This window comes from Colwellia sp. 1_MG-2023, from assembly GCF_030546755.1.
Lineage (GTDB): Bacteria > Pseudomonadota > Gammaproteobacteria > Enterobacterales > Alteromonadaceae > Thalassotalea_H.
Genome location: NZ_JAUOPE010000001.1, coordinates 346,028 through 461,370 on the forward strand (window position 1 = coordinate 346,028; position 115,343 = coordinate 461,370).

At 37.1% G+C, this 115,343-nt stretch carries 106 protein-coding genes and 1 pseudogene (2 of these 107 running past the window's edge); 43 read left to right on the plus strand and 64 right to left on the minus strand.

Features of this window, described 5'->3' with window-relative positions; translation table 11 throughout:
• A protein-coding gene (ppk1, locus tag Q4493_RS01485; protein ID WP_303448845.1) for a polyphosphate kinase 1 crosses the window boundary here: on the plus strand, positions 1 to 366 show its end. It extends 1,764 nt beyond the left edge of the window; the window shows 366 of its 2,130 coding nt (coding positions 1,765-2,130); its start codon lies off the left edge, out of view; its stop codon occupies positions 364 to 366.
• A gap of 12 nt (positions 367 to 378) precedes the next feature.
• Positions 379 to 1,899, plus strand: coding sequence for a Ppx/GppA phosphatase family protein (locus tag Q4493_RS01490; protein ID WP_303448846.1), 1,521 nt, complete (start codon positions 379 to 381; stop codon positions 1,897 to 1,899).
• A 62-nt stretch (positions 1,900 to 1,961) separates the two neighbouring features.
• Here Q4493_RS01490 and Q4493_RS01495 read toward each other — a convergent pair whose 3' ends face one another.
• The 8 genes from Q4493_RS01495 to Q4493_RS01530 all read right to left on the minus strand — a co-directional run bounded on the left by Q4493_RS01495 (position 1,962) and on the right by Q4493_RS01530 (position 9,302).
• The gene (locus tag Q4493_RS01495) at positions 1,962 to 3,017 is read right to left on the minus strand and encodes an ABC transporter ATP-binding protein (RefSeq protein ID WP_303448847.1); all 1,056 of its coding nucleotides are present in this window, start codon (positions 3,015 to 3,017) and stop codon (positions 1,962 to 1,964) included.
• Positions 3,014 to 4,642 (minus strand): iron ABC transporter permease, encoded by a 1,629-nt coding sequence (locus Q4493_RS01500; protein WP_303448848.1) that lies wholly within the window; start codon positions 4,640 to 4,642, stop codon positions 3,014 to 3,016. Before Q4493_RS01500 ends, Q4493_RS01495 begins: the two co-directional genes overlap by 4 nt.
• Positions 4,643 to 4,678: 36 nt before the next feature.
• On the minus strand, positions 4,679 to 5,689 hold the full coding sequence (locus Q4493_RS01505) for a Fe(3+) ABC transporter substrate-binding protein (protein WP_303448849.1): 1,011 nt from the start codon (positions 5,687 to 5,689) through the stop codon (positions 4,679 to 4,681).
• Between the two features lie 132 nt (positions 5,690 to 5,821).
• Entirely contained in the window at positions 5,822 to 6,721 is a 900-nt protein-coding gene (locus Q4493_RS01510) for a sulfite exporter TauE/SafE family protein (RefSeq protein ID WP_303448851.1), read from the minus strand.
• 20 nt (positions 6,722 to 6,741) lie between these two features.
• A complete protein-coding gene (locus Q4493_RS01515; protein ID WP_303448853.1) occupies positions 6,742 to 7,239 on the minus strand; it encodes a YcxB family protein in 498 nt (165 codons plus the stop codon).
• A 113-nt stretch (positions 7,240 to 7,352) separates the two neighbouring features.
• Positions 7,353 to 7,817 carry a hypothetical protein gene (locus tag Q4493_RS01520; protein WP_303448854.1) on the minus strand — a complete coding sequence of 155 codons (465 nt, stop codon included), beginning with the start codon at positions 7,815 to 7,817 and terminating at the stop codon, positions 7,353 to 7,355.
• Positions 7,818 to 8,115: 298 nt separating this feature from the next.
• A complete protein-coding gene (locus Q4493_RS01525; RefSeq protein ID WP_303448855.1) occupies positions 8,116 to 8,673 on the minus strand; it encodes an NAD/FAD-utilizing enzyme in 558 nt (185 codons plus the stop codon).
• A 167-nt stretch (positions 8,674 to 8,840) separates the two neighbouring features.
• On the minus strand, positions 8,841 to 9,302 hold the full coding sequence (locus Q4493_RS01530; protein ID WP_303448857.1) for a GNAT family N-acetyltransferase: 462 nt from the start codon (positions 9,300 to 9,302) through the stop codon (positions 8,841 to 8,843).
• Between the two features lie 230 nt (positions 9,303 to 9,532).
• Between Q4493_RS01530 and Q4493_RS01535 the strand changes: the two genes are divergently transcribed.
• On the plus strand, positions 9,533 to 10,621 hold the full coding sequence (locus tag Q4493_RS01535) for an aldose epimerase family protein (protein WP_303448860.1): 1,089 nt from the start codon (positions 9,533 to 9,535) through the stop codon (positions 10,619 to 10,621).
• Between the two features lie 117 nt (positions 10,622 to 10,738).
• Here the strand turns inward: Q4493_RS01535 and argR are convergent, their stop codons facing one another.
• The 4 genes from argR to Q4493_RS01555 all read right to left on the minus strand — a co-directional run bounded on the left by argR (position 10,739) and on the right by Q4493_RS01555 (position 16,050).
• Complete coding sequence (argR, locus tag Q4493_RS01540; protein ID WP_303448862.1) at positions 10,739 to 11,209, minus strand: transcriptional regulator ArgR; 471 nt, start codon at positions 11,207 to 11,209, stop codon at positions 10,739 to 10,741.
• Positions 11,210 to 11,411: 202 nt separating this feature from the next.
• Positions 11,412 to 12,458: an ACP S-malonyltransferase gene (locus tag Q4493_RS01545; protein WP_303448864.1), complete on the minus strand. Its 1,047-nt coding sequence runs from the start codon at positions 12,456 to 12,458 to the stop codon at positions 11,412 to 11,414.
• 10 nt (positions 12,459 to 12,468) lie between these two features.
• Positions 12,469 to 14,778 (minus strand): alpha-ketoacid dehydrogenase subunit alpha/beta, encoded by a 2,310-nt coding sequence (locus Q4493_RS01550; RefSeq protein ID WP_303448865.1) that lies wholly within the window; start codon positions 14,776 to 14,778, stop codon positions 12,469 to 12,471.
• A 90-nt stretch (positions 14,779 to 14,868) separates the two neighbouring features.
• Positions 14,869 to 16,050, minus strand: a complete 1,182-nt coding sequence (locus Q4493_RS01555; RefSeq protein WP_303448867.1) for an acyl-CoA dehydrogenase — start codon at positions 16,048 to 16,050, stop codon at positions 14,869 to 14,871.
• Positions 16,051 to 16,192: 142 nt separating this feature from the next.
• Between Q4493_RS01555 and Q4493_RS01560 the strand changes: the two genes are divergently transcribed.
• The 6 genes from Q4493_RS01560 to Q4493_RS01585 all read left to right on the plus strand — a co-directional run bounded on the left by Q4493_RS01560 (position 16,193) and on the right by Q4493_RS01585 (position 21,360).
• On the plus strand, positions 16,193 to 17,026 hold the full coding sequence (locus Q4493_RS01560) for a LysR family transcriptional regulator (RefSeq protein ID WP_303448869.1): 834 nt from the start codon (positions 16,193 to 16,195) through the stop codon (positions 17,024 to 17,026).
• Between the two features lie 300 nt (positions 17,027 to 17,326).
• Complete coding sequence (locus Q4493_RS01565; protein WP_303448871.1) at positions 17,327 to 18,091, plus strand: MipA/OmpV family protein; 765 nt, start codon at positions 17,327 to 17,329, stop codon at positions 18,089 to 18,091.
• On the plus strand, positions 18,081 to 18,527 hold the full coding sequence (locus Q4493_RS01570; protein ID WP_303448873.1) for a DUF3019 domain-containing protein: 447 nt from the start codon (positions 18,081 to 18,083) through the stop codon (positions 18,525 to 18,527). Before Q4493_RS01565 ends, Q4493_RS01570 begins: the two co-directional genes overlap by 11 nt.
• 24 nt (positions 18,528 to 18,551) lie before the next feature.
• Positions 18,552 to 19,253, plus strand: coding sequence for a response regulator transcription factor (locus tag Q4493_RS01575; protein ID WP_303448875.1), 702 nt, complete (start codon positions 18,552 to 18,554; stop codon positions 19,251 to 19,253).
• A 3-nt stretch (positions 19,254 to 19,256) separates the two neighbouring features.
• Positions 19,257 to 20,552, plus strand: coding sequence for an ATP-binding protein (locus tag Q4493_RS01580; RefSeq protein ID WP_303448877.1), 1,296 nt, complete (start codon positions 19,257 to 19,259; stop codon positions 20,550 to 20,552).
• A gap of 175 nt (positions 20,553 to 20,727) precedes the next feature.
• A complete protein-coding gene (locus Q4493_RS01585; RefSeq protein WP_303448879.1) occupies positions 20,728 to 21,360 on the plus strand; it encodes a DsbA family protein in 633 nt (210 codons plus the stop codon).
• A 45-nt stretch (positions 21,361 to 21,405) separates the two neighbouring features.
• On the opposite strand, the gene Q4493_RS01590 is transcribed toward Q4493_RS01585, so the two are convergent.
• Complete coding sequence (locus tag Q4493_RS01590; protein ID WP_303448881.1) at positions 21,406 to 22,083, minus strand: alpha/beta hydrolase; 678 nt, start codon at positions 22,081 to 22,083, stop codon at positions 21,406 to 21,408.
• A gap of 391 nt (positions 22,084 to 22,474) precedes the next feature.
• Here Q4493_RS01590 and Q4493_RS17725 point away from each other — a divergent pair, with 391 nt between their 5' ends.
• The 12 genes and pseudogenes from Q4493_RS17725 to Q4493_RS01640 all read left to right on the plus strand — a co-directional run bounded on the left by Q4493_RS17725 (position 22,475) and on the right by Q4493_RS01640 (position 31,187).
• Positions 22,475 to 22,582: a 4Fe-4S binding protein gene (locus tag Q4493_RS17725; RefSeq protein ID WP_368506776.1), complete on the plus strand. Its 108-nt coding sequence runs from the start codon at positions 22,475 to 22,477 to the stop codon at positions 22,580 to 22,582.
• Between the two features lie 194 nt (positions 22,583 to 22,776).
• Entirely contained in the window at positions 22,777 to 23,973 is a 1,197-nt protein-coding gene (locus Q4493_RS01595) for a hypothetical protein (protein ID WP_303448883.1), read from the plus strand.
• A 195-nt stretch (positions 23,974 to 24,168) separates the two neighbouring features.
• Complete coding sequence (locus tag Q4493_RS01600) at positions 24,169 to 24,984, plus strand: CbbQ/NirQ/NorQ/GpvN family protein (protein ID WP_303448885.1); 816 nt, start codon at positions 24,169 to 24,171, stop codon at positions 24,982 to 24,984.
• A complete protein-coding gene (locus Q4493_RS01605; protein WP_303448887.1) occupies positions 24,977 to 25,558 on the plus strand; it encodes a cytochrome c oxidase subunit 3 family protein in 582 nt (193 codons plus the stop codon). The genes Q4493_RS01600 and Q4493_RS01605 overlap by 8 nt, the downstream gene beginning before the upstream one ends.
• Before the next feature lie 31 nt (positions 25,559 to 25,589).
• The gene (locus Q4493_RS17730) at positions 25,590 to 25,841 is read left to right on the plus strand and encodes a cytochrome C oxidase subunit IV family protein (RefSeq protein ID WP_368506777.1); all 252 of its coding nucleotides are present in this window, start codon (positions 25,590 to 25,592) and stop codon (positions 25,839 to 25,841) included.
• Between the two features lie 21 nt (positions 25,842 to 25,862).
• On the plus strand, positions 25,863 to 26,213 hold the full coding sequence (locus tag Q4493_RS01610; RefSeq protein ID WP_303448889.1) for a hypothetical protein: 351 nt from the start codon (positions 25,863 to 25,865) through the stop codon (positions 26,211 to 26,213).
• 134 nt (positions 26,214 to 26,347) lie between these two features.
• Positions 26,348 to 26,794, plus strand: coding sequence for a cytochrome c (locus tag Q4493_RS01615; RefSeq protein ID WP_303448891.1), 447 nt, complete (start codon positions 26,348 to 26,350; stop codon positions 26,792 to 26,794).
• A 5-nt stretch (positions 26,795 to 26,799) separates the two neighbouring features.
• Complete coding sequence (locus Q4493_RS01620) at positions 26,800 to 28,185, plus strand: cbb3-type cytochrome c oxidase subunit I (protein ID WP_303448893.1); 1,386 nt, start codon at positions 26,800 to 26,802, stop codon at positions 28,183 to 28,185.
• A 118-nt stretch (positions 28,186 to 28,303) separates the two neighbouring features.
• Positions 28,304 to 28,546, plus strand: coding sequence for a hypothetical protein (locus tag Q4493_RS01625; protein ID WP_303448895.1), 243 nt, complete (start codon positions 28,304 to 28,306; stop codon positions 28,544 to 28,546).
• A gap of 103 nt (positions 28,547 to 28,649) precedes the next feature.
• Positions 28,650 to 30,494: a nitric oxide reductase activation protein NorD gene (locus tag Q4493_RS01630; RefSeq protein ID WP_303448896.1), complete on the plus strand. Its 1,845-nt coding sequence runs from the start codon at positions 28,650 to 28,652 to the stop codon at positions 30,492 to 30,494.
• Position 30,495: 1 nt separating this feature from the next.
• Complete coding sequence (locus tag Q4493_RS01635; protein ID WP_303448897.1) at positions 30,496 to 30,714, plus strand: DnrP protein; 219 nt, start codon at positions 30,496 to 30,498, stop codon at positions 30,712 to 30,714.
• 188 nt (positions 30,715 to 30,902) lie between these two features.
• Positions 30,903 to 31,187, plus strand: a pseudogene (locus Q4493_RS01640) (hypothetical protein).
• Here Q4493_RS01640 and eda read toward each other — a convergent pair.
• From eda to Q4493_RS01675, 7 genes are all read right to left on the minus strand, one after another.
• The gene (gene eda / locus Q4493_RS01645; RefSeq protein WP_303448898.1) at positions 31,153 to 31,773 is read right to left on the minus strand and encodes a bifunctional 4-hydroxy-2-oxoglutarate aldolase/2-dehydro-3-deoxy-phosphogluconate aldolase; all 621 of its coding nucleotides are present in this window, start codon (positions 31,771 to 31,773) and stop codon (positions 31,153 to 31,155) included. The pseudogene Q4493_RS01640 and the gene eda overlap by 35 nt on opposite strands.
• 55 nt (positions 31,774 to 31,828) lie before the next feature.
• Positions 31,829 to 32,767 (minus strand): sugar kinase, encoded by a 939-nt coding sequence (locus Q4493_RS01650; RefSeq protein WP_303448900.1) that lies wholly within the window; start codon positions 32,765 to 32,767, stop codon positions 31,829 to 31,831.
• A 68-nt stretch (positions 32,768 to 32,835) separates the two neighbouring features.
• Positions 32,836 to 34,131 (minus strand): MFS transporter, encoded by a 1,296-nt coding sequence (locus tag Q4493_RS01655; protein ID WP_303448901.1) that lies wholly within the window; start codon positions 34,129 to 34,131, stop codon positions 32,836 to 32,838.
• Positions 34,131 to 34,532: a cupin domain-containing protein gene (locus Q4493_RS01660; RefSeq protein WP_303449094.1), complete on the minus strand. Its 402-nt coding sequence runs from the start codon at positions 34,530 to 34,532 to the stop codon at positions 34,131 to 34,133. The genes Q4493_RS01655 and Q4493_RS01660 overlap by 1 nt, the downstream gene beginning before the upstream one ends.
• Positions 34,533 to 34,545: 13 nt before the next feature.
• Complete coding sequence (locus Q4493_RS01665; RefSeq protein ID WP_303449095.1) at positions 34,546 to 36,729, minus strand: heparinase II/III family protein; 2,184 nt, start codon at positions 36,727 to 36,729, stop codon at positions 34,546 to 34,548.
• A 57-nt stretch (positions 36,730 to 36,786) separates the two neighbouring features.
• The gene (locus tag Q4493_RS01670; protein ID WP_303448904.1) at positions 36,787 to 39,042 is read right to left on the minus strand and encodes a polysaccharide lyase 6 family protein; all 2,256 of its coding nucleotides are present in this window, start codon (positions 39,040 to 39,042) and stop codon (positions 36,787 to 36,789) included.
• A 108-nt stretch (positions 39,043 to 39,150) separates the two neighbouring features.
• Entirely contained in the window at positions 39,151 to 42,450 is a 3,300-nt protein-coding gene (locus Q4493_RS01675; RefSeq protein ID WP_303448905.1) for a TonB-dependent receptor, read from the minus strand.
• A gap of 315 nt (positions 42,451 to 42,765) precedes the next feature.
• Between Q4493_RS01675 and Q4493_RS01680 the strand changes: the two genes are divergently transcribed.
• Positions 42,766 to 43,503 carry a FadR/GntR family transcriptional regulator gene (locus Q4493_RS01680; protein WP_303448907.1) on the plus strand — a complete coding sequence of 246 codons (738 nt, stop codon included), beginning with the start codon at positions 42,766 to 42,768 and terminating at the stop codon, positions 43,501 to 43,503.
• A gap of 515 nt (positions 43,504 to 44,018) precedes the next feature.
• On the opposite strand, the gene Q4493_RS01685 is transcribed toward Q4493_RS01680, so the two are convergent.
• Positions 44,019 to 44,903, minus strand: coding sequence for an NAD(P)-dependent oxidoreductase (locus Q4493_RS01685; RefSeq protein ID WP_303448909.1), 885 nt, complete (start codon positions 44,901 to 44,903; stop codon positions 44,019 to 44,021).
• Between the two features lie 816 nt (positions 44,904 to 45,719).
• Between Q4493_RS01685 and Q4493_RS01690 the strand changes: the two genes are divergently transcribed.
• A complete protein-coding gene (locus Q4493_RS01690; protein WP_303448911.1) occupies positions 45,720 to 46,556 on the plus strand; it encodes a hypothetical protein in 837 nt (278 codons plus the stop codon).
• A gap of 456 nt (positions 46,557 to 47,012) precedes the next feature.
• On the opposite strand, the gene Q4493_RS01695 is transcribed toward Q4493_RS01690, so the two are convergent.
• The 14 genes from Q4493_RS01695 to Q4493_RS01760 all read right to left on the minus strand — a co-directional run bounded on the left by Q4493_RS01695 (position 47,013) and on the right by Q4493_RS01760 (position 63,552).
• Positions 47,013 to 47,813, minus strand: coding sequence for a PEP-CTERM sorting domain-containing protein (locus tag Q4493_RS01695; RefSeq protein ID WP_303448914.1), 801 nt, complete (start codon positions 47,811 to 47,813; stop codon positions 47,013 to 47,015).
• A gap of 176 nt (positions 47,814 to 47,989) precedes the next feature.
• Positions 47,990 to 48,238, minus strand: coding sequence for a hypothetical protein (locus Q4493_RS01700; RefSeq protein ID WP_303448915.1), 249 nt, complete (start codon positions 48,236 to 48,238; stop codon positions 47,990 to 47,992).
• 336 nt (positions 48,239 to 48,574) lie between these two features.
• On the minus strand, positions 48,575 to 49,861 hold the full coding sequence (locus Q4493_RS01705; RefSeq protein ID WP_303448916.1) for a lipopolysaccharide assembly protein LapB: 1,287 nt from the start codon (positions 49,859 to 49,861) through the stop codon (positions 48,575 to 48,577).
• Positions 49,862 to 49,885: 24 nt separating this feature from the next.
• Entirely contained in the window at positions 49,886 to 50,494 is a 609-nt protein-coding gene (locus Q4493_RS01710) for an energy transducer TonB (RefSeq protein WP_303449096.1), read from the minus strand.
• Positions 50,495 to 50,523: 29 nt separating this feature from the next.
• Complete coding sequence (locus Q4493_RS01715) at positions 50,524 to 50,937, minus strand: biopolymer transporter ExbD (protein WP_303448917.1); 414 nt, start codon at positions 50,935 to 50,937, stop codon at positions 50,524 to 50,526.
• A 44-nt stretch (positions 50,938 to 50,981) separates the two neighbouring features.
• Positions 50,982 to 51,509 carry a MotA/TolQ/ExbB proton channel family protein gene (locus tag Q4493_RS01720; protein WP_303448921.1) on the minus strand — a complete coding sequence of 176 codons (528 nt, stop codon included), beginning with the start codon at positions 51,507 to 51,509 and terminating at the stop codon, positions 50,982 to 50,984.
• Between the two features lie 3 nt (positions 51,510 to 51,512).
• Positions 51,513 to 52,889, minus strand: a complete 1,377-nt coding sequence (locus tag Q4493_RS01725) for a MotA/TolQ/ExbB proton channel family protein (protein ID WP_303448922.1) — start codon at positions 52,887 to 52,889, stop codon at positions 51,513 to 51,515.
• Positions 52,890 to 52,898: 9 nt separating this feature from the next.
• A complete protein-coding gene (locus tag Q4493_RS01730; protein WP_303448924.1) occupies positions 52,899 to 53,687 on the minus strand; it encodes a DUF3450 domain-containing protein in 789 nt (262 codons plus the stop codon).
• Between the two features lie 302 nt (positions 53,688 to 53,989).
• Positions 53,990 to 56,677 (minus strand): TonB-dependent receptor, encoded by a 2,688-nt coding sequence (locus Q4493_RS01735; RefSeq protein WP_303448926.1) that lies wholly within the window; start codon positions 56,675 to 56,677, stop codon positions 53,990 to 53,992.
• A 74-nt stretch (positions 56,678 to 56,751) separates the two neighbouring features.
• Positions 56,752 to 58,353: a hypothetical protein gene (locus Q4493_RS01740; protein ID WP_303448927.1), complete on the minus strand. Its 1,602-nt coding sequence runs from the start codon at positions 58,351 to 58,353 to the stop codon at positions 56,752 to 56,754.
• A gap of 329 nt (positions 58,354 to 58,682) precedes the next feature.
• The gene (locus Q4493_RS01745) at positions 58,683 to 59,642 is read right to left on the minus strand and encodes a PstS family phosphate ABC transporter substrate-binding protein (protein WP_303448928.1); all 960 of its coding nucleotides are present in this window, start codon (positions 59,640 to 59,642) and stop codon (positions 58,683 to 58,685) included.
• A gap of 226 nt (positions 59,643 to 59,868) precedes the next feature.
• Complete coding sequence (gene phoR, locus Q4493_RS01750) at positions 59,869 to 61,173, minus strand: phosphate regulon sensor histidine kinase PhoR (protein WP_303448929.1); 1,305 nt, start codon at positions 61,171 to 61,173, stop codon at positions 59,869 to 59,871.
• 11 nt (positions 61,174 to 61,184) lie between these two features.
• The gene (phoB, locus tag Q4493_RS01755) at positions 61,185 to 61,886 is read right to left on the minus strand and encodes a phosphate regulon transcriptional regulator PhoB (protein ID WP_303448931.1); all 702 of its coding nucleotides are present in this window, start codon (positions 61,884 to 61,886) and stop codon (positions 61,185 to 61,187) included.
• 739 nt (positions 61,887 to 62,625) lie between these two features.
• Positions 62,626 to 63,552: a porin gene (locus Q4493_RS01760; protein ID WP_303448933.1), complete on the minus strand. Its 927-nt coding sequence runs from the start codon at positions 63,550 to 63,552 to the stop codon at positions 62,626 to 62,628.
• Positions 63,553 to 63,854: 302 nt separating this feature from the next.
• Here Q4493_RS01760 and Q4493_RS01765 point away from each other — a divergent pair, with 302 nt between their 5' ends.
• Entirely contained in the window at positions 63,855 to 65,594 is a 1,740-nt protein-coding gene (locus tag Q4493_RS01765; protein WP_303448935.1) for an ATP-binding protein, read from the plus strand.
• A 107-nt stretch (positions 65,595 to 65,701) separates the two neighbouring features.
• Positions 65,702 to 66,622 (plus strand): recombination-associated protein RdgC, encoded by a 921-nt coding sequence (rdgC, locus tag Q4493_RS01770; RefSeq protein ID WP_303448937.1) that lies wholly within the window; start codon positions 65,702 to 65,704, stop codon positions 66,620 to 66,622.
• 86 nt (positions 66,623 to 66,708) lie between these two features.
• Here rdgC and Q4493_RS01775 read toward each other — a convergent pair whose 3' ends face one another.
• On the minus strand, positions 66,709 to 67,551 hold the full coding sequence (locus tag Q4493_RS01775; RefSeq protein WP_303448938.1) for an HDOD domain-containing protein: 843 nt from the start codon (positions 67,549 to 67,551) through the stop codon (positions 66,709 to 66,711).
• A 241-nt stretch (positions 67,552 to 67,792) separates the two neighbouring features.
• Between Q4493_RS01775 and yegQ the strand changes: the two genes are divergently transcribed.
• Positions 67,793 to 69,160, plus strand: a complete 1,368-nt coding sequence (gene yegQ / locus Q4493_RS01780; protein WP_303448939.1) for a tRNA 5-hydroxyuridine modification protein YegQ — start codon at positions 67,793 to 67,795, stop codon at positions 69,158 to 69,160.
• Positions 69,160 to 69,405, plus strand: a complete 246-nt coding sequence (locus Q4493_RS01785) for a YfhL family 4Fe-4S dicluster ferredoxin (RefSeq protein WP_303448941.1) — start codon at positions 69,160 to 69,162, stop codon at positions 69,403 to 69,405. The genes yegQ and Q4493_RS01785 overlap by 1 nt, the downstream gene beginning before the upstream one ends.
• A gap of 70 nt (positions 69,406 to 69,475) precedes the next feature.
• Here the strand turns inward: Q4493_RS01785 and Q4493_RS01790 are convergent, their stop codons facing one another.
• From Q4493_RS01790 to rppH, 4 genes are all read right to left on the minus strand, one after another.
• Positions 69,476 to 70,309 (minus strand): thymidylate synthase, encoded by an 834-nt coding sequence (locus Q4493_RS01790; RefSeq protein WP_303448942.1) that lies wholly within the window; start codon positions 70,307 to 70,309, stop codon positions 69,476 to 69,478.
• Between the two features lie 121 nt (positions 70,310 to 70,430).
• Positions 70,431 to 71,222 carry a sulfite exporter TauE/SafE family protein gene (locus Q4493_RS01795; RefSeq protein ID WP_303448943.1) on the minus strand — a complete coding sequence of 264 codons (792 nt, stop codon included), beginning with the start codon at positions 71,220 to 71,222 and terminating at the stop codon, positions 70,431 to 70,433.
• 58 nt (positions 71,223 to 71,280) lie between these two features.
• Entirely contained in the window at positions 71,281 to 73,557 is a 2,277-nt protein-coding gene (gene ptsP, locus Q4493_RS01800) for a phosphoenolpyruvate--protein phosphotransferase (RefSeq protein ID WP_303448945.1), read from the minus strand.
• Between the two features lie 165 nt (positions 73,558 to 73,722).
• On the minus strand, positions 73,723 to 74,226 hold the full coding sequence (rppH, locus tag Q4493_RS01805; protein ID WP_303448947.1) for an RNA pyrophosphohydrolase: 504 nt from the start codon (positions 74,224 to 74,226) through the stop codon (positions 73,723 to 73,725).
• Between the two features lie 277 nt (positions 74,227 to 74,503).
• Here rppH and mutH point away from each other — a divergent pair, with 277 nt between their 5' ends.
• Complete coding sequence (gene mutH / locus Q4493_RS01810; RefSeq protein ID WP_303448949.1) at positions 74,504 to 75,181, plus strand: DNA mismatch repair endonuclease MutH; 678 nt, start codon at positions 74,504 to 74,506, stop codon at positions 75,179 to 75,181.
• A 27-nt stretch (positions 75,182 to 75,208) separates the two neighbouring features.
• Here mutH and Q4493_RS01815 read toward each other — a convergent pair whose 3' ends face one another.
• From Q4493_RS01815 to Q4493_RS01860, 10 genes are all read right to left on the minus strand, one after another.
• The gene (locus Q4493_RS01815; protein ID WP_303448951.1) at positions 75,209 to 76,093 is read right to left on the minus strand and encodes a D-hexose-6-phosphate mutarotase; all 885 of its coding nucleotides are present in this window, start codon (positions 76,091 to 76,093) and stop codon (positions 75,209 to 75,211) included.
• Between the two features lie 29 nt (positions 76,094 to 76,122).
• Complete coding sequence (locus Q4493_RS01820; protein ID WP_303448953.1) at positions 76,123 to 76,245, minus strand: hypothetical protein; 123 nt, start codon at positions 76,243 to 76,245, stop codon at positions 76,123 to 76,125.
• Between the two features lie 163 nt (positions 76,246 to 76,408).
• A complete protein-coding gene (locus tag Q4493_RS01825; protein ID WP_303448955.1) occupies positions 76,409 to 77,653 on the minus strand; it encodes an amidohydrolase family protein in 1,245 nt (414 codons plus the stop codon).
• 17 nt (positions 77,654 to 77,670) lie between these two features.
• The gene (locus Q4493_RS01830) at positions 77,671 to 79,053 is read right to left on the minus strand and encodes an amidohydrolase (protein WP_303448957.1); all 1,383 of its coding nucleotides are present in this window, start codon (positions 79,051 to 79,053) and stop codon (positions 77,671 to 77,673) included.
• Between the two features lie 177 nt (positions 79,054 to 79,230).
• Positions 79,231 to 79,842, minus strand: a complete 612-nt coding sequence (gene msrQ, locus Q4493_RS01835; RefSeq protein ID WP_303448959.1) for a protein-methionine-sulfoxide reductase heme-binding subunit MsrQ — start codon at positions 79,840 to 79,842, stop codon at positions 79,231 to 79,233.
• The gene (gene msrP, locus Q4493_RS01840; protein WP_303448961.1) at positions 79,842 to 80,846 is read right to left on the minus strand and encodes a protein-methionine-sulfoxide reductase catalytic subunit MsrP; all 1,005 of its coding nucleotides are present in this window, start codon (positions 80,844 to 80,846) and stop codon (positions 79,842 to 79,844) included. Before msrP ends, msrQ begins: the two co-directional genes overlap by 1 nt.
• Positions 80,847 to 80,952: 106 nt before the next feature.
• Complete coding sequence (locus Q4493_RS01845) at positions 80,953 to 81,315, minus strand: glutaredoxin (protein ID WP_303448962.1); 363 nt, start codon at positions 81,313 to 81,315, stop codon at positions 80,953 to 80,955.
• A 148-nt stretch (positions 81,316 to 81,463) separates the two neighbouring features.
• A complete protein-coding gene (locus Q4493_RS01850) occupies positions 81,464 to 82,015 on the minus strand; it encodes a DUF2058 domain-containing protein (RefSeq protein WP_303448964.1) in 552 nt (183 codons plus the stop codon).
• A gap of 92 nt (positions 82,016 to 82,107) precedes the next feature.
• Complete coding sequence (locus tag Q4493_RS01855) at positions 82,108 to 82,713, minus strand: nucleotidyltransferase family protein (RefSeq protein WP_303448965.1); 606 nt, start codon at positions 82,711 to 82,713, stop codon at positions 82,108 to 82,110.
• Between the two features lie 83 nt (positions 82,714 to 82,796).
• Complete coding sequence (locus tag Q4493_RS01860) at positions 82,797 to 84,062, minus strand: aminotransferase class V-fold PLP-dependent enzyme (protein ID WP_303448967.1); 1,266 nt, start codon at positions 84,060 to 84,062, stop codon at positions 82,797 to 82,799.
• A 306-nt stretch (positions 84,063 to 84,368) separates the two neighbouring features.
• Here Q4493_RS01860 and Q4493_RS01865 point away from each other — a divergent pair, with 306 nt between their 5' ends.
• The 3 genes from Q4493_RS01865 to pheA all read left to right on the plus strand — a co-directional run bounded on the left by Q4493_RS01865 (position 84,369) and on the right by pheA (position 88,650).
• Positions 84,369 to 86,783, plus strand: a complete 2,415-nt coding sequence (locus Q4493_RS01865) for a penicillin acylase family protein (RefSeq protein ID WP_303448969.1) — start codon at positions 84,369 to 84,371, stop codon at positions 86,781 to 86,783.
• Positions 86,784 to 86,799: 16 nt separating this feature from the next.
• The gene (locus Q4493_RS01870) at positions 86,800 to 87,183 is read left to right on the plus strand and encodes an MAPEG family protein (protein ID WP_303448971.1); all 384 of its coding nucleotides are present in this window, start codon (positions 86,800 to 86,802) and stop codon (positions 87,181 to 87,183) included.
• Positions 87,184 to 87,471: 288 nt separating this feature from the next.
• Positions 87,472 to 88,650, plus strand: coding sequence for a prephenate dehydratase (gene pheA, locus Q4493_RS01875; protein ID WP_303448973.1), 1,179 nt, complete (start codon positions 87,472 to 87,474; stop codon positions 88,648 to 88,650).
• Between the two features lie 64 nt (positions 88,651 to 88,714).
• Here pheA and Q4493_RS01880 read toward each other — a convergent pair whose 3' ends face one another.
• Positions 88,715 to 89,116 (minus strand): hypothetical protein, encoded by a 402-nt coding sequence (locus Q4493_RS01880; RefSeq protein WP_303448975.1) that lies wholly within the window; start codon positions 89,114 to 89,116, stop codon positions 88,715 to 88,717.
• A 528-nt stretch (positions 89,117 to 89,644) separates the two neighbouring features.
• Between Q4493_RS01880 and Q4493_RS01885 the strand changes: the two genes are divergently transcribed.
• Genes Q4493_RS01885 through Q4493_RS01895 form a run of 3 tightly spaced genes read left to right on the plus strand, consistent with a single transcriptional unit; the run spans position 89,645 to position 91,245 of the window.
• Complete coding sequence (locus tag Q4493_RS01885) at positions 89,645 to 90,394, plus strand: hypothetical protein (protein WP_303448977.1); 750 nt, start codon at positions 89,645 to 89,647, stop codon at positions 90,392 to 90,394.
• Positions 90,395 to 90,438: 44 nt separating this feature from the next.
• Entirely contained in the window at positions 90,439 to 91,038 is a 600-nt protein-coding gene (locus Q4493_RS01890) for a hypothetical protein (protein ID WP_303448979.1), read from the plus strand.
• Between the two features lie 33 nt (positions 91,039 to 91,071).
• The gene (locus Q4493_RS01895; RefSeq protein ID WP_303448980.1) at positions 91,072 to 91,245 is read left to right on the plus strand and encodes a DUF3012 domain-containing protein; all 174 of its coding nucleotides are present in this window, start codon (positions 91,072 to 91,074) and stop codon (positions 91,243 to 91,245) included.
• A gap of 51 nt (positions 91,246 to 91,296) precedes the next feature.
• On the opposite strand, the gene Q4493_RS01900 is transcribed toward Q4493_RS01895, so the two are convergent.
• The 4 genes from Q4493_RS01900 to acs form a co-directional block, all read right to left on the minus strand.
• The gene (locus tag Q4493_RS01900; RefSeq protein WP_303448981.1) at positions 91,297 to 91,773 is read right to left on the minus strand and encodes a thioredoxin family protein; all 477 of its coding nucleotides are present in this window, start codon (positions 91,771 to 91,773) and stop codon (positions 91,297 to 91,299) included.
• A 38-nt stretch (positions 91,774 to 91,811) separates the two neighbouring features.
• Positions 91,812 to 92,939, minus strand: a complete 1,128-nt coding sequence (gene tyrA, locus Q4493_RS01905) for a bifunctional chorismate mutase/prephenate dehydrogenase (protein WP_303448982.1) — start codon at positions 92,937 to 92,939, stop codon at positions 91,812 to 91,814.
• A 44-nt stretch (positions 92,940 to 92,983) separates the two neighbouring features.
• A complete protein-coding gene (locus tag Q4493_RS01910) occupies positions 92,984 to 94,078 on the minus strand; it encodes a 3-deoxy-7-phosphoheptulonate synthase (RefSeq protein ID WP_303448984.1) in 1,095 nt (364 codons plus the stop codon).
• A 388-nt stretch (positions 94,079 to 94,466) separates the two neighbouring features.
• Positions 94,467 to 96,410 (minus strand): acetate--CoA ligase, encoded by a 1,944-nt coding sequence (gene acs / locus Q4493_RS01915; protein ID WP_303448986.1) that lies wholly within the window; start codon positions 96,408 to 96,410, stop codon positions 94,467 to 94,469.
• Positions 96,411 to 96,846: 436 nt separating this feature from the next.
• Here acs and Q4493_RS01920 point away from each other — a divergent pair, with 436 nt between their 5' ends.
• From Q4493_RS01920 to Q4493_RS01930, 3 genes are all read left to right on the plus strand, one after another.
• Positions 96,847 to 98,466: a methyl-accepting chemotaxis protein gene (locus tag Q4493_RS01920; protein WP_303448988.1), complete on the plus strand. Its 1,620-nt coding sequence runs from the start codon at positions 96,847 to 96,849 to the stop codon at positions 98,464 to 98,466.
• An 86-nt stretch (positions 98,467 to 98,552) separates the two neighbouring features.
• Positions 98,553 to 99,737 (plus strand): hypothetical protein, encoded by a 1,185-nt coding sequence (locus Q4493_RS01925; protein WP_303448990.1) that lies wholly within the window; start codon positions 98,553 to 98,555, stop codon positions 99,735 to 99,737.
• Between the two features lie 9 nt (positions 99,738 to 99,746).
• On the plus strand, positions 99,747 to 100,157 hold the full coding sequence (locus tag Q4493_RS01930; RefSeq protein ID WP_303448992.1) for a phosphate ABC transporter substrate-binding protein: 411 nt from the start codon (positions 99,747 to 99,749) through the stop codon (positions 100,155 to 100,157).
• 82 nt (positions 100,158 to 100,239) lie between these two features.
• On the opposite strand, the gene rplS is transcribed toward Q4493_RS01930, so the two are convergent.
• The 5 genes from rplS to ffh form a co-directional block, all read right to left on the minus strand.
• The gene (gene rplS, locus Q4493_RS01935; protein WP_303448994.1) at positions 100,240 to 100,593 is read right to left on the minus strand and encodes a 50S ribosomal protein L19; all 354 of its coding nucleotides are present in this window, start codon (positions 100,591 to 100,593) and stop codon (positions 100,240 to 100,242) included.
• A gap of 37 nt (positions 100,594 to 100,630) precedes the next feature.
• On the minus strand, positions 100,631 to 101,383 hold the full coding sequence (gene trmD, locus Q4493_RS01940) for a tRNA (guanosine(37)-N1)-methyltransferase TrmD (protein WP_303449098.1): 753 nt from the start codon (positions 101,381 to 101,383) through the stop codon (positions 100,631 to 100,633).
• 40 nt (positions 101,384 to 101,423) lie between these two features.
• Positions 101,424 to 101,954, minus strand: a complete 531-nt coding sequence (gene rimM, locus Q4493_RS01945) for a ribosome maturation factor RimM (protein ID WP_303449100.1) — start codon at positions 101,952 to 101,954, stop codon at positions 101,424 to 101,426.
• Positions 101,955 to 101,986: 32 nt separating this feature from the next.
• Positions 101,987 to 102,235: a 30S ribosomal protein S16 gene (rpsP, locus tag Q4493_RS01950; protein ID WP_303449102.1), complete on the minus strand. Its 249-nt coding sequence runs from the start codon at positions 102,233 to 102,235 to the stop codon at positions 101,987 to 101,989.
• 276 nt (positions 102,236 to 102,511) lie between these two features.
• On the minus strand, positions 102,512 to 103,894 hold the full coding sequence (gene ffh, locus Q4493_RS01955; protein ID WP_303448996.1) for a signal recognition particle protein: 1,383 nt from the start codon (positions 103,892 to 103,894) through the stop codon (positions 102,512 to 102,514).
• A gap of 206 nt (positions 103,895 to 104,100) precedes the next feature.
• Between ffh and Q4493_RS01960 the strand changes: the two genes are divergently transcribed.
• From Q4493_RS01960 to Q4493_RS01970, 3 genes are all read left to right on the plus strand, one after another.
• Complete coding sequence (locus Q4493_RS01960; protein ID WP_303448998.1) at positions 104,101 to 105,180, plus strand: SO_0444 family Cu/Zn efflux transporter; 1,080 nt, start codon at positions 104,101 to 104,103, stop codon at positions 105,178 to 105,180.
• Positions 105,181 to 105,291: 111 nt separating this feature from the next.
• Positions 105,292 to 106,089, plus strand: coding sequence for an inner membrane protein YpjD (locus Q4493_RS01965; RefSeq protein ID WP_303449000.1), 798 nt, complete (start codon positions 105,292 to 105,294; stop codon positions 106,087 to 106,089).
• A gap of 79 nt (positions 106,090 to 106,168) precedes the next feature.
• Complete coding sequence (locus tag Q4493_RS01970; protein WP_303449002.1) at positions 106,169 to 107,455, plus strand: HlyC/CorC family transporter; 1,287 nt, start codon at positions 106,169 to 106,171, stop codon at positions 107,453 to 107,455.
• 838 nt (positions 107,456 to 108,293) lie between these two features.
• On the opposite strand, the gene Q4493_RS01975 is transcribed toward Q4493_RS01970, so the two are convergent.
• Both Q4493_RS01975 and gshA read right to left on the minus strand, forming a co-directional pair.
• Positions 108,294 to 108,914 carry a hypothetical protein gene (locus Q4493_RS01975; protein WP_303449003.1) on the minus strand — a complete coding sequence of 207 codons (621 nt, stop codon included), beginning with the start codon at positions 108,912 to 108,914 and terminating at the stop codon, positions 108,294 to 108,296.
• A gap of 832 nt (positions 108,915 to 109,746) precedes the next feature.
• Complete coding sequence (gene gshA, locus Q4493_RS01980) at positions 109,747 to 111,315, minus strand: glutamate--cysteine ligase (protein ID WP_303449005.1); 1,569 nt, start codon at positions 111,313 to 111,315, stop codon at positions 109,747 to 109,749.
• A gap of 313 nt (positions 111,316 to 111,628) precedes the next feature.
• On the opposite strand from gshA, the gene Q4493_RS01985 reads away from it, so the two are divergent.
• Positions 111,629 to 112,987, plus strand: coding sequence for a Na+/H+ antiporter NhaC family protein (locus tag Q4493_RS01985; protein WP_303449006.1), 1,359 nt, complete (start codon positions 111,629 to 111,631; stop codon positions 112,985 to 112,987).
• Positions 112,987 to 113,691 carry a TIGR01621 family pseudouridine synthase gene (locus Q4493_RS01990; RefSeq protein WP_303449007.1) on the plus strand — a complete coding sequence of 235 codons (705 nt, stop codon included), beginning with the start codon at positions 112,987 to 112,989 and terminating at the stop codon, positions 113,689 to 113,691. Before Q4493_RS01985 ends, Q4493_RS01990 begins: the two co-directional genes overlap by 1 nt.
• Before the next feature lie 48 nt (positions 113,692 to 113,739).
• Here the strand turns inward: Q4493_RS01990 and Q4493_RS01995 are convergent, their stop codons facing one another.
• Positions 113,740 to 114,618 carry a LysR family transcriptional regulator gene (locus tag Q4493_RS01995; protein ID WP_303449008.1) on the minus strand — a complete coding sequence of 293 codons (879 nt, stop codon included), beginning with the start codon at positions 114,616 to 114,618 and terminating at the stop codon, positions 113,740 to 113,742.
• Between the two features lie 114 nt (positions 114,619 to 114,732).
• Here Q4493_RS01995 and trxA point away from each other — a divergent pair, with 114 nt between their 5' ends.
• Positions 114,733 to 115,047: a thioredoxin gene (trxA, locus tag Q4493_RS02000; protein ID WP_368506773.1), complete on the plus strand. Its 315-nt coding sequence runs from the start codon at positions 114,733 to 114,735 to the stop codon at positions 115,045 to 115,047.
• Positions 115,048 to 115,104: 57 nt separating this feature from the next.
• Here the strand turns inward: trxA and Q4493_RS02005 are convergent, their stop codons facing one another.
• Positions 115,105 to 115,343, minus strand: partial view of a sodium-dependent transporter gene (locus Q4493_RS02005; RefSeq protein ID WP_303449011.1) — the 3' portion only. The gene runs 1,108 nt beyond the window's last position; the window shows 239 of its 1,347 coding nt (coding positions 1,109-1,347); the start codon falls outside the window, past its right edge; its stop codon occupies positions 115,105 to 115,107.

The window sequence follows — 115,343 nt, forward strand, 5'->3', positions numbered from 1 at the left end:
ATTAAAATTATTTCTATTGTTGATCGCTTTTTAGAGCATCCTCGCGTGATGCATTTTCATAATAATGGTAATCAGCAAGTATTTATTACCTCAGCTGATTGGATGGAAAGAAACATAGATCATCGTGTGGAAGTAGCATGCCCTATCTATGATGAAGTGTTAAAACAACAAATTATCGATATGTTAGACATTCAGTTTCAAGATAATGTCAAAGCACGCATTATTAATAAACTACAAAATAATCGTTATGTTTCACCAGGCAAACGTGCACCACTTCGCTCACAAATTGCTATTTATGATTATTTAGTTGATCATGAAAAACAACTATTACAGGCACAACAACAAAACCATAACACTGAGGAATAATAAACGTCACCAATGAAGACAAGCCGCAATAATGAAGCATCAATCCCTGCTGAACAATATATAGCAGCGCTTGATATTGGCTCTAATAGTTTCCATTTTGTTTTAGCAAGGCAACTAGGCGAACACGTCCAAATTATTCATTGTGAAAAATACCGAGTGAAGCTTGCACAAGGGCTCGATCATAACAATGTCCTTTCACAAGAGGCGATAGAAAGAGGTTTATCAACCCTCGAAAATCTTGCAACCACAACGCAAAATATCAATAAAAAGAATTTTAGAGCTGTTGCTACTTATACCCTAAGGCAAGCGCAAAACTCAGGAAAATTTATTCAGGCGGCGTCTAAGGTTTTCCCCTTTAATATCGAAATAATTTCAGGACATGAAGAAGCACGACTTATTTATCAAGGTGTTGCCCACCATAGACAACATAATGAACAACAACTCGTTATTGATATTGGTGGCGGCAGTACTGAATGCATTATAGGTGAACAATATAAAGTTAAAGCCTTAGATAGTTTAAATATTGGATGTGTCAGCTACCAACAACAATTTTTTCAAAATGGCATCATCTCTGCCCAAGCATTTGAACAAGCTATTCACCAAGCGAAACATCAGGTTGAAAGCATAGCAAAACGCTTTAAAAAACTCGGATGGAAACACGTTATTGGGACATCAGGTACAATCAAAGCGATTGTAAATATAATTAATTATAATCAACAAATTCCTCATGCAATCACCCTAAAAGAACTCAATGCATTAAAACTACAATGTCTTAACTTTCATCATTTTGATGAGCTTTTAATTGAAGGTTTAAAAGAAAGTCGTCGTCCCGTCATCTGTGCTGGCCTTGCCATTTTAATTGCGCTAATGGAGGTTCTGGAAATTAGCCGTTTAGATTACTGCCAATACGCCCTGCGTGAAGGCGTATTGTTCGAACACATTGAAAATAATCAACATAACAATGTTCGGCAACGTACAATTACTGATTTCATTGAACGATTTAATATAGATATCCCGCACGCGTTAGCGGTAGAGCAAATTGCCATGAAAATTTTTACTGCTGTAAAGAAAGCATGGCAACTTCACGATAATATTTATCAAGAATTATTACAGTCTGCGATTAAACTGCATGAGTTGGGGTTGGATATCAACACTTCAGGTTATCAAAAGCACGGGCAATATATTATTGAGCAAGCAGACTTACCTGGATTTAATCAAGAACAGCAAAAGGCATTAGCTTGGTTAGTAGGTAATCAACGAAAAAAAATCACTCCTTTAAATGACGAACAATGGAGTTTATTAAATGTTACAAACCTTGAAAAGCTTGTAATCATCATCAGATTAAGTGCCTTACTCAGCCAACAACGGCACTTAGACGACGACTATTTACTTGCGGTTAGTAATACTCCGAAAACGTTAACCCTAACATTTAAAGAACAATGGCTATTTGATCGACCTATCATTGATACCGAGCTGTTTTATGAAAAACAAGCTATCTTATCGTTAAATATGCGTCTAACTATAAAGAACTAATTGAGTTAGATGATACAGTTAATCACTTACCAAAACGCTAGTGTAATTAGGATTAACAAATTTTATTTACTAAATAGCTGATAATTATGGGGTAAAATCTCAATAGCAATTTTTTCCCCTTGAGCAAAAACATGATGACTATAGAAACTTAATTGCTCAAAACTTAAGCGCTTATCATCGGTTAAGCTAGAAAGTAAATAATGAAAGCCATGCTCTGTGATACGAACATATTCAATATTCACATTAACCTCACCTTCAGGCATTAAAGCAATATGTTGAGGCTTCAATAGCAAATACTGCTGTTCGTTGTCTTTTCTCTGATCAGCAATAGTATCTTTCACTATGTTACCAATCGCGGTAAAGCATTCATCATTTCCCTCAATCACAGGTAACCAACTACCAATTTGTAGAAAGTCAGCCACCAACCAACTACTGGGTTGATGAAAAACATCAATAGGAGTGCCTGATTGAAGAACACGACCTTGATGCATAACCGCGATTTTGTCAGCAAAACTAAACACTTCATCTTTATTATGGGTAACAAAAATTGCAGTAATACCTAACTTTTTTAGTAAACTTCTCAGCTCTAACATTAATTCATTACGTAATCGTGCATCAATGTTAGAAAAAGGCTCATCAAGCAATAATAATTTAGGTTGTGGCGCTAATGCCCGTGCTATTGCCACGCGCTGCTGCTGTCCACCTGAAAGTTGATGTGGGTATCGCTCTGAATAGTCTGTTAACTTTAATAACGACAATAAGGTGTCAATCCGAGTAGCTTGTTCGGCTTTATCTATATGGTTAAGACCAAAAGCAATGTTTTTATAGACACTCAAGTGAGGAAATAGCGCATAATCTTGAAAAATCATGCCGATATTTCGTTGCTCTGGGGCAATAAGATTATTAGCGTCAATAACCATATCAGGTGCAATAGAAATAGAACCTTTATGCTGTTCAACAAATCCAGCGATCGTATTTAATAACGTCGTTTTACCACAACCACTTGGTCCAACTAATCCCAGAATGTCACCTTCTGCTAAAGTTAAATTTACATCCGATAATATCGGTTTTTGCTGTAATGCTACCGACAATTGTCGCAGTGTTAATAAAACGGTCAAACGCTACTCTCTTTTTTATTTAAATAAACAACAGGAATTAGACCAAATAATACTATGAGCAACGCGCCTATGGCACCTTGTTCCAAACGTTCATCCGAAATTAATTGATATATTTGCGTACTTAAGGTTTCAAAGTTAAAAGGTCTAAGTAATAAAACTGCCGGTAATTCTTTCATGGCTTCAACAAAAACCAATAACCATGCGACGAAAATTGAAGATTTTAATAACGGTAAATGAACCTTAGGTATACTTTTATTTAGCGTAACGCCTAAGCTAGCAGGAGCTAAATCTAAAGAGGCTGGGATTTGTTCAACTCCGCTAGTAATAGTGCCATTCGCAATAGCAGCAAAACGTACCACCAAAGCCAATATGATAGCAAAAATTGAGCCTGATAAAATTAAACCTGGTGCTGTAATGTCTAGCAACTTGGCTACCCCATTAAGCCAATGATCAATTGGTCCAAGGGTAGCTAACATAGCCATCGCAAGTACAGTGCCGGGTATAGCATATCCAAAACCAGAAATTTGTAATGGATGATCCCGCCATTTAGAGTAATGTAGTCGTTTGAATAACGATAATAATAATGCAATGAAGGTTGTGATACTCGCGACATAAAATGCCACTTGTAAACTATTAAAACCTGATGATAAAAGCTCATTTAATTGCTCTAACGTCGCGTAATCTAATGCCATCATAATTAATAATAAGAAAGGTAAAATAAAACCGGCAATCACTAACAGCCAACAAAATCCGGCCGCAAAAAAGTGCTGAGCAACAGATAATTTTTTTTCTTTTATTTGATTATTCAATCGATTTGATTGGTGACGCTGCCCTGCTCTAGCTCTTTGCTCAGCGATAACAGTAAATAATATCAATAGCATTAAAATACTCGCAATAGCATTCGCAGTTGATAAGTCGCCATATTCTAGCCAAGTATCATAAATTGCTGTTGTTAACGTATTTACGGCAAAATATTGTACCGTGGCAAAGTCCGCCAAAGTTTCCATCAGTACCAAGCTTGCAGAAACTGCAATAGCAGGTCTTGCCAACGGTAAAGACACTTTCATAAAGCTTTGCGTTAAGCTGTAACCAAGACTTCGGCTAGCCCTAATTAAATGCTGATCTTGGCATTCAAACGCTGTTCTCACCAACATATAAACATAAGGAAAAAGCACTAGGGCGATCATAATTGCCGCGCCAAGCAAGGTTCTGATATCAAAAAACCAGTAATCTAAAGGGGAGTGCCAATCAAAACTCGCCCGTAGAAAGCGTTGCACAGGTCCAGCATAATCAAATAAATCAGTATATAAATAAGCAACTAAATAGGCCGGCATTGCTAAAGGTAACATCAATAACCAGCGCAAATATTTTTTCCCCATTACATTCGTTTGACTAATAATGGCCGCAGCAGGAACTCCAAACAGTATTGAAAACGTCACCACCAAAATAGCAAGTTGTATAGTATTAGATATATAGGTAGGTAAAACGGTTTGCCAAAGGTGGCTAAATAACTCAGTTGAAGAGCCAATACCAGAAAAAAGCATAACAAGCACTGGTGTTATTAACGCCAGTGCTATCAGCCAACTAAGAAATTTCCATCTTTTATTTTTATTGCCAGAGCTCACTGATTAACAAAACCTGAGCTTAGAAATTTAAAGGGATTACAGATCAAATTTCGCTTTATCCAATAACTTTATCGCCGATTTACGGTGTTTCGCAATAGTTTCTAACGATAATTCGTCGGCTTTGAATTGTCCCCAAGAGCTCACTAACGCTGAAACAGCAACGCCTTCACGAACAGGATATTCCATATTAGTTTCAGCATACATTTGCTGGGCTTTTTCAGAGACTAAAAATTCCATTAACGCTAATGCATTTTTAGAATTAGGAGCATATTTAGCCATGGCTACACCAGATATATTGACATGAGCGCCACGGTTAGCTTGATTAGGAAAGTTAATATTTACCTCATTAGCCCATACTTTTTGTTTTTCGTCATTTAACATTTTGCCAAAGTAATAACTATTACCTAATGATAAATCACACAAATTTTGATGTATTGCTTGTACTTGGCCACGGTCGCTACCTTGCGGTTTTCTTGCTAAGTTTTCTTTAAGGTTTTCTAACCAAGTCAATGTTTTCTCTTCTCCGTGCTCCGCAATCATAGAAGATACTAGTGCGACATTATAAGGATGTTTACCACTGCGAGTACAAACACGAGCTTTATATTTTGGATCCGCCAAGTCTTCATAATTAAGCGCTATATTACCTAAACGTTTAGATGAATAAATATTGCGAACACGCATCGTTAAGGCATACCAAGTATTATCTTTTGACTGAAACTTTTCTGGTACAGCTTGTTCCAGTATTTCAGACTGAACTGTTTGTAGTAAATTATTATCGTGCAACTCGACTAATCGACTGATATCCGTTGTTAACAAAATATCCGCTGGGCTATGCTCCCCTTCTCGAGCTAAACGTTCTGCCATACCTTTTTTAGCAAAAACGACATTAACCTTAATACCCGTTTCTTGAGTAAAAACATCAAATAATGGCTTAACTAAAAATGGTTGGCGATAAGAGTAAACATTAACTTCTGCGGCTTGTATCAAAGCGCTTGGCACTAAAAAACAAACAAATAATACTTTGCTGAGCAATGATTTTTTTAACATAACAGCTCCAAATAATTTAAATCAAAAGGTGTATAACTAAACACTATAAAATTGCCAGCAAGACTAATGAAGAAGTGAGAAGCTGTCAAGGTTTTTGAGAATTATTCTCATTTAACTTTTAGAGGATAATGGCTATATGCCTGCTAACCCTATTACAAGTAACCAAAAAGCAAAAAACAACTTTAATCGCGTTGCGGAAAGGTAGGTGACAAGGGTTTTAGCAAAAATCCCTCCTAACAAAGCACCCGGTCCAGCAAATATGGCTACTTGCCAATAGACTTGAAATGAGACTAACGTATGCTGCCATATTCCTGCCCATACAAGAAAAGCAGAAACAATGACCGCAGCAGCCACTGCCATATTAATATCAAAGCGACGCAAAATTAAATAAACCGCCAGCAATTCGCCAATACCAACCGATAGCCAGGCTGTAATAGCACCACCGAACAACCCAATTAAAGTGATCACGATATAATCAAAAATATATAATTGACTTCGCTCTCGAGGTAACTTGACAAAAAACACGGTAACCACAATAAAGAAGCCAAGTATTAAAGAGAATAAACTAAAACTTTGGTGCAAAGATGATGGTGCCTGAATATGCGTACCGTAAACGAACCAGAGTCCAACGATACCACTAAAGGTACAAACGGCAATAATACGCTTGAAACCTTGCCACAGTCTTAATTCAGTTTTTTCTGCGCGATAATGATACCACCATGTAATAGCTCCGCCGGTCATACCAAAACATTGAATAGCAAAACTTGTCGCTATTGCTTGATGCTCACTAAAATTTAGTTCGTTGAAAGCAGGGATAAAAACCACGCCACCACCAGCTCCCGTTGAATTAGCAAATATAGCCCCTAAAATGCCTAGTAGCGTAAAAAGCCAATAATCAAGCATTTGGCTAAGGGAAATAGAGGATAAGACGACTAAAAGCATCCAGCCTATTGAAAAAGCAAGAATAAACTTCCAACTAGTTAACCGAATAGGATTTCTATCGCCTGATTTTAATACCGAATGTTCAGTCATGTGATTATTTTATTATTTTATTATTTTATTATTTTATTATTTTCTACTGCATGTTGTTGTATGTATTGCTTTGCTTCATCATTTAAAAAACTCGAAGAAATGTAATTTTTTCCGTTTGCATGTTTAATAATCCAACCCAACTCAGTAGCTGTCATACTAATAATATCGCCCCAGTTATATTGGTCATCAACATAAAAAGAATGACAATTAATACCTTTACTATCAACACTTAAGGTAACTTCACTATTCGATGCTTTCCCTAACATTTGACGGGTTACCCACCAAGGTTTTTGATAATAAACACTCAACGCTTCAATAATACCGATACCAAATAAAAACCAAGCAACATAAGGGTTAATTGGCGTAAAAACAACCAACAAACCACCAAAAGCTGAAAAGAAAATCGCTTTAAAATAAGCTTGCCACGTAAGATCAACTTCAACAGACTGCTCAAAACATTCTAAAAAGTAATTTTTATCTAAAATAAAGGTGGTTGTATAAGAAAATTCTGTAGCCATTATTATTTTGGGGAATCTCAATGTTAAATGAGTAAATATTCTAGCAATTACTTGCTTGATATAACACTACAATTACTCTCTTTACTTTAAACTTGAAGAAAAACTGACGGCTATTATTTACCAACGTTTTTTCTTTCTTCACTGCTAGGAGAAGGTTGATTTCCTAGTTTTTGCAGAACACCGTCTAATTTATTTTTTGCGGATATAGGCAAATCGCCTTTGGCATATTGTTCTCGTATAATATCTTCAATTTTATCAAATAGTTGATCCGCATTTTTTTGTTCATCATCAGCCGTACTATACTGAGTTTCATCGCTTTCTGATTGAATACTTGGTTTATTAGTTGGGCTATCATGTTGAAAAAACAAATTCAGCCACATATCGGTTTTTACACCAAAAGCCATTAACTTTTTAAAGTAACTCTGCTCATAGTTATTATTTTTGATCACGTCCACTAATGCGCAGCAAAAAGAAATAGGGCTTAACACTAAATCTCTTACGGCATCAAATGTCAATTTCACTTGAAATATCACAAGTTTTTTAAATACTGACCAGCGACTGGCAGGCTTATCTGTCATTGCTCATACTCAACAATTCATCACGTAAATAGCATAAAGGTTAATGTAAGCAGGGTAAACACTGTAAACAGCTTGAAAGTACAGAAAATAGTCTTTGAAAGATAAAATAATGAAAGGAAAGTAATCGTGTAGATCTTTCGGTGAAAATGCAATAAAAATGCGCTTTAATGAATAATCATTAAAGCGCACGGACATGAAACAAAGAAGTAAAGTTTTGCTTTGCCTTTTAAGTGTAGGCAAAAATCAAATAATTGCTATTGTTAAACAACATTTTTTATTAACTTTTTTTGACTACGATTTAGGGCATTGATTTCATAAACATTTGATACTTTTCTCGACCATATATCACCCAATGAGGAGAGGCATCTCCTGTTCCTTGCGCCTGCAAACTCGGATATTGTTTAATCACCTCACCAAGGGTATTGGTTTGTTGAGGTTCAATATCGACAAATAGAAGATGTTTACCATTATTCACTAAGCGTTTGAAGCGTCTAAAGTTGATATTATCCGTTTGAATACCAATAAAACCGCCTTCCCATGTACAAAAACCAATAATGACAATAGACAGAAATACAAAAGGTAACCAGCCACTTGGACTATTAAACCAATTCATCAAATAAGCAAAAATCAAAGTAATTATGGCTAGGATAACACCAACCACAGCACCAATTTTTGTAGAATGGATAACATCTTTTTTTAGCACAGATTCAATCTCATGTAACTGTAGTTTGGCGACTTCTGCGTCTTGCTCACTTAATACATGAATTTGAGAACCCAAAAAATGTCGACTTATCAAAGCCTGCTCAACCTGAACCAAATCTTCCAAACTATCTGTTATAAAGTAATGCCTTAACATAAGTTACACTCCTTAATAAGTAACTTCCAGCTAACGTTTGGACCTTCCTGTGGTGATTAATTATTAATAAAAATAGCTATTCTCACCGAAAAACAATTAATCTTACCTGAGTATAGACCTAAAACAATCCCTTAATAAGGTGATTAACGAACACGAGTAAAATAAAATTATTTAAGTGAAATATCCATACGCATTTCAACAAGATACTGTTTAAAACCCGCTTTGGTATAGGCGCTAACCGCTGCATCATTGTCTTTAAAAACATCTAAATGCAACATGGTAACCCCTTGCTCTAAACTCCATTGTGTTAACTCGTCGATGACAAGCTGGTTCACCCTCTTTCCTCGGTATTCTTCTTCGACAAACATAAACCCTAAATAACTATAAAAACTATATTTGGCATACTTTTTTGCAGGTTTTATCCGCGCATAGCCACAGGCAATTATTGCTTGTTCGCATTCAACAACGACTAATTGAATATCTTCAGAAGCAATCAGAAACTCAAGATCATAATATTGTATCGGATCATCGGCTAATGTTTCATCAAACGGGCGCTCGGCTGCAATCACCCCTTGCTCAAAAACTCTTAACGTATCAATATCATTTAATGTCGCCGCACGAACTTTCATTATATTTTCACTTAAATAACTTTTTAATAATAAATAATCACACGAGTTGTTTATGGTTTCAATAGCATGTTTCAATGACATTGCTTATTTAAAATCAATGCTCTAACGCAAGGTAGTACTAAATTTTTATCAATTCCACTATGGTTTCGTTGATAGCTTAGTTACTATATAGCAAAGAAATAACAGGCAAGTAGGTTTGCAATTGTATTGCATACATAAAAGGTAAACTGATGGTTACTTCCCCACCACATTTAGTAAGAATTATTGAAGATAGCTTCGGCCAACTAAGTAATGGCGAGTCAGCTTCACTTTTCACCTTAACTAACCGGCAAGGCATGCAAGTAAAAATCACTAATTTTGGTGGTATTATTGTTTCAATTTTAGCGCATGATAAAACCCAACGTTTAGCCGATATTGTTTTAGGTTATGATCGGGTAAGTGATTATGAAAAAGATAGTTATTATTTAGGTGCTGTTATTGGTCGGTATGCAGGCAGAATCGAACAAGGACAATTTGAACTCGATGGAGAGTTACATCAACTCAAGCTCAACGCGCCTGACAGTCAATTACATGGTGGAAAAAACGCGTTAAATAAACAACTATGGCAAGCAACTACTTCGCAAAATAACACAAGTAGTACTGTAACACTTACTTATACTAGCCCCGATGGCGAAGAAGGGTTTCCGGGTGAAGTTAATTTTACCGTTACGTATCAATTCACCGATAACAACGAATTAATTGTTGAGTATTTTGCTAATACCACTAAAACCACCATTGTTAATTTAACTCAACATAGTTATTTTAATTTAGCTGGGCATGACTCGGGCAATATTCATCATCATCAAGTTTGCATTAACGCTGATTATTTTCTCCCTATGTCGGAAAAAGCCTACCCAACAGGTGAAATTAAATCAGTTGCGAATACCGCCCACGACTTTACTCAAGCAAGTTGTTTAACGACAAATATTGATAATACAGACGATGAACAAATTCGTATCGGGCAAGGGTTTGATAATTACTGGTTGTTAAATGAAAACGCCTTAGCTTTGAATGAATTTGCCGCGCAAGCCATTGATGAGCGTTCAGGCAGACGTTTAACTATTTATACTGACCAACCTAGTATGATTTTATATACGGCTAATTATATTGATGGCAGTCATTACGGGAAAAACAATACACAGTATCAACGTCGAGCAGCACTTTGTTTAGAGCCACAACGCGCCAATAATAAAGATAAAGGGGTTAATATTGAAAATTGTAAATTAACACCACAGCAGCCGTTTTATAGCCAAACTCGTTATGTGTTTGATTTGATCTAAAACTTCAGCTCTCAACTCTCAACTCTCAAAGAAAAATAGTACGCTAAAACGCAAAAAGAAGTGAACATCACTTCTTTTTTGCCTGTATTTAATACAGAAAATTTATTAACGACAATATTAAACGTCTAATAACCTTTTAATATCTTCGGTGATATTAGCAATATTATTAACATCAACCGGTGCAATAAAAATCGTATCATCACCTGCTAATGTTCCTAAAATACCGGCGGATTCGCCCATACTGTCTAGCATTCTAGAAATTAACGGTGCACCACCTATGCCTGTTTTTACAATAATTTGCGTATTATTATGCTTAACACTAACCACCACAGATTGGATCGCTTGGCGTGATTTCGGAATGGCTAATTCATCCGGTAAAATATAAACAACCTGATCATTGGCGTTACGCATTTTTACCGCGCCTAACTTTGAAAGTAAGCGTGAAATTTTAGCTTGAGAAATATTAGTAAACCCTTGGTCATCTAGCGCTTCTGCTAATTGACTTTGTGATCCATAACATTGCTCATGTAATAAAGCTTTAAAGGCGAGTTGAAGTTCAGCTTCGTTTTTCTTACGTATAGATGTCATTGTCTTTTTTAATATAAATCCCTGATATAGATATATTAGCCATTTTCCCTGACTAATCCTACTTTTTATTCACTAATATAATACTTTAAAACGCTATACCATTGTTTACTAACGATATTGGCTTATATTTATTTGTTTTAGATGAATATTTATACGAATTCAAGTCATTATTAATCTTCTTTTACTGCTTAATTTAAATAACTTAAACAACTAGTTTGCGCTGCTCAGCGATCCCCATGGAAAGAATATATGGGTCTTGCTTCTGTTGTTCAATAAAATCCTTCTTAGACGATAAGCCTAACCAGTTATGTTCAATCAAACATTGTGCAACAGCGCCTCCTAAAGTTGCCCCTGGTCCTAAAATAATCAACTTATCTGGTGCATATTCTTTAATAGCTACTTCAATCGCTTTACTAAAGTTATATGGCGCTGTGACTTGCGTAGTTAAGGTATACTGATGTAAATCATTAATATCAGTTGAGTACGGCTGCCAACTATTTCCTAAGCCATCAATCAAAGGAATCTCAGGGGTAGTAAACAACGAAACAGGTAATTGTTTTAATGCTTGCTCAGATACACTCGCTAATAAAGGCGTGTGAAATGCGGCATGATTAAAGAGGTTCATTGGATAGCGTTCATCCATCACCGGCAAACGATTTTCTAGCGCTTTCAATCCTTGTTTATTACCACCAAAAACCAGATATCCTCCCAAGTAAATTGACAGATAAACTTCACAATCTTTGTGCTGATTTACCTCAGCCAAACATTGCATCACGTGTGCTTCACGAGTTTTATCTTTATGCCAACGTTCGTCAATAATAGGATATATCAATTGCCCGCCAATCAAACCATTGGTCATCATCGAGCCCATGGTATTGATCAACTCAATAGCGGTATCATTATTTAATGCACCAGCTACCGCCAAAGCAATATACCACCCCATTGAATTACCCGTGACAGCAACAACATCATAAAGCTCATTATTGATAGCTTGATGATCATTATATGCACACGCATAAATCAGCGCAGAGGCATTCTCACCAGCAGTATGCGTTCGCATACTATAGTTTGCCATTGCGTCGAGTTCGCTAATTGCTACTTGACCTTGTAATTGTCGATATTGATCAATATGTTCAATAAAATTAAGTTTATCGCCATGATAGTTTTTTAAATAGCCAAGCTCTTCTTTATTATAGGTGCCACGTCCTGGACAAATTACTACAGCGCGTTGTTTTTTATTTGTTGTCATTGTTATTTTCCTACGCTTTCACTTTAGATTGAACGTTAGCGTTTGTTGCACACATTTCACTGGCCGTTTTAACAATATCGTCTTTGCTAGGTAGCACATGATAAGCGGCACTACCAAGTGGTATAAAGCTGTCTTGAGCGCAAAGTCGTTGCACAGTGTTGCGTGTATTCATTGATTTTTCATAAAGTAGCGTGATGATAGCTTCACTAATTGAGCCGGTTTTTCGACACTCATCAACAATTAATACATGTTCACACGCCTGCGTATGCTCAATAATGCCCTTTTCATCTAAAGGCGCTAACCAGCGTAAATCTACAACCCGACATTTAATACCCTGCTCTGCCAGTTCTTTTTCCGCTTGGCGAGATAAGTAATAACCATTCCCGTAGCTTAAAATACATAAATCAGTGCCTGAGCCATGTACTGCAACCGCTAAGTCGTCATTTGCTACTGGTCTACTCTCAAGCTCGCCATCCTCTTTCATGCTTGGACTATCAATATCGTGAGTAGAAGATTTCAATAATGGTTGCAAGGGTGATGGATATTCAAATGTCCATAGTCCATCACCTTCTTGATGTAGATCTTTGGTCATGTATAAAGCAATAGGCTCTAAAAATATCACGACCCGTTGCTGCTCTGTTGCCAATTTTACCGACGTTGTTAATAATTTAACTGCATCTGCGCCATTTGACGGACAAGCGATAATTACGCCCGGGATATCACGAAATACCGCAAACGAATTATCATTATGAAAGTGACCACCAAAACCTTTTTGATAGGCAAGTCCTGCAATGCGAATTACCATCGGATTGGTGTATTGACCTTTCGAGAAAAAAGACAAGGTTGCCGCTTCTCCGCGAATTTGGTCTTCGGCGTTATGCACGTACGCTAAAAATTGAATTTCAGGAATAGGGACAAAACCATTGTGAGCAAGCCCGATAGCGCCACCTAATATAGATTGCTCATCAAGCAACGTATTCATTACTCGGTTTTTACCAAAACGCTCAACTAGCTTAGTCGTCACATTATAAACACCACCTTTCTTCGCGATATCTTCGCCTAACAACACAATGTTTTCATGTTGTGCCATTAAATCGAGTAACGTCCAATTAATCAGTTTTGCTAGATGTTGTGGTTTGGTCAGGTTATGTTTTTCGTGCTGAAATAGCGTTTGTCGCTGCTCTTCGCTCACCACAATAGCTTTACTTTCAATACTTGGCGGCACAATACTTTCCATGACTTCATTGGCTGTATTTAATCGCGGTTTTTTAACGACTTCTTCTGCAATATATTCAACACGTTCAGCGATATTTTGATAAATATCAACAATTTCAGTCGCCGTTAAAATATTATTTTCGAGTAAAATTTTTGCAGTATGTAAGAGAGGATCATTTTGCTCATTTGCTTCAATTGACGCTTGTTTACGATAAACAAATTCAGCATCTGAGCCGGCATGTCCCAATAAACGAATTAATTTTACATGTAGAAAAACCGGTTGTTGCTTTTCTCTCGCTATTTTTGCTGCTTGCTGGCTGACACGATAAGTATCTAAGAGATTTAAACCATCACAAGTTAAATAAATTAATCCAGCTTTATTTTTATAGTTTGCTTCAATCCAACCATGAGGAGTTGACGTGGAAATACCAATACCATTATCTTCACAAACAAAAACGATCGGCATGGGAAGTGATTGAAAAGCCGCCCAAGCCGCACTATTTATTGCCCCTTGCGCGGTAGAATGATTTGAAGATGCATCACCAAAACTACAAACAATCACGCTATCATTAGGCATGTCACCTTGGTGCCCAAGTCGCTTTGCTAAACCAATAGAAAATGCTGCCCCCATAGCTTTAGGTAAATGTGAGGCGATAGTGCTAGTTTGCGGAGGAATCGATAACGCTTTACTGCCTAAAACTTTATGACGGCCTCCTGAAATAGGATCATCTTTTGCTGCAGCAAATGACAGTAACATATCGTAGATAGCCGTTTGTCCTGCCACTTGTTTACTTCGTTGCAAGGTAAACGCGCCACTTCGATAATGCAAAAATGCCATGTCACTGGCACGAAAAGCTTTCGCTATTGCAGCATTGCCTTCATGACCAGAGCTGCCAATAGTATAAAAACTTTGCCCTTGCTTTTGCATGACCCTGGAATGTAAGTCTAAATGGCGACTAGTGACTTGTGTTTCAAATAAATCTACCAAGGCACTATTTGTTAAGCCAACGTATTGTGGCGTTAGCTGACAACTGAGTTGTGGTAAATGTAATTGCTGAACAAAGTGAATAAAATTTTCTTTTACACACTGATTACGATCCGACATTGATGGCTACCTTCTTTTGCACTCAAATCATCAGCAATAACGATATGATTGTTAGGTTCGTTATTGCTGAACTTAGTCAATATTAAGTTTTTAAAAAAAGGCCTGAATGCCTGTTTGCGCACGTCCTAAAATCAAGGCATGAACATCATGCGTGCCTTCATAGGTATTAACCGCTTCTAAATTCATCATATGCCGGATCACATGAAATTCATCTGCGATCCCATTACCACCATGCATGTCTCTAGCGGTACGAGCAATTTCTAATGCTTTGCCACAAGAGTTTCGTTTAATTAATGAAATTGCCTCTGTCGCTAAAGTGCCTGCATCCATTAAACGGCCCACCTGCAAACAGGCTAATAAACCTGTGGTGATCTCCGTTTGCATATCGGCAAGTTTCTTTTGAATTAATTGTGTTGCAGCTAAAGGTTTGCCAAATTGCTCACGATCTAAAGTATATTGTCTTGCGGCATGCCAACAAAATTCAGCGGCACCTAATGCTCCCCAACCAATGCCGTATCGCGCTTTGTTTAAGCAACCAAACGGTCCTGATAAGCCTTTAACATGAGGCAGTAAATTTTCTTCTGGTACGAAAACATTATCCATCACCACTTCACCGGTGATTGAAGCACGTAAAGAAAATTTCCCTTCAATTTTAGGCGCTGATAAACCTGTCATGCCTTTTTCTAAAATAAAGCCTTTGATCACACCGTCCAATTTCGCCCAAATAATAAAGACATCAGCAATGGGAGAATTAGTGATCCACATTTTATTACCGGTAAGTCGGTAACCACCGGCCACTTTTTCCGCTCGGGTTGACAAACTAGCCGGATCTGAACCTGAATTAGGCTCAGTTAAACCAAAACAGCCAATTAATTCGCCGGTTGCAAGTTTGGGTAAGTATTTCATTTTTTGTTCTTCGGTACCGTAAGCATGTATAGGATGCATTACTAAAGAAGACTGCACACTCATGGCACTTCGATAACCGCTATCAACACGCTCAACTTCTCGGGCAATTAACCCATAGGTGACATAATTAACGCCTGCACAACCGTATTTTTCTTCAATGGTACAGCCCAATAAACCTAACGCGCCTAACTCTTTCATAATCTCAGGATCAAAGCTTTCATTTCTATTCGCCAATAAAACACGCGGTTGCAATTGTTCTTGACAATATTGATGAGCGCTATCGCGGATCATTCTTTCTTCTTCCGAAAGTAATGAGTCTATTAACAATGGATCTTGCCAGTTGAAACGAGGTTTTGAAGTTGACATTAGCCTTCCTATTTAAATGAGAAAATAACTTGTTATGAACAAAGATTAAGCAATATTTAGCTAAAGTTAAAATATAGTTTTCCTTTATCAGATATAGCTTTTAACTATAGCTATTTTCTCGTTTTTCCTTAATAATCAACCCATGGACTTAAAACACCTTAACTATTTCATCACGGTTTACGAGCAAAAAAGCTTTAGTAGTGCCGCTAAATATTGCTTTATCGCTCAACCGTCAATTTCTGCTGCGGTTGCACAACTTGAGCAAGAATTACAACAAGTGTTGTTTACACGCCATGCACGTGGTGTAACGCCAACTGAGCAAGGCGAAAAACTCTACCCTTTGGCAAAGCAATTGATTGGTCAGGCAGACGCCATTAAACAAACCTTTTTATCTCAAGGTATTCAGCAAAGCTTCCGCTTAGGAGTAACCAAAGGATTAGGGGTGAAGCGTATGAGCGCCTTATTAAATGACTTTACTTCTGCAGAGACTACTATGGAGTTAACCTTAGTACCGCAACATGAAAACTCAGATGCGAGGATCATCATCAAAGAAGAGTTAAAAGATGAGGAGAAATATCATTTAATTTGGCAAGAAGATTATTTATTGGTGTTGCCGATAAATCACCCGCTGTCATTAAAAGACGAAATACAGTTAACCGATTTAGACGGTTTAGCCTTTATTCAACGCTCGCCTTGTAATGCTTGGCAAATGCTCAATGACACTTTGACTCTTTCTGGCATTCAATTAGATATACGGGCAAAAATTCAAACTATCGATTATGCACTTGGCTTAGTACGAGCAGGTTTAGGCTGTGCATTGGTGCCCGCTCATCCTGAAATTATTGAAAATACTGATTTAACCTTTAAAGCCATTGATAAACTGCAATTAACCCGTGAAATTGTCCTCGCTTATCAACACACGACACCTTTGTTGAGAACTCTTAAACAACAAGTAAAGCTCATATCTGAATTTTAAATTTAACCAAGCTCAAGAATTCTCCAATAAACTGGCTTATACTTTACTTTATTTTTCTTACAATTTTTAAACAAATCAACGTACAAGCTAACTGCCATTACCACGCAACCTTTGTTAATATGCCGTATTCAAAAAAAGTTAATGATGCCAAAAGAACGACACTAATTATTATAATAATGACGCTAGAAACGCTTAAAAGGAATAGAAGACGAAATGAATATAAGGCTCGCTATACTACTTATGCTCTGCATCAGTACCAAAAGTTTAGCTAATGAAAAAAAGCCCCTTAACGAAAGTACGGTGTTTAATAAAACCTTTAGCTGGCAAGCACAAGCAGGGGTTTCATTACAACACACTACGTCCATTATTAAAGGAGTAAACCAAGATAATCTCGGTAACTATCTAAATATTTCGATTTTATTCGACTTTTATTACAAAGGTTTTTTTATTCAATCAGATCATCGTCGTGCAGACACCCATAATTTGGGAGCCGAAATTGGCTATCAATTGATCGTCGAAGATGACTGGGAATTGGACATTATTAGCAAATCTTACATTGGCGGTTTTAATCCAGAAGATGTCATAGACATCGCCGACAAAGAGATCCCGATACTATCAGGCTTAAAGTCAAGGGGGACTGCAGATGGCATTGGTATTCGATATACTCGTTTTCACGATGATAGTATTTTTTCTTTTGACATTGCCGCATTAGCTCCGTTGAGCGCAGCTGATGGTTGGGTGATGGACGCCTTTTACAGCCATATTGTTCCATATCGCAATTGGGATATTTATCTCAACGCTGGAGTCACTTATTATTCCGATAGTGTAATGGATTACTATGTTGGCATCGACAGTGAAGAAGTATCCCCCTTAAGAGAAGAATTTACCGCTCATCATGCCCTACGAACTCAAGTTGAGGTATTTGCCCAACGACCAATATCAGAGTCTTGGACATTAAATATTGGCTTAAGCCAAAATTATTATTTTGGCGATTTAAACGATAGTCCAATTGTAGAAACTGAAAATGCTTCCCAAATTATGGTGGGGGTACTTTATGTCTTCTAAACTGGGCAATGGAACTGCGTGGTTAAAATTTAAACTGATAGGCTCATTACTTGGCTTATTCTGTGTCTCAGAGCTCAACGCTCAAGATAACAGCCAAATCGCTCAATCAACAACAGCCAGTGAAATTATTTTTACTGCCAAACCGGCAAACTGTGTAGCCCTTCATCAAGGGAGAAAATGCTATGCAAGTGTTTCGCTGCAATGGCAAGCCCCTCAACAAGGCAACTTTTGTATCTATCAAAAAATGTCTAATAAAGTCATTCAATGTTGGAAAAACAGTAATGGCAGTCAAGTACAATTTGAGTTTGAGTCGAGCACAAAGCTTGAATATCAACTTGTGGCAATAGAGAAAAATCATGTATTAGCAGAAACCGCAATTGATGTAAGTTGGGTACATAAAGCCAGCCCAAGAAAAAGAAGATGGCGTTTATTCTAATGAGTATTAAACAGAGGAAAAGTCATGACTACTGCTTATAAATTACTTTTAGTCGAAGATGACCTTACATTAGCCGACTGGGTAATAGAGTATTTGCAAGAACAAGATTTTATTGTTGAACATGTCGCTCGTGGTGATCTGGTATTAAAAAAAGTAGCCGATTTTTCACCCGATTTAGTACTCTTAGATGTGATGCTCCCGGGGCTTAACGGCATTGAAGTGTGTCGTTTATTAAGGCAAGACTCGCAACTACCAATCATCATGCTCACGGCTCGATCAGATGAATTTGATGAAGTGATTGGTTTAGAAGCTGGCGCAAATGACTATGTTATCAAGCCAGTTAGGCCTAGAGCATTATTAGCACGAATTAATAGTGCCTTAAAAAATAACATCACAACGCCGCAAAATACGCAAGAAATCACTTTAGGACAGTTAAGTATTAATTGTGAGGCAAGTCGTGTTATCTATAACGGGAAAGAAGTAGAGTTATCAACAAGCTTATTTGCCTTCCTGTGGTTTCTCGCCAACCATGCAGGTGAAGTTGTTGATCGAGACACGGTATTTAAAGCACTAAAAAATAGAGAATATGATGGTCAAGACAGACGATTTGACGTCATGCTTTCTACCCTAAGAAAAATATTTAATGATGATCCGCAAAGCCCGAAAAAATTTAAAACGGTATGGGGAAAAGGTTATTTATTTGTTGCCGATGCCTGGAATGACTAAATCATGACTCGTTTGTTTTTAAGTATCATCATCGCGGTATTAGGATCATTATTTCTTATTGGCTGGGGCTTAGATAAACTTGTTGCTGATGATTATGAAACACAAGAAAACCCTGATGTGTATATTTATCAACAGCTCATCGAAGGGTTTAGCCAGCAATTGGGTGAACTTTCATCACAACAGCTACCCCTTGCAACAGAAAAAATGGCTGAACAATATCAACTGCCAATTAGCTTAGATAATATCAATAATGTTGCTTTGCCCGTCACCTTATTGGCTAAACTTTCACAGCATGGCGGTTTATTACTTGCAACAGATGAGGAAGCCTATATTTTACGTAAAATTCCACAACATCCACAGCAATTAATAAAACTACAACTTCCTATCGCCCCTGACGAAAATCAACCGTTGAACATCATGTTAACTGCAGTTTTATATATAGGTGTTTGTGCGATATTAATTATATGGCTTTTTCCTTTAGCACGTCGCTTGTTTATTTTAACCAATGCTGCAGAAAAAATTGGCAAAGGCGATTTAGGCGTTCGTGTTCCCATTAATCGCTTTTCCTACATCAATCGTTTAGAAAAAAGTTTTAACCAAATGGCCAGTCAAATTGAGAAACTCATGGCTGACAATAAATTGTTGGCGCGCAGCCTTTCACATGATATTCGTACGCCAATGTCCTGTTTAAGATTTGGCGTTGAAGCGGCGTTAGATAGCAATAATATTGCTAAGAAAAATGAATACCTTAATAGAATGGAAGCTGAGCTTACCAATATGGAAGCAATGACCAGCGCCTTTTTATCTTACGCCGGTATGGAAAGACAAGGAATAAATTTAAGATTTGAAAATCTCGATATCAATCAGTTTATTAGCGATATATGTCATGATTTTCAAGCCCTTGCCGAACAGTACAATGTCAAACTAACGTGTCAGTTATCAGAAAAGCCAATCATTTATTCACTAGATTCTCATTGGTTTCATCAAGCGTTACAAAATTTAATCAGTAATGCGGTTCAATATGCTAAAAGCCAAGTTGTTTTATCCATTGCAATACAAACGAAAACAATCGAATTTATCGTTGAAGATGATGGAAATGGCTTAGCTAAAGACGATTTAGCGAAAATATTCGACCCTTTTGTCAAACTTGATACGGCTCGTTCAAGAGAGCATGGCCATTTCGGTTTAGGGTTAGCTATTTGCCAAAAAGTTGTTCATTGGCATAAAGGCAAAATTAAGGCAAACAACTCAACAAACTTGTCAGGTGCACGTTTCACCATTTCACTCCCATACTCATAACGATTCCATTTTAGGAAAATAGTGCGGATGAATAAACAGAATAGTAAAGAATTAACCCGTCTAACTTTCGTCGAATAATCACTATCTTTAGTCCAGTTCTTGAGGTTTAATACTCGAATCATAACGAGAACTCAATTTTATACTTTATCTTCAAAATAACCGATAGAGAGACTAGATGAATAAACCAATTATAATTGAATATGTTACGGATGTTTTATGTGTTTGGGCATGGGTTTCACAGCAACGAATCGAGCGTTTAGAGGAAAAATTTGGTGATCAAATTCACTTACAATTTAGATACCTCGACGTGTTTGGCGATACACAACAAAAAATGCAAAACCAATGGGCAGATCGAGGACATTACCAAGGCTTTGCAGAGCATGTGAGAAACTCCGCCAGTTGTGAGCCTAATGCGGTTATTAATCCTAAAATTTGGCACGAAGTCCAACCAACTACTTCAACAAACGCCCACTTAATATTAAAAGCAATTGAGTTGGCCTATCATGCTGATAAAAGTAAAGAAATAGCAGCCATTATCCGAAAAGCATTTTATGTAAAGGCCTGCGACATTAGCCAACTATCGGTATTAATGCAGCTCGTCTCAGAGCATGGCTTAGATAGCACACTTGTTCAAAATTTTTTGGAAAACGGTCAAGCAATTGCCGCCTTAATGACAGATTATCAATCCGCGAAACAACAATCATTAAAAGGCAGTCCCACTTATATTATTGATAATGGCCGACAAGTTTTATTTGGTAATATCAGTGACAAGGTTTTACACGCAAATATCAACGCACATCTAAATTAGGGCATAAAAAAGCCCTAATTGTTCATTGATAACAACCCGTTTAGTTTAATCTGTGAGTAAGCGAATTTTTAACCAGTTGCCAATATCAATGAGTTGTTCAGGTAAAACACTGTGTGGCATAGGGTAGCTTTTCCACGCAACCGGATACCCTGCCTGCTGAAGTAATTGATTGGCAACTTTCCCCGCAGAAATAGGAACCACTTCATCTTGCTCTCCATGATGCTGCAATACTGCCGTAGTTGAATTTTCTACACTTAACATTTCAGGTAGAGTATCAGCACTCGGTAAATAGCAGGATAAAGCAAGAATACCGGCAAGCTTTTTAGGATATCTAAGGCCACTAAACAAACTGATCACGCCACCTTGACTAAAACCCGCCAACACAATATTTTGCTCAGCAATACCCGCCGCCACTTGCTCTTTAATTAATTGGTGAACTAATTGCTCTGATTTAAGTACGCCATCCATATCAGCTCGATTATGTAAATCCATGCTTTTAATGTCATACCAAGAACGCATTACATAACCTTGATTAATCGTTACCGGCTGCTCAGACGCATGAGGAAAAACAAAACGAATCCCATGATTTTCTGGTAAATCTAACATAGGAACAACCGGTGCGAAGCCATCGCCCGAATCACCTAGGCCATGTAACCAAATGACACAAGCGCTGGCAGGTATTTTAGGTTCAATTATAATTTTTTCTAGAGATTGTACTGACATTACTTTTCACTAACAGGAAGATTATGTCGCCTATGATAACAGCCCTTTCTGCTAATCCAAACATTCTAATCTTCCTATGATCTAGATTAATATCATCAAATAAGAACCTTGATATGCTAGTGGTAGTTACATCAATAAGATCACACTATGACACTGCAGCACTATCGAATGACGTCGAAAGTGGCATTTTTCTATTATTTATTTTTGCAACGTTATTAGATATTTTTCGTTTTGATCTTGAACTAGGCCATTTTATAATTTTCGGCCAAGCATGGACGATAAGTATTGAATCCATCCTTTACGGTGATGGTGGTAGTATAGATGCCCCTCTAAAAATTTTCTCTCGTGTACTCCTTCCTGGAATAGCTTTCGTCACCCTCTCTTTATCTTAATTTGGCGCTTTGGTCGTATTTATTGTGGTTGGTTATGCCCGTACTTTTCCGTGGTTGAATTACTGAATGATTTGATGCTAGAACAATTAAATAGAGTAACGTTATGAGAATAAGCACGTTTATTTTAATAAGGAAAAAGACTGCGAATAGAGGAAGTTTAACCAGTCAGTACAAAATTTATCCAGCAGGATAACTTTCAACGGTTTTAGCAAAAAACCTATTGGTTAAGCATTGCATTGCTGACTAATTTGGGTATGATGCGCGACCTTTATTTATGTTGTACTGGAGCTGTAAAAGTTCAATGAGAAAGTTGCTATCTTCCCCTTTAGAAATGCCTTTATCTGAAAGTGAAAATTTTATTTACCAAAATGTTTTAAAATATGTACCAGAACTCAGCCTTAATTTGATGGCAATAAAAGTGGACAAACATCCAGAAGATTTTCTTGGGTGGTGTCATGAGTTACTATCATTATCACGCGATAGCATCAATATGGATTTGCTAGAGCCAGCACAATTACCTAGCCTTAAAAAATTACACGATATCTTAAAAACCAGTATTAGCCGCGCACAAATTAAAATGACTCGAATAGCGCCATGGCCAATATTTTGTCAATTTATTCAGCAACAACATACTGACCACGCCTTAGATGAGCGACTAGCATTATTACAATATATCAGCGAAATTAAAGCACAACCTTTAAGCGAAATGATTGAAGAAGACAGACTCGCTTTTACTGGTAAACATACCAATAAGCACGACATTAGCGCATATAATTTCGACGTAGAATGGTTTGCATCAACTAAAAGCGCAAAAGTATTTCATCAATTATTAATAGATCAACCTCAAGCATTTGATCAGGCGTTAAATAACATTCCGTTAGAAGGAGATGTAACGTTAACGCAATACAACAAGTTTGTAAGCGCTTACCAAGAAATTTTCTCTTCCTACACTTCTGATAAAGCAAATGATAAAAAAGCTCCACTTGCGCCGGCAACACGATTATTAGCAATGCGAAGACCCGATCAATTTATTGCATTAACAGCCAGTAAAATTGAAACCTTCTGCCAAGGATTTTCAATAGCAAAATTTAATAATTTCGATTTTTCAGCGTATTGGCAAGATATGATTGGCACAATCAGAACTTGTGCATGGTGGCATCAACCCTCACCTGAAAATACCCTTGAAAATGAACAAGAGCTTTTCATATGGAAAAATCGCGTGATCTTGCTTGATGTATTCTTACATGCGGAAAAAGACAGTGCTGAAAAATCTAACTATATAAAACTACGCGACAAACCTTTGAAGAAAGCCACAAAGTCACCTGCCGTTACAAGAAAAAGAAGCAAAGAATCAGCCGAAGCGTTAATTGACCGCGCCTTAGCAGATGAAGCATTACCTGATTATTTAGTGAATAAACGTGACACCTTAATTCATCAAGTAAAAGAAGGAAAAACGGTCGAACAAGCCATCTCATTAATGCGAGCTATTTTTGGTTAATCAACAAACTATTTTGTTAACTAGCCATTTGCTAAATGGCCAAATAGTCCAACAATATTTAGCGACTTGATAGCGATTAAATCATAATTCATATCAATGATTTGATCGGTATCAAGTAAGCATCAATCAAAATTGCAGCCGGCTCTTGAACCAAGTAATTTAAGCTCAGATAACGTCAATTGTGAGTAGGTTCATATGAGCGCCGTAAGTTTAGAAGCAGCAACGCAGTTAAAATCGGATTTATATTATCAAGCACAAGGTAACGAAGTTACCCTATTTGAATACGCGAATCAGCATCAATTACCTGTTTTAATTAAAGGTCCTACAGGCTGTGGTAAAACGCGTTTTGTTACACACATGGCTAAAAAATTGAACAAGCCTTTGTATACGGTTTCGTGTCATGATGATTTAACGGCCGCTGATTTAGTGGGTCGCCACTTAATTGGTCCTGATGGCACATACTGGCAAGATGGTCCGCTAACGAAAGCCGTGCGTGAAGGAGGGATTTGCTATTTAGATGAAGTCATTGAAGCACGTAAAGATACTACGGTTGTGTTACATCCCTTAGCAGATGATCGTCGCATTTTACCATTAGAAAGAACGGGAGAACTAATAGAAGCAGCCCCAGGGTTTATGCTAGTGGTTTCCTATAATCCCGGTTATCAAAATTTATTAAAAGGAATGAAGCCCAGTACACGTCAACGCTTTGTCGCCTTACGTTTTGATTATCCATCAATGGAATTAGAACAAGAAATTCTTATTAAAGAAGCCGGTGCAGAGCCAAATTTAGCCTTTAAACTAGTTGAGTTAGCCCAAGCATTGCGCCGTTTAGAGCAAAATGATTTAGATGAAGTAGCCTCAACGCGTTTATTAATTTATGCCGCCAAAATGATGTCTAGCGGGATGAAGCCACTTGATGTTTGCCGTTGTTGTTTAGCTGAACCTCTATCAGATGATCCTGAAACGGTAAAAGCTTTAATGGATGTGGCACGCATTTACTTTGATGAATAACGCTATAGAAATATCGACACTTGAAGATAAAAAACTGCCTGGCGATTTAGCCATGTGGTTCTTTATTTTAGCCGAACTCACTGTTTTTGCGATATTTTTCATTAGCTTTGCTGTTACCGAACAATTAAACCCTGAGATGTTCAGTCAAGGTAAAGCGCAATTACATCCAGTAGCAGGGTTAATAAATACTCTCGCATTGATCACTAGCAGCTTTTTTGTTGCTTTAGCTCTCAATGCCATCCATCAAGGTAAGCGCAAGGTTTCTGTCTCGTGGTTAATCACTGCTCAAGCATTCGCAATTTTATACTTAATCGTAAAAATGTGGGAATACCAATCGTTGTTTAATGTGGGGATCAGTCTAGAAACTAACACGTTTTTTACTTTATATTTTTTAATCACCGCTTTTCATTTTTTACATGTCATTTTAGGCATGATTATTCTTAGTTATATCACCTTTAGAACATACAAAGGCGCTTATCGTAGCAATGTTTCCGGTTTCGAAGCAGGGGCAAGTTATTGGCATATGGTCGATTTATTGTGGATTATTTTATTTCCATTAATCTACGTTATCTAGCATGAAAACAGCTAAACAGAGACAAGTAGCCATGAGTCGTAAACAAATAATTATCAGTTGGTTAAGCTTAATTGTACTAACATTTATATCAGTTTTGGCGAATGATTTTATCGATAATTTTCAGTTATTTATCATAGTGGTCATGTTAATAGTATTCATCAAAGGTCAACAGATCGTCGATACTTTTATGGAATTAAAAACGGCCCCTACCTTTTGGCGATTATTATTGATAAGTTATACGCTATTGATCCCCTTAATTATTTCAATAATTTATCTCATGTAGCATAAAGCCGGAGCATGATTTATGTCACAGACAACAAGTAGATTACATTCCGCAACCCTCTATCAAGCTTTATACTTGGCGAATTTATTGTTATTGCCTGGGGTATCTTTTTTGTTGCTGTTATGGCTGTTTAACAAAAATAAACGCCAAAAAGATTGGCAACGCATTCATTTATATCGAGCCCTCCAGTTTTCAATGCTTGCAGGCATATTACTTGTTTTAATTCCTGTACTTGTCGTTTATGGCGGCAATGCCTTTGAAGCATCTGTGATGGTAATGTTAGTTTATTTTGTCACTATGCACGCTTTATTAGTGCTATTAGGCATGCTAAATATATCGCGTGCTATGGCAAAAAAACTGCCTATTTGTTGATGTAGCGTATTAAAAACTTCCTTTTCGTCACATAGTTTTACACATTCCTAAAAACTTGATTTCCATCAAGTTAAATATTCCTCGAGACGTTTATTATTCATTAGCTTTTATTACTAATTAATAAGGGAAATACCATGTCAGAAAGCTTTACGAAAGGTATGGCTCGGAATATTTACTATGGAGGAAGTGTCTTCTTCTTCTTAATATTCTTGAGTCTCACTTTCCATACAACAAAAGAAATGCCTGAGAGAGACAATCGCGTCAATCTTACCGAGTCTGTAGCGCGAGGTAAGGCGTTATGGGAAGACAACAATTGTGTAGGTTGTCATTCTTTAATTGGTGAAGGTGCTTATTTCGCACCTGAATTAGGTAATGTTTATATTCGCCGTGGTGGTGGAAATATTGATGCTTTCAAAAGCTTCATGAGAGGTTGGATGAATGCTCAACCGCTAAATATTCCTGGCCGTCGTCAAATGCCTAATTTTCATTTGAATGATCAACAAATCGATGATTTAGCTGAGTTTCTGAAGTTTACCGCAGAAATGGATGTTAATGATTGGCCACCAAATGATGAAGGGTAAGTAAGATGAGTACTTTAAAATTTCAATCTCAAGCCGTTGCAAAGCCATACTTTGTATTCGCACTAATCTTATTTGCAGGTCAAATTTTGTTTGGTCTGATCATGGGGTTACAATATGTTGTTGGCGATTTTTTAGCTGGCGCTATTCCTTTTAACGTTGCACGTATGGTTCACACTAACCTGCTTATTGTATGGCTATTATTTGGCTTTATGGGTGCAGCTTACTATTTAATACCTGAAGAGGCTGAAACAGAACTTCATAGCCCCAAATTAGCTATTGCATTGTTTTGGATATTCGCCGCAGCAGGGGTGTTAACCATTTTAGGTTACTTATTAGTGCCCTATTCAACATTAGCGCACATCACAGGTAATGAATATTTCCCAACCATGGGGCGTGAGTTTTTAGAACAACCCACTATAACCAAAATAGGCATTGTAATTGTTGCATTAGGCTTCTTATTTAATATTGGTATGACAATATTAAAAGGTCGTAAAACAGTGATCAATATGGTGCTTTTAACTGGCTTAGTCGGTTTAGCGGTATTCTTCTTATTCTCTTTCTATAACCCTGCCAATATTGCCCTAGACAAATATTTCTGGTGGTTTGTGGTTCACTTATGGGTTGAAGGGGTCTGGGAATTAATTATGGGCGCAATCTTAGCCTTTATTTTAATCAAGACAACGGGTGTTGATCGCGAAGTTATTGAAAAATGGTTATATGTCATTATCGCTATGGCACTTATCACAGGTATTTTAGGAACTGGCCATCACTTCTATTGGTTAGCGACGCCTGAATATTGGCAGTGGGTAGGCTCTATTTTCTCTGCTTTAGAACCTTTACCATTCTTTGCTATGGTGCTTTATGCCTTTAATATGGTGAACCGTCGCCGCCGTGAACATCCGAATAAAGCCGCTACGTTATGGGCACTAGGTACGGCCGTCATGGCATTTTTAGGCGCAGGTGTTTGGGGTTTCTTACATACATTAGCTCCAGTAAACTATTACACACATGGTTCACAAATTACTGCAGCACATGGTCACATGGCATTTTACGGTGCGTACGCCATGATAGTCATGACGATTATTTCTTACGCTATGCCTAAAATTCGCGGGATAGGTGAAGCAAACTGTAATCGTGCGCAAGTATGGGAAATGTGGGGCTTTTGGTTAATGACTGTTGCTATGGTATTCATCACACTATTCTTAACGGGGGCTGGTGTATTACAAGTGTGGTTGCAACGCTTGCCTGAAACAGGTGAAGCATTAAGCTTTATGGCAACGCAAGACAAACTGTCTATTTTTTACTGGTTACGTGAAATAGCAGGTGTGTTTTTCTTAATCGGGTTACTTGCTTATTTTAGAAGTTTCTTCATAAAAGAAAAAATCGCTTAGTGACATGATAGGTTTATAATTTTAATGAAGCTTTTTAATTGAGCTTTCGTTAAGCTTTTTCGTAAGGCCGTGAAATATCACGGCCTTATTTTAAATAATCATAAAAAAAGGCGAGAGAATGAATGATGAATTACCGGTAAAACGAACTAAAAAACGTAAGTTACAAAAAGTAGCAACTTTTATCAGCTATTTTTCTATCCTAACAGCTATCGCTTGTGGGGGTTTCTTAATGATGGTTGATGCAGAAGAAAAAGTGATGCGAGCTAGCTTAGGAGCCACCAGTTTTTTCTTTTTTATGGTCGGGTTAGTGCTTCATACAATCGGCAGTAGTGACTTACCTGATTTAACAATCAACAAATAAATTCTTTCTTTAAAAATATCTCACTATTGATATATATCACATAATTGCCCTTCAAAAATTGTTAAAGTGGTTCCATTATTCACTGAAAAATTAACAGGTTTTTATGGAAGAATGGGTAGGCGAGCTTTGGCACAAATATATCACTCGCAAAGCAAGCACACATTTTGTGGATGCTCAGGTTAATTTTTCAGAAGTCAGTAAATCTATTGGTATGGTTTATCGTGCACTTGGCGGTGAACAAATTAAACGTGTCGAAGCTGCAACACCTCGTGATTACCTAGTTAGAAGAAGTTTTCTTCAAAAAATATCTGGAGAAAACAAACAAATTAGTCTGGCTTGGCAAGACGAAGACAGCCTTAGATTACCAGAATCTTTAGCGGTATTCCCTGCCACTGAATTAAATCACGACCTATACATTTGGCTAGCGATACTTGCTGCTAATCACCATGGTAAATTTAAACATTGGGCGAATGATAATCAAAGTTTAGTCGTAAAAGTACTAAAAAAATATCCAGCCATGAAGCCGCGTTATCAACGGTTAGCGCAAGCTATGGTTGATATTCGCCCGAATGTCGATAAACTTCCACAAAATGAACAAGCGATGGAAAAAGCACTCATTCAAGCAATACTTTCTCCGGGTACTGTAAAGTTTTTTCCTGTAGTAAATTATGCGCCTCAGGCTGTTCATTTATGGCTTTACCCTTCTGCTCATGTTGATCCTCAACTACTACCTGAACCTGAAGAAGTGACTGACATCGCCGAAAATAAAGAGCAAACGAAACCTTTAGCTAAAAGTAAGGCGAGTCGAAAAAAAGCTGAGCGCATTGACTCACCAGAAAGTCGTGACGGCATGATGATTTTCCGCTTAGAAAGCATGTTTTCTTGGAGTGAGTTTTCTAAATTAGACAGAGGAACTGACGATACTGAAGAAGACGATGAACAGTATCAAAGAGTTGCAGAAGATTTAGATCATATCACGCTCTCTCAGCAGCAAAATCAAAAAAGTGCTTCGATAAAAATTGATCTTGACCTACCTTCTGCATCAGAAGATGACATTCCATTAGGTGAAGGTATTTCTCTCCCCGAGTGGAATTATAAAAAACAACAACTCGAAGATGAACGTTGTTTGCTCCAACCTATGCTACCTAAAGATGCATTCCCACAAAAACTACCCGTTAAACTGCAAAAATCAGCCAAAATTATTCAGAGTCAATTTGAACAAATGCGTAATCTACGTTATTGGCTAAAGGGACAAGAGCAAGGTGAAGAGCTCAATTTAAACGCCTGGTTGGATTTTCATGTTGAAAAGCAAATATCTCCGACACAAGACAAAGGGCTCTATCAAACTTTTCGAGGCAATAATCGCGATATATCTACCTTGTTGTTAGCCGATTTATCTATGTCTACCGATGCGTACCTTGATAATGAAAATCGAGTCATAGACGTAGTTAAAGATTCAATGATGTTATTTGCCGAGGCATTAAATAGTGTTGGCGATAATTTTGCCATGTATGGCTTTTCTTCGGTAAAACGAAGTCATGTTAGATTTAGTTTATTGAAAAACTTTAATGAAACATACAATAATGAAGTGCGTGGGCGAGTACAAGCGCTACGACCTGGCTTTTATACCCGTATGGGAGCAGCAATTCGTCAGGCAACTAAAGTAATCAACGAACAAAAAAACAGCCAAAAATTATTATTAATTTTAACGGACGGCAAGCCCAATGATATAGATTATTATGAAGGACGGTTTGGCATTGAAGATACGCATCAGGCGATTAAAGAGGCGACAAAACTTGGTATCAAGCCTTTTTGTATAACCATTGATGTGGAAGCACAAGCTTATCTACCTTATTTATTTGGCAGTGATGGTTTTACCGTTATTTTAAAACCGTCGCAATTGCCTTTACGATTGCCTCAGCTATATCACCAATTAACGAGTCATTAATATGTCGATTAAAATGATCACGTGTTTATTTTGTCAATCGATAAATCGTATCGACGAGCAACAAGCCGAAAAAAAAGCATATGGAAATTGCCAAAACTGTGGCATGCCGTTAAGTAAAGAAACACCAAATAGCACAGGCGCAAGAAAAAAACGCTTTCTGCCCTTTTTCTGGTTTGTGGTGGTATTTTGTCTAGTGATGATCTTTTATCTACCGAGATAAGTTTAGGTACGACAGCTATATGCCGTTTAAAAGAGAGAGCTTACCATCAGGTAACCTTAATAAAGAAACATAAAAAAACCGCCAGAACATGACGGTTTTTATTAAAACATATTGTTGGTAATTAGGTGCTGTTGATCTTTCTCGGTTAAATTTTGTTCGAGATAAAATCGTTTTAATCGCGGCGAGTAGTGTGTAGCCTAGTCATTCTAAGTAAATACTGCTCAACAAAGGGTAAAACGATTTTAGCCGAATCCTTCGGACAGCGTTTGTTGGTCATTTTTAACGGCGTTGCCCCACAAGGATGTGGGGTAAGGTGATTTTGCAGGAGCATAAAGTCTTTATCGCCTTTTTATGTGGAATAACCAAATTACAAAGGCTCTGCCTTGTATAAATACCCAACAAAATGCGGCAAAAACAATCTCGAAAGATCAATAGCCCCTAACTTTGATTTGCTAATTTACACGCGTCAGTGATCTTATCCCACTGACCATTTTCAACCCAATTTTTCGGTGCAACCCAACTACCACCTATGGCAAAACAATTGCCTAATTTCAGATAATCGGCTTTATTTTCTTGATTCACGCCACCAGTAGGACAAAAGCTAGTATCAGGAAATATAGAAGACATCGCACCAATAAATGGTGCACCGCCAGATAGTGATGCTGGAAATAATTTTAATTCATTAAAACCAAATTCACTGGCCAATAATATATCTGCAGTATTTGACACACCTGGCAATACAGGTAAACCACAAGTGGCTAACTCTGCAAGTAAATTAGCTGAAATGGCGGGGGTAATAATAAAGTCAGCACCTGCTTCCTTTGCCCCTTGTAATATCTCTTTAGAAGTTACAGTACCGGCACCAACAATCAGTGACGGAAATGCTTGTTTAATCGCTTTAAGGGCTTCTAATGACGCTTCTGTACGCAGAACCACTTCAATTAAATGTAATCCAGCTTTAACCATAGCATCGGTAATAGCTATACCTTGCTCAGGCGTATCGGCTTGTACTATGGGTAACAAGACTTGCGACGCCATTAACTCTTTAAATGATTTCATGTAAATACCTATAAATTGTTATCAATAATGTAGATAAGATAATGTAGAAATCATCTTAAAGTTGCTGAACAAATTCATTAAACAGGGCTTTAGGTGCGATAGCCCCTTTATGTTGGATAACAAATCCTGCTGCTTTTGACGCCTTATCGACAGACTCAGCAATAGAGGCATTTTCTAAGCGAGCTCCCAAGTAAACACCATTAAAAGAATCTCCAGCGGATGTTGTATCAACAACAGTTTTCACAGGCGTTACTTGATGTAACTCTTTTTCGCCATCTAATATCGTGATCACAGAAGCAGGACCATTTTTAACCACTATTTCTGAAATTTCATACGATTGACAAAAATCGATCACACCTTCAACACTATTAATGCCATATAAGCTGTCAAAATCTTCAACACCAGGCAACGTAATATCCGATAATTTAAATGCTTGTTCATAGGCTTGAATGGTTTCATCTTTATCTTTCCACATACGAGCGCGGTAATTAGGATCAAAAACAATTTTTACCCCGGCAGTTTTAAGTTGTACTACTTTTTGCCAAAAGCTAGCACGATCTTCAGGTTGTATAACCGCTAAAGAAATACCACTAAAGAAAAACATATCGCCGGAAGTCAGTAACTCAGTTGCAGGTTCATCGATAAAATTCATCACGCTTCTTGCCGCAGAATTTTCGCGCCAATACGTGAAACTACGCTCACCTTGATCATCTAATTGAATGGAGTATAAACCAGGAATTTTGTTCTCTGATTGAAACACCAATTCGGTATCAATATTTTCACTTTCAAAATATTTGATCATATCTAGGCTAAAATTATCTTTTCCTACGGCAGTCACCAAGCGCACTTTTACTTGTGGAAAAGTGCGTTTAAGATAAACAGCTGTATTGAAAACATCGCCAGCGAATGATTGTTTCAAGGTATTTGATGACGCTTCTTTTGATGCAGTCATCAACTCAATCATACATTCACCGAATAGAAAAATGTTTTTCATTTACAAAGCCTTATTCACTTTATCTAATATTAATTTAAATGAGATTGATGGCTAAAAGCCATCAACTATTATAGTTTTTGTAACGGTGCAATTTTAGGAATAAGTACCCAAACTGCTAACATCGCAATAACCGCTAACGATGCACCAATAGCAAATACAGTCGTGTAATTTCCGTCTGCTGTTAAAATTGGTACTAAAGAAGTTAAACCAACCACGGCAAGCTTAGCTGCCATGCCAGAGAAACCAGCTAAGGTACCTACTGCTTTTTTACCATAAAGGTCACTTGGCAAAGTTTGCACATTACCAATTGATGTTTGGAAACCAAATAGAATAACCGCCATGATTAATACTGCCGTTGTAGGTCCACCTGGGTTTGCCATAGCAAGTAACGCCGGTAACATAATTAAACAGCCTAAGCTGATTGTCAGCTTACGAGTTTTATCAACATTCCAACCTGCTTTTATACGATTTTGCGCAAGTAAGCCACCAAACCAAGCACCAAACATAGCACCAACATAAGGAACCCAACCGTAAAGACCAATTGATTTAACATCCATTCCGTATACTTCGTTCAGGTAAATTGGTGTCCACGCCACGAATAACCACCAGATTGGGTCAATGGCAGCAGAAGCAATAATAACACCCCAGCTTTGTTTACGTGAAAGTAATTCAGCCGTTGAAGGGCTATATTCTTCTTCATCACATAAAGGTGCATTATCCGAAGCTCTTTGGCCGGTAAGAATGTATTCACGTTCTTCATCAGTGATCCAAGGGTGTGACTTAGGTGGCGCTTTCACTAAAATTAACCAAGGAATTAACCATAACAAACCAATTAAACCAATGATCACAAAAATCATTTGCCAGCTAAAATAAACGGTCATGTAAGCGATAAGAGGGATGGAAATAATACCACCAATTGCCGCACCTGAATTAAAGATACCTTGAGCTAAAGCACGTTCTCTTGAAGGAAACCATTCAGCATTACTTTTGGTCGCCCCTGGCCAGTTACCAGCTTCAGCGACACCTAATATTGCTCTGAAAATACTAAAACTAAGCACACCTTGTGCAAATGCATGTAACGCAGTCGCAATCGACCAAACACCTATTGATAAAACGAAACCGATACGAGTACCAACCCAGTCAAATATCTTACCAAAAATGGCTTGACCAAACGCATATGAAAAAATAAAGACAACCGTGATATTGGCATATATTTGCTTACGCTCTAAAGCAGATTCATCTGGGAAAAGATCTTCGACAATATCTGGCCATAATACGCTTAGCGCTTGACGATCTATATAATTTATAACCGTGGCTAAAGCGATTAATGCAATCACCCACCAACGTAAACCTTTTAATTGCATTATTCCATCCCCTCTGGTTTGCGATTAAGTTCATCTATATCAATATTATCGAAAGTCCCTTCAGGAAGGAAATCGGCACGAGGCGGGCTGAATGTATCAATTAAAATACCGCCGGTTGGACAAGTTGCACCATGATCAGCCCAAGGTGGAATTAAACAACTATCCCCCGCTTTCATGATTTTCGTCACACCGTCAATATTAAAGTGAAATTCACCTTCAACGACATAAGTAACTTGTGAGTGTCTATGGGCGTGATTATAGCCAATAGCGCCTTTCTCAAACCAAATTTTTACTGCCATTAGCTCATGGTTAAAACCTAACATTTGACGTTTTAAACCACCACCAATATCTTCGATTTCAGTTTCTTCACCACTTAAAAAGTGTTCACTACGACTCATAATTAATTCCTCACTTCTATTTATTACTCAGTTTGAACAGCTTAAATTGGCCATTGAAACTAAAATTATTATCTTGATAGGTAAATGTATTATTCGTTTTCTTTGCTAAGCTACGGTTAAACGCTAATAAATAGCTTTGCCCTGTAGTTAACCCAACTTCTACTAACTCTATATCACCTTTAATGTGGTGCGTCAGTTTCGTTATTGTTGATTGTGCAGCAACAGTAAATTCTTTCGCAGGGTTATATTGCCCATGTGGTTCTAACACACTAATAAAGCGATGTTGTTTCGCGGCTTTTTTACGATAAATAAAGCCAGATTCATTACGTAAATTAAAGCTTGGATCATTCGCACCTATGCGAGTAAATAAAGCTTCTGTGTCACCATCTACAATCGCAGTTTGTGTATAAAATTTACCGTTTTCATTTAACCAAGTGACTTTCGCCAACCCTTTTTCAGGTTGACTAGTCGCCGTTAACCACAAATGTTGATAACCATTTTTATGACCTAGCGCAGATAACGATTGGGTTGCTGTGTTTAAAACAAAATTTGTATCAATGAGTTGCCCTTGGTAATGCAAAGGTAAGTCGAATTGATGCGATTTTTTATCACTGTTGACATCAAAAATATCAATGGCAAGAGGTTTATTAATCTCAGGTAATTTCACTAACGCCATGGTTCTTTTTAACGAAACACCTTGATAGGCCGTATCAATTTGTGCCGAGCTAATTGAACCTTGTTTACTTTTAGCGAAAAATAATAATTCAGGGTGGTGTTTATTACCGGTTTTAACTTTGCCGTTGAAATGGCTGTTTTCGTCTACAACCACAGTATTATGGGCAACTGTTTGTTTCGCAAACGTGTTGTTTTCTGGTAAATAACCCCCACCAGATTTTGCTTCCACATTTAAGAATCTAGCAGCACCATAATCCGAAACAATCTCATGGCCATTGTCATAAAATTGCCAAGTTAACTTATCAAAGTGGCCATGTCCCAAGCCTTGTGCTGCGGGTTTAAATAGCAAAGCTTGTTGTCCGCGAGATTTTTGACGCATGATAACCAAGGCACCTTGTTTACCATCCGCACCATCACCAAATGCCTTAGACTTAAATTGATAAGGGGTTGCTAAACCATCATCGAGTGCTTGCGCTACTTTCAAGCCATCACCCGTTAAAATAACTTGGTCTTGCTGTTTAGCAATATCAAGGAAATCAGTATCTTGAGTAAATCCATAAGCAATAGCTACGCCATGTACTAACTCAATCGTATCAATACCTTTGCTCTTAATTGCATCATTAATCGGGAAAAACAGTTTGTTGTAGCTAAGCTGAATTGTGGTATCAATAGCTTTTAAAATAATGCCATCACGATATGCAAATATTTTTCGTTCAGGTTGGTTATTTTCAATAGCTTTAGCAAAGGTAACAAAAGGCATCAGGGCATAACGTTGATAATAAGGCCCTTCATTGTAATAACCTTCTGGTGAGAAGAGTTCATCTAACTGCCTTAAAAAACCACCTTTACCTGATTTATCTAAACCGTATAGCGCTTGTTCAACCCATTCAAGCTCACCTAAAACGTATCCCGTCATACCAACAGCTGCGGTTAACCACGTACCATGGTTATGAACTTTGTTAAATGTTTTTGGCGAATCGACGGATAAAAACTTCACAATGGGGCGAAAAAGACCCGTTTCAATTTTGTTTTTATCTGCTTCGCTTAATGACGATAAAATCATATCGTAAGCTTGGCTGGTATAAACCAACCAAACCGCTTCATTTAAACTTTGCCAAAATAGTTTGCCCGGGTTTGTTTTGCCTTTTTTTCTTTTCGGATGTAAAGGCAAAGTAGGATAAAGCTCAGCATACTCCAGTAACATATCACGCACATATTGAGCGTAACGCTCGTTTTGCGTTAATTGAAAGACAATGCCTGCGTCATACATCAAACGGTAATTTTTCTTATGTCTTTCATGAGTAAAACCACCGCCAGAGTCTTTAGGCACAGGAATATTGATAGCTTGAGCTAGCTGTGTGTCTACTTTATCCTTAACTTTATTGAAGGCGTCAGTAAAACTCCCTTCAACTGATAAGGCTTTTTTCATCGCAGGAACATCACTATGACTGATCACTAAATTGGGCGAATGACTAGCAGCACTATTTGCACTAAATAATACACACCAGGAAACCGCTAATAACATAGCTGTCAGATTAACCTGCATTTTTTTAAAAAAAGCCAATAACATGCCTAGAAAGCCCTATTTATTTACAATGGTATTATCAGAAAGTTCAGCAGTATGTGGGCCTTCCACTCTAAGCTCAACTACGCTCACAGCTTGAGAAAGCTGATTATTAGCAATACTTGTTTTAGGTTCGCCTACCGTATGCTCAACTTTGATTGGCGCACTATTGGCTATGTTGTTGTTATTAATATTCGTGACTTGAACACCATGTAAGAACAAACTAGCTTTAGTTTTATTTCGTTTACCTTCACCAATTGCGGTTAATTGGTTATTCGACATCGTCAAGTGTGGACCAAAAGTACTTTCATCAGTACCGCCGCGGTATAATTTAACGAGGGCACCAGAAACATTTTCAAACTTATTATCTGCAAGCGCTACATACTCTGCGTTATAAATACCTAAGTCTTCAATTTCTTTATCAAGGCGCAATAAATCGCCGGTGATATTAGTAAAAGTATTACCTTTAAATTCAATTAAATTAGCAAAAGCGCCTTTACCTGATTCAAATAAATGGAAAGAGTGATTAATGTCTAAGTTTTTCACAACATTATTTAACATCACAAAACGGTAGTTTTGAGTCATGCCCCACTTTTGGGTTCTTACTAAGGTATTGCCTGCAGAATCAGGGCTATTAACCCCATCAATCATTAGGTTTTCAACTTTTAAACTGCCACCGTCAGCAATTTCAAACAAAGTACCACGCTCAAAGGTGATAACTGCGTCAGAGTTATTTACTGCTTTAACGGTTAAGGTTTTCGCTACGCTAAGCATTTTACGCACATTATACTTACCTTTTGCCAGTACAATAACGTCGCCATCTTCAGCTGCAACAACCGCATCAAATAAGTCATCGCCATTTCCGTTAACATGAATTTCTTTACCTGAATCAAAAGCGGTTTCCTCAACATTTTTGGCGTACCAACTTGGTCCAGTAGCAGATTTAGCAATCGGTTGAATCGTTTTATCTGCACCAATGCTTTCACCAACAGGATATAACAAACCATTTTCAGCACGTTCTAAAGTTAATTCTTTCACTTGGAAACCAGAAGCGATTTCAGCTAACGGTTCACTGTTAGTAACATTACCATTGAAAGCAATACCGGAAACATCGTCAAACAAAGTAAAAGGTTGTTTGCCATTTTCATTAAAAATTAGGTTGTTTTGCAGTTTACTATTTAGTGGCGCAGCTGAACGTTCAGCGTCACTGCCTGCGGCTAATTGGATATGGTCAACATTAACCATTGAATTATTTTCAATTAACGCATTTTCTACTTGGTGATAACGGTTGATCGGAGAGTTAGGTACCCCGTTCATCACAGTAAAGCCACTACCGAAACGGTAACCGGTTAACCCTTCCATGTAATTATTACGAATGATTTGATCTTTATTGATCACGCGAATACCGCCAGTATGATCAACGCCATTACCAAAAAACACGTTGTTTTCAATAACATTACCATTACCATGACGTAAGGTTAACGTGCCACGAGATTCAAAGAAGGTATTATTAAGTAATTGATTTTTCCCTGATTTAACTGAAATAATTTCTACTTCGCCATTACAACGATCAAAATAGTTATTCTCAACTTTCGTAAACGAATTACTCAACGAATAATGACTAGTACCAATGCGAAGCGTTTCACCACCATTTGATCCTAAAATAGGTCTTGGACCAAAGTAATTATGATCAATTTGATGATAATTTTCTTGGCTATCTTCAGTGTTTAATCGTACCGCCATGGTTACGCCTTTATTGCGCTTACCTGCTAAATAGCTATGGTCGAAACGATTATGTTTTCCGTATAAGCTTACCCAATAGTCGCCTTCAGCTTTATCAGGGTTTGAATAATCTTCAATGACTACTTCGGTTACACGAGAGTGATATGCTAAATTATTTTTGTTTTGCCTGAATTCAATAACCGCACTGCTTGGCGTATAACCATCTTTAAACACTAAGCCTGAAACAATTAAATGCTTTCCCGCTAATCTAAGGTTCGATTGACCGGTTAAAAATACTTTGCCGTTAGTTTGTGCTTTTAAGGTAATTGGCTCATGCTCTGTACCTTCGGCTTTGAATAAGATCTCAAAATTTTCCCATGTACCATCAGACAAAACAATTTCATCGCCGGCAGATACTTTATCTAGGGCTGTTTTATATTCTGCTTGGGTGGTAACCAACCATGTTTTTGCCGTTGTTTGTTGACACGCAGCAGTGACTAATAAAAATAAACTTGATAAAAATAACGATTGAAAAAGTTTAGACTTGTACATATTTACCTCAAAAGGGTCCTACTAAAAAATATCGAGTTCTCAATTACCTGCGTAAAAGAGAACTCCATTTTCATTTACATTGATATTTATATTTCAATATAGGTTTGATTAAAAACTCGCCTTAACACCAAGGAAGAATTTACGACCTGAGAAAGAGTAATCAGATACTGTTCCTGGTCCACGCGTCATTACTTGCGCTTCTTCTAATAGGTTAAGTGCTTTTAACGATACTGATACACTCTTATTGATTTTGTACTTAATCGCCGCATCAACATAATCACTATCTTCTACCCAACGATTGCCTTTATGAGGAAATGGTAAATCGTTCGGTTGGAAATAACGTGAACGATATTTATACATTAAACGCATTGATAAATTATCGCCTTCCCAATAAATAGAACCAGAAGCCACGTTTTTAGAGAAACCCATTAAGTTTGCATCTGGGCTAATACCCCAGTTAGCAGGTTCTTCAGAGTTAAAGTCAGAAACAGCATGGTTCCATGCACCTTTAATACCTAAACCACTCCAAATACCAGGTAAGTCAGCAAAATGTTTTTGGAAGGTTAACTCAAAACCCTTAATGGTTGATTCATTTTCCGCAACTTGGTTAACACTGTAAGGAATTTCATGTGAATAATCGCCAACCGTCACAGTTCCATCTGCAGAAACATTCGTTACTGTAGGAACACGGTTTTCAATCACTAACTTTGTGCCGCCAGTAAAGTTTTTCCAATAACCTGCTAAGGTGACTGCCATATCTAAACTTGGGTACCATTCTAATGATAAATCATAGTTAGTGGCGGTAAATGGATTCATCATATTACCTTCTGCATAACCAGAGACTAACTGTGAGTCATAGCTGTCACATGTTGCACTTTCACTAGTATCAGCAGAATTACAATCTGTTAACGTTTGACCTGCAGACATCGCATTCATCGCAAAACGTGACATTGAACGATAAACAGCTGTTCTTAGGTATAACTCATCACTAAGATGGAAAGTAAGGTTTAAACTCGGTAAGAACTCTGAGTAATCATCTTCTAAATAAACCTCGCCTGTTTCAGATGAATAGTTCCATGTTTCAAGACCAGTTTCATCAATATCAAGGGTTGTAGGATCATCTTCTAAAAATGATTGAGTAAGGATTGCTTTTTCACCCCAAGATTGTGAACTTGTTTCGGTTTTAACATAACGCAAGCCAACGTTACCAGTTACAGGAATGTCAGAAAATTGCGTATCAATCCATGCCATTGCATAAAATGCAGTAGTATCTTCTCTAACATCGATCAATTGACCACTACGCTTGTCTGGGTCTTCACCAATATCGTAATAGCCAATATTAGGATTGTTTCCACCTGGTGTAAGGAAGCCTACTTGACCTAAATATGCACCAATTAAACATTGCGAATCAAAGGTTAAGAAATTACCGGCATCAGCTGCACCACCTGAGTTGTCCATAAAGCCTTCAAGACTATGACCATTATCACCACATGCTGCTGCAGCGGCAGTTACTTGCGCATGTTCATCTGGATATAAACTATCAAAGTCATTATTTGCGCCGTCTCTGTCAACATGATCATCTGAGTTCCAGTTGTCATCAATAGGACGACGAGAGCCATCATCTACGTTAAATGCTGTTTGAATACCTGAATAATCGTATAAATGCTCACGTGAATAACGTACACCTGCTTCAATAGAAGAAATAACGTTGTAATCATCAAATGAATATTGCGTATCAAATTTTACTGCCCAAATATCATCTTCACGTTCATCATTTTCACGGCCATATTCTAAATATGCACCACCATCACTATTAATGAAGCTTGCCATATCACTGACATCAAAAGCGGCACCACCGTAGTTAGGATTCTCAACTAAGCTGCCACCTTGAGAGGTATAGAAGAAATTAGCATTCTCAATTTGTTCATGGTCACCAAGATATAATTTAGGGACTGTTCCTCTAGAATCTAACGAGTAAGCCGTTGTTGATTCATGACGGAATTTCGCACGTTGGCGTAAACGGTAACGGTAAGATTTTGAATAAGATGCATCGAAAGAAAGTACAAGGTTATCACTTGGTAGAAAATCTACGTTCAAACCAAAACCATCATATTCATCTAATTGATAACGTTCTTCACCTTGTAAAGTAAGTTTACCTTCACCTTCTTCATAAATAAGGTTGCCATTATCATCAATAATTAAAGTGTCTGGATTTAAATTTTTACCACGTTCTTGCGCTAATTCCATACGATTTTCAGTATATTCTAGGCGAGAAGAGGCGTAATCTAAATTAATATCCCATTGCTCATTTGGTACCCATTGGAAAGTACCCACGATATTACGACGTTCATCTTCATCGTGACCGGTACGCCAATATGAATCATCAGGAATAAAGAAAATAGAGTTAGGATCAAATTTTGCTAAATGATCAGCACCATTTACACCAAATCTATCTGGATCAGCATTTGGCCCTAAGGTAACTAAATCTGCTGAACGGCCTGGACTCACCATTGAGTCATTATCAGGCATATTGTTATTGCTGCTATTTAAATCCCGATCACCACAACGTTCATTATCGCCATTATTAGTAGTCAAAGGAGAACCGTCAGCAGCTCTAAAACTACATGCGGCTAATGTGGAACTGCTTCCATAATTTTCTTCTGGATTGGCTGAGTTACTTTGTACAAAACCTAAACTGAAACCCATATCGCCAAACGATTCTGTTTCAAAGCTTTGTACGGTTGAAAGGGTAAATTTATTACCCCATTCTGACTGGTTGTCAGCAGCAGTATAATAGCTGTTGTTTGCTACTTGTGCTTCAACTGTTGTTTTACTCTTACCATAATCAACCGCACGCAGGGAACCTACTTCAATAGTACCTGAAGTACCACCTTCAACTAAGTTTGCTTGTTGTGATTTATAAATCGTAACTTTATCAACTAGGCTTGATGGGAATTTTTTAAAGTTAACTGCACGACCTGGGCCAGCATTGGTAATAGTACGACCATTAAACGTTGAATAACCCCAATATGATCCAAGACCACGAATTGAGATTTCGTTTTGGCTACCTTTTAGGCGATGACCAGAAGCACCTGAAACATTTTCAATAACATCTGAAAGAGAAAGTCCCGGTAAATCACCAAAATCTGCCGCTGCAATCGCATCAACAATAGCTGTAGTATTCTTCTTTTCGTTCAGTGAACGAGTCATTGTGCCGCGCATTCCGCGCACTTCAATCACTTCGACTTCACCTGCTTTGTTGGCTACTTCAATAGTGGTTGCATTATCATTGCTTTGCTCAGCTTCTTGGAAGGCATGAGCCGGTCCAGCAAGCAAAGCAGTTATTGCAGTACTAGCAATAAATGTTCGGTTTTTTCTTAGAGCGTTACTAATTTTATTCAATTTCACGTTCTTCTCCCCCCAGTTGAATTTTATTTTTTTAATATTTATTTCGCTGAGCAATAAATCTATGACAGCAATATCAACTAAATTTAACCAATCCAACAGCCAATTGTCAACCACTCATTTTACCAATTACTTCTTAATCAATATTATTTGTTATTACCAATAATATAATGTAGTCTTTACATGAATTTAGAAATATGTATCGTAAAAGCTGTTTACGCAAGGTAATGGTTAGATATATTTTGCCAATGTATATAGATAGCGATATTATGTGTTTTTTGTGTAGAAAATAGAATTTCAAAGAAAGAAGGTACTCTCATGGCTAATCGTCGTATGTTTTGGCAAATTGTTGATAAAATTGAAGCCTCTATAAATGCGGGTGAATATCCTGCCGGTAGTCGTTTACCGCCAGAAAGAGAATTAGCTGAGTCTTTCCAAGTAAGTAGACCAACGGTTCGCGAAGCTATTATCGCACTTGAAGCCAGAGAAAAAGTAGAAGTTAAAACAGGCTCAGGGGTTTATGTCCTTGATACTGCCAATACGACTCTCGCTAAAAATAAAATTAACGCCTTTGAAGTGACGCAAGCAAGAGCACTTATTGAAGGCGAAGTAGCCGCGCTTAGTGCGACTACAATAACCGAACAAGAATTAACAGATTTACATCAAACGCTTGTTGATATGGAAAACGGTAAAGATATCCCAGAAGCGGATAAAAAATTCCATAGCATTATTGCTGCATCAACACGTAATGCTGCCATGATCGCATCAGTACAAAATTTATGGGCATTACGTAGCTCATCTCAAGAAATCATACGTGATTATGATAGCGTATGTAGCAAAAGTAACTCACAAACCATTGCCGAGCATCGCGCGATTTATCAAGCATTGAAATCGGGTGACGCAACAGAAGCTAGACATGCGATGCATGGTCATTTCAACCGCTTAATCAATAAGTTATTTGATGCTGAAGAAACCAGAGCACTTGAAGAAATCAAACGTAAAAATAGTGAAAAACGTGGGCTTTACTCTATCGAAAACTTAGTACCAAGAGTTTAATGTTAACGTTAGACTCTTTACAAAGCTTACTTATTAAATGTGTTAGCGGTAACTTCAGAGAGCCTTATAGACTAGCAGTTAACATTTTATAACCCGCTTAAGTCTTACCAACTTCCAACCGACTTAACACAAGCTATCATATTAATAACATGCTAGTTTCAATGTCATAAGTACCTTACTATTTATTTCAAATACTTTTAGATCTTTATCTTTTTAAATAGTTGAATGTGCAAGCTTTACCGCTTAAGTCTTCGCTTTCTCACCTGAACCTATATAATGCTAAGTTTAACTTTGATAGCAACAGCAACAATCTTGTAATTTACTCACTTCCATATAAAAAACAGGCAAAAAAAAGCCTCTCAAAGAGAGGCTATAAAATCATTAAATCCATTTAATTCTAATCATCTAAACGACTTACTAAAAGTACAACTAAATAAGCGTTACTAGTACGCGAGCACTTGAATTACCTTACTTCTGTAATTTTTGTTAATTAAAGAAGTAAGGGGTTGAATGATCTACTTAGCTAACTGAGTATTAAAGTAGTCAAAAATTACTGGAACATCATTTTGACCTAAACCAGCGTCAACCGCTGCTTGAAGGTTTGCTGAAGTACCTTGAGCGATAAGAGACTCTGAACCTAAATCTTTTACCATTTGATTAAAGTAACCTAAATCTTTATTGGCATTAGCTACTGAAAAACCTAATTTTTCATCACCATCAACCGCATAAAATTTACAAAACTGCATAAATGGCGAGTTAGAAGGGCCGGCAGACATAATGTCAAATAACTGTTGACCGTCAACACCCGCCGCTTTAGCAACAGCAAATGCTTGTGACATTGCTGTAACCGTTGTCATACCAATAAAGTTATTGATCAACTTAGTCGTGTGACCAGCACCAAGTTCGCCAAGATGGAAAACATTTTCACCTTGCTCTTCAAGCACAGGCTTAACTTTATTAAAGGTTTCAATATCACCAGCAGCCATAATGTTTAACAAACCATCTTTAGCATGTGCAGGTGTACGACCTAATGGGGCATCAATCATACCAGCACCTTTTTTGGCAAGATCAGCACCAATTTTACGGGTAGACGCAGGTATAGACGTACCAAAATCAATTAACGTTTTACCTTCAGACATACCGGCTAAAATACCATCTTCAGCATATACAACTGACTCAACAACGGCAGAAGTAGTAAGCGCAAGCATTACGATGTCACTTTTTTCAGCTAACTCTTTACCCGAAGATACTTCAGTAGCGTTACCACGAGCAAGTACCTTAGCAACAGCATCTTTATTAAGATCCATTACATTTACGTTAAAGCCACGTGTTTGAAGATTCTCAACCATGTTACCGCCCATAAGGCCAAGGCCGATGAAACCTATAGTAGGTTTTGTCATGTCTAACTCCTAAAATATATTACTGTTTGTTTATCTGAGTATGAGAGTTGCCCATTTCATTGATTAAGTGTTTATTTCAATAATTTAAAATAAACACTTAATTAATACTCAGGTTAATGCCTGATTTATACATCAGTTACATCACATGCTTTTGAAACAGTTTTAGGAACATGCCATTTAAAATGGTAAATACTATTCCCGTTGAAACTATTTCTATTAATTTCAAATATCATGGGTTTGATAACGCTGATAAAGCATCTATCAAACCGGCAAACCAATACTAACCAATACAAAAGGTTATTGTCAACCAATTTAACAAATATAACTTACCAAAACATATAACCAGTGAAATTGAGTGATTTAAACGGATGAGAGTAACCAATGAGCTAGTTTTAATTTAATTATCGGTGGTTGTTGAACGTTAGACGATAAAATATGAAGTGAGTCTTTCATCATTTGAATAGACTTTACAATTAATCACTTATTACCAATACAGCTAAGATAGGTCTAGCACTTAGATAATTTGATTATTTAACTCTCTACTGTTGAAAACTTAGAATAGCTTTGGAAGAAATGATAATAATGCCAAAAAAAGTCTTAATTTTTTCATTTATTCATATTGAATTGGTAATAACATTGCTTTTACCAACTAATATTCTTCACTTGCCATTATTATCAATAATTTCTTTGGTCAAAAAGCAGTAAATTGGAGTTTAAAAAAAATAAGACTACACTAAAAATATGATTGAAATGTTAAAGCTAACTATTATTTATTCCCTGTTAAAAAAACAATTCATCACCTTGATTAGCACAATAATGCTGACTTCATCATTTGCACTTTATGCACTTGATACAGTAAGGTTTTTAAAACCAACTAAAGGCCATGAAAAAAGAACTCTGCATAAAGATGAGGTGATACTTCGTGCTTTGCAATTAACAGAGCCCGAATTTGGCGACTATAAAATCGATACCTTTACGGTCGATATGACCCCCTCCAGAGCGCAACAATATATTAAAGAAGGTAAAGTACTTAACACTTTCATTAATCCTAGTAACAAGGAATGGGATAAGCATGCTATTGCTATTAAGATCCCAATTCGACTAGGTTTAATAAGCTATCGATTACTGTTAGTGAATAAAGCAAATCTCCCTGCATTTAAAGAGGTGAAAACACTCGAGCAGCTAAGCCAGCTAACGGCAGGATTACAATCAAGTTGGGTTACCACTAAAGTTTTCAATGAACTTGAGATGAGTTTAGTCAAATCACATACTTTTGAAGGGTTATTTTTAATGCTAAATAAGCAGCGATTTGATTACTTACCTAGGGCTATTTATGAAGCTTATGATGAGCTTAATATTCGCAAAGAACGCATAAAAAATGTCGTAATTGAGCCTAACCTAGCACTATATCTTCCTATGGTGACTTATATTTACGTATCTAAAACTGAACCCCGTTTAGCAAGGCGATTAAAACTAGGCTTAGAGAAATTATTGGCCAGTGGTGAATTAAAAACCATTTTAGATAAGTATTATGAAGAAGATATCAAACGAGCGAATTTAAAAAATCGTACTATTATTGAAATTCCCAATCCTAACTTTACTGATCAGACCGTACTCGAAGAAAACTTATATTGGTATAAAAATTACTTGTAAGACTTTACAGCCTGTTGAGTGATTAGCTTGCCAGTTAAAAATAAATCACTGGTTCAAAATTCTTAAAATCAACATGAATACATCACTGATAATCATTATTTTTTTTATAATTCGACCACTTTGATTTAACCCATTAAAAAAACACTAGCTTTAAACCGGGCTATTGAGTCAACTTGGAGTCGTTTTGTTGAAATAGCAAAGCGGCTTTTTATTTTTACAAAATTTTTCTATATTTTTCTATATTTTTCTATATTTTTCTATATTTTTCTATGACAATTGAGTCGAAAGAAACAGTTCGAAGAATCCAAAATGTACGATTAGTTAAATTTTTCAGTTGGTTACTGAGTGATTTTAAAGCGAGTGGGAGATTTTACTGTGATTTTCCTATTTTTATATATCTAAAAATAAAGAACACTGACCGTAATGATCAGTGTTTTAATAATTTATCGCTAAAGATTAAACGTGCTTCTTAATTTTACGAGAAGCTAGTCCCATTAAACCTAAAGCAAAAATGGTTAGTGTTGATGGTTCTGGAACGTCCACTTGATTAGAATACGCACCATATACAGCAGAGCCAAAATGCCCACTTCCACCAAGAAATGAGTGGTTTTGATTTACGAGATCTAATTGATAATAACCATTGTTGTAGTCATTTCCATACAAGTTTCCCTCTGCATCAAAAGCAATTGTTTCGCTAGCTGGTCCAGACATTAAAAATGTAGATACTAGAGTATTAGGGTCAATAACGTAAATATTTCCACTGTCAACGCCAAAAATTGTTCCAGCACTATATGTTCCTAATATTGTATCAACACTGGTTGTGGCAACTGATATGCCATCATAAGTGTTATGACCTACAAATGCCCCCAAAAAGGTCGTAGCCGCATTTGAAGTATTAACACTGTATAACCCTGTACTTGTTGCGGTTAACAAGTTGTTATTTAGATCAAAAGTTGCAGATTCTGAAAATCCTCCCCAAGCACCATTCGCAATTAGTGAAGTTGAACCATTATTTAAGTCAACTGAATAAAGAGAAGTATTATTTATTCCAAAAAGGGAGTTATTACTATCAAAGGCCAAAGCTAAATTCCAAACACTGGAACCTAAATTAGTTGTAGTTCCAGTTTCAGTATCAAATACTGTTAATGGATTACCAAAATTGATTGGATCTGAACCATATATTAATGCTGCATTAGAAATACTACTAATTACCAGCCCAAAACTAGCCATTAAGCCCTTTAAAAATTTATTTTTCATTTGAGTGTTCCTCTTAATCCCTTTCCATCGAGATTGGAAGGTATTTAATAAAGCTAAAAATAATTACTTATTGGGTACTAAGCAGGCAGTATGCCAATTTGGTAATCATCAATAAAAACAATAGGCTGGCATTCATTAGTGATTTCGGACTTGCACCTATGTAAAACAACCTGACACTATAATCGGTTATTCATGAAGCTTGGCTTGTGTTCGGTTTTGTTGCGATACACTTCATCAATACGAACTTTATCTAGGCTAAATGACAGTAAGCCTTCAGCGGTATAAAACTTTCTTGTTAACCCTAATCGCATAGTTGGAGTAGACGGTTTGGGCTTTTTGTAGCCTTTATAATTCTTGTTAATAGTGCGCTCATTGGTCATACAATAATTGAAATATACGCGTTTGATTTCAATGAGTTTTACCATCCATTCTGGGTTATAGCCTGCTTAGGCATTCCAACGCATAGAGTTAGTAGCACTAGTGACGGGGCACTCTAAAAAATTAATATGCCTACGTAAGGTTTGAAACCAATTATCGACACTAAACCCATTAATCACCTGATTTATAAATGGATCTTAATTTAATTGAAGGTTAGTAAGATAGCATTACCATTTTGGAGGTTTTTTGAAAAAACCTTACTTTATTTGCTGTAAATAAAAAACTCGAAATCACGTCGTTACTTGTGAAGAAAAGAGAAGATTTAACCCTCGTCTCCACAAGTAACTTAGGGTATTTCTTTTAATATCAATACGCATTCACGCTTAATTTAACATAGCTAATTGATTATGCTGTACTTGTTCGCGCTTAACATATTGATACCATTGTTGAGCCATTTTTGCTGAACTGGCTATTTTTTCCGCTTGCTTTAGCGCCGCTAGCGATGCTTCAAATTGTGCTAAATTAAAATAACTCATGCCTATAATAAGGTGCATATCACCAACTCGGTCAATCCCACCTTTTGCCAATGCGCTATCGGCTGATTTAATCGCTAATTGCCAATTTTCAATATTAAGATACGCTTGTGCTAATTGAGCGTCAAACTTGCCCGTTTCGTTAATTTCTCCCGCTTTAATAAGCGCAGGAATGGCTTTGGTATCATTTTTAGCGGCTAGATAAGCTTGAGCTAACATTTCATAATGACGCTCATTAGCAACGATTCTGCCATCAGAAATCGCTTCATCTAATAACCTTGCCGCTTTGTATGGAATATTATTAAAGCGATAAAGTTGCGCTAAAGTGACAATATCTTGTGCTTTAGTGATGTACCCTGCTTGCCAAGCCGTTTCCATAGCAGCTAACTGTTTTGCTTCTTGGCCTATTTCACCGTACATACCGCTAAGCTGCAACCAATATTCTGGCTTTTCATAATACTTAACTAACGCTTCTAGAACTTCAGTCACCTTTTTAGGTTGTTTCAATTCGTAATAATTAGCTCGTTGTAAAATTAGCCAATTTTCTTTAGGTAATTTATTGTTGGATTCTGCTTCATCAATCGCTTTATTTATTGCGGCAAGTGACGGCGCAAATTGCTTGTCTTGATAATATACTTGAGCAAATAATATGTGTTGCTCACCGGTTAATTCTTTGGTATTTACCTGTTGCCATTGTTTAAGATAAGCTAATGTTTCACTATACTTTTGTTGCTGCATTGATAACTGAGCAAGGGAATATAATGTTGATAATCTTAATGGCTCTGGGATAGCAACTTCAGCAATCACTTTCTCAAAACTTTCAATCGCAGAATCTAAGTCATCATTGCTGTAATGCATAAACCCATAAAAATTCCAAAGCATGGCTTTTTCATAGCTATTTAAGCTATCAATACGACTTTTTACTTCACCAAGTACCTCTAAACCTGCTTGCTTTCCTTCTTCGTCTGCCAGCTTTTGTGCTCTAGCAAGTTGAGCATAAACTCGATTTCGCATCGCCGGCACTTTGACTGATTGCTTCGCTGGCTCTGCAGCATAACTTGCTGAAATATTGTTATCTGTCACTGGTAATAGATACAAGCTTCCCAGAGCTAACATTGAAATATATAAATTTTTCATAAGTTTTCCTCCGTTTATTTTTATTTAGCCATCAATTTCAAAAGAAATTTTATTTTGTACACCCGCTACTTCTGTCGGAGTACCATCAACAACACGTGGCTTATATTTAAACTTAAGTGCTGCATCAAGCGCAGCTCGGTCAAATACACCTTCTGGTTGTGCTTCGATAACAATTGGATCTCGAACTGATCCATTTTTGGTTACCGTAAACTCCACAATGACATAGCCCTCTAACCCTCGCGATTGAGCACGACGAGGATATATAGGCGCTACTTTAACAATGGGAAGATAATCACCATCACTACTTCCTAAACTAATACCTCCGGTTAGCCCAGATGAGGTATCAACTTGTGCTGTGAAATTTGTACTGACAGCATTAACATTAGGATTTGCTTGCTCCATTTGTGGTTGCTGCATTTGCGGTGGCGGCTGTTTAGGCTGCGGCGGCTTTTGTGGTTTACGATCTTTTTTAACAATCGCTTCTTCTTTTTTGAGGCGTATAAAGTCAAGCACATTGCCGCGCGGTGCTTCAGTTAGCACATCATTGCCACCAGCAATTAAAGCTTGCATACTCCACAATAATCCTAAAGTTACAGCAACTGAAAGCGCGAAACTGATCACGTAGCGAGCCATATTATTTAAATGAATAGCCATCGCTTGTCTTAAACCTCTTGAGCCGCGATTGAAACATCATAAACACCGGCCGCACGCGCTGAATCCATCACTTTAATTAAAATATCAGTGGTCGCTTTTTGATCTGCCTGAATCACAACCGTACCTTGAGGATTTTCCGCTTTTAGGCGTTCAATATTTGCCTGGACAGCACGCACATCCACTTTTCGTTTATTTATCCAAATGTCACCTGTATCACTGATGGCGACTAAAATATTTGCTCGCTCTTTCTTAACAGCAGTAGCCGCTTCTGGGCGGTTCACTTCAATCCCTGCCTCTTTTACAAAAGACGCAGTAACAATGAAAAATATCAATAAGATAAACACCACATCCAGCATAGGTGTCATGTTTATTTCTTCAGCTTCTTCCTGCTCTTGTAATACTTTTGATAATTGAGAACGCATGTTCTTAATCCTTATTCGTTAATACTTTCATTTAAAAACTCGAACTAATGAGCCATAGGTAGCGCATCTTCCATTTGCTCGGTGCGACGTTTGGTTTTTCTTTGTAACCAAGTCACCATAAAAACACCGGATAATGATCCCACCATGCCTGCCATGGTTGGAATAGTGGCGCGAGAAACACCAGATGCCATAGAACGAGCATTGCCACTACCAGAAATGGCCATCACATCAAACACTTCAATCATGCCAGTTACTGTACCTAATAAGCCTAACAGCGGACAAAGCACCACTAAACTTTGAATGATGGCGACATTGTTATTAAGTAATTCGGTAATTCGAGACACTTGCGCGATGCGTATTTGCTCAGCATTCCAAGAATGACGTTCCACTCTGTTTTGCCAGCAAGTAATCATCTCATTTCTGATCACTTGATAAGTTCTTAAGAAGAAATACAAACGTTCAAAAATGAGTAACCACATCAAACAAATAACACCTGCGATGACGGTCAGTACTTGACCGCCAGTATCAAGAAATTCACGAATGCTATTCATCATGTCGATGAATAAAACCATGAGTTATGCTCCTTTCTCTGCAGGTTCAACCATTTCAGCTCGCTCGGCAATAATGCCGGCACTTTGTTGCTGTAAAACGTTAATAATGCCGCGTGAACGTGTATTAAGTAGCGTTGAGATAAAGACCATTGGAATAGCCACTACAAGACCTAACACTGTCGTAACTAAGGCTTGTGATATACCACCCGCCATTAATTTTGGATCACCTGTGCCAAATAATGTGATGGCTTGGAAAGTATTGATCATGCCGGTAACAGTTCCCAATAAACCAATTAATGGCGCAACCACTGACACTATTTTTATCAAGGTTAATCGGGTAGTCAGCATTGGCACTTCTTTTAAAATGCGCTCAGATAATTTCAATTCCAATGTTTCTGTGTCGGCATCAAGATTATTATCTTTGACCAACATCACTCGACCGAGTGGGTTATCTGAAGAGGCAACACTAGTTTTTAATTGACGGTTTACTTTATTGCCAATTAAAAATAATGACACAAAACGTTCTAAGGCAATTAATAATCCAATAATACCTAAAGCAATTATCACGTTACCCACGGGACCACCCTGCTCAATTCGCTCTTGAGTATCAGGCGCTTGTACTAACAGCCCTAAAATTGAGCCGCCTGTAGGATCTAAAGCAAAAGGTACCGCTTGAGAAGTGGTTTGAGATAATTGGCTGGCACTGTCTAAATATCTATTTGATGGTTGCCTAATAAGTTCAGCAATTGAACCTGTTTCATCGATGTACTCTAAATATTTCCCGTTAGAGATTAAGTTAAAGCCACCTACTCGAATAACCTCGCTTTGTACTTTTTCACCATTTGCAGCAACCACTTGAGCAGTAAATTTATGCACTTTACCGCTTTCCGTCATTTCACGTTGAAGTTCAAACCATAAACGTTCAATTTCTTCAATAGAAGCAAGCTTTGAACTTGAGCCCATACTTTGAGCAAATTCATCTAAAAATTCACCACGACCAGGAATTTGGGCTGATATAGTTGATGTTTGAAATTTGCTACGTGTATCACCTGCCACTTGCTGTAATACACCAAAAAGCTCTTTTAACTCACCCATGCGCTTATTTAACGCGTCAGTTTTATTCGCAATATCAACTTCATTTTCTTGATAGCTACTTTCAAGCTCAGTACTTTTTTCAACGGCTTGCTCTCTTGAGGTGATAGCTTGTTTTAACAGCTGATCTTGTTGCGATTTTTTTGCTGTAAACTCAGCTTCTCTTGCGATGTTTTGCTGAGTTTGCGCAATTTGACCTTTCTCTAATTGCGTTAATAATTCATCTAAATTACTCGCTTGTTGAGCGTTTGCTGAAACCATTACGCCAGCAAAAGTAAGCGAAGTTAAAATTCTATTAATAGTGTTCATGATAGCGCCTTATTCTGCAAAATCTTGTGCAATGGGAACGATGATAAGATCGGGAGCAAGCTGTTTACGCGCAATGCGAAGTGCTTTATTAATATCTGTGCGATAGTCAGCGGGTAATGGCTGCCATGATTGACTCGCTTTATTCCACATCCCCATTTTTTCGCCATCGCGGGTTTGATAAACAAAGCTCACCCGACCAATACGCAGAAAATCAACATCTCGCTCTACGCCATCTACTACTTGCGTGCCACTGTACACTTCAATGGTGCGGCCGTAGTCTACTTCAACTTGATAAGCTTCTAATACGCGACGAAACTTTTCAGCAACCGAAACATCAGCTTGTTCAAGTAAACGCTGTAAATCTGCCGTTCTTTTACTTCTTTCTTCGGGTAAAAAAGGCACATCCAATTGAACAAATGCGATTAAGGTATCGATCATTCTTGCCATCAATGGCGAGATTTGACGTTCAATAATACTGACTTGCTCCATCGATGTTGCTAATTGTGAAAGCTCAAGCAATTGATTATTTAATTGCGCCTGCATTTGACGGTTATAAACATTCAAACCATCAATTTCTTTATTGACGACTTTAAATTGTTGTAACTTTGATTGAATTTGCTCATTGATTTTGTCGACTTTTTGCTGTGAAGCATTGGCCGATTGATTAATTTGTTTTCCGGCATCAACAACCTTATTCAGTTCATCATTCAACTCTTCTGGACTAAAAGCATAGCCAGACAAAGAAAAGGCTGACATGCTTAACATTAAACCTGCTTGCGCCCATTTTGTAACCTTCATATAAAAACCCTAACCTTAGATGTTTTGCACTATTTGCAAGATTGTTTTAATAGTGCTGCTGTTAGCAAAAACTTTGCTTACTAGTTTGATAAATTACTGGCAGGAATTTTAATAACCAAGTGTGACACTAATGTTTCATTAATATTGCAACTTTATTAAATGACAAAAAAGTGACATTTTTCTTACAGTTAGCGAGAGAAATTTATTGATTCAACGTATGAGGTTATTCGAGGTGATAAAAATAAACCTCATCAGGCGATGAGGTTTGTTTAGTTTTAAATTAATTCAGGGGTTAGCTACCGTTAAAAATCATAGGTATAACTTAAACTGATTGATGTACCTATTTCTTTCTCACGAACCGCAACGTCTGACTGAGTTACTTCTTGAGATTCATCTAACAAGTTTTTCACCTTTAACTTAATTTGCGAGTTAAAGTCAGGGTAATAAGTGTATACCAAGTCTAGTGCGTGGAATGGTTGTTCAAGAGCGTCCCCTCGACCACCGACACCAGAGGCAATAATGCGCTCACCAAAAACGTTATACACCAATGAACCTGAATGATTACCATCAGCTGAGTCGTAATTTAATTGCATATTCACAACATACTCAGAGTGACCACTCATACGTTTAGTCGGGTTGGTTAAGTTCCCGGCTAAAGCTGGATCAATACTGACCTCCGAATCACTTAGCGTAATATTACCTGAGGTAAAAAAACCATCAGCAACTTTAACTAAGTCAACCATCCATTCAAATTCAACCCCTTGCACTTCACCTGTTTCACCATTAACAAAGGTGGCTGAATAATCTTCATCACCTACTTGTAAAACGGTTTCAATGGGCGATTCTATGTCTTTATAAAATGCAGCAACGGTATAGCTATTGCCATTATCTGCATAGTATTCATAACGCAAATCGTAGTTTTTGATCGGGCTACTTTTCAAACCAACGCGACCAAAAGTTCTGATATCGGTTAATGGGTCATAGTAAGCAACCGGTACAACTTCACGTAGATCAGGCCTTACAATTGTTTCACCGTAACTCGCGCGAATTTGATAGTTTTCATTCGCTAAATAGGTAAACGCTAATGATGAAAATAAATCGTCAGTAAAAATACTACCCGCTTCAATTTTCTCTGGTGCCCAAAAGATATCAAGATCTTCTTTGCCAAAAATTAAGCTAGAAGTACCAACTGAAGTTTGTTTAAACTCTTCATAACGAACACCACCACTGATACGAAATTTATTATCCATGATGACATCAAACGCACCATAAGCCGCATCAATTTTTTGAGCCGCAATATAATCATCCGCATCTGGTGCTGAAGGTTCGTTAAAATCAACTAAAATACGTTGACCCGAAATAAAAGAATCACTTAAGTAACCACTGTTCATTAATGGCGATTGTGAACCATCATTAATTTCGATACCTGAGCCAGACTTATTATGAACGGCAAAACTTGACGTTGTATAATTACGGCCACGGTCAGAAAAGTCATAACCCGCTTTAAATTCTAATTCGTAACCTTTGGCATAAATAGGTAATGTAAGATTACCACCATAAGAGTTAACTCTATCTTCCATATCCGTATATGAATAAACAGCTCTATTATCATCACCCGTTATTGTAGAGTTTGCATAGTTACCGTTTGTGAAGTTATCTCTAAAATTATATTTAGTGCTAAAAGGGATTTCTGTTTCGGCTTTTGAGCGCGTATATTGCCAATCAAAACCTAGCCCCCAATAATCAACAAAAGTATGCTGACCTAATAATTGAGAAACATGTAAAGTACGCTCTTCATAATCAAATTCGTGCACTCGATTGGCTCTATCGTCAACTGCCACGGTATAAATTGTACTACCGCCGGCACTTTCAACTTGTGATACTTCTACTTCATCTTCGTTATCGACTAAATAAAGGTTATTCCAAGAAATTGAATGATTATCAAGCTTATAACCTAAGTTTAACACGCCACTATAACGTTCATTTTCAGTCGTTTCTGTTGAATGTTTAACGGTGTTAAAACAAGAATTAGCAACATCTTCTGCCGTGGCTAACGTCGTTGAACAATCAGCCTCAACATCTTGCGCGATAACTGAGGTTTTCTTTTTTGCCGAATCCCACTTAGTTTCATAAGCAATAGAGGCTAGAAAACCCAATTGGCCACCAAAATAAGTTTCATCAAAGCTATTACCAATATGCGCTTTAATATTGTAAGCAGGATCTAATGACTCTTCTGAGATCACTAAATCTCTCGGTAATGAACTTAACAAGCCATTATTAATTGCTATCGCTTGCTCTGAAACTGTTTGGCTTTCAGTGTCTGTTAAGTTTGCACGCTTGATAATATTATCAATGGTAAAACGACCACGATATTCAACAATTGCATTTTTCAACTCTGATGAAATACCACCACTTGGACGATTATAAGTTAATCCGTCAGTTGCACTAGTATCATGCGCTAAACCAATTTCAATGCTTGACGTAAAGTCTCTTGGAACTGATTTCGTACGAATATCAATAGCACCACCACCAAAAGCTGCCGGCATATTTGCTGAAAATGCTTTTTGAACAGCCATACTTTCAATGATACTTGAAGGGATAATATCAAGCGGTACAACATTACGTGTTAAATCAGGACTTGGGATATTAGCACCGTTTAATCGCGCACTTGAGTAACGCTCACCCAAGCCACGTACATAAATAAACTTGCCATCAACTAGCGTTAAACCAGTAACGCGTTTTAGCGCAGAGGCGGCATCACTATCACCCGTTCTAGACATTTGCTCTGCACCAAGAATGTCAGCGACAAAAGCTTGGTTTTTTCTTTCAGCAATAACCGCAGCAGCACTACCTTGCAAACGAGTCGCTTTTGCCACAACTTCTTCCATCACTTGTTGCTCTTCTTCTTGGGCAACAGCAGCGCTAGTATAGCTGAACAAACCTAGCCCCACAGCAACAGCGAGCTTTTGGAGTTTATATTGATTTGTCATTTCTTTTTCCTAATTCAGTTCAATAAAAAGGCGCCTTTAACCGAATAAGTGGCGCCTTATTAAATGGTTGGTATTTAGTCGTTGTTAGCTGCAGTAACTGCTGCTTCAACCCACTGATACCAAGCTGAACTAGTGTCTTGGTCTGATACAGCACCGATATAATCAACTGTATCGAAGAAGCTTGAATCTAAACCAGATAAATCGTTAGCTGAAATAGTTACGTCAGTAGAGCTAGTGTTAGTTGAGAAACCATCAGCAGCAATTACATCAGCATCACCACCAACACGTTGGTTTACACCACCATTCTCATACCATTGCTCAACTGACATGTTTGCTGGCATTTGTGTCGCGTCAGCAAATTCAGATGCACAGGCTAATACTGAATTGTTGAAAGTGATTTCAGCAGCATTTTTCAAGCCATCAGATGAGAAAGCAATACAGTCAGTACCATTTGAAGCGTCGGTTTTAACGTCTAATACGTTGTAATAATTCGTTTTGATTGAATCATCAAACTTATGAGCTGTTGAAGGGTCACCATCACGTACCGACGAACCATCAGTAGTAATTACGGTTACATTGGCAATAGTAGGGAAAGAAGCTGGTGCATCACTGTAATCGTCACCACCATTTTTCTCACCATCAGTTTCAAAACCATTATTCCCCATGTAAGCAATAGCGCCATCACGTGTAGTTACAGTACCGTGTTGGATAAATAAGAATTGCGCATTACCTTGCCAACCAGCATCAATATCAATTGCATCATCTTGAGTGTCAGTGACTACAATATGCTTGATGTTTGAAGCACCACCGAAGAATTCAATACCATCATCAAACCCTTGGTGAATATGAAGATAATCAAAAGAAGAACCTGAACCTACCGCATTTAGTGTTAATGAGTTCAAATCATCACCTTCACCACCTACACGAGGACCAGAGCCAGCGTACCAAATTTTTGCCCATTTGATATTACCGCTTCCGTCAGTGTTATCATTACCACCAAAGTAACTAGTAATACCCTCTGAGCCAACATCACAAGTATCGGCAGCACGCTGAGCATTAGTACATTGATTCGTTAAACCGTTACCGTTAATGATGATTCCGCCCCAATCAGCGTATTGTGCACCATTACCTTCAAGGTCATGACGGTCATAAGCAAATGCAGAAGTAAATGTTACTGGCTTAGCAGCAGTACCTACAGCTTGGATTTTAGCGCCGCGAGCAATACGAATTATCGCTTCACCTGATTTAAACGCTAAAGTAGCACCAGGCTTAACTGTCATTGTAGGACCATTAACTGGCACTTCAAAACCTTCAGATTTACGACCATCAGCACCAATAAGTAAAGCATCTTCAAACACATGAATACCGCCATCAGGTAATTCTTCAAACGTAAGGTTTGCTGTAATAGAAATATTTTTACTGGCAAATGAATCATTATATAAACAATCTAAACCATCAAAAGAACCTTCTACAGTACCGGCTTCAGTTTCATAACTGGTACATTCAATTGGTTCAGCCGAACCATTATCAACCGTGTTATTTGAGTTATTTACACTGTTATCAGTCGTTGAACTATTGTCATTTACTGTAGGGGTAATTTGAATATCGCCACCACAACCAACTAATGTTAAAGCACAAGCGATAGCGCTTACTTTGAATAGTGATTTCATTTGCATTTCTTTTTGCTCCGAAGATATATAGTTTTAAATGTATTCAAACTGGCTAAATGAAAGTTTATTAAGTGTTACTTACTTCGATATTGCTTAGTAACAAAGACATCAAAAAAACTTCATTTAGACAGCTTGACTAAAAGTTGTAGCTATCCTACTGCTGAAAAATGACAGAAATGTTTTAGAAATATGTAGTTTTTGTTGCTGAACAATGACAGTAATATGACAAGCAAAGGCAACATGAAGAAAAGACAAATAATGCTGGGACAAACTAAAAAGGCCTAACGTTTGTTAGGCCTTTCAATGTACTTAGTTAACTGTAATTATGGGATATTTTACAGACCTAACTTTTTAAATTCTTTTTCTACCACTGAGTTTGGTAAAGGAATATAACCATCTTTTTCAACTATTTTTTGTCCTGATTGTGACAAAACCATCTTTAAAAATTCAGCTTCCATTGGTGCTAAAGGCTTATTCGGATGCTTGTTAACATAGACATATAAAAAGCGAGACAATGGATATTTTTTAGACACAGCATTCGCCATATTAGCTTCTACAAAATTGTCGCCTTTTTTAGATAGCGGTAATGCTCGAACGCCTGAAGTTTGGTAACCAATACCTGAATAACCAATACCATTTAACGAAGCAGAAACCGACTGAACCACTGATGCAGAACCAGGTTGTTCATTAACATTATTTTTGAAATCACCTTTACAAAGCGCTTTTTTCTTAAAATATCCATAAGTACCAGACACAGAGTTACGACCGTATAATTGAATATCTTTACCTGTCCACTCACCACCGAGCCCTAAATCACCCCAACGATCTACCTCTTTGTCAGCACCACATTTACGGTTGTTTGAAAAAATGGCATCAACTTGGTCGATACGTAAACCTTTTAACGGGTTATCTTTGTGAACAAATACCGCTAAGGCATCAATTGCCACACGAACAGCGGTAGGTTTGTAACCGTAACGTTTTTCGAACGCTTCGATTTCACGTGATTTCATTTTACGGCTCATAGGCCCTAAGTTTGACGTTGCTTCAGTTAATGCTGGTGGAGCAGTAGAAGAACCGGCCGCTTGAATTTGTACGTTTACATTAGGGTAAGTGCGTTTAAACTCTTCCGCCCAAAAGGTCATCATATTCGCTAAAGTATCTGAACCAACTGAAGATACATTACCTGAAACACCGCTAACTTTTTTATAAACGGGTAAGTCTTTATCTATCGCGACCGATGAAAAACTCACCATACTTGCTAAACCAATGATGCCTAAGGCACGTTTGATATTCATAATTTTCTCCAATGAGACTTGTATACAACATTGATTATTCAATGGTATAACCTAGTTAATTTGCCAACACTATATAAAGCTAATATGACAATTATATTTAAGCTTTGTGACACTTATATGACAAAGGTAAAATAAGTGTCACAAAAGTGAAGTATTTATAATGGTCGTTGTATTACGTAAAGAGAATAACGATAAATACCGTTAATATAGGGTCGGATATAAAAGATTAAGGTAACGGGCGTATGCAGTTTGGTTCAAAATAAATAATGAATTCGCTTCCTTTACCCCATTGTGAATTAATAGCAAGTTCAGCATGATGATGGTTCAACACATGTTTAACGATAGCTAAACCTAACCCCGATCCGCCAGTGTCACGTGATCTTGATTTATCCACCCTAAAAAAACGCTCCGTTAATCTATTTACATTCTCAGGACGGATACCTGGACCATTGTCTTTTACGGAAAATTTCGCTTTATTACCATCCATTTGCCATGAAATATCGATTTTTCCATTTGCTTGAGTGTAGCTAATAGCATTAGAAATTAAGTTTAAGCATGCACTTTTAATTTCGTTATCAATCCCTTCAATGGCAAGGTGTTCATCTATGTCCGCGGTAATATGGTGATTTTTATCTTGATTAAGCCAATGACTGTCTTCTACTAAAGCATGCAACAACTTAGGCATATCGATCAATTGTTTATCGTCATCATCAATATTTATCTCAACTCGTGAAAGTATTAACAGTTGTTCAACTAGTCGATCCATTCTAGAAACTTGAGTTTCCATAGTGTTAAACACTTTTTGCCAGTAAGGATCTAAAGCATGCTCCGTCATTTGCACCATTTCAACATAACCACGTACAACGGTTAAAGGGGTTTTTAGTTCATGAGAGACATTGGCGACAAAATCACGGCGCATTTCTTCAAGGCGATGAACCTTACTGACATCTCTTGCAAGAAATAAAACTTGCTCACTACCATAAGCCATCAAACGTAGCTCTAAAATCAAATCAGCATTTATCGGTGAAGGAATATGACAGGGGATGTCAAAATTACCGTTTTCAATATACTGACTAAATTCAGGAAAACGTAATAAATTATCGATTCGTTGACCTATATCACCCGGCCAACGTATGCCGAGTAATCGCTGTGCTTTTTTATTGCCCCATTCAATAATTAAATCATCAGACAATACAAGTGCGGCATCAGGAAGTGCCTCAGCACCATCTCTAAATTGTCGAATTTTAGCATTAAGGGCTTTTTGTTTTTTACGATGTTTTCTGGTTCTGCGATATAAACCGTCGTAAATTCTTCCCCATATACCCTTAGCTACAGGAGGGGAAATAGTTTTACTTCGCCACAACCATTTAATTAATTTTAATAAATGATGATAGTGCCAAATCAAAAGACTCACGGCGCTAATCGCAACAATTAAAAAAGTATTGCCGATAAAAAAACCAACAACCGCACTTAGCAATAACGTTAGCGTTAAACGACTAATAATAGATTTGACAGATAAACGAAAATACATATAGGCGAACTTTATAGACTCATTTTAATTTTGCCTGAAAAACGATACCCTGAACCTCGAACCGTTTGAATAAAGTCTTCATGCCCTTCTCCAGCGATCGCTTTACGTAATCGTCTGATATGAACATCTACGGTTCGATCTTCTACATAAACATTGGTACCCCAAACATTATCTAATAATTGTTCACGGCTATACACTCGTTCAGTGTGTGTCATAAAAAAATGTAACAACCTAAACTCCGTTGGACCAAGATCTAAAGCTCGTTCATTAATAGAAACGCGATGTGCGACAGGGTCAAGTTTCATACCATGAAATTCAATTGCTTCTTCCAGTGCGGTAGGCGATACACGACGGATCACTGCTTTAATTCGAGCAATTAACTCTTTCGGTGAAAAAGGTTTAGTCACATAATCATCAACACCAACATCAAAGCCTTTTACTTTATCGTCTTCATCGGCACGCGCAGTAAGCATTATAATTGGAATTGAACGAGTATACTCGTTTTGCTTTAAGGTTTTCGCAAGTTTAACACCTGTGCCACCGGGTAACATCCAATCTAGCAAAATAAGATCAGGATAAGGCTCTACTATTTTTGATTTAGCATCTTCATAATCTTCCGCTTCAATCGTATTAAAACCATTTTGTTCTAAGACGAAAGTGATCATTTCCCTGATCGGTTTTTCATCTTCTACCACTAATATTTGTCTGTTCATTTAATAAATCCTGTTAGTCGATTGACAACGCTCATGAACATTGTGATAACTTTTTGTGACAATTTTATTACACGCCTATAATTTTTGTTCATCATTAACTAACTACTAGGGCATGTTGATCTTTCGCGATGATTTTTGCAATAGTTTGTTTGGTATTTATACAAAGCCTTGCGAATGATATGTGGCTATTCCACCTCAATAAGCAAAAATGCAGTAGAAATGACAAACAAACGTTGCCCAAAGGTTTCAATTAAAAACCATTTTTTATTCGTTGTTCAGTATTTACATGGAACAACCATGCTACTTAACTCACGCCTTGAATAAATGACTTTTATTTTGAACAAAATTCAACCTTTCAAGATAAACACGCCCTAATATTAGGCAAGAAAAAAGCGACCTAAAGTCGCTTTATTAGGGGCTGTTGACCTTTCGGGATTGTTTTTGTTGGGTATTTATACAAGGCAGCGCCTTTGTTATAGGGTTGTTCCACCTAAAAAGGCGATAAAGACTTTATGCTCCTGCAAAGTCACCTTACCCCACATCCTTGTGGGGCAACGCCGTAAATATGACCAACAAACGCTGTACTAAGGATTCGGCTAAAATCGTTTTACGCTTTGTTGAGTAGTATTTTCTTAGAATGACTAGGCTACACACTACTCGCCGCGATTAAAACGATTTTATCTCGAACGAAATTTAACCACGAAAGATCAACAGCCCCTAAGCTAATAAACCGCTCAAATTAAAACTTATATTCAATCCCAGCGCCTAAATAGTCTTCATCAGCACCGCTATCCATATCAAAAGTCGTGTAAAAACCATATAGTTTAGTACTTTTAGCTAACTTATAATCTGCACCGAAAGTAACGCCTGACTTATCATCACCTCCGTCGAAATTAGCAGTTTGTAATTGCGCTTTTAACGACCAGTTATCAATTGAATATTTTGCTGAAGCAAGAAAGCCATCCATTTCAGCGCCAGAAGAAACAGATTCTTGCGTTTGTAGCATTGCACCTAGCGTGAAACCGGCTAATTTACCTTGCACAGTTGCACGAGTAACATCGTAACCTTTCATTTCAGAATCAATTGCAATCGCAGCATAAAGTTTAGACTTTTTCAATTCAGCGTCACCGTATGTAACTGCAAAAGAAGTAGCATCTTCACCATCAATACTATCTTCGGCAACATACGTCATCCCGATTTGAAAATTATTAAACTTTTTGGTTTTATAAGTAATAGAATCAGCCATGCGGTTTTCACCCTTCCATAAGCTTTTAATATCACCATTTAAATCGCTGAATAAATCCACTTTCCCTTGCGATTGTTTTAGCACCGAATCATTATTACCTACGAGTACTTCACCAAAATTTCCTTTCAAACCAATATATTGGTTACGGTCAGTAATACTATCACCTTTGGCAGAGTCGCCATCTAAGTCAACTTGAAATTCCGCTTTATAAACAACCGTTAACTCATTTGATACATCATGCGTGCCTTTAAAGCCAATACGTGACGCATTACTTTTAACTTCGGTAAAAGATCCCTCACCTTCATCTGATGATTGAATTGACATATTTGCTTTACCGTAAATAGTGATATCAGCAGAAAATGACGATACAGAAATTGTGGCTAATAATGCTGTCGCCAAAGTGCTATATGAAAGTTTCATTTCTAAACCCTTAAATTTTTTTTCAATTTTTATTTACCGCGCATTTTGCCTTAACAAGATGACACTTTTGTTACAGTATGTACTTTTTTTGACAAAAAAATGAAATAATAAAGATGTTTTTATGTCAGCCTTATTACGTATTTGTGACAATGTGACCATTTATTATTTGTTAAGAGTATAGTCTATACTATGGAAAACTAAGTCTTTTTATGCTGATTTTTAGTAAAAATATTAAAAAACACTTTAATCATGTTTTAAAAGCGCTATTATCGAATTATCAATTAAGAGAGTAAGCAAATAAAATGAAAGTAACTAGCATTTCCCGCAAGCTTTTAACGCGTGTTTTATCATTTTATTTTGTCTTAACTTTTCTTGTCACTTGCGTGCAAATTGGTGCTGAATACGTCAATACTAAAAGCCATATCAATAGCGAATTACTCACCCTAGAAAAAACCTTTAGCAGCAGTTTAACCCGCGCTGTTTGGGAGTTAAACACTCAACAAGCTATTGATATTGCAGAGGGATTAGTCGCCATACCTATGATAAAAGGTATTAAAGTTACCGATGAAAATAATCAAGTCATTACGCAATTAGGTGAAAATAGAACACAAGACGGCGACATTAAATTAGACAATAAAGAGAAAAACTATTTCAATATTAGTTCTTTATCAGAAGGACTTTTCGGCTACAGTTTTCCTTTAATTTTTGAATTTTCCGGTCGTACCACTAAGGTAGGAACGGTAACCCTATTATCTAGCAACCAAGTAATATTTGATCGTATTGAAATTGGTATCTATTTTCTCATCGGTAATGCGATGGTCAAAACTGCGGCCTTAGTATTATTATTTTCAATCGCCTTTTCGCAATTATTAACTAACCCTCTAAATGAACTTACTGAGCAAATTAATCAATTTGATATAGATGATCCTGAAGCGTCAAAACTACATGTCGTCAATTATGAAAGAAATGAATTAAGTATTTTACAAAATGCGTATAACAATTTGCTCTCCGAATTAACTCGCTATAAAGAAGAGCTCGCCACCGCACAAAGCGACTTAATCGATTCGAATAACAAATTAGATGAGCAAAATTTAATGTTAGAACAAGAGGTAGCTAAAAAAACCTCTTCGTTAAGCACTACCATGTTAAAAATGGAAATGCAGCAAAGGGAACTACTGGCTCAACAAAGCCAGCTCAAAGCAGAAAACACCCGAAGAAGCCAAACAGAAAAAACATTAACGAATACAAACGATGAACTTAAAAGTTCGATTCACGAGCTTAAAAAAGCACAAGAAAGACTATTAGATGCCGAAAAAATGGCAACACTTGGTGCTTTATCAGCAGAAATAACACATGAAATAAATACCCCAATAGGTGTAAGTATTACATCAACCAGTTATTTATCAGATTTACTGACTAAACTAAATAATGAAATCGACAGTAATAAGTTAAGTAAACGCGGACTTGATGAATTTAGACAAAATGCTAACCAAAGTGTTGATTTATTAATGAACAACTTAAACAGAGCTTCTGATCTTATTAGTAGTTACAAGCAAGTTGCCGTAGATCAAACCAGTGATAAAATTCGTCATATTAATGTCGCGAAATACATAAATGAAATAATCAATTCATTACATCCAAAACTTAAAAAAACAAATCACATCATTCATATCGACTGCTCTAATACTATTGAAGTTTATTGTCATGCTGGCGCCATTTCCCAGATCTTTACCAACTTAATTTTTAATTCAATTATCCATGGTTTTGAAGGTATTGAGCAGGGTGAAATTTCTATTAAAGTTGAAATGCATAATGACGAAGTACAAATAACCTATGCAGACAATGGTTTAGGGATACCTGAAGAATCTCTACCGTCATTGTTTGATCCTTTCTTTACCACTAAATCAGGGAAAGGTGGTAGCGGTTTAGGAACTCATATTATCCACAGTTTGGTCACGGATACTTTAGGCGGCTCTATTGTTGCCCGCTCTGAAAAAAACCAAGGATTAAGCTACTTAATTACCTTTAATGATATGCGCTAATCTAATGCCCTTTTCATATCACTAAATGTATGACTCACAAATTGAATTAAGTTAAGATAGTTTCCTTTTTTGTTTAACGGCCTAAAATTGGCCGAAGGATAGCTTTAATGTGGTTCAAAAACCTCTACTTTTTCGCTTTTACCCGTCCGTTTGAATGGTCTGAACAAGATCTCGAAAAACACCTTGGAGAACATCTATTCACCCCTTGCGGTTCAACTGAAATGTCACATTTTGGCTGGGTGAATGCATTAGGTAAAAATGGCAGTAGTACCGTTCACTCAGTAAACGGAAATCACTTACTCTGTGCGAGAAAAGAAGAGAAAATATTACCGGCTCCAGTCATTAAAGAGATGCTTGAAGAAAAAATAGCATTACTTGAGAGAGAGCAATCTCGCGGCGCTACAAAAAAAGAAAAAGAGCAATTTAAAGAAGATATTATTTTCGAGCTTTTACCTCGTGCTTTTTCCAGAGTCACTGACACCCATGCTTATATTAATCCTGAGCATAATATTATCGTCATCAACACTAGTAGCCGCAGTAAAGCCGAAGACTTTTTAGCGTTATTGAGAAAAGTGCTTGGCACCTTACCTGTTACTAGCGTATCACCTGAAAAAGCCCCTGATGAAATGATGACAGATTGGCTAACCGAACATAATATTGGTGAAAACTTTCAATTAGGCTTAGAAGCAGAGTTTCATGCTTTAGGCGACGATGGCGCGGTAGTTCGAGTCAAAAATCAAGAACTTGATAGTGACGAAATCAAAGCACATTTAGATGCAGAGAAATTTGTTGTGAAGCTCGCCTTGGAATGGGATGACGCTATGTCATTTATTTTGTGTGATGATCTTGCGATAAAACGTGTTAAGTTTTTCGATGTGATTCATGAACAAAATGAAGATATTGATAAAGACGACATCCTTGCGCGACTCGATGCAGACTTCGCCTTGATGGCCGGAGAAATTAACCGTTTTATTCATGACTTACTGGCTGAATTCTCAGTAAAAACCACGGATTATTTAGAAAAGTAGTTAATTTAAAAACAAAAAAGGCGCTTAATGCGCCTTATTGTTAACTGTAAACTACTCAGCAATAATTGTGAGTAGTTGAGCCAAGATTAACTAAACATCGTTTTCACATCAGAAACCATCTCGGTAAACTCATCATTTGCCATAAAATTAATATCAGGAAGTATTCCTTTAGCAACATAACGTTTTAATAGCGTTTCTTTTGTAGACTCATTTTTAAAAATACCATGGTAAATGGCACCTGCACGAATAAAATCTAAATAATGAACCTCTTCCGGTAAAATTGTTAAGTCACTCCAATTTTGCACAATGTCGGTAAAATCTTCAGAAAGCCCCCAAGCTTTAGTCACTTCAGCACCTACGTTACTTGATAATTTGATAATAGCTTGTTGTAAAAATGTCGGGTTAGCAAAAACATCCGGATGGTTCTCTGCTTCCGTTAAAATAGGTAATACACCAATACTGTGAATTAGTGCGGCTAAGGTGACCGTTTCTAACATTAAAGGAGAATGTTTGTTTTCCTTCAAATAAAACGTCATCAGAGAAATTGCTACTGAAGCAACATCTACTGTTTTAGACCATGATTTTTTCAAGTACATCGAAACAATTTCATTTTCAGAAATAAACACTTGTTCTAATGCCATCGCAGTAGCAATACTTTTAATTTGTCTTAAACCTATCCTAGTTACCGCTTGATTCACCGTTTCAACACGAATACCACGGCCTAACATAGCGCTATTGGCAACCTTCAACATTCCCATGGACAAAGCAGCATCATGAGAAATTATTTCGCTCATTTGACCAAGATTAATTTCAGGATCATCGGCAGCTTCTCTAACTCTTAAAGCAACTTCAGGTAATGTTGGTAATATTAAAGATTCTTGTTTAATTTTTTCCACTAAAATAGTGTAAAGCGCATTTTCCGTTCCCATAAAGAACCTCTTAAAGAATTATCTATCTTTTTTAAAAGTAGCACATATTTTTGATAAAACAGGACATTTTCAATTAAATGGAAATTATTTTGATATTTTTTACTTTCACTTTGTCTGAATTACTTTTCGATTAAAAATACAAGCTTTTTCTTTTATTATTTGCCTTTTTATTGATCAGGCCATTTGAATGCCAGATTAACGGTTTTTATAATGCTCGACTTTAAAAAAACGAGTGTCCAATATGATAAAACCAGAATTACTTTCACCTGCTGGCAGTTTAAAAAACATGCGCTTTGCTTTTGCTTATGGCGCAGACGCCGTTTATGCAGGACAACCTCGTTATTCATTACGAGTACGAAATAATGAATTCAATTTTGACACTATTAAACAAGGTATTAACGAAGCACATCAACTCGGTAAAAAGTTTTATTTAGTCAATAATATTGCCCCTCATAACAGTAAACTCAACACCTTTTTAAAAGATATTGCACCAATTATTGCAATGAAACCTGATGCATTAATTATGTCAGATCCAGGATTAATTATGTTGGTTCGAGAAAATTTTCCGGATATGGCAATACATTTATCGGTGCAAGCTAATGCGGTAAATTGGTCGACAGTCAAGTTTTGGCAGCAACAAGGCATTGAGCGCGTCATTTTATCGCGAGAATTATCATTAGACGAAATAGAAGAAATCCGTTTTCAATGTCCCGAAATGGAATTAGAGGTATTTGTCCATGGTGCACTTTGCATGGCTTATTCAGGACGTTGTTTATTATCAGGTTACATCAATAAACGAGACCCAAATCAAGGAACTTGCACAAACTCTTGTCGATGGAAGTATGATGTTCATCAAGCGAAAGAAACAGAGACAGGCGATGTTATCGCTCAGCCTGCTGAAATATATATGCCTGAACAACCTTCAAATGACATTGTTTTACTACAGGAGCAAGGCAGACCTGGTGAATACATGCCAGCTTTTGAAGACGAACACGGCACCTATATAATGAACTCAAAAGATTTACGAGCGGTAGAGCATGTTGATCGATTAGTAAAAATGGGCGTACATTCACTTAAAATAGAAGGCAGAACAAAGTCTTTTTATTATTGTGCTAGAACCGCACAAATCTATCATCAAGCGATACTAGACTCACTTGCGAATAAACCTTTCAATCAATCCCTTAATACTGATTTAGAACATTTAGCGCATCGAGGCTATACCGAAGGCTTTTTACAACGTCACCGTCATGGTGATACTCAAAACTATGAATATGGCTATTCAAAAAGTGATACTCAACAATTTGTTGGTGAAGTAATAGGCCAAAGTGAAGATAAGCAATTAATAGAAATTGACGTTAAAAATAAGTTTTTAACCGGAGACGATTTAGAGCTGATGACCCCTTCTGGAAATTTATCTTTTACCCTTGAGTATATGACAAATCACAAAAATGAAGAGATCACTGATGCTAAAGGCTCTGGACATATAGTGTTTATTAGATTGAATACAGAAGTCGACTTAAAATTTGCTATTCTCATGCGTTACTTAAAAGAAGGTGGAACCACACGCCATCCTTTTTCGCAAAATCAAAATAAGCAGGCAAAACCATAATGGCGCTTATGATCGAGGCATCTTGTATCAACTGTGATATGTGCGACCCAGAGTGTCCGAATCAAGCAATATCATTAGGGGTGAACGTTTATGAAATTAACCCAGATAAATGCACTGAATGTATAGGGCATTATGATAAACCCACTTGTATATCAGTATGTCCGATAGATTGTATTAAAAAAGATCCCAACCATATTGAAGATGATGACCGTTTGCTAGCAAAGTTTATGCGAATGCATGGTTGACAAAATTTAACCTAATTTATGTCTGAGACCATAAAGTAAAAAGGAGCCTAGGCTCCTTTTTACTATGTTATTAAACAGATATCGGTGCTTTAATGTGAGGATGCGATTGATAATCTTTTAATTCAAAATCTTCAAAGGTGAAATCAAAGATACTTTTCACTTCGGGGTTTATTACCATAGTGGGTAACGGTAACGGATCGCGTGATAATTGCTCTTTCACTTGCTCCATATGATTCAAATATAAATGTGCATCACCAAAAGTGTGAACAAAATCACCTAATGCTAAATCACACACTTGCGCGATCATCATAGTGAATAATGCATAGCTAGCAATATTAAATGGCACACCTAAGAAAATATCAGCACTTCGTTGATATAATTGACATGATAATTTCCCTTCAAGTACATAAAACTGAAAAAGGGTATGGCATGGCGGTAGAGCTTGCTTGCCAATGGCGGCATTAGCATCAGGACTAATAGAGGTGTCAGGCAATAATGCAGGATTCCAAGCGGTAATAATATGACGGCGTGAATCAGGATTATTTTTTAAATCGTCAATTAATTGTGCTAATTGGTCAATCGTTTCACCATTGGCCGCAGGCCAGTTTCGCCACTGTACGCCGTAAACAGGACCCAACTCCCCTTCTGGTGTAGCCCAATCATCCCAAATTTTCACACCATTTTCTTTTAAATAGGCGATATTTGATTCGCCCTTTATAAACCATAATAATTCATGAATGATGGATTTTAAATGACATTTCTTCGTCGTTACTAAAGGAAAGCCTTTAGATAAATCAAACCGCATTTGATGGCCAAAAATACTTTTTGTACCTGTGCCTGTTCGGTCTGACTTTTCTACTCCATGCTCATAAACATGACGCATTAAATCTAAATAAGCTTTCATTATTTTTCCTAAAATTGATAACGAGAATGACACGATTTTTCTAGGTAAATTATGCCGAAAATATCGGTTGAATACTATGAAAAAGACGAGATAACTCTCAAATTGGCTGACTTTTTTCGACTTATAAAACCATTTTTATCGCCACTAAAATTAAGAAGCCAGAAAAAATTCGTTTCAAATATCTCACGGGTAATTTTTCTGCCATTTTTACGCCAAAAGGAGCCAGTAAAGAAGAGGTAGAAATAATCCCAAATAAAGCAGGTAAATAAATGTAGCCTAAACTCCATGAAGGCAAATTCGTTTGATCTAAGCCCGTTACCATAAAGCCAGTAGCACCAAACAATGCCACCACAAATCCGCACACAGTTGCTGTGCCAATGGCTTCTCTAAGTGATAATGAGTAATACGTTAGAACCGGTACTAAAATAGCTCCACCAGCTATTCCCATCAAGCTAGAGATATAGCCAGTTCCTAAACCAATAGTTTTAATGACCCAATGATTAGGCAAAGGTTTACTTTTTTCAATTCGAACAGAAAACAACATATAACTGGCAAGAATCGTCACCGCAATAGCAAAAATATAAGTGAGTAACTCACTTGATAATGAGTCTGCAATATAGGCACCAAATAGCGCACCTATGGCAATCATAATCATTAATTGTTTCGCAACCGGCCAAGGAATATTATTATTTTTGTGATGAGCAAAAGTTCCGGACGCTGAAGTAAACACTATCGAAGCAAGAGACGTCGCAATAGCGACAGGCATGACGACTTCTGGTGAAAAGCCTAAACTTGGTAATAAATAGACTAGCGCTGGCACTATCACTAAGCCACCACCAATCCCCAAAAGGCCTGCCAGAAATCCGGCTAAGCAGCCTAATGTTGCACATACAAGTAATACACTGATAAACATAATTTATCCTAAATTGATGCGAAGATGCCGACGAAAAATAATAGTGATGAAGCAATAACTACATGCCGGCGCGAACAAACCCTCCTAATTCGAGTAGCTCTAATTGTTCATTTAAATAATTATGTACCTGTTTTGCGTTTGATAACGTTAATACTTTTGCCAAAATAGCTTTAGCAGCCTTTAATTCAACATGTCTGATCACCCACTTAATTCTTGAAATATTATGAGGGTTCATACTTAATTTATCGTAGCCCATTGCTAATAATAGCAGTGCTCCAGCAGGTTCACTGGCAAGTTCACCACATAAACTTAATGGGATAGCATATTTTTGCGACTCTTGAGCGATCATTTGTAACGCTTTCAGTACCGCAGGATGGTATGAGCTATATATGCTAGCAACACGTGAATTATTTCGATCTACCGCTAATAAATATTGGGTTAAATCATTACTTCCCACCGAGAAAAAGTCGACTTTCTTCGCTAATTCTTCCAGTTGAAAAATAACACTTGGTACTTCGATCATAATGCCAATGCGAGGACGAGCTAAGCCTTTTTCTGGATCAATTTCTAATTCAGAAGTTAACTCAAAATACGCTTGGTTAATTAATCTAATCGCTTCATCTACTTCAGCAACACTAGAAATCATTGGCAACATAATTTCTAAATTCTGATAAGCGACACTCGCTCTGATCATGGCACGTATTTGTAATAAAAATATCTCAGGATGATCTAACGTAATTCTTATGCCACGCCAGCCTAAAAACGGATTTTCTTCATGAATAGGAAAATAAGGTAACGATTTATCACCACCAACATCCAAGGTACGCATAGTGACGGGTTGGTCAGGAAATGCTTCTAATACTTGACGATAGAGTACGGTTTGCTCAAGCTCAGATGGAAAACAACTTTTGCTCATAAATGGAATTTCGGTGCGATACAAACCAATTCCTGCAGCGCCCGAGTTTATTGAGTGCTCAAAACCAGAAGACAATCCCGCATTTAATAACAGCTCAATTTCTTTACCATCTGGTGTAATCGCAGGCAAAAGTTGAACTTGTTTTACTTTATCAGCAAGTGCACTTTCTTCTGCAATTAAATGTTCGTACTCCCGAATTAAGGCTTCATTCGGATCAACAAATAATTCACCACTATAACCGTCGATAATACACAAATGTTTATCAAGTTTGCCTAATGGAATTCTTTCAATGCCCATCACTGCAGGTAAGGCTAACGCTCTGGCTAATATTGCTGCATGTGAATTGCTCGAACCTTGTAGCGAAACTATCCCTTTTAAACCTTGATGCTGATACTCAGCAACCATTGAAGCAGTAACATCTTCAGCCACTAGAATAAATTCTTCCGGCACCGCTTTAGGAGTTTTGCTAAACGATTGAATATTAAATAATAAACGATTACCAAGATCTTTAATATCACTCGCTCTTTCACGCAAATAACTATCTTCTAAGCTTTCAAACTGAACAACATAACTGTCGATAACGGTTTTCAATGCACTCTCAGCATCCCAGTGCTCATTAATTTTATCAGCAACTTCCCGCCCAATATTAGCGTTATCAAGTAACTGTTTATACATTTCAAAAATATCTAAACTGTTATCAACAATTATGGCTTCAAGCTTACTTGCCATTTGAGTAAAGTCGGCTCGTGTTTGAATAACCGCTTGCTCAAATTTTTCATGTTCTAGGGCAACATTATCCGTTTTAGTCAGTGCTATCGCTCTTAAATCAGCATGTGGTTGCACCAATAACATTGGCGCGACTGCTACACCTGATGAACCTGCCGCCCCTTGAATGGCTTTAGTCCAATGATTATTGCCTTGATGTTGAGCAATTAAGCCTGTCGCTTCTGCATTTGCCATAGCGGTAGCAATTTGTGCGGCTAATGTGACAAGAAAGGCTTCTTCATTTTCATTGAAAAAACGGGCCTTCTCTTGTTGAATAGAAATGACCCCAATCACTTTTCGTTGATGAATAATGGGCGTACCTAGAAAAGCGTTTAAATTCTCTTCTTTAACTTCAGGCGCATGAATAAAATGTGGGTGCGAGCGAGCGTTAGCAATGTTTAACGGTTCTTCTCGTTGCGCGACTAAACCAATTAAACCTTCAGTAAAGCCAATGGTTGTTTGACCTAACGACTTTTCATCTAAGCCATCGGACGCCATTAAAATAAAATGCTGCTTTTGATGATCAGCCAAATAAATTGAGCAACATTGGGTTTTCATCACTTGTTTTATTTGACTAACTATACGACGTAAAGCACTTTCTAGCTCAGTATTCTGGCTAAATTCAAGGACAATGCGACGTAAACTGGTTAACATGAGATCCCTACTGATGTTTAAAAATATGGTGAATTACTGGTTTTATTTCGAGAAAAACACGCTGAAAATTTCCCGTATTTTTAGAAAAAAATAGCCCACATAATGGTTGCGAGCTATTTTCATTCACTGATTAACAAAATAATGAGACAACACAGTGATAATCAATTACCGTTTTTTTCGACGATCATGTCGATAATTAGGCAAACTATTTGCGACAAATTCTTTCATTACTTTACGATACACCTCGCGTTTAAATGAAACTACTTGCCTGACAGGATACCAATAACTTACCCAACGCCAATCATCGAATTCAGGATGTTTAGTATGCAGTAAATCAACCGCTGACTCTTTCGCTGTTAGCTTTAACAAAAACCATTTTTGTTTTTGTCCAATGCAAACAGGTTTGCTGTCATGTCTGATCAATCGTTTTGGTAATTTGTACCTTAGCCAATGTTTTGTTGAAGCAATAATTTTCACATGCTCAGGTTTTAAACCGACTTCTTCACGAAGCTCCCGATACATAGTTTGTTCTGGAGTTTCTCCTTCATCAACACCCCCTTGAGGGTATTGCCAAGAATGTTGCCCATAACGCCTTGCCCAAAAAACTTGTCCCCTGTCATTGATTATTACTATGCCGACATTAGCTCGATAGCCTTCGGCATCTATCACAGGTTTTCCTAAAAAATTTTTATATACCCTGATTCTTCCATAATCTGTGCTTGTGAGCAAATAAAAACTGCTTAAAACTTTTGATTAATATTTCAGTCAGTTATTAAGACGTGTTGTCCTTCGAAGTTAAATTTTGTTCAAAATAAAAGCCATTTATTCAAGGCGTGAATTATGTAGCATGGTTGTTCCATGTAAATAACGAACAACGAATAAAAACCGCTTGCTTAGCGAATACAGGCAAAAGATAATATCGGTAAAGTCATCACGATTCTTTTTAATGATAACGACTAAAATCCCTGAAAGCGAAACTGAATTAATTGTCAGAGCCCAAGCACTAGCTGGGTTATCTTTGGGCGAAATTGCACGCCAACAAAACATTAAAATTCCAGAGAATTTAACGAAAGAAAAAGGTTGGATAGGTTTACTACTCGAACAAGTATTAGGAGCCAGTGCCGGTTCAAAGCCCATTCCTGATTTCCCTCATTTAGGCGTTGAATTAAAAACCATTCCCATTGATCGCCTAGGTAAACCGCTAGAAACCACCTTTGTTTGTGTTGCGCCATTAACCGGCTTAGTTGGTGCTACTTGGCAAAACAGTCACATAAAAAATAAACTCAGCAAAGTGTTATGGGTACCCGTGATATCAGAACGCACTATTCCAATTGCCGAACGTATAGTTGGCGCGCCTTTTTTATGGCGTCCTTCAATCGAAGAAGAGCAGCTGTTAGCCCAAGACTGGCAAGAGTTAACAGATATGATAGTGTTAGGTGAAGTAGAAAATATTCATGGCAAGCATGGGCAAATTTTGCAATTACGTCCAAAAGCCGCCAATAGCCAAGCGAAAACCAAAGCTTTTAATAAAAACGGCAAGCCATTTATGACATTACCGCGAGGCTTTTATTTAAAAACGGCCTTCACTCAGCAATTAATTAATCGATTTTTACGGATTAATTAACCTTAAACAACATAGTCAAAAAGCTGTTCAGAGTTTTTCCACCGATATAGCTTGTGAAAGTTCAACATGATCGCCCGCACCAATAGATTGCCATTGAGTATTTGCAGCTTCTAAACAGACAAATTCATTTTCGCCTTCAGGATGAATATCTTGCATTGTATCGGCTATTTGCTTTCCAGGATTCCATAATACCCACTGATGGCAATGTTTCGACTCAATATTGATTTTTCTCTGTAAGCCTGAATCAATCAGTGTTTGCTGCTCAGAGCAATAATAGATGCGATCAATTGGCCCAACACAATTGGCTAAATGATCTGTTTGTTGTTTTTTATTGGTTATTTTATCATCAAAGCATACAAGTTTAAGATTAGGTACTTGCACATTGCTGGGATGACTGACGTGAAAATAACTATGTAAGGCTGATGAAAATTCAACCCTTTCTTGTGACAAATTACTGATAGTTAACTTTTGACTAAAAGTCGAAGAAAAAATTAACGTTTGTATGACGTTAAATTTAGCAGGCCATAATTGGTGGGCTTGTTCCCCGATAAACTCCAATGTTAACGTCACATCATTTTCGGAAATATCATGACTGACAAGTCGCCAATGATTATTTCGAGCAAAGCCATGGTTGCCACCATTATTACCATTTTCATCGATATTAGGACCAAACCAAGGCCAACAAAGCGGAATGCCACCCCGTATCGCTTTCCCTTCTTTAAACTCACTGGTGTTACTTAGCCAGAAAACTTCTGCATGCCCTGCTGGTTGCCAAGATAAAACCTGCCCACCATATAAGCTTAATGACGCGGTAAATAACCGGTGTTTAATATCGAGAATTGATATATTGTCATTTAATGATCGTTGAGAAATAGTCGCAAAAGCAGTTGAAGACAATATTGAATCAGACATGAGGTCATCTCTCGATTGTTAAAAAAGCATTATGTTAACCAAACACCTTTTGGTAATAAAGCATAAAAGTATTCAACCATCACTAAACTTATTTTATTACCAAAGTCGACTAAGCTTACCCATAAATGACATTTGTTTTCAGTGTCTATCATCTTTTAGCCTATAAAATTAACTACCGTTAAAGACTACTCAACACCATTGATAATCAACAAAATAAACAGTGAAAAAGTTTACAAACAAAGAAAACCTAGAAGCGAAAAAGCCAAAGGATGAACCTTTGGCTTTTTAACAACATAAATAGTAAGTAGTTACTTACTATTTAGTATAAGCTCTTGGCATCGAACTATCTGTAGTATAACGATCACGTAAAGCATCATGACGGCTTTGAGTATTATGCTCGACTCCATCAATCCACATTTTCTCAACGCGGCTACTTAATTCAAATGGATCTGCGCTCCACAGCACTAAATCAGCTTTTTTACCAACAGCAATTCTACCAGCATCATAGTTAAACGCGTCGGCAACATTAGCGGTAACCGCCGCTAACGCTTGCTCTTTCGAGACACCATTGGCTATAGCAACGCCTGCATCATATCGTAATTGATATAAATTATGCGTATCACCATTAACTTTAAATGCCACGGTAACCCCTGCATCCATTAACACGGTGGCGCTTTTTAATGACTGATGCAAGGCATCAAAACTGGGTAAGTTATCAATTGTCGCAATAATTACTGGTACTTTCGCTTCGGCAATTTGTGCAGCAACACTCACCGCATCGCCCGCATCTGCAATCACTAAATCAAGGTCAAAATCTTGTTTTAATTTCAATAACGCTAATATATCCGTAGCTCGGTCAGCTTTCGCAACCAATGGTTTTTCACCCGCTAATATTGCATTGATAATTTTCTCATCACGTTTGGGCTCTTTTGCGTCTTTTTTCTTGTCTTCTTTAGCGGCTGATTCAGCTTTTGCTAATGCTGTTTTTGCATCTTCAAGTTTATGTCGAAGATCTTGCAACGCTAAGGCACGAGAGCCTTTACTCTTTGAACCAATATTAAGTAAAACCGCGGTATTAGTTTCAACAATGCTATCGTATTCACCTGAAAGATCCGCGATAAAAGCTTGTCCTTTAAACATACTTTCGCCACCACTAGGGGTTACAATATTGCTGGTAATCCCCCCTTTACGACTGTATGCGATGGCAGCTGATTTAGGGTTAAAAGCCGTGCTTGCATCAAAAGTAATATCTGCTTTTTTATCGCTAGCATCACGTGTGCGCGAAACCGCCGATACTTCCACTAAACCCAAAGAATTCATTGAGCCAATTAAGCCAGGCGTTAATATTTTACCCATGGCATCAATCGTTGAGTCAGCTTCCACCGTTTTAGGATTAATCGCAGTAATTACGCCATTGTCCATAACAACCGTGGCATTAGTTAATGTGCCTTGCTCGGTAACCGTATGAACAGTTGCATTAGTAATAGCAATACTTTCTGCATATACCGATGATGCTGAAGCAAGTGCTAAAGCGATAAGTGAAGATTTAAATAGTTTCATAATTTTTACCCCTTTCCTTACTTCTGACCTAACATGAAATCGCTTTTCGCTTGATATTTTTCATCAAAACGATCGTAAACTTTGGCGCCATCGACAAACACTTGTTCTGCCTGAGCATAAACACTGAATGGGTTTTGATTCCACAAGACAACATCCGCATTTTTACCTTTTTCTAAGCTACCTGTTTTATCCGCAATACCTAAAGATTTCGCAGAATTTAACGTTATCCAAGTAATTGCGTGCTCTGGTTTAATATCAAAACCATTTTCATTAGCGCGGTACATTACCTTACCTGCTTCTTGGTTTAAACGTTGGATAGTTGTACCTGAGTCAGAATGAACAATCGCACAAGAATTAGCTTTTGCATCAACAATGGCAACATTCTCTTGCACCATATCGTAAGCTTCCATTTTAAAGCCCCACCAATCTGGCCACATTGCCGCACAATTGCCATTCTCGGCTAATAAATCAGCAATTTTATAAGCTTCAATGGCATGGTGGAAAGTGCCTGAGTGATAATTAAATTCTTTTCCTAAATCAATCATCATCGCCATTTCTTCTGCTTTATAACAATGGTTATGAATTAATATATCGCCGTCTAACACACCTTTTAAGGTATCTAACTCTATATCACGTGTTGGTGCTTCTGGGTTTTTACCTGCGGCATAATCGGCTTCATATTTATCCCAAGCACGTTTATATTCTGTTGCTTCACTCCATGCCATACGATAACCGGCCATATTACCCATTCGAGTTGCCGGAGACACTTTACGACTACCATAAACACGTTTTGGGTTTTCACCACATGCCATTTTCAAACCATAAGGCGCTTCAGGAAATTTCATGCCTTGCATGGTATGACTGGGCACATTACGAAGCGTTACCCCACGGCCACCAAATAAATTAGCAGAGCCGGGTAAAATTTGTAGGGTAGTAATACCGCCTGCACGTGCGGCTTGAAAACCAGGGTCTTGAGGCCACACACTATGCTCTGCCCATACTTCAGAAGTATTAGGTTGAGTAGCTTCATTGCCATCTGAATGCGATTCTGCCGAAGGACTAGGATAAACACCTAAATGCGAATGCACGTCTATAACACCAGGGGTAACCCATTTTCCGCTACCATCTACCTCAATTGCATTGTCAGCAGATAAACCGTTGCCTACTTGCTCAATTTTACCATTACTCATTAATACATCAGCATTATCAATGCGTTCACCCGCCCCCGTTAAAACGGTAGCATTTTTTATCAAAACAGTTTTACTTGGAATTGCTTGATAGGTACTCGGGTAAGGGTTTTTATTGAAGACAACTTTTTCATCTTGTTTTTCTGACTGCATACACGCACTTAATGACACTGAAATAGCCGCCACCAAGAGTGATGGTATAAACTTTTGCATATGAGGTTCCTAGTAATATGATGTTATTACTCATGTAAGAATGAGTTTTTAAATTATTTCACCAGATTACATTATTACGATTGAAACATTTCGACAAGTTTATTCATCATTAAAGCACTTTCGCTGCGACGAGTGGTAAGTTGGTAACGATGAATAACCAAAATAATCGATGCTAGATTAGCTTCTGTGAAACCAACGACGTATTTTCCTTCTTCTGAAATAAAGCAAAAATACACACATGGCGATATAAATACTGGGCTCAATAACGTCGGATTTTACTGACCAATAAAAATGAAGCGCAACAAAACATAGCGCAACATAAACCCCGTTATGTAAAGTTTGCCAGTTTCGTCCCATCTTCTTTTTCATCATTGAAAACGAAGTTATCGTTAACAAAAATAAAATCACTACCGCAAGCATGCCGACGGAAATGTATGGTCGCTCAATGATTTCATTGATAAATAAGCCCCAATCAAATTGCACTTCAAAGGCTAAAAAACTCAATAGGTGACACAAGGCATATGTAAAACTGTACAAACCGATAAGTCTTCTGACTTTTAGCAGATGAGACCATTTAAATTGTTGGGCTAACGGCGACACTAACAAGCTTAACAGTAATAAATTAAATGCCCCGATACCGGTAAAATGTAATACAGCTTCAACAGGATCTGCACCTAATTGATCGTTGGCCGCCTCGATATAAAGTGTTACCAGTAAAAACAAGCTAATAAAATGAATCGTTAATTTCAACGCAAAAACGAGATGAGCATTATTGACTTTGGCCGCCATTAATAATGCTTCCTTAAATCCATATTTTTATATAAGTGGGCAACTTGTTCACCGTAGCCATTAAATGGCAAAGTTTCAATTCGATTTCGAGCGAATAAACCTCCAGAGGTAATTCGACGTTCACTCGCTTGGCTCCAACGAGGGTGATCCACTTGTGGATTAACATTGGCATAAAAGCCGTATTCACGAGGCGCTAAAATATTCCATGTTGTTGGCGGAATTCTTTCAACAAGCTTAATTGAAACGATCGATTTTATGCTTTTAAATCCGTACTTCCATGGCACCACCAAACGAATTGGCGCACCATTTTGTGCTGGTAATGTTTTGCCATAAAGCCCAACGCTCAATAAAGTTAAAGGATTCATCGCTTCATCAAGACGTAACCCTTCAACATATGGATAATCTATCCCGCCACCTATTCTGCGACTTGACTGTCCGGGCATTTGTTTTGGGTCATATAAGGTTTCAAAAGCAACATATTTAGCTTTACTGTTAGGTTGGGCTTTTTTGATGAGATCAGCTAATGGAAAGCCAATCCATGGGATCACCATAGACCACGCTTCGACACATCTTAATCGATAAATTCGCTCTTCTAAGGGAAAGCTTTTATATAAGTCCTCATAATCTAAGGTAATAGGGTTATCTACTTGCCCTGAAATGGATAATTGCCAAGGATTTACTTTAAATTGTTGAGCATTTTCAACAGGATCGTTTTTAGCAGTACCAAATTCATAAAAATTATTATGACTAATAACTTTCGCTTCTGGGGTAAGAGCTTCATCTGTAGTGATAGTTGGTGAAGCAGTTAACGCTTGTCTAGCAAAAGGTGTAGTGGCTGTTTTAGTAAACCAATCGGCTTGCGTATGTGTTGATAACAGTGCAGTAGCACCAACAAAGCCCATTTTTTTAAGCGCTTGTCTGCGGTTAACATAAACGGTTTCGTCGGTAACTTGATTCTCAGTTAACTGCCATGGTGATGACTTGCGGGTAATATTTTTGATCATAATTGCTACTTACCGGTAATTAAAACATTAAGGCGTTTTAAAGCTAGACCATTAAAGTAGCAAAATAATTCGATTGTTTGTTTTTTATTGCCGATTTAACTACAAGTTAACGTACAAACTGTTGAAGGTATTGGTTAATTTCTGAAGATTCATATAACCAACTCACTGATTGATCTTCTTCAACAATGCGTAAACAAGGCACTGTTTTTTTACCGCCTTGTGCGATCAATTCTGCGCGATAATTTTCATTTTGATTAATGTTTCTTAGTTCGATATTTAAGCCACCACGCTTTATTGCACGGCGCACTTTTACACAAAACGGGCACGCCGGTAATTGATATAAGCTTAAGTGCTTAGTACTTTCATCAATTTCCGTTTGCAGTTGAGCCGCTCTTTTAGGTTTTGATGGTGAAAAAATAAAATCAAAAAATAAAATAATTCGGCCAAGTACCCAACGAATAATAAACATAACAACATCCTATCAATGATAAGTCGGTAAAAATTATAAAGATGCAGCGACCGACTAAAACAGCATAAAATTTAAGCGCGCGAGTTTAACAAAACAATGGTTGAGTTACTATAAAAAGTACGGCGATTAACTTAGTGCTTTAACGGGATTACCACATTAGATCATCCGGAATTTGATAATCTGCATACGGATCATCTTCTTCAATCTCTTCCGATTGTACTTTCTCATTCTTCAATAAAATGACTGATGCATCTAACTCGGCTAATTTTTCAGCGGTTTCACTGGTAACAATGTAAGTAATATCATCTTGACCGCATAACGCTAATCGCCCATTAACTAAGGCTCGATGTGTCACTTCATCAAGATATAATTTTTTAATTTTGTTGTCGAACGTATAATTATATTCGCTTTCACCCGTACAATTTTTTAACTGGTGATGTTGCAAAATTTGCAGAATTCTCAGTTGTTGTTCTTTTTTCTCAAGTTGCTGTTTCTTTTCTTCATTGAGCGCTTGATCTTTCGCTTGTTTTTCTTGTTGCGCTTTAACTAAATCTTGCTTTATTTTTTCTTGTAACGATGTTTCTACTTCAACGCCACTACGCTTTTGTTTATTTTTTTTTCGTTTGTCACTGTTAGCTTGTCGTGCTTTTTGTTTGGTAGTAAGTCCAGCTTTCAGTAATTGCTCTTGCAGAGATGCCATATCGACCCCATCAACGCTTGCTAAAATTTAATGGCGGTTATTTTATCAAGTAAATTTAGATTTAGTAGCATCTATCGCAGTTTATTCAGTTTTTATCGACTCACTTCGCTGTTTTTTAATAATTGCAATTGCTCAGGTATATCTAAATCAACAAAAGCTTCAGGCATTAGTTCTGTCATTAATTGATGATGAAAATGTTTGATCACTGACTTAGCACCGCTGCCACTTGCTAACTGGCTTAGGTGTGAAAAGCAATAAGCAGGAAAAATAACGGGTGGAGTAGTGAGCATTTTGTCATTGTTCAGTTGTGCTGCACTAATAATATGTTCAGGATTTTTGTGCCATAGATTTTTAATACGAAGATAATGTGTCACCTCTAATTGCCATTGATCCACTAACATTAACATCACAGCATCTGTATCGTCGTCTATTGCAGCAACACCTTTTGCAATAGATGAAGCAAGTCCTGTTTGCCACTGGTTATTAATCACAACCTTGATACTCGCATCTTCAATCTGATTCTTCATCTTCTGTGCTTGAAAACCTAGCACACAACTGACATTTTCCGAGATTTGTTTCGCTATTTTACATTGACGGGCCAATAAACTTTCGCCATGAAACGTGACTAATTGTTTTGCTTGACCTAATCGTGAAGAATTTCCTGCGGCAAGAATGATAATTTCAAGTTTTGCTGACATTTAAAATTTTTACTCACAAAGGCATTAATCAGGTAAGTAACGATAGTAACGATCAACGGTTTATCTGCAAAGCACTAATTCACTTATACTAAGTGTTCCATTGACATCATCTGCTCACAATGAATTAAACTCGCGATCAATTGGTCAATATCAGCATACCCATTATAGATGCCTAGTGAAACTCTCAGTGTTTCATCTAAAGCTAAGGCATTATGTAACGGTTGAGCGGCATGTTTACCACAACTTAAAGCGATATTTTCACTACTTAATAAACTTGCTACATCTTGGCAATGTAAGTTTTGACATTGAAAACTCACCAAGGTTGGCATTTTTTCACGCCTTAAAGTTATTTTTTTATCGACGATGGGGCGATAAAAAGATAACTCACTAAGTGACTTGTGCATATACATCGCGAGATCATCCAAATATAAATTGATATCTTTGATTGATAAATCATAAAGATAATCGATGGCTTCTATTAAACCAACAATACTTGCCATATTTACCGTGCTTGATTCAAACACAGTGGGACCCTTTAGAAACTCACACTGCTTATAATCAACATGTTTAACCATGCCAGCCCCCCATTGATATGGGATCATTTGGTTCAACACCTCAGGCTTAGCATATAAAACACCACACCCGGTAGGCCCATAAATTTTGTGGGCGGAAAACACATAAAAATCACAGTCTATTTTTTTAACATTGGTTTGAGATCGAAGTACCGCTTGCGCACCATCAATTAACGTTGGAATACCTTTACTTTTAGCTAATTGACAAATTTTTTCTACGGAATTCATTTTTCCAATAACATTTGAACAATGGCTAAAGGCTAAAATACAAGTATTATCATCAAGCAATAAGCTAAGCCTGGCGACATCAATTAAGCCATCAATGGCTAAAGGAGCGATTCTTAATTCTACTTGATACATTTGCACTAATCGTTGCCAAGCAAGAATGTTTGAATGATGTTCTGCCGCTGAAATAACAATATTACAATGTTGACCTTTTTTTATAGCCGCTATGATTAATGGTTCTACAAAGCTATAGGCGATTAAATTAATTCCGTCTGTTGTCCCTGTGTTAAAAATAATACTTTGCCGTTGTTCAGCGCCGATAAAAGTAGCAACTTTTTCACGCGCTTGTTCCAATGTATCTATTTCTGATGAACTAACTTGGTATTGTTCTTGGTGACAATTAGCATGTGAATAACACTGGTAATGAAACATTGCTTCGGCAACATGCTTAGGAGTTAAACAAGTGGCCGCTGTATCTAAATAACATAAATAAGGTTGGGCTTGTGGTACAAAAATAGGAAAGTCTTTCTTCCATGGACTTATATTTGACATAATAAAACAGTTACTAGCGAGAGATTCTCGTTAAAATATCAAGCTAAAAATGTTGTAACAATCGAACAAGTGTAACGGTTAATGACAGATTAAACAGTTAGTAACATTTTAAAGATTCTATCATTCAAAAAGTTATAGTTAGTATCTTTATGTTTATTTAACAGTCATCACAAAACATTATAAAACAATAAGTTATTTAATTTTCATAATGAACCATCAGATCTCTTTGTAAGTTTGTTAACCCTAGATTTTTAAGGTACTCTCTCAATTCTTTCGTAATAATTATTGTCTCAAGGCAACAGCTCGATGAAAAAAGTGAAAAAGATTCTGCTCAGTGGTTTTTTAGTTTTATTATTGATTTTATCAACTTTTGCCACTTGGATTTACAGTCAAGTTGATAGCGCTTTGCCCGTGCTGTCAGGGAAAACGACTATCATGGGACTTTCTGCCAATGCAATAATAGATAGAGATATTCAAGGCATACCGACAATCAAAACAGACAGTCGGGCTGACCTAGCCGTTGCAACGGGGTTTATACACGCACAAGAGCGCTTTTTTCAAATGGATTTACTGAGAAGAAATGCCGCAGGAGAGCTTGCAAGCCTCTTTGGAGCAATGGCAGTAAATTACGATAAATCAATTCGATTACACCGTTTTAGAGATCGTGCAGTTACTATTCTTAACCAACTTCCGAAAGAACAATTGGCCTTAGTCAATGCTTATACAATTGGCGTAAATGAAGGATTAAGAGCACTCAAAGCCAAACCCTTTGAATATTTATTGTTACAACAAGAGCCGGTTGCCTGGCGCGAAGAAGACAGCATTCTTACCATACTAAGTATGTATCTAGATTTACAATATAAAGATGGTGCGAGAGAAAGAACTTTAGGGTTAATTCAAGCAAATTTTTCCCCTGCCATTTATGCCTTTTTAAACCCTAAAGGCAGTATTTGGGATGCGGCCATTGACAACACTCAATACTCACCGGCTCCACTACCAAAGATATCATGGCAAACACAGCAAAACACTTCTGCTCAACATATGCAAACTAACCCTACCTATGTCGCAAAAACAGATTATTCTAGCGAAGATTTTCCAGGTTCAAACAATTGGGCGGTTGCAGGTGAAATTAGCAGCACAGGCAGTGCTATTGTCGCAAATGATATGCACCTTGGTATTCGCGTACCTAACACCTGGTTTCGCGCTTCATTTGAATATCAAGATAAAAATGAACAAGCGATAAAAGTTACAGGTTTAACCCTACCGGGCACTCCGCTAATGGTTACTGGCTCAAACGGCAATATAGCGTGGGGATTTACTAATAGTTATGGCGATTGGAATGATGTCATTATTTTAGAAACCAATGACGATAACAGCCAATATCTAACACCTGAAGGATATAAAAACTTCACTTATCACAAGCAAATGATAGCGATAAAAGGTGAACCGTCGGCCGAAATAACGATAAAAGAAACGATTTGGGGCCCGGTAATTGGTCAGAATGAAAAACAACAGTTGCTCGCGTTGCGTTGGGTCGCACATGATATTCAAGCCGTTAATTTCTATGCTCAACAACTCGAAAAGGCTAAAAATATTAACGAAGCTTTTAATATTGCCAATCAATTAGGCATCCCGGCACAAAACATGATGGTTGGCGATAAAGCCGGTGATATTAGCTGGACAATTGCTGGTCCTATTCCAAAAAAATCAGCCGATTTTGGTGAAGTGCCAACCTCTTGGGCAGATGGAAAAAATCACTGGCAAGGATATTTACCAAAGTCGCAATACCCTAATGTCAAACAACCACAACAACATCGTTTATGGACAGCCAATTCTCGAGTTGTAGGTGGTAAAATGTTAGCTAAGATTGGCAATGGCGGCTACGCGCTAGGTGCTAGATCACAGCAAATTAGAGATAATTTATTCGCAAAAGAAATTTTTGATGAAAAAGCCTTATTATCTATTGCACTTGATAACAAAGCTAAATTTTTAGAACGCTGGCAGCAATTTATACTCAATAATGTGCTGAACCAACAACCTATTCAGCAAACAACAAACGAACACTTAACGCATTGGCAAGAGATAAAAGCGGTTTTATCTGAAGAAGATTTAAGAGCATCAACCGACTCAGTTGCATATCGTTTTGTTAGAAACTTTAGAATTAACTTACGAGACGAAGTGTTTGAAGCGCTTAATCAGCAATTAACTCAGTTAGATAAACACTATCAATTTCATACTATTCGTCATCAAATTGAAACGCCTTTATGGCAATTAATACATGCACAGCCAAAGCATTTCTTAAATGATAAACATAAAACTTGGTCAGAGTATTTTAACGCTGCCCTAGAAAAAACCTATCATGATATGACTATCAATCAACCACTTTCAGCAGCAACATGGGGCCAACAAAATACCACAGATATTCGCCACCCAATAACCAATGGTGTACCACTGTTATCTTCATGGTTAAATATGCCTGCCACTGCACTACCGGGCGACAGTTACATGCCATTAGTGCAAGGCAAAGCATTTGGCGCTTCAGAAAGGATGGTAGTATCACCAGGCCATGAAGAATCAGGAATATTACATATGCCAACCAGTCAAGCAGGACATCCTTTAAGTCCTTATTATCGTTTAGGGCATAAAGATTGGGAGCAAGGTAAACCTTCCCCGTTTTTACCAGGCAAAACAAAATATACCTTAACGTTATTAAGCTATTAACCTAAAAGAGAAATTTATGACGACATTAATCATTTGTTTATTTATCGCATTATTATTACCTTTTATAGCCAAACTGCCCGTGGCCATTGCCATGCAAAAACTCAATGGCTATGACAACAAACACCCTCGCAGTCAACAAGACAAACTGACGGGTTTCGGTGCTAGAGCACTTGCAGCACACCAAAACGCTTTTGAATCTGTGATCATTTTTGCGCCTGCAATTTTACTGGCTATTATCACTAATCACACTGGAGAATTTATTCAGCAACTCGCTATTACGCATGTTGTCGCGCGGGTTATTTATAATGCCTTATATTTATACAATAAAGGTACGTTAAGATCAGTTGTATGGGCAATCGGGATTTTTTGTTCATTTACCATTATTTGGCAATGTCTCTAGTGGTCAGTTATAGCAATAAAGATACAAAATACATAAAAATGGTATAAACAATTGCTTGAAAGATCATCTTGAGCTAGATAGAGTTAAACAATGAAAAACACTAACCATTCGTTTATATTTCTCTTTTTATTTCTACTGCTTAAGTAGGGAGTGTTAGTGTCGTTTATTCCACGATAAAAACCTCCATTAGGAGGTTTTTTTTTGAGCAAACGTTAAGATTTTCGTCATGCAAATGCAGACGAATATTAAAACTGAAAACAGCAAAATATCATTTATAGTAGGTGTCACGTGAACGAAGAATTAGATTTAAACAAAATACGCGAAAAGATCACAAAACTTGACCAACAGCTATTAGCATTATTTGCCGAACGCCGCTCGTTGACATTAAATGTTGCGAAAAGTAAAGCACATCAAGTTCGCCCAGTTAGAGACCAACAACGTGAACAAGAATTGCTAATCCGTCTTATCAATCAAGGTAAAGAATACGGTTTAGATGCGCATTATGTGACTAGCGTGTTTCAAATGATCATCGAAGACTCGGTATTAAATCAACAAGCTTATTTACAAACCTTAGCAAATCCAAACATTGAATTACCAACCGTAAGTGTCGCTTTTCTTGGCGATAAAGGTTCTTATAGTTATTTAGCCAGTCATCGTTATTTTTCTCGAAGAGCTGAAAAAATTATAGAATGTGGCTGCCAAAGTTTTGCTGATATTATGCAACAAGTAGAATCAGGGCATGTTGATTACGGTATGTTACCGATTGAAAATACGAGCTCTGGCAGTATCAATGAAGTGTATGATGTTTTACAGCACACTAATTTATCAATCGTTGGCGAAATCACTCAACCAATAGAGCACTGTTTGTTAACCGCGGTTAATACCACACTTAGTCAAATTAAAACCATTTATGCTCATGGCCAGCCCTTAGCACAATGTAGTAACTTTCTTGATAAACAACACAACATTCGTATTGAATATTGTGAAAGTACTGCAGAAGCCATGGCACAAGCAGCAGAATTACAAGATGAAACAGTTGCCGTTATAGGTAGCGAAGAAGGCGGTCATTTATACAAATTAACCGCTTTACAAAAATCGATCGCTAATCAAAGTGAGAATCACAGCCGCTTTATTCTTGTTGCACGAAAACCTATTGATGTTGCCGAACAAATTCCAGCTAAAACAGCGATTATTTTGGCAACGGGTCAAAAACCAGGTGCTTTAGTTGAATGTTTATTGGTACTAAAAAATAATGGTATTAATATGTGCAAGTTAGAATCAAGACCGATTCAAGGTCGTCCATGGGAAGAAATGTTTTATATTGATCTTGAAGCGAATATCAAGAATATGGCCTTACAAGAAGCAATTAACGAAATGACGCCATTAACGAATTTTATTAAAGTACTTGGTTGTTATCCTGTAGAACATATTAGCCCAACGAATGTTCCAAGTGATAAACTGTCATAGTTCGTTCTTAACATATCGAACATTAGTAACAGACTTTGAATGCTCACTGTCTGTTACTTCTCTATTATTTTACCTTTAACTTTCGCTTAGTTAATCTAAAGATTATCGCGGTAATCGTCATCACTAATAATGCAGGAATAACAGCAAAAAGCATTGAACTTAATAGTTCAAATGCTGAAAGTGTCGTTATAACAATAAAACAGATAGATGGCAGAATTAGCCAAAAAGGATGTTCACTGGCACAAAGATTAAAGCCTTTTCCCATAATAATAACGATTAACGCCGTCATCATCACTGCGCTAACAGCAGTCACTAAGCCAGAATAATAATCGAGAATAAAAAATGGATGCGGATGTAATACCTCAGGTACTGGAGCTGTATTGCCAAAACTGACTAACCAAACAAATGAAAATGCTATTAAACTACCAAAATTAAACGACCAGAGCTTTTTATTAATTTTCAACAAAACTCATTCCCCTATTTATTATATTTATGTTTATTATTGTTATTTTTTATCACTCCTTTTTTATATCTCAAGTTTACTTTTTAAGCAAGTCGAATACAAAACAAGCTAAAGCCGTATAATTTTTATGTTAATAGAAGTTTTAGTGAATAAAAAACATACAAGAATATAATTATGCAGATTTCAACTTATTGTAAAATTTACTTTAATATTATAAAGCAGTGATATTGAGTCAATAATCATAAAAAGTTAGGCAAAGCGATCAAAAGAAGAGATTTAATTTTAGTAATTCATAGGGTTATTAATACTTTATTAGCATGACACCTAATTGCTGTATCACATTCACTTTAGCAACAGTAAACCTTACCTTGATTGTCTCAGTGACTAGCTTTTATTCAAACAATTCTAAAAATGTTAAATTCAATAGTCGCTAGTAAGTTTATTATTTTTTTCCTTAGTTTCATGTTATTAATATATAATTATTTACATCACAACTTTCTTCTCATTTATCAATTTTATAGGAAATAAAATATGAAATTATTAGCATCAATTGCCGTCGTCATTTTACTCGCATGTGGCGGAGCATTATGGTTTTTAGCAGGAGGTTCACTGAATGAATTTATAAAACAGCAAATTGAAACTGTTGGTAAACAAGTCACAGAACAAAAAGTTACCGTTAAAAATGTCGATATTCAATTAACGAAAGGTGCCGGCAGTATTTTAGGCGTCAGTTTAGAAAATGGAACTGGGTACAACTACCCTCACGCGTTTACTTTAGGTGAAGTAACGCTAGATATTAATGTGGAAAGTTTAACTGATGAGCCGATCATCATTGATGCGATAATCATCAAAGATCCTAAAGCATTTGTAGAGTTTACGGCTTCTGGTCAATCAAATATCAAAGATCTCCTAGATAATATTCAAAAAAATATGCCTAACGCAGAACAAAAAAATATCGATTCAGATGCCCCATCAACAAAACCTGAACCTAAGCTAAGTGTCAGTAAAGTCGTTTTAGCTGGCACTGCGTTAACCGTCGACTTATCAGCCCTTGGTAACAAAGAACATAGCGCCACACTTCCTGATATTATCCTTAACAATATTGGAGGAAAAGATGGGTTACCAGCGAGTGAATTAGGCACGGTTATTGTTAAAGAAGCACTTTCTGCTATTTGGAAGGAAACAAAAAACACGCAAAAAGCTCAGTTAAAAAAACAAGCTACCGATAAGTTGAAAGATAAAGCAAAGAAAAAACTTTCAGAATTATTCAATAAATCCTAAGCTTATTGATGCAAAACACATTCAAAGTAAAAAGGAATAAATCAATGATTTATCAGCGGCTTTTAAAGAAAGTTTTGGCGCTTTATTTAACTATCTTCTCATTTACAGCCATGGCTACAGAATTTGAGGTATCTACATTTTTAGGGCAAATGTATAGTTCAGATTTAATCGGTGCTTCAACAGAGAATGCTTTATCTGTTGATGCTGGAGGTAACTTTGGCATTGCCGTGGCTTGGCAAGACTCCCCTAATGGTCAAGGCCAAATAATGTTAAATGTGGTTAGTCATGACTTCAAAAGCGATGTAACTGAGCAAAACTACGCTTTAGATATTATGTACGCACACTTTAATGGGATAGCCCAATTCCGTCAGCAAAGTTATGTAACAACGGTATCCTTAGGTTTAGGCGGTGCATATTTTGATAGTAATGTTAACGAAGAGCTTTATCCTTCTGCAACCGTCGCTTTTGGAACGAGATACGAATTCTCAGATCGTGTTGCAATCATTACTGAATTGAGAGGCTACGCCACCTTAGTTGACGATGATGACAATATGTTTTGTGAAAACGAAATTTGTCATGCTCAATTTGAAGACTCTTTATGGATGGAATCAAATATTTCGATCGGATTAGCGATCAAATTTTAATAATATTCTTATTAACTAAAATAGAGAAAAATAATGAAAAAACTATTAATATCGATTTTCAGCTTAACGCTAATTACCGCTTGTGCTCCTGAAGTAGGTAGCAAAGATTGGTGTGCACAATTAAAAGAAAAACCAAAAGGTGACTGGACTGCGACCGAAGCTAAAGATTATACAAAACACTGTTTATTCAAAAGCGACGATGAATAAGCCACTCGCTTAATAATCAATAAGTTGTAGAGATAACTTTTATCTCTACAATCACTTACTTAATGTTATCAATGCATTCATATCAGTAATCAAACTATTTCTCGGTCGCTCAATAATTCTGCCTAGTTCTTTGTTATTTTTATATAAAATAATAGTTGGGGTAAATTCTATTGCTTTTTGTGCAGCTAAACCACTTGGTTCTGTTTTCTGATAATCAAGCGCGATTAATTTATAAGCTAGCTTTTGATTGTAACTTAGTATTTTCAGTAATTTAGGCACTTCTCGCTGACTGTCATGACACCAAGTACCAAAAAACACGTCAACATGAACATTGTCTGGCCATTGTTCAATTACCGCTATTTCTTGGGCTGAAAAGCTCGATTGTTCATAAGGAGTTTGGAAACTTTGATAATGAGTTAATAATGCTTCGCCATTAATTTCACCGACAAATAAAGCACGCTTTTCAGAGGTATGTGCACAGCCCAGTAAAAATACGAATGAAGCCGCTAACATGATGATTATTTTCATTTTATGAATCTTGTCCAATATTCAGAGAATAGATTAATTTATTTTTTTAATTCGTTAGCTTTTAATAACATAGCTTTACTTTCTTGTAAAAAAATATCCGCATAATCACCAAACCATTGTGATACGTCATTGAAAATATTAACAAATGATATTTTATCGTCAGATTCTACTTTCTCTAATAATTCAAGAAAACGATGCGCAAATCTTTTCATCATGGCAATGTTTTCACGATTTGAAAAAATTATATCTGAATATAAAACTGGATCTTGAGCAAATAAACGGCCAACCATCAGTAATTCTAACCGATAAATAGGTGAACTCATCTCAACTAATTGAGAAATGTCTGCTCCCTCGGCCATTAAATGATAACCGTAAGCAATGGTTGAAAAGTGTCTCATTACCTGCACCATGCCCATTGCCTGGTCATGCGATTTGGCATCCGTAGAATAGATTTTAGCCCCCCACACTTGGAACTGTTCAAGTAACCATTGATATTGCTCTGGTGATCTACCTTCACAAGCGATAATTGTCTGCTTAATTAATCCAGCAACATCAGGTCCAAACATAGGATGTAAACCAACCACAGGTCCGGTATGAGCATTCAACATTTCAGTTAAGGGTTGCTCTTTAATACTCGTCACATCCGCTAAAATGCAATCATGAGGTAGGTTATTAAGTTGTTGAATGATTGTATTGGTTAAACGAATAGGGACAGCAACAATAACAACACTACTATCCTGTAAAATTACTTCACTATTTAACCAATCTTCTTCCTCAATAGTCACGACTTGATAATTTGAACGGTTAAATAAATCAACAAATACTTGCCCTAATTGGCCTTTCCCACCTACGACAACCACTTTTTTGCATTTAGGATTAACACATCGATAGCCACTTGCATCTTGGCTAACGTAAGAATCCCTCATCAAGCGGCGTAGCACATCTTCAATTAATTCAGGAGCAAGCCCCGCGTTCAAAGCCTGTTCGCGACGTAGCTTTATTAATTGTTCCTCGCGATCAGGCGCATAAATAGGCATGCCTACTTGGCTTTTTAACTCACCTACCTTTGTAGTAACTGCCCGACGTTTTGCTAACAGTTCAACAAGTTGACCATCAATGATGTCAATCTCGTCGCGTAACTCTGTTAGTTGAGATCCAATGTCCATTTTATTCATCTATTCAGTCTTACTATTTATCTACTAAAACATTACTAAGCAATTCTATTTTTTAATGCTTCTCGAAGTATAGATTCACCTTCAGCAAAAAGCTGCTCAGTAGTAGGAAAATCTATGCAAGCATCCGTTACTGAAACACCATATTTTAATTGGTCTTGTGGTAAATCGGCACTTTGATTACCCGAATGTATATGGCTTTCAAGCATAATGCCAATAATTGATTTATTGCCCTGCGTGATTTGATTAAATACATCCTTTGCAACTATTGGTTGACGTTGATAGTCTTTATTCGAATTACCGTGTGAACAATCAATCACAATGCCTAACTCTAAGTTTTGTTTGGCAAGGTCTTGTTCACAAATCGCGACATTCTCAGCATTATAATTTGGTTTTTTACCACCACGTAAAATTACATGGCCATCAGGGTTACCTGATGTTTTGATCAAAGCAACCTGCCCTTGACGATTAATACCCATAAAACGATGTGAAGAAGCCGCTGATTGTAAGGCGTTAATTGCAACATCTAAACTTCCATTCGTCCCGTTTTTAAAGCCAATAGGCATTGATAAACCAGAGGCCATTTCACGATGAGTTTGAGACTCAGTAGTTCTTGCCCCAATAGCAGACCAACTAAATAACTCAGCCAAATATTGAGGACTAATAGGATCAAGAGCTTCCGTGGCAAGTGGTAAGCCAAGCTCAGTCAAGTAAAGTAATAATTCTCTCGCCTTGCGCAAACCAGCTTCAACATCAAATGAACCATCCATATGAGGGTCATTGATCATACCTTTCCAACCTACTGTTGTACGAGGTTTTTCAAAATAAACACGCATCACCACATAAAAGTTATCTTGGTATTGCTCTTGTAACGTTTTAAGTTTTCTCGCGTATTCTTTGGCCGATTCAACATCATGCACAGAGCAAGGACCACTGATCACTAATAATCGATGATCTTTTTTATGGATAATATTAGAAATATCTTCTCGTGCTTGTTTAACAAATTCACGACCTGCGTCAGATAACGGCAATTCAGCACGTAAAGCTTCAGGCGTAATTAATACTTCTTCGGCATTAATATGAATATCATTTAATGTACTCTTATGAGTATTAGGCGTTGTGATTTTAGACATAATTTTTCCAATTGTTACAGCGAAGGATTTATAAATATAGAGTAAAAAAGTACTGAAGCTTACGCTTAGCAAAAGAAAGGCAGGTAATAACAATATCGGGATTGATGATTAAACATTTTCTATTTTTTAACTTTTGTAAACTTTACTTTACTGGATTTGTAATGAATATCTTACACATGATATTTGGCTAAGGCAAAGTTTTTTTTAAGTTAGTTAATAATTATTTTGCTCGGCCAAAACTTACTTAATAAACAACAAATTTAATGGTGAAAATTTCAAACACGTTACTCGACAATTGCGGCGTGTAATAAATCTATCAATCTGTCTTAATTTTGAGATATAAAAAAAGCGCTTCAAAGCGCTTTTTACAATCAAGAATTCATATCAACTAACTATGTACAATTCGATTAGCAATAAGGTTATCGACAACCGCTGGATCTGCTAATGTCGATGTATCGCCTAAAGTATCAATATCGTTTTCCGCTATTTTACGCAAAATACGACGCATTATTTTACCTGAACGAGTTTTAGGTAAACCTGGCGCATATTGAATGTAATCAGGTTTCGCGAAACGCCCCAACTCTTTTGCCACAAATTCAGTCAATTCTTTTAATAACTCGTCTGACTCAGATGCATTGCCCATTAAAGTAACGTATGCATAAACCCCTTGCCCTTTAATTTCGTGTGGATAACCAACAACTGCCGCCTCTGCAACCGCAGGATGAAGTACTAATGCACTTTCAATTTCTGCTGTTCCTAAACGGTGACCTGACACGTTTAATACATCATCAACACGACCGGTGATCCAATAAAAACCATCTTCATCACGTTTTGCACCATCGCCTGTAAAATAATTACCCGGATATTGGCTTAAATATGTTTGATAAAAACGATCATGATCGCCATAAACACTACGTAATTGTCCCGGCCAACTGCCAGTCATCACTAACAAGCCTTGATTTTCACCTTCTAAGGTATTGCCATCTTTATCAAATAAAGCAGGTTGTACACCAAAGAAAGGCTTACCAGCAGCACCTGGCTTCATATCTACGGCACCAGGTAATGAAGTAATTAAAATTCCACCCGTTTCTGTTTGCCACCAAGTATCAACAATTGGACAATTAGATTTACCGACAACTTCATAATACCAATGCCAAGCTTCAGGATTAATTGGTTCACCTACAGTTCCAAGTATGCGTAAACTAGATAAATCAGATTGATTCACTAACTCATCGCCCACACTCATTAAGGCACGAATTGCGGTAGGTGCAGTATAAAATACGTTTACTTTATGTTTTTCACAGACTTGCCAAAAACGGCCTGCATCAGGGTACGTTGGCACCCCTTCAAAAACTAAGGTTGTTGCACCATTCGCTAATGGGCCATAAAAAATATAAGAATGGCCGGTGATCCAACCCGCATCTGCTGTACACCAATAAATTTCGCCATCTTTATAATCAAAGACATATTTATGGGTCATTGCAGCATAAAGTGAGTAACCACCACAAGTATGCAAAACACCTTTTGGTGTCCCTGTTGAACCGGATGTATAAAGGATAAATAATGGATCTTCAGCATCCATCACTTCAGGCTCACAAACCGCCGATTGGTTAGCCACTGCTGTTTGGTAATTAACATCTATTTTGTCATTCCACGCAACATCACCACCAGTGCGCTCCACGACAATAACGGTATTGACGTTTGGACATTCAGCAACAGCTTCATCAACGTTAGTTTTCAATGGGATAACACGACCGCCACGTAAGCTTTCATCAGAAGTGATCACAACTTTGCAATCGGCATCAATGATTCGTGAACGAATCGCTTCAGTAGAAAAACCACCAAATACAACGGAATGAACAGCGCCAATTCGTGCACACGCTAACATGGCGTAGCCAACTTCTGGGATCATTGGCATATAAATACAAACACGATCACCTTTTTTAACGCCTCGCTCTTTTAATAAATTAGCAAAACGACAAACATGATCATGTAATTCTTGATAAGTAATTTTTTGATCGTCGCTTGGGTCATCACCTTCCCAAATAATTGCGGTATCATTTGCTTTTGTTGCTAGGTGGCGGTCAATGCAGTTATAGCTAACATTTAGCTTGCCACCCGAAAACCAGTTAATATCTGCAGTTTTTAAATCGACTTTTGAGACACTATCCCAAGGTTGATACCAATCAAGAAACTTTTCAGCCTGTTCAGCCCAAAAAACATCCGGTTGCTCAATAGATTGTGCATACATTTCATCATAAGTAGCAGTATCAATGTGAGTATGAGCTTTGGCTTGCTCTAAAATCGGATAACGGCTTTTCAATTCTTGCATGTTAAGTCCTTCAATTCTTATTTGTAAGATCTGTAAATTGCTATTTATTTGCTAAACCCAATGAATACTAAAAGGTCGAGCAATTAAAGCTTAAAGTTATTTTTTATATGGCTATTATCATATAGCAACTAAATTCGTTCGCCTACTCAACTAAAGTCGAATAAAAACAAATTATTTTTCTAATTTGACAAACATTAGCACTTTAACAAATCAATGACAACGCTGTCATATGAGTATTTAGTAAATCTTAATTTATCTTAATTTATCTTAATGATACCTTTCGAATTTTTTAAACGTGCTAGTAAGCACATTTTTTATATGAAAAGAATTAATATTGCTAATACTTTGAAAAATATTCACTATTTTTTTTACAAAAATAAACTTTTTGTCCTACATTTGATAATAGACGTTCACGCATGGGATTAAAAAGACATATATGAATATTCTCAATCAATTATCGATATCTAAAAAAATCTACGTGATACCTACTATTGGCACAATCAGTTTTATTTTTTATTTAATTTTATCGACAATTACAGCTAACAATAACGTTCAGTTACTTTCAGAAGCGAGAGATGTACAGTTTCCCGTTGTTCAATATTCAAAAGAAGTTTCTGTCTCCATTGTACGAATCTCGGAAATGCTTAATAGTGCGGTTACAACGGGTGAAGAAGAAGCTATTGATGATGCAAATGCGCTTGCGGCTCAAATTTCGTCATTAATTAATAATATCGGTAAAAGTCACGTTAAATTTTCTTCTGATAAAAAACAAATACAACAACAATTCGATGATTACTACACTCAAGCAAAAGCTCTTTCGCTGGGGATGATTAATGAAACTATAGACTTTTCAAAACTTCCTGAGATGGGGAAGGCTATGAATCAATCATACGAAAAAGTAACTAGCACTGTTGAAAATTTTAATAAAAGAAATGTGACAGCTTTTGAAAATAGCATAAAAGAGGCTAACAATTCCGCAGAAAGCTTAGTAACTACTGGGTTTATTATGGGGTTTATCACCATTGCATTATTATTTGGTACCGCTATTCCGATTGTTTCAGGCATTAAATCTTCATTATCAAATGTCATTGCTTCATTAAGTGACTTAGCCGATGGTGAAGGGGATTTAACCGTAAGGCTTGAAAGTAAAACGAAAGATGAAGTGGGTGAACTTGTACGTTGTTTCAACCGATTTATCGAAAAATTACAAAACACAATTAAGCAAGTGGTAGACATAGCTTTACCATTATCAGATATGGCATCTACTGTTAGCGCTACGGCAGAAGAGACCAATAATATAACAATGGAGCAACAAAAAGGTACTCAAAATACTAAAGATGCTGTTGAAAGCCTAAATATTAGTGTTCGCAGTGTTGCTGACAATGCCGCACAAGCGGCAGTAGCGGCAACTCAAACTTCGCAAGTTTCAACGCAAGGCGCCGAAGTAGTTTCAACAACAGTCAATACTATTCACCAGCTTGCCCAAACTGTTGAAAGATCGTCAGAAGTTATTGACCAACTTGACAGTGATGCTAACCAAGTGGGAGCCGTTTTAGATGTTATTCGTGCCATTGCAGATCAAACGAACCTGTTAGCATTAAATGCTGCAATAGAAGCCGCCAGAGCCGGTGAGCAAGGTCGTGGATTCGCCGTTGTTGCTGATGAAGTAAGAACGTTAGCTTCGCGTACACAAGAGTCAACAATAGAAATTCAAACCACAATAGAAAAACTGCAAGCTGCAGCTAAAGAAGCTGTAGACGCTATGAGTAGTGGAAAAGAATTAGCTGACAATAGTGTTGAGCAAGTGAGTGAAGCCGGTAAGTCTTTAGATGAAATTACAACATCTGTTGCACAAATTAATGCGATGACAGAAGACATTGCTAATTCAACGGAAGCACAGTCTGAATCTGCCGCCCAAATTGTTTCTCATGTTGACGAGATAAGCAACAGTACTGAGCAAACACACACAGCTTCAGAAGAATTAGCTGAAGTCAGTGGAAAATTAGCCCTATTAGCAAATGATTTAGGCATTATTGCTAAAGGCTTTAAAGTTTAGCTTTATTTACAATAATAATATTAAAAAATGGTAATAAAAATCTGATATTCATTCAATTACATACTAAAACTCAGGGAGATTAGTATATGAAAAAACTGCAATTTTTTACCATAGGGTTATCACTACTCTATATACCTCAAAGCTTTGCGGATATTACGCTCAATGGCTTTGCTTCAATTAGAGCAAGTCAAGCAAACTCAGATGGAGGAACCACGCCTTTTGGCGAGTTTGAAGAGGGTGAAATTTCCTTTAAAAGTGAATCATTATTTGCTGTGCAAGCAACAGCCGATTTAACAGAAGGCCTCAGCGCAATCATTCAACTTTACGCAGCTGGTGAGAATGATTTTGATGTTGAAGCCAGATGGGCATACATTAGTTACCAATTAGCGGATAATCACACAATTAATGTCGGTAAATTAGCCAACCCAACATTTCATCAGTCAGAGTACGAAAAAGTAGGGTTCGCACATAATTTTTCAAGATTACCAAAAGCGGTTTACACAGGCTTTCCTTTCGCGACAATGGAAGGCATTGCCTTAAATAGCCAATTTGAATTAGCTGATGGCGATTATACACTAGATACTAAAGTACTTTACGGTAGCTGGGATGGCAATATTACGTTAAACGGTGTTGGAAATGTTCCATTAGGACTCAACGATATTATGTCTGTCAATGCGACCTTATCGGGTGATTGGTGGAAAGTATTTTCAGGTGCATTTACTACAGAAATGAAAGCAGAATCATTAGACGCTAATTCATATTTTCCAGCTATTCAGCCTGGAGTTGAAGCGGCATTAAGCTTAGGAGCAACACAAAGCGATATAACTAATTTTACCAATGCTGTTGCCTGGGATAAAAAAGATGGACTATATTGGTTTGCTGGATTTGGCGTAGACTATGAAGATTGGTTAATCGACTTTGAATACACTAACTATGGCGTACAAGACTCAGTGGATGCACCAAACGAAAACTGGTACTTAGCACTAGGTCGACGATTCGATAGTTATATCATTACCGTTCATGCAGAAGAGTCCAAACAACCTGATGATTACGGGTTTCTAAATGGTATTAACCACCCAGTATTACAAGCCACAGGTAAAGGACTTCAAGGTGTTTTAGCTGCCAATGAATTTGATGGTTATGGCATATCGCTAAGATACGATTTTCATCCAAGCGCTGCATTAAAAGTCGATTACTTCACCGGTGAAAACCAAATTACTAATATTGGTGATTATCAAATAATGTCAGTTGGCGTTGACTTAGTCTTTTAGGAGAAAGTGATGAGATATGTTAATTCAATTATACTCTTAGCATTAAGCTTAATCGCTTTGAATGTACAAGCAGTCACCGTAATCGTACACCCTAGTAATGCGAATGCTTTAAATAAAAAAACCTTTAAAAAAATATTCCTAGGAAAAAGCAAAAAGTTTCCTGATGGTAGTCAAGTCATCCCTATCGACTTAACCGGTGGAGATGCTAGGGAGCAATTTTTAAATAATGTCGTTGGCAAATCAGAAAGTCAGTTAAAAGCTTATTGGTCAAAATTGATTTTTACTGGTAAAGGACAAGCCCCTAAGTCGGTAGATACTGAAGCAGAGGTTATTAAATTTGTTAGCCAAACCCCCGATGCAATTGGCTACATAAGTGATGGCGCCGTTGATGATACGGTAAAGGTTGCAGCGAAGTTTTAATAACGCTTTAACATTACAAACAAAAAAGCCTGAATAATAAATTATTCAGGCTTTTTATTAAGCTACTTTTGATAAAAAGAGATTATCTTTTTGCCAATTTCTCTTTGATACGTGCAGAGCGACCTGAACGTTCACGAAGATAGTAAAGTTTAGCTTGACGAACATCACCGCGGCGTTTGACTTCAATTGAGTCAACGATTGGGCTATGTGTCTGGAATACACGTTCTACACCAACACCGCTCGAAATTTTACGAACAGTGAACGCAGAATTGATGCCGCGGTTTTTAATAGCAATAACTACACCTTCATATGCTTGAAGACGTGTTTTATCACCTTCTGTAACTTTTACTTGTACAACTACCGTATCGCCTGGTGCGAATGCTGGTAAGTCAGTTTTCATTTGCTCTTGTTCGAGCATATCAATAATTTTACTCATAATACCTTCTTCCTAGAGTTCACAGTCATCAACAGTCTTACTTATTACTATCTTTAATAGTCTCAAGCATTTTAACTTGTTCTGCTGTCAGAGCTAGGTCAGTTAAAAGTTCTGGTCTCCTAGTCCATGTTCTTTCTAATGACTTAAATTGTCGCCATTGCTTTATATGTTCGTGATTACCACTTAATAGCACTTTTGGTACTGACTTCCCCTCATCGGTTCCATCATCAAAAATTTCTGGCCTTGTGTAATGTGGACAATCTAATAAACCGTCTGAGAAAGAATCTTGCTCAGCAGATTGATTATGTCCTAAAACACCCGGCACAAAGCGTGCTACGGCATCAATTACATTCATCGCAGGAAGTTCTCCTCCGCTTAAAACATAATCTCCGACAGACCATTCTTCGTCGATATCCGACTCAATAAGTCTTTCGTCTATGCCTTCATAACGTCCTGCTATAAATATCAGTCGGTCATGCTGTGCTAATTCGCGTACACCAGCTTGGTCCAATTTACGTCCTTGAGGTGATAAATAAATGACCTTAGCTTTACCATCCGCTGCCTCTCGAGCAGCATGAATGGCATCTCGTAACGGTTGTACCATCATCAACATGCCCGGACCTCCGCCATAAGGACGGTCATCAACGGTGCGATGTCGATCATGAGTAAAGTCTCTTGGATTCCATTTATGAAATTCAATCAACCCGTTTCGGATCGCTCGGCCTGTCACCCCATACTCGGTTATTGCGTCAAACATTTCTGGAAAAAGGCTTATCACCCCTATCCACAATTTCTTATTACTAAGATTATTGTTTACGCCGTCACTCAAGTTAGAAACCTGGGTCCCAGTCAACACAAATTTGTTTGTTTTCAATGCTTACCGATTTAACTACTTGGTCCATAAGATACGGGATTAATCGTTCTTTTTTTCCAAAGCCATCATTTCGGTTTGCTTTTACAACCAATACATCATTGGCACCAGTTTCCAACATATCGGAAACCTCACCAAGATCGTAACCATTGGCCGTCACAACTGCCATTCCCATTAAATCTCGCCAGTAAAAATCACCTTCAGGTAACTCAGGCAAAGCGTCTTCTGTTGTTAAAATTTCTGATCCGACAAAAGCTTGCGCTTCATCACGATCATCAACTCCGCCAACTTTAACAATGAGTCCGTTGTTATGTCTGCGCCAATCGGTAATTTCTACTGATTGTGTGTTATTTCCTAATTTTAACGACCAAGGAAAATAGTCAAGTATGGCTTCGGGTTCATCAGTGAATGAATGTATTTTCAACCAACCTTTGATGCCATAGACTGCGCCTATTTTGCCAAGGATAATTTCTTTTACTTCTGTCACGATTGCTCCTAAACCTACCTTTTATAACTAAGCTATTAAGCTGCTACTTGAGCGTCTTTTACTAACTTGGCCACACGATCAGATACCGTTGCACCCTGACCAACCCAATGGTTGATACGGTCTAGGTCTAAACGTAATTTTTCCGCTTGACCTTGTGCTGTCGGGTTGAAGAAACCAATTCTTTCGATGAAACGACCATCGCGAGAATTACGGCTATCTGCAACAACAACCTGATAGAATGGACGCTTCTTAGCGCCGCCTCGAGCTAAACGAATGGTAACCATATCGTCCTCTATATATTTAAGTGTTAAAACGAATTTTCCAGACATTTCCTGACACCAGGGTGACAGAAAAGCTCGCGTATTCTACGCTTTTCTAATAAAAACGCAAGCATTAACGCAAACTATCAGGTTAATTGAAAATTTCTTTTGTTGTTCTGATAAAGCAAGTGAAGATAAGTGGAATAGTTAACGTATATAAGGAGGATAATTTAAAAAAACAGAAAATACAAAAGGCAACCTAAGTTGCCTTAATAAACAATAAATTGATAAAAAAACTGATTATCGGCCAAACATGCCTCCGCCGCCCATACCACCTGGTGGCATCATGCCTTGCATAGAACGCATCATTTTTTTCATGCCGCCTTTACCTGACATTTTTTTCATCATTTTCTGCATTTGAGTAAACTGTTTTAATAGCTTATTTACATCTTGAATTTGGGTACCAGAGCCTGCGGCAATTCTGCGCTTGCGAGAACCTTTGATAATATCAGGACGCTCACGTTCACCCGGTGTCATTGAGTTAATAATCGCTTCCATACGAATGGTCACCTTATCATCCATTTGATCTTTAACTTTATCTGCCATGTTCCCCATGCCAGGCAATTTATCCATCATGCCCATCATGCCGCCCATATTTTTCATTTGAACAAGCTGATCACGAAAATCTTCTAAACTAAAGCCTTTACCAGATTTAACTTTCTTGGCTAATTTTTCGGCTTGCTTGCGATCAACTTTTTGCTCAACTTCTTCAATCAGTGATAAAACATCACCCATGCCTAGAATTCTTGAAGCTATACGGTCAGGATGGAAAGGCTCTAACGCCTCTATTTTTTCACCAACCCCCATAAACTTAATAGGTTTACCTGTGATATGACGAATAGAAAGAGCCGCACCACCGCGTGCATCACCATCAGTTTTTGTTAAAATAACACCCGTTAATGGTAAAGCGTCATTAAATGCTTTAGCAGTATTCGCTGCATCTTGACCTGTCATGGCATCAACAGTAAATAATGTTTCAACTGGATTAATTGCTTGATGAAGGTCTTTAATTTCATCCATCATGCTTTCATCAACATGTAAACGACCTGCAGTATCAACAATTAACACATCGAAGAAGTTTTTCTTGGCATGATCAATTGCCGCATTCGCAATATCAATAGGCTTTTGTTTGATGTCACTCGGGAAAAAGCCAACGTCAATTTCATTGGCTAAGGTTTCCAGTTGTTTAATGGCTGCTGGACGATATACGTCAGCACTAACCACTAACACTTTTTTCTTTTCACGCTCTTTTAAGTACTTAGATAATTTAGCCACTGAAGTGGTTTTACCCGCACCTTGCAAACCAGCCATTAATACTACCGCGGGCGGTGTCGCTTTTAAGTCAAGCGCTTCGTTGACTTCCCCCATTGCCGCTTCAAGTTCTTTTTGAACAATTTTTACAAAGACTTGACCTGGCGTTAAGCTTTTAGAAACGTCAGTACCAACCGCACTTTCTTTTACTTTCGCAATAAATTCACGAATAACAGGTAAAGCGACATCAGCTTCGAGTAATGCCATCCGCACTTCACGCAGGGTATCTTTAATATTGTCTTCAGTTAATCGGCCACGGCCACTGATATTTTTTAGCGTTTTGGTTAAACGATCAGAAAGATTTTCAAACATGTAATACTCGAATGTTAGCTAAGTAATAAACAACGCATTAAGTGCGTGGTGAATAATTCTAATAAGTATAAAATATTCTTAAAGATATGGCTTGTCATTTTTGATTTTCAAGGGCGAAAGCATGTAGAAATATGGTTTACTTTTATCCTTCGCTTTTTTAATTCTATGATAAGCTTACGACAAGAAAGATTAAGAGCGACATTACGTTGAACGATATTACGCAAATATTTAATGAACTAGTTAATAACTTTCTTTTTTTAAGTGCTGAAGCTAGTCCATGGTTATTATTAGGATTAATTATTGCTGGGATGATGAAAGCTTGGGCACCCACGAGCATTTTAAGTCATCATTTAGGTAAAGGTAAATCAGCCATTGTTAAAGCCGCGCTCATTGGCGCACCATTACCACTTTGTTCGTGCGGGGTAATTCCCGTTGCAACTGAACTTAGAAGAAGTGGTGCTTCATCACCTGCAACGGCTTCATTTTTAGTAGCAACTCCAGAAACAGGTGTTGATTCAATTACCGTGTCGTACGCGTTATTAGGGCCAATCTTTGCCATTTATCGTCCGATTTCAGCAATATTATCTGCGATAATTACGGGTTTGTTAGTGACGACAGCCAAAGTAATTCCACCTTCAAGCAACACGCCAACCTCCTGTTGTGCAAGTAAAGCAAAGCAAGAAGCGCCTAGCTGCTGTGATACTTCTTCAGAAAAAAAGAAAGTCACATTTATTAGCAAAACATTAACCGGTTTACGATATGCAGTCACACAATTAATTGATGATTTAATTATTTGGTTATTAATCGGATTAATCTTTGCCACTTTAGTAAAAACATTTGTACCTACATCTTTCCTGTTGAGTTATGGCAGTGGTTTACCAGCGATGCTATTAATGATAGCTATTTCCATCCCCATGTATATTTGTGCAACGGCTTCAACACCGATTGCCGCAGGTTTCATTTTAGCGGGCATTTCACCTGGCACAGCATTAGTTTTTATGATGGCAGGACCAGCCACTAATATTTCCACGTTAGGGATCATTAAAAAAGAAATGGGGATGAGTGTGTTAATTCGGTATTTAATTGGGATTGGCAGTTCGGCAATTGCTTTTGGCTTATTGCTTGATTGGGGCATCAATTATTTTGCCATTAATATTAGTCAGCAAATGCAACACAATCATGAAATGCTACCTTATTGGTTTGGTTTAACCTGCGCAGCTGTTATCACATTTTTTGCCATCAAACCGTTGAGGAATAACCTGCTACAATTTTCGCTCAAAGGCTAGCTTAAGCACGGTTTTCTGATAAGATCGAAAAAGTTTACTTTATATCAATATTAGCTTTAGTAAATTAAATAGAATGAATTTTAAAACAAACATGTATTAATGGAGTGATTGGTGGAGTTTTCTCATTTTGGCGCTTTAATAGCTTTTATTTGCTATATCTCAGCAACATTAGCTGTCGTATTACGATTATTTCATCCTAAAGGCCCCCATATCATTACTATTTTAACCTTAGGTTGTTTAGCAATAATTGCCCATACGCTTAATACTGTTGACTATTTATTTAAACAAGAAGTTGTCAATTTTTCGCTCCCCAACGTTGTTTCATTAGTGAGTTTAATCATTACCTTAACAGTGACAGCGTTGGCTTTACGATTTAAAGTTAATTTGTTAATCCCTGTTACTTATAGCTTTGCCGGGCTATGGCAATTAATGATGATTTTTACACCGCAGGGTCACGGTACTCCGGCAATTTCCGAAGATTTAACCGTGCTCAGCCACATCACTTTAGCTTTAATCGCTTATTGTGTTTTAGTAATAGCCACGCTTTTTTCCTTTCAAGTTGCGTATATTAATATGAAGCTGAAAAGAAAAAATTTAGCAGCAGTGCACCATCTCCCCCCATTAATGCAAGTAGAAACTCAGCTGTTTGTTATTTTGTTTATCGGCACTACATGTCTGTTTTTGAGTCAATTGACCGGCTTTATCTTTTTGGAAAATTTTATCTCTAAAGAAAATGCTCATAAAACGGTACTATCAATCATAGCCTTAGTCTTTTATTTCATTATTTTATGGGGTCATTACAACCAAGGCTGGCGCGGTCATCGGGTATTAACATTAACGGTTATTGCCACAAGTTTATTAACTTTGGCTTATTTTGGTAGCCGATTTGTTAAAGAGTTTCTCTTATAACGCTTTTTAAGGTATAACTACTCTTAACTTAATCTATTGTAGAATTAAGTTATTTTTTTAGTCATATAGGATCCCTTTTTTGGATAACATATCAACGAATATGCTGTTTACCATCCTTGGTATACTCGTATTAATCTCTGCCTATTTTTCTGGCTCAGAAACAGGCATGATGTCACTTAACCGTTATCGGTTACGTCATTTAGAAAAACAAAAACATAAAGGTGCTAGACGTGTCAGTAAGTTGCTTGGCAGACCTGATCGCCTTATTGGTTTGATCCTGATCGGTAATAATTTAGTCAATATTGCCGCATCTGCCATTGCGACAATCATTGGCTTACGATTATTTGGTGATATGGGTGTATTAATTGCGACTATCGCATTGACCTTAATTATTCTGATTTTTGCTGAAGTAACGCCAAAAACATTAGCGGCTTTGTATCCTGAAAAAGTGGCTTTTCCAAGCTCTATCATTCTGTCGTTATTATTAAAAGTATTATTCCCATTGGTTGTTGCTGTTAACTGGATAACAAACGGCATGTTAGCGTTAATTGGTATTAGCCATAAACAACGTGAACATCATAGTTTAAGTTCGGAAGAACTTCGCACTGTGGTTAACGAATCAGGCGCATTATTAGCGGATCGTGACCAAGACATGTTAGTGAGTATATTAGATCTCGAAAAAGTAACCGTTGAAGATATTATGATCCCACGCAGTGAGCTTGTCGGGATTGATATTAATGAAGACTGGAAGAAGATTCAAAAGCAACTTACGCAATCAACTCATACACGAGTTTTACTATATCGAGACACCATAGACGACGTAGTAGGCTACATTCACATGCGTGACGCATTAAAACTATTGTCAAAAAATCAATTTAATAAAACGACTATAATTCGTGCGGTACGTGAATTGTACTTTATTCCCGAGAGCACAACATTAAACGTACAATTATTAAAATTTCAAGACGCTAAAGAACGTTTAGGCTTAGTCGTGGATGAATATGGTGATATTCAAGGCTTAGTAACTTTAGAAGACATCTTAGAAGAAATCGTGGGCGATTTTACCACCACTATGACTCCTGCTACTAGCGATGAAGTTAATGTGCAACCTGATGGTAGCTTTTTAGTCGATGGCAGTGCCACGGTTCGGGATATTAACAAAGAAATGGGTTGGGCGTTTCCAACCGATGGTCCTAAAACACTTAATGGTTTAATTTTGGAATATTTAGAAGATATCCCGGAAGCTAATTTAAGCGTTCGAATCGCTGGTTATCCTCTAGAAATAATTGACGTGAACGATAACATGATCAAAACAGTAAGAATCTTACCTGACTTTTATCAATCTCAACATAGAGATCATGATTAATAGTGAGCAATTTACATGGAACAACCATGCTAGTTAACCCACACCTTGAATAAATGACTATTATTTTGAACGAAATTTAACCTCGAAAGATCAACACGCCCTAGTGGTAACCTCATCTCCAAAAGACACGAAATCTACTTAAAAGTTTTTAGGTTGTTTTCGTGTCATTCAGTCACTACCCTAACGCTTAATTCAAGAAAAAACGCTTCTAAAAATTAATTTGCTCACCCGCCTATTTGTTAATGCATTGTTTATTTTACGATCTCATTAATCTTATCAATCGATAAAAAAGAATAATAATCATCAAATTCTGGCGGGATAAAAAAAGCATAAACGATTAATTACAAGCGAATAAAATATCTATATGTGGATAATAGTGATTGGACCTTAAATTATTCACAAAGTTATTAACAGGCTATTATTCAAAAATCATGTTTCCACAATTTCTGTGGATAACAATTGCAAGACCAATAGAATAACGACTTCTGATTTTGCAAACGATTTTTGTTAAAAAAATGAAGTTTTTTTTACATTATTTTAAACATCAAAGCGGACGTGGCTTAGCATTAAATTCCTATAAAATTGGACATTTTGGCAAGAAAAATGCTATTGATTACAAACTGTTTTTTTCGTGAATAGCAATAAATCATTAAGAAAACATTCGTAGTATTAAAAGTTAAAAATGATGTGTTTTGTCACATGACTTTGCGAATGATAATATTCACTTAAACAGGTTAAAATCAGCTCATTTATCGCTGTTTTTGATTAAACTCTATATGGCTACTTTAAAAGTTATCCAGAGTTTGAGTTTGACACCTTTACGGAGTGATCTAAGCCGTTAGCCAGAGAATAAACGCCAAAACCAACTTTTATTTAAATCAGCTTCACAGCCTTTTAATTGACGACTATACCTTTTTGCTCGGTTGTCTACTTTGCGAGCGACTTTTACTAACCAGGCTTTTTTCTTATAGGTTTTTCTTTTAAAGCCTCCCCAACCTTCATGATAATTTAAATATTGATTATAACCATCCCACTTTGACACCTTATTAATTTTTTGAGTTTTATAAATAAACCAGCCCATAAAGTCGATAGCATCATCAAAATCATCACGATCAGCACCGCTGTTCCCTGTTTCCCTAATATAATCATCCCATGTCATGGTTTTAGCTTGAGAATAGCCATAGGCAGAACTTACTCTTCCCCACGGGATAAAACCTAATAAGTAGTCACGGGGAGGTAAAGCATCTTCTTTAAAAGAGCTTTCTTGGTACATCATACTCATAGGTACATGTATAGGCACTCCCCAACGCTCTCTTGCATCTTTAGCTGCAAAATACCAATCTCGATGCTCACTAAAGATTTCACATACATTTTCAGGGTTCTTAGGGGGTGGAGTCGCACAACTAGACAAAAATAACGCACACAATAGCGCCATGAAAAAAGAAAAATGTTTACTCATAATGTTTATATCTATTTTGCAGTGAAGATATCATGCCAGAAATGATTGAAGTTAAGCAACAAAACTCAATAAGAATAATAAATGTTTAAATTTTTTGAACTTTAATGATATTTGCCCCTCATACCTACAAGACATTTATTTTATGTTTCCCTTGGATTGTTTTTATAGCGCGTTTCTTTGATAAGTTACGCGCTTTTTTTATTCACAACAAAAATTATTTTCTTCAAATTAATTTGAACTTAATTGAACGCTCATACTCTTACTTAATGAGAGGTTTATTTCCCTTAGTGTTTCATGTTTTAGGCGCGTTACTTTATTAAGTTAACGCGTTTTTTTTATCTTTTTTTTGCTCAGAAAATAAAGATCAATTTATTCGAATTTATTTTGAACTTTTAAAAGAAAAGCTGCTCTTATTATACGAGACTTTTATTTTCCCTTAGTGTTTCATGTTTTAGACGCGTTACTTTATTAAGTTAACGCGTTTTTTTTATCAAAAATTTACTTCAACAACATTGAAATCGTCGATTAAAAATCATCCACTAAAAATACTAGATAAATTATTGATAAAGATAATTATTTAAAAAAAGAGAAAAAAAGGTAAGGATTAATTGAATAAAAATTGAACTATTAAAAAAAGCCTTAGTCATAAAATATGGAAGCACATACCTCCCTGGACTGCTTTCTAGTATTATATAGCGCGTTGCCCTAACGCGCTTTTTTTTGTCTAATTAAGGGCTAAGCCTTCTATCACCATCATTTAATTATATTATCGCAATAACGGTTTTAATAACGCTGCTATTCTAATACCTGAAAATAAAATATTTTTTATTCTTTATTTAAAGTAATTATCAATAAAAGTATCAAAATCAACCGTATCATTTTGCTCTATTTCAGCTTGTTTTTGATGAGAGATTTCAGCCTGATCAATGAAATATTGTTGTGAGTAATATTGATAGTCATTTTTTAGAATTTCTGCTCGATAACTTTTTGCTTTAGCTAAGGCAAATTGGGTCAGGCTTTGTTCTTTCTCAACGACAATTTCGAGAATTTTAGCTGATGGCGTTAAACTTGAATCAGTTATTTTTGCTTTTTCTATTGCTAAAGCTTGGCTATATTTATCACATTGATAGGCTTTATCAAGTAACCTTGCTACTTTCTCCATCTGATAAAAAAGCTCTAAGCCCCAGGTCTCAATGGATTTTTCTATACCATCATCATCTAACAATAATTTTGGATCTCGCCCTCTGACAACCACTTCATCCATATTATTTTCACAAATATTTTGTTGTGAGCAATCTAATGTTGGGCTTTCTTCTAATGCACAGTACGTTAAAAATATGTCGAGAAAGTAAATTTGCTGTTGATTAATCCCTGTATCGGCAAAAGGGTTAACGTCTAACGCCCTCACCTCTATGTATTGAACGCCTCTGCTTTGCAATGCTTCAGATGGTTTCTCACCAGAATTGGCGACTTGTTTAGGGCGAATTGGCGCGTAAAGCTCATTTTCAATTTGTAAAACATTACTGTTTAATTGTTGATATTTACCGTCAACTTTAATGCCTATTTTTTCAAATTCTTCAGATTTGATGTTAATGGCTTCTTTAACGCCGTTAAGATAACCTTCAAGGTTGTTATAACAAATATGTAAAGCCGATTGTTCGCTATTGGTATAGCCTAAATCACTCATTCTTAATGACGTGGCATGCTCAAGGTACAAATAACCGCTTTTGGATTTTTTAAAGGGTAAATTAGTGGGTTTATTTTGTAAAAATGACGGGCAAATAGCTGGCGAGCTGCCATACAAGTACGGGATCAACCAACAAAATCGTTTGTAGTTTCTTAACAGCGAAAAATATCTAGCAGAAACATAATCTTGCATTTCATCATGATTATTATCTAAGGTTTTGAGGGATTGCCAGAAGTTTTCTGAAAATGAAAAATTAAAGTGAATGCCAGCTATCACTTGCATCATACTACCGTAGCGATTTTTTAAACCTTGGCGATATACCGTTTTCATTTTGCCAACATTTGAATGACCAAATTTAGCTAGCTCAATTTTATCATCGTCGTCAACAAAACAAGGCATACTCATTGGCCAAATTAATTCATCATTAATTTGCGATAAGGTAAACTTCTGAGTATCTCGCAGTTGAGCTATCGCTTCTTCTGGCGAATGACTAACTGGCGTAATAAATTCTAATAAGCACTCTGAATAATCTGTGGTTATATTAGGATGTGTTAGCGCCGAACCTAAGTTGTGATAGTGATCGTGCTCAGATAATCTTCCTTGAGAAAGCACTCGTAACCCTTCTCGTTCTATGCCTCTTCCAATTCCAGTTAAAGCTTGAAGATGTGTATCATCACTTAGTGTGTTGATATATTGTTGAAAAGATAATGTCAAAATAATCCTTGTTGCATGAAGCAGTTACTGATTACCTATTTAAGGGGTAATGGTTGATATTTCAATGGTCATCGAGTTTTTTATTGTGTTATTTTCTTATAAGAATATAACTAAAATACTATCAAATACCCAGAACGAATATGCTATTGGTAAATTAGACCGAGCATCAATACAATATATTTCTCTAAATGTTATCGATAGAAAATACTGTGCTATTCGTCATATTAACCAGTAATTTTTGCTTGAGCTATTTCTAATATATAGAACATCAGGTAAAGTTTAGCGAAATTATAACAAGTAGAATAAACCTAATATGCAAGATAGTCCTTTAACCCTTCTACCTCCTGTCATTGCTATCATCATTGCTATTTGGCGAAAGAATGCGTTATTAGCTTTGTTTAGTGGCATGTTGCTCAGTTTTTTGATGGTTGCTAATTGGCAACCCATTGAAGGGATAACCAATAGTGCTGTAGGACTTATTAATGTTTTTTCGTCTATCGGCAATGTTTATATTGTCACCTTTAGTTTATTAATTGGTGCACTTGTTGCGTTAATGAACCAGTCAGGAGCGGTAAATGGTTTTATCGCCTTATTAGCGCGATTAAATCTTGTGAAGAATTCACGGCAAGCCGCTATTTTACCTACGGTGGTCGGTACCAGTATTTTTACCGACACGAATTTAAGTATGTTTACCGCAGGCATGGCGAGCCAAAAGCTCTTTGATCAACATAAGCTTAGCCGCGCACGTTTAGCTTATTTAGTTGATTCAACTTGTGCGCCTATCAGCATTTTATTGTTAATCAATGGCTGGGGTGCTTACGTTTTAGGATTGCTCGACGGTTATAGTTTTGATGATCCTGTTGGCATTTTAATTGGCACGGTAGGTTATAACTTTTATGCCATTATTGCCGTACTCATGGCTTATTACACTGCCTATAGCGGCAGGGTTTTTGGCCCAATGAAACATGCAAATTCTGTCATTAATCAAGACAATACCCATCATGTAGAACATCATGCGCCAGCCGTGATCATGTGGTTGCCTTTATTAGCCTTATTAGGCATCACCTTAACCTTATTGTGGATCACAGGCGAAGGAGATATGCGCAGAGGATCAGGCTCATTTTCAGTATTTTGGGCCATCGTAAGTGCGTTGATAATTTTAGTAACCATGATTAAATCATACCGGTTGATGACATTTAACAGCATTTTAAATCACTCTTGGAAAGGCATTAAGCACATGGCGCCAGCTGTAGCAATTTTAGTGCTTTCTTTTGCTTTTGGTGATGCCATCAAAGAGCTAGGAACCGGGGTTTATGTTAGTCAGTTATTAAATGTCGAAGTACCTCAATATTTACTCGCCCCTATTTTATTTATTGCCGCGGCATTTATGGCATTTGCTACTGGTACTTCATGGGGAACCTTCGCCATTTTAATACCGATTGCCATTCCAATTGCCCAGCAAACAGGTATACCGGTTGAGTTTTTAGTTGCTGCGGTACTAGGTGGCGGTATTTTTGGCGATCATGCCTCACCCATTTCAGATACCACGGTTGTTGCCTCTATTGCCAGTGGTTGTGATCACTTTGAACATGTAAAAACTCAATTACCATACGCACTGGTTGGTGGAGGAATAACGCTGATAATATACACCATCATAGGCTTCACTTTTTAATGACTGACAAGATTGAAAATGAGCTTGAAATCGTTGATGAACAAGCTGATTTTATTATTGTTAATAAACCATCTGGCGTTGGTTTTCATGATGATGAAAACCAACAAGGTTTCTTTAATCAAATAAAGACTGCGTTATCTCCAGACGATTTATACCCAGTACATCGTTTAGATAAAATGACCTCTGGTTTAATAATTTTTGCTAAAAATAAAAACGCTGCTATTCAATTTCAACAGTTATTTGAAAACCGACATATTGATAAATATTACTTGGCGATCAGTGATAAAAAGCCCCGTAAAAAACAAGGCTTGATCAAAGGGGATATGGAAAAAAGTCGCCGTGGTACCTGGAAGTTATTACGTAGTCAAAATAACCCTGCGATTAGTCAATTTTTTAGTTATGGGCTTAACCGAGGGAACCGGTTATTTATTGTTAAGCCTTACACGGGTAAAACCCATCAAATTAGGGTAGCGCTTAATAGTTTAGGTTCGCCCATTATTGGAGATCCTAACTACTACGCTAGTTCTATTTCGGATCGCGGATATTTGCATGCCTACGCATTAAAATTCACCCTAAATGAAAAAGAATATCAATATGTTTTACCTCCTAAAGTTGGTAAAGAGTATCTAGAAGAAAACATCAATAACGTGTTAAAACAATTAACTGCCCCTTGGTCTTTAGCTTGGCCAAAGATAAACGCTTAGAGTTAACGGTAATATACTTTTCAAGTGTTGATTAAACGATATATTTTATTATTCATTCGTTAAGCAACCTAACTTACTTTGAAAATAATCGATAAATGTGCGTGTTTTTGCCGGTATATTTCGGCTTTGAAATAATATCGTTAACTGTTGCGCCATCACATTATGCTCAAGTGAAAGCACATTCAGTTTAGGATTATTTTTTGCAATATAATCAGGTAGTTTGACAATTCCCACGCCTCGTTGACAAGCCTCTAAACGCATTTCATTGCTTGATAACACCATCGCAATATTAGGTGTGAACACTTGTACATTATCTTTGTTTCTAAATAACCATTGCTCGCTTTCTGATGCAGCAATCGCTTTATGTAAAACCAGCTCTTCAATGGCATTTTTATTCCCTAAATCAGCACTCTCATGAACATATATAGATTGTGGAAAACTTAATAGAGTTTTGCCAATCCAATGTGAAGTTGGTAAAGCTTTTTCATGTAAAACAAAGACTAAATCATATTGATGATCAAATTCAGGATATGCATCAGAATAATGATGGCAATGAATTTCAATATCAGGATATTTAAAAGCAAACTCAGTGATCAACGCACTTATCACCTTATTAAAAAACTCTAACGGCAATAATATACTCAATTTTCCTATAATTTTATTTTGTTTGTCATGAACTAAACTCTCCATAACATTCAACGCTTCAACATGTGGTTTACATGCTTGATAAAGTAACAAGCCGCTTTCTGTTAATTGTTGCTTTCGTGTGGTTCTTAAGAGTAATTGACTCCCTAATTGCTGCTCTAATAAAGCTAAACGTCGGCTAAGTTTAGATTTAGGTATTGATAACACACGAGACGCCTGCGTTATCGAGCCTTGTTCGACAATTGTTACAAAGTATAAATAACCATTAAACGCATCAATCAATTTTATTATCCTATTTATGAAACAATCTTTTCTATTTAACCGGACTAATCAAATGAAAACAAGCGAAATACACTATCGATAAACAAACCAGCTAAAGTCATGAAAGGAAAAAATATGAGTCAAGTTAACGAAATTACTGCAGAACAATTTAATGAAGAAGTTAGCCAACATGCAGGCAAAGTATTAGTCGATTTTTATGCACCATGGTGCGGACCATGCAAAATGATTGCTCCAGTCGTAGAACAAATTGCCAATGAAAACCAAGATATCAAAGTGGTAAAAGTTGATGCGGATCAGGCGCAAACATTAATGAGTCAATTTTCTATTCGAGGCATTCCAACCTTACTATTGCTTAAAGATGGTGAAGTTATCGATAGAAAGGTGGGCGCGGCTTCTGTAAAACAAGTGCAAGAGTTTGTCTTACAATAAATATCAGCCAAAAAAAACCAGTAACATAGTTACTGGTTTTTTATTATTGTGAGTAAGTTACAGTGAATGGATAAACACTATCAAGATAGCCGTTGGGCAAATAAATTTGGTGTACCATGGCCAAATTTTCCAAAATAAGCCATTCTCAACGGTCTCATTACCTTCTTGAAGTTCTTTTAAAATTTCGCTTCTATGCCAGATCCATCCAACAAAGACACAACACAGCATGGCGATAATTGGTTGGCCATATTCTGTTGCCAGCGTTGCAACAAAGTCTAACATCACACTAATATTAC

Bases quoted from the DNA above. Each gene is read 5' to 3' on its own strand.
- Q4493_RS01490 (WP_303448846.1), top strand. From the start codon at position 379: ATGAAGACAAGCCGCAATAATGAAGCATCAATCCCTGCTGAACAATAT.
- Q4493_RS01505 (WP_303448849.1), bottom strand. From the start codon at position 5,689: ATGTTAAAAAAATCATTGCTCAGCAAAGTATTATTTGTTTGTTTTTTA.
- Q4493_RS01510 (WP_303448851.1), bottom strand. From the start codon at position 6,721: ATGACTGAACATTCGGTATTAAAATCAGGCGATAGAAATCCTATTCGG.
- Q4493_RS01515 (WP_303448853.1), bottom strand. From the start codon at position 7,239: ATGGCTACAGAATTTTCTTATACAACCACCTTTATTTTAGATAAAAAT.
- Q4493_RS01520 (WP_303448854.1), bottom strand. From the start codon at position 7,817: ATGACAGATAAGCCTGCCAGTCGCTGGTCAGTATTTAAAAAACTTGTG.
- Q4493_RS01525 (WP_303448855.1), bottom strand. From the start codon at position 8,673: ATGTTAAGGCATTACTTTATAACAGATAGTTTGGAAGATTTGGTTCAG.
- Q4493_RS01530 (WP_303448857.1), bottom strand. From the start codon at position 9,302: ATGAAAGTTCGTGCGGCGACATTAAATGATATTGATACGTTAAGAGTT.
- Q4493_RS01535 (WP_303448860.1), top strand. From the start codon at position 9,533: ATGGTTACTTCCCCACCACATTTAGTAAGAATTATTGAAGATAGCTTC.
- argR (WP_303448862.1), bottom strand. From the start codon at position 11,209: ATGACATCTATACGTAAGAAAAACGAAGCTGAACTTCAACTCGCCTTT.
- Q4493_RS01545 (WP_303448864.1), bottom strand. From the start codon at position 12,458: ATGACAACAAATAAAAAACAACGCGCTGTAGTAATTTGTCCAGGACGT.
- Q4493_RS01550 (WP_303448865.1), bottom strand. From the start codon at position 14,778: ATGTCGGATCGTAATCAGTGTGTAAAAGAAAATTTTATTCACTTTGTT.
- Q4493_RS01555 (WP_303448867.1), bottom strand. From the start codon at position 16,050: ATGTCAACTTCAAAACCTCGTTTCAACTGGCAAGATCCATTGTTAATA.
- Q4493_RS01560 (WP_303448869.1), top strand. From the start codon at position 16,193: ATGGACTTAAAACACCTTAACTATTTCATCACGGTTTACGAGCAAAAA.
- Q4493_RS01570 (WP_303448873.1), top strand. From the start codon at position 18,081: ATGTCTTCTAAACTGGGCAATGGAACTGCGTGGTTAAAATTTAAACTG.
- Q4493_RS01575 (WP_303448875.1), top strand. From the start codon at position 18,552: ATGACTACTGCTTATAAATTACTTTTAGTCGAAGATGACCTTACATTA.
- Q4493_RS01580 (WP_303448877.1), top strand. From the start codon at position 19,257: ATGACTCGTTTGTTTTTAAGTATCATCATCGCGGTATTAGGATCATTA.
- Q4493_RS01585 (WP_303448879.1), top strand. From the start codon at position 20,728: ATGAATAAACCAATTATAATTGAATATGTTACGGATGTTTTATGTGTT.
- Q4493_RS01590 (WP_303448881.1), bottom strand. From the start codon at position 22,083: ATGTCAGTACAATCTCTAGAAAAAATTATAATTGAACCTAAAATACCT.
- Q4493_RS01595 (WP_303448883.1), top strand. From the start codon at position 22,777: ATGAGAAAGTTGCTATCTTCCCCTTTAGAAATGCCTTTATCTGAAAGT.
- Q4493_RS01600 (WP_303448885.1), top strand. From the start codon at position 24,169: ATGAGCGCCGTAAGTTTAGAAGCAGCAACGCAGTTAAAATCGGATTTA.
- Q4493_RS01605 (WP_303448887.1), top strand. From the start codon at position 24,977: ATGAATAACGCTATAGAAATATCGACACTTGAAGATAAAAAACTGCCT.
- Q4493_RS17730 (WP_368506777.1), top strand. From the start codon at position 25,590: ATGAGTCGTAAACAAATAATTATCAGTTGGTTAAGCTTAATTGTACTA.
- Q4493_RS01610 (WP_303448889.1), top strand. From the start codon at position 25,863: ATGTCACAGACAACAAGTAGATTACATTCCGCAACCCTCTATCAAGCT.
- Q4493_RS01615 (WP_303448891.1), top strand. From the start codon at position 26,348: ATGTCAGAAAGCTTTACGAAAGGTATGGCTCGGAATATTTACTATGGA.
- Q4493_RS01620 (WP_303448893.1), top strand. From the start codon at position 26,800: ATGAGTACTTTAAAATTTCAATCTCAAGCCGTTGCAAAGCCATACTTT.
- Q4493_RS01625 (WP_303448895.1), top strand. From the start codon at position 28,304: ATGAATGATGAATTACCGGTAAAACGAACTAAAAAACGTAAGTTACAA.
- Q4493_RS01630 (WP_303448896.1), top strand. From the start codon at position 28,650: ATGGAAGAATGGGTAGGCGAGCTTTGGCACAAATATATCACTCGCAAA.
- Q4493_RS01635 (WP_303448897.1), top strand. From the start codon at position 30,496: ATGTCGATTAAAATGATCACGTGTTTATTTTGTCAATCGATAAATCGT.
- eda (WP_303448898.1), bottom strand. From the start codon at position 31,773: ATGAAATCATTTAAAGAGTTAATGGCGTCGCAAGTCTTGTTACCCATA.
- Q4493_RS01650 (WP_303448900.1), bottom strand. From the start codon at position 32,767: ATGAAAAACATTTTTCTATTCGGTGAATGTATGATTGAGTTGATGACT.
- Q4493_RS01655 (WP_303448901.1), bottom strand. From the start codon at position 34,131: ATGCAATTAAAAGGTTTACGTTGGTGGGTGATTGCATTAATCGCTTTA.
- Q4493_RS01665 (WP_303449095.1), bottom strand. From the start codon at position 36,729: ATGTTATTAGCGGTTTCCTGGTGTGTATTATTTAGTGCAAATAGTGCT.
- Q4493_RS01670 (WP_303448904.1), bottom strand. From the start codon at position 39,042: ATGTACAAGTCTAAACTTTTTCAATCGTTATTTTTATCAAGTTTATTT.
- Q4493_RS01680 (WP_303448907.1), top strand. From the start codon at position 42,766: ATGGCTAATCGTCGTATGTTTTGGCAAATTGTTGATAAAATTGAAGCC.
- Q4493_RS01685 (WP_303448909.1), bottom strand. From the start codon at position 44,903: ATGACAAAACCTACTATAGGTTTCATCGGCCTTGGCCTTATGGGCGGT.
- Q4493_RS01690 (WP_303448911.1), top strand. From the start codon at position 45,720: ATGCTGACTTCATCATTTGCACTTTATGCACTTGATACAGTAAGGTTT.
- Q4493_RS01695 (WP_303448914.1), bottom strand. From the start codon at position 47,813: ATGAAAAATAAATTTTTAAAGGGCTTAATGGCTAGTTTTGGGCTGGTA.
- Q4493_RS01700 (WP_303448915.1), bottom strand. From the start codon at position 48,238: ATGGTAAAACTCATTGAAATCAAACGCGTATATTTCAATTATTGTATG.
- Q4493_RS01705 (WP_303448916.1), bottom strand. From the start codon at position 49,861: ATGAAAAATTTATATATTTCAATGTTAGCTCTGGGAAGCTTGTATCTA.
- Q4493_RS01710 (WP_303449096.1), bottom strand. From the start codon at position 50,494: ATGGCTCGCTACGTGATCAGTTTCGCGCTTTCAGTTGCTGTAACTTTA.
- Q4493_RS01715 (WP_303448917.1), bottom strand. From the start codon at position 50,937: ATGCGTTCTCAATTATCAAAAGTATTACAAGAGCAGGAAGAAGCTGAA.
- Q4493_RS01720 (WP_303448921.1), bottom strand. From the start codon at position 51,509: ATGGTTTTATTCATCGACATGATGAATAGCATTCGTGAATTTCTTGAT.
- Q4493_RS01725 (WP_303448922.1), bottom strand. From the start codon at position 52,889: ATGAACACTATTAATAGAATTTTAACTTCGCTTACTTTTGCTGGCGTA.
- Q4493_RS01730 (WP_303448924.1), bottom strand. From the start codon at position 53,687: ATGAAGGTTACAAAATGGGCGCAAGCAGGTTTAATGTTAAGCATGTCA.
- Q4493_RS01735 (WP_303448926.1), bottom strand. From the start codon at position 56,677: ATGACAAATCAATATAAACTCCAAAAGCTCGCTGTTGCTGTGGGGCTA.
- Q4493_RS01740 (WP_303448927.1), bottom strand. From the start codon at position 58,353: ATGCAAATGAAATCACTATTCAAAGTAAGCGCTATCGCTTGTGCTTTA.
- Q4493_RS01745 (WP_303448928.1), bottom strand. From the start codon at position 59,642: ATGAATATCAAACGTGCCTTAGGCATCATTGGTTTAGCAAGTATGGTG.
- phoR (WP_303448929.1), bottom strand. From the start codon at position 61,173: ATGTATTTTCGTTTATCTGTCAAATCTATTATTAGTCGTTTAACGCTA.
- phoB (WP_303448931.1), bottom strand. From the start codon at position 61,886: ATGAACAGACAAATATTAGTGGTAGAAGATGAAAAACCGATCAGGGAA.
- Q4493_RS01760 (WP_303448933.1), bottom strand. From the start codon at position 63,552: ATGAAACTTTCATATAGCACTTTGGCGACAGCATTATTAGCCACAATT.
- Q4493_RS01765 (WP_303448935.1), top strand. From the start codon at position 63,855: ATGAAAGTAACTAGCATTTCCCGCAAGCTTTTAACGCGTGTTTTATCA.
- rdgC (WP_303448937.1), top strand. From the start codon at position 65,702: ATGTGGTTCAAAAACCTCTACTTTTTCGCTTTTACCCGTCCGTTTGAA.
- Q4493_RS01775 (WP_303448938.1), bottom strand. From the start codon at position 67,551: ATGGGAACGGAAAATGCGCTTTACACTATTTTAGTGGAAAAAATTAAA.
- yegQ (WP_303448939.1), top strand. From the start codon at position 67,793: ATGATAAAACCAGAATTACTTTCACCTGCTGGCAGTTTAAAAAACATG.
- Q4493_RS01785 (WP_303448941.1), top strand. From the start codon at position 69,160: ATGGCGCTTATGATCGAGGCATCTTGTATCAACTGTGATATGTGCGAC.
- Q4493_RS01790 (WP_303448942.1), bottom strand. From the start codon at position 70,309: ATGAAAGCTTATTTAGATTTAATGCGTCATGTTTATGAGCATGGAGTA.
- Q4493_RS01795 (WP_303448943.1), bottom strand. From the start codon at position 71,222: ATGTTTATCAGTGTATTACTTGTATGTGCAACATTAGGCTGCTTAGCC.
- ptsP (WP_303448945.1), bottom strand. From the start codon at position 73,557: ATGTTAACCAGTTTACGTCGCATTGTCCTTGAATTTAGCCAGAATACT.
- mutH (WP_303448949.1), top strand. From the start codon at position 74,504: ATGATAACGACTAAAATCCCTGAAAGCGAAACTGAATTAATTGTCAGA.
- Q4493_RS01815 (WP_303448951.1), bottom strand. From the start codon at position 76,093: ATGTCTGATTCAATATTGTCTTCAACTGCTTTTGCGACTATTTCTCAA.
- Q4493_RS01820 (WP_303448953.1), bottom strand. From the start codon at position 76,245: ATGATAGACACTGAAAACAAATGTCATTTATGGGTAAGCTTAGTCGAC.
- Q4493_RS01825 (WP_303448955.1), bottom strand. From the start codon at position 77,653: ATGAAACTATTTAAATCTTCACTTATCGCTTTAGCACTTGCTTCAGCA.
- Q4493_RS01830 (WP_303448957.1), bottom strand. From the start codon at position 79,053: ATGCAAAAGTTTATACCATCACTCTTGGTGGCGGCTATTTCAGTGTCA.
- msrQ (WP_303448959.1), bottom strand. From the start codon at position 79,842: ATGGCGGCCAAAGTCAATAATGCTCATCTCGTTTTTGCGTTGAAATTA.
- msrP (WP_303448961.1), bottom strand. From the start codon at position 80,846: ATGATCAAAAATATTACCCGCAAGTCATCACCATGGCAGTTAACTGAG.
- Q4493_RS01845 (WP_303448962.1), bottom strand. From the start codon at position 81,315: ATGTTTATTATTCGTTGGGTACTTGGCCGAATTATTTTATTTTTTGAT.
- Q4493_RS01850 (WP_303448964.1), bottom strand. From the start codon at position 82,015: ATGGCATCTCTGCAAGAGCAATTACTGAAAGCTGGACTTACTACCAAA.
- Q4493_RS01855 (WP_303448965.1), bottom strand. From the start codon at position 82,713: ATGTCAGCAAAACTTGAAATTATCATTCTTGCCGCAGGAAATTCTTCA.
- Q4493_RS01860 (WP_303448967.1), bottom strand. From the start codon at position 84,062: ATGTCAAATATAAGTCCATGGAAGAAAGACTTTCCTATTTTTGTACCA.
- Q4493_RS01865 (WP_303448969.1), top strand. From the start codon at position 84,369: ATGAAAAAAGTGAAAAAGATTCTGCTCAGTGGTTTTTTAGTTTTATTA.
- Q4493_RS01870 (WP_303448971.1), top strand. From the start codon at position 86,800: ATGACGACATTAATCATTTGTTTATTTATCGCATTATTATTACCTTTT.
- Q4493_RS01885 (WP_303448977.1), top strand. From the start codon at position 89,645: ATGAAATTATTAGCATCAATTGCCGTCGTCATTTTACTCGCATGTGGC.
- Q4493_RS01890 (WP_303448979.1), top strand. From the start codon at position 90,439: ATGATTTATCAGCGGCTTTTAAAGAAAGTTTTGGCGCTTTATTTAACT.
- Q4493_RS01895 (WP_303448980.1), top strand. From the start codon at position 91,072: ATGAAAAAACTATTAATATCGATTTTCAGCTTAACGCTAATTACCGCT.
- Q4493_RS01900 (WP_303448981.1), bottom strand. From the start codon at position 91,773: ATGAAAATAATCATCATGTTAGCGGCTTCATTCGTATTTTTACTGGGC.
- tyrA (WP_303448982.1), bottom strand. From the start codon at position 92,939: ATGGACATTGGATCTCAACTAACAGAGTTACGCGACGAGATTGACATC.
- Q4493_RS01910 (WP_303448984.1), bottom strand. From the start codon at position 94,078: ATGTCTAAAATCACAACGCCTAATACTCATAAGAGTACATTAAATGAT.
- acs (WP_303448986.1), bottom strand. From the start codon at position 96,410: ATGCAAGAATTGAAAAGCCGTTATCCGATTTTAGAGCAAGCCAAAGCT.
- Q4493_RS01920 (WP_303448988.1), top strand. From the start codon at position 96,847: ATGAATATTCTCAATCAATTATCGATATCTAAAAAAATCTACGTGATA.
- Q4493_RS01925 (WP_303448990.1), top strand. From the start codon at position 98,553: ATGAAAAAACTGCAATTTTTTACCATAGGGTTATCACTACTCTATATA.
- Q4493_RS01930 (WP_303448992.1), top strand. From the start codon at position 99,747: ATGAGATATGTTAATTCAATTATACTCTTAGCATTAAGCTTAATCGCT.
- rplS (WP_303448994.1), bottom strand. From the start codon at position 100,593: ATGAGTAAAATTATTGATATGCTCGAACAAGAGCAAATGAAAACTGAC.
- rpsP (WP_303449102.1), bottom strand. From the start codon at position 102,235: ATGGTTACCATTCGTTTAGCTCGAGGCGGCGCTAAGAAGCGTCCATTC.
- ffh (WP_303448996.1), bottom strand. From the start codon at position 103,894: ATGTTTGAAAATCTTTCTGATCGTTTAACCAAAACGCTAAAAAATATC.
- Q4493_RS01975 (WP_303449003.1), bottom strand. From the start codon at position 108,914: ATGAGTAAACATTTTTCTTTTTTCATGGCGCTATTGTGTGCGTTATTT.
- Q4493_RS01985 (WP_303449006.1), top strand. From the start codon at position 111,629: ATGCAAGATAGTCCTTTAACCCTTCTACCTCCTGTCATTGCTATCATC.
- Q4493_RS01990 (WP_303449007.1), top strand. From the start codon at position 112,987: ATGACTGACAAGATTGAAAATGAGCTTGAAATCGTTGATGAACAAGCT.
- trxA (WP_368506773.1), top strand. From the start codon at position 114,733: ATGAGTCAAGTTAACGAAATTACTGCAGAACAATTTAATGAAGAAGTT.